The sequence below is a fragment of the Achromobacter sp. HZ01 genome (genome assembly GCF_003267925.1).
Taxonomy (GTDB): Bacteria; Pseudomonadota; Gammaproteobacteria; order Burkholderiales; family Burkholderiaceae_B; genus Achromobacter; species Achromobacter pulmonis_A.
This window is the reverse complement of record NZ_LWKV01000005.1, coordinates 111838-223654: the sequence shown is the minus strand read 5'-3', so window position 1 is coordinate 223654 and position 111817 is coordinate 111838. Positions and strand designations below refer to the sequence as shown.

105 protein-coding genes and 4 tRNA genes (2 of these 109 running past the window's edge) are annotated in these 111817 nt (G+C 68.2%); 40 read left to right on the top strand and 69 right to left on the bottom strand.

Features of this window, described 5'->3' with window-relative positions:
* The 3 genes in view from A6B37_RS23765 to A6B37_RS23755 are tightly spaced (at most 15 nt apart) and all read left to right on the top strand, a layout consistent with a single transcriptional unit that may run on beyond the window.
* Window positions 1-811: the 3' portion of a glycosyltransferase family 9 protein gene (locus tag A6B37_RS23765; RefSeq protein ID WP_102774576.1), read on the top strand. Its footprint begins 158 nt before the window's first position; only the last 811 of its 969 coding nucleotides appear in the window; the start codon falls outside the window, past its left edge; its stop codon occupies window positions 809-811.
* Window positions 812-826: 15 nt separating this feature from the next.
* The gene (locus A6B37_RS23760; protein WP_102774577.1) at window positions 827-1591 is read left to right on the top strand and encodes a YdcF family protein; all 765 of its coding nucleotides are present in this window, start codon (window positions 827-829) and stop codon (window positions 1589-1591) included.
* Window positions 1582-1863, top strand: a complete 282-nt coding sequence (locus A6B37_RS23755; RefSeq protein WP_111827077.1) for a YkgJ family cysteine cluster protein — start codon at window positions 1582-1584, stop codon at window positions 1861-1863. Before A6B37_RS23760 ends, A6B37_RS23755 begins: the two co-directional genes overlap by 10 nt.
* A 58-nt stretch (window positions 1864-1921) precedes the next feature.
* Here A6B37_RS23755 and A6B37_RS23750 read toward each other — a convergent pair whose 3' ends face one another.
* Complete coding sequence (locus tag A6B37_RS23750) at window positions 1922-3244, bottom strand: sigma-54 dependent transcriptional regulator (protein WP_111827076.1); 1323 nt, start codon at window positions 3242-3244, stop codon at window positions 1922-1924.
* Window positions 3237-4628, bottom strand: coding sequence for a HAMP domain-containing sensor histidine kinase (locus tag A6B37_RS23745; protein ID WP_111827075.1), 1392 nt, complete (start codon window positions 4626-4628; stop codon window positions 3237-3239). Before A6B37_RS23745 ends, A6B37_RS23750 begins: the two co-directional genes overlap by 8 nt.
* A gap of 344 nt (window positions 4629-4972) precedes the next feature.
* On the opposite strand from A6B37_RS23745, the gene A6B37_RS23740 reads away from it, so the two are divergent.
* From A6B37_RS23740 to A6B37_RS23730, 3 genes are all read left to right on the top strand, one after another.
* Window positions 4973-5458 (top strand): tripartite tricarboxylate transporter TctB family protein, encoded by a 486-nt coding sequence (locus tag A6B37_RS23740; RefSeq protein ID WP_246842553.1) that lies wholly within the window; start codon window positions 4973-4975, stop codon window positions 5456-5458.
* A 3-nt stretch (window positions 5459-5461) separates the two neighbouring features.
* Window positions 5462-6979, top strand: coding sequence for a tripartite tricarboxylate transporter permease (locus A6B37_RS23735; protein WP_111827074.1), 1518 nt, complete (start codon window positions 5462-5464; stop codon window positions 6977-6979).
* Window positions 6980-7085: 106 nt separating this feature from the next.
* Window positions 7086-7508, top strand: coding sequence for a hypothetical protein (locus tag A6B37_RS23730; protein ID WP_111827085.1), 423 nt, complete (start codon window positions 7086-7088; stop codon window positions 7506-7508).
* Between the two features lie 24 nt (window positions 7509-7532).
* Here A6B37_RS23730 and A6B37_RS23725 read toward each other — a convergent pair whose 3' ends face one another.
* Both A6B37_RS23725 and A6B37_RS23720 read right to left on the bottom strand, forming a co-directional pair.
* Complete coding sequence (locus A6B37_RS23725; RefSeq protein WP_111827073.1) at window positions 7533-9008, bottom strand: DUF1254 domain-containing protein; 1476 nt, start codon at window positions 9006-9008, stop codon at window positions 7533-7535.
* A gap of 53 nt (window positions 9009-9061) precedes the next feature.
* The gene (locus tag A6B37_RS23720) at window positions 9062-10528 is read right to left on the bottom strand and encodes a DUF1254 domain-containing protein (protein WP_111827072.1); all 1467 of its coding nucleotides are present in this window, start codon (window positions 10526-10528) and stop codon (window positions 9062-9064) included.
* A gap of 151 nt (window positions 10529-10679) precedes the next feature.
* Here A6B37_RS23720 and A6B37_RS23715 point away from each other — a divergent pair, with 151 nt between their 5' ends.
* Entirely contained in the window at window positions 10680-11594 is a 915-nt protein-coding gene (locus A6B37_RS23715; RefSeq protein WP_111827071.1) for a helix-turn-helix domain-containing protein, read from the top strand.
* Between the two features lie 18 nt (window positions 11595-11612).
* Here the strand turns inward: A6B37_RS23715 and A6B37_RS23710 are convergent, their stop codons facing one another.
* The 7 genes from A6B37_RS23710 to dnaE form a co-directional block, all read right to left on the bottom strand.
* Window positions 11613-12764 (bottom strand): glycosyltransferase family 4 protein, encoded by a 1152-nt coding sequence (locus A6B37_RS23710; RefSeq protein WP_111827070.1) that lies wholly within the window; start codon window positions 12762-12764, stop codon window positions 11613-11615.
* Entirely contained in the window at window positions 12739-13464 is a 726-nt protein-coding gene (locus A6B37_RS23705) for a polysaccharide deacetylase family protein (RefSeq protein WP_102774584.1), read from the bottom strand. The genes A6B37_RS23710 and A6B37_RS23705 overlap by 26 nt, the downstream gene beginning before the upstream one ends.
* Before the next feature lie 66 nt (window positions 13465-13530).
* Window positions 13531-14640: a glycosyltransferase gene (locus tag A6B37_RS23700; RefSeq protein ID WP_111827069.1), complete on the bottom strand. Its 1110-nt coding sequence runs from the start codon at window positions 14638-14640 to the stop codon at window positions 13531-13533.
* Window positions 14637-15389, bottom strand: a complete 753-nt coding sequence (locus tag A6B37_RS23695) for a glycosyltransferase family 2 protein (protein WP_111827068.1) — start codon at window positions 15387-15389, stop codon at window positions 14637-14639. Before A6B37_RS23695 ends, A6B37_RS23700 begins: the two co-directional genes overlap by 4 nt.
* On the bottom strand, window positions 15386-16234 hold the full coding sequence (locus A6B37_RS23690) for a polysaccharide deacetylase family protein (protein WP_111827067.1): 849 nt from the start codon (window positions 16232-16234) through the stop codon (window positions 15386-15388). Before A6B37_RS23690 ends, A6B37_RS23695 begins: the two co-directional genes overlap by 4 nt.
* Complete coding sequence (locus A6B37_RS23685; RefSeq protein WP_102774934.1) at window positions 16231-17331, bottom strand: glycosyltransferase family 4 protein; 1101 nt, start codon at window positions 17329-17331, stop codon at window positions 16231-16233. Before A6B37_RS23685 ends, A6B37_RS23690 begins: the two co-directional genes overlap by 4 nt.
* Window positions 17328-20819 carry a DNA polymerase III subunit alpha gene (dnaE, locus tag A6B37_RS23680; RefSeq protein ID WP_102774588.1) on the bottom strand — a complete coding sequence of 1164 codons (3492 nt, stop codon included), beginning with the start codon at window positions 20817-20819 and terminating at the stop codon, window positions 17328-17330. The genes A6B37_RS23685 and dnaE overlap by 4 nt, the downstream gene beginning before the upstream one ends.
* A 119-nt stretch (window positions 20820-20938) precedes the next feature.
* Between dnaE and lpxO the strand changes: the two genes are divergently transcribed.
* Window positions 20939-21838: a lipid A hydroxylase LpxO gene (lpxO, locus tag A6B37_RS23675; RefSeq protein WP_111827066.1), complete on the top strand. Its 900-nt coding sequence runs from the start codon at window positions 20939-20941 to the stop codon at window positions 21836-21838.
* A 45-nt stretch (window positions 21839-21883) separates the two neighbouring features.
* On the opposite strand, the gene hrpA is transcribed toward lpxO, so the two are convergent.
* Complete coding sequence (gene hrpA / locus A6B37_RS23670) at window positions 21884-25780, bottom strand: ATP-dependent RNA helicase HrpA (RefSeq protein WP_111827065.1); 3897 nt, start codon at window positions 25778-25780, stop codon at window positions 21884-21886.
* Between the two features lie 197 nt (window positions 25781-25977).
* On the opposite strand from hrpA, the gene argA reads away from it, so the two are divergent.
* The 3 genes from argA (at window position 25978) to A6B37_RS23655 (ending at window position 29783) form a co-directional block, all read left to right on the top strand.
* On the top strand, window positions 25978-27336 hold the full coding sequence (argA, locus tag A6B37_RS23665) for an amino-acid N-acetyltransferase (RefSeq protein WP_102774591.1): 1359 nt from the start codon (window positions 25978-25980) through the stop codon (window positions 27334-27336).
* A 100-nt stretch (window positions 27337-27436) separates the two neighbouring features.
* Window positions 27437-27709, top strand: a complete 273-nt coding sequence (locus tag A6B37_RS23660; protein ID WP_102774592.1) for an oxidative damage protection protein — start codon at window positions 27437-27439, stop codon at window positions 27707-27709.
* A 130-nt stretch (window positions 27710-27839) separates the two neighbouring features.
* Window positions 27840-29783 carry a phospholipase C, phosphocholine-specific gene (locus tag A6B37_RS23655; protein WP_111827064.1) on the top strand — a complete coding sequence of 648 codons (1944 nt, stop codon included), beginning with the start codon at window positions 27840-27842 and terminating at the stop codon, window positions 29781-29783.
* Window positions 29784-29789: 6 nt separating this feature from the next.
* Here the strand turns inward: A6B37_RS23655 and phoU are convergent, their stop codons facing one another.
* The 5 genes from phoU to rmuC form a co-directional block, all read right to left on the bottom strand.
* Window positions 29790-30521, bottom strand: coding sequence for a phosphate signaling complex protein PhoU (phoU, locus tag A6B37_RS23650; protein WP_111827063.1), 732 nt, complete (start codon window positions 30519-30521; stop codon window positions 29790-29792).
* A gap of 174 nt (window positions 30522-30695) precedes the next feature.
* On the bottom strand, window positions 30696-31376 hold the full coding sequence (rpiA, locus tag A6B37_RS23645; protein WP_102774595.1) for a ribose-5-phosphate isomerase RpiA: 681 nt from the start codon (window positions 31374-31376) through the stop codon (window positions 30696-30698).
* Between the two features lie 38 nt (window positions 31377-31414).
* Window positions 31415-33076, bottom strand: coding sequence for an isovaleryl-CoA dehydrogenase (locus A6B37_RS23640; protein ID WP_111827062.1), 1662 nt, complete (start codon window positions 33074-33076; stop codon window positions 31415-31417).
* 48 nt (window positions 33077-33124) lie between these two features.
* Window positions 33125-34654 (bottom strand): amidase, encoded by a 1530-nt coding sequence (locus A6B37_RS23635; protein ID WP_111827061.1) that lies wholly within the window; start codon window positions 34652-34654, stop codon window positions 33125-33127.
* Window positions 34655-34756: 102 nt separating this feature from the next.
* Window positions 34757-36109, bottom strand: coding sequence for a DNA recombination protein RmuC (gene rmuC, locus A6B37_RS23630; RefSeq protein ID WP_111827060.1), 1353 nt, complete (start codon window positions 36107-36109; stop codon window positions 34757-34759).
* A gap of 142 nt (window positions 36110-36251) precedes the next feature.
* Here rmuC and A6B37_RS23625 point away from each other — a divergent pair, with 142 nt between their 5' ends.
* Window positions 36252-36911, top strand: a complete 660-nt coding sequence (locus tag A6B37_RS23625; RefSeq protein WP_111827059.1) for a PhoP regulatory network YrbL family protein — start codon at window positions 36252-36254, stop codon at window positions 36909-36911.
* Here the strand turns inward: A6B37_RS23625 and A6B37_RS23620 are convergent.
* From A6B37_RS23620 to A6B37_RS23580, 9 genes are all read right to left on the bottom strand, one after another.
* Window positions 36908-37597 carry a DNA-3-methyladenine glycosylase gene (locus A6B37_RS23620; RefSeq protein WP_111827084.1) on the bottom strand — a complete coding sequence of 230 codons (690 nt, stop codon included), beginning with the start codon at window positions 37595-37597 and terminating at the stop codon, window positions 36908-36910. The genes A6B37_RS23625 and A6B37_RS23620 overlap by 4 nt on opposite strands.
* 31 nt (window positions 37598-37628) lie before the next feature.
* Entirely contained in the window at window positions 37629-37985 is a 357-nt protein-coding gene (locus A6B37_RS23615; RefSeq protein WP_102774601.1) for an arsenate reductase, read from the bottom strand.
* Window positions 37982-38791 (bottom strand): ABC transporter permease subunit, encoded by an 810-nt coding sequence (locus A6B37_RS23610; protein ID WP_102774602.1) that lies wholly within the window; start codon window positions 38789-38791, stop codon window positions 37982-37984. Before A6B37_RS23610 ends, A6B37_RS23615 begins: the two co-directional genes overlap by 4 nt.
* The gene (locus A6B37_RS23605) at window positions 38788-39708 is read right to left on the bottom strand and encodes an ABC transporter permease subunit (protein WP_102774603.1); all 921 of its coding nucleotides are present in this window, start codon (window positions 39706-39708) and stop codon (window positions 38788-38790) included. Before A6B37_RS23605 ends, A6B37_RS23610 begins: the two co-directional genes overlap by 4 nt.
* Window positions 39705-40832, bottom strand: a complete 1128-nt coding sequence (gene potA / locus A6B37_RS23600) for a polyamine ABC transporter ATP-binding protein (RefSeq protein WP_111827058.1) — start codon at window positions 40830-40832, stop codon at window positions 39705-39707. The genes A6B37_RS23605 and potA overlap by 4 nt, the downstream gene beginning before the upstream one ends.
* Before the next feature lie 6 nt (window positions 40833-40838).
* Window positions 40839-41942 carry a polyamine ABC transporter substrate-binding protein gene (locus A6B37_RS23595; protein ID WP_111827057.1) on the bottom strand — a complete coding sequence of 368 codons (1104 nt, stop codon included), beginning with the start codon at window positions 41940-41942 and terminating at the stop codon, window positions 40839-40841.
* Window positions 41943-42053: 111 nt separating this feature from the next.
* The gene (locus A6B37_RS23590; protein ID WP_111827056.1) at window positions 42054-42779 is read right to left on the bottom strand and encodes a 3-deoxy-D-manno-octulosonic acid kinase; all 726 of its coding nucleotides are present in this window, start codon (window positions 42777-42779) and stop codon (window positions 42054-42056) included.
* Window positions 42769-43194, bottom strand: coding sequence for a group II truncated hemoglobin (locus tag A6B37_RS23585; RefSeq protein WP_168202307.1), 426 nt, complete (start codon window positions 43192-43194; stop codon window positions 42769-42771). Before A6B37_RS23585 ends, A6B37_RS23590 begins: the two co-directional genes overlap by 11 nt.
* Window positions 43194-45725: an FtsX-like permease family protein gene (locus A6B37_RS23580; protein ID WP_111827055.1), complete on the bottom strand. Its 2532-nt coding sequence runs from the start codon at window positions 45723-45725 to the stop codon at window positions 43194-43196. The genes A6B37_RS23585 and A6B37_RS23580 overlap by 1 nt, the downstream gene beginning before the upstream one ends.
* A 114-nt stretch (window positions 45726-45839) precedes the next feature.
* On the opposite strand from A6B37_RS23580, the gene A6B37_RS23575 reads away from it, so the two are divergent.
* From A6B37_RS23575 to A6B37_RS23565, 3 genes are all read left to right on the top strand, one after another.
* Window positions 45840-46814 carry a TRAP transporter substrate-binding protein gene (locus A6B37_RS23575; RefSeq protein ID WP_111827054.1) on the top strand — a complete coding sequence of 325 codons (975 nt, stop codon included), beginning with the start codon at window positions 45840-45842 and terminating at the stop codon, window positions 46812-46814.
* Between the two features lie 116 nt (window positions 46815-46930).
* Window positions 46931-47431: a TRAP transporter small permease gene (locus tag A6B37_RS23570; RefSeq protein ID WP_102774609.1), complete on the top strand. Its 501-nt coding sequence runs from the start codon at window positions 46931-46933 to the stop codon at window positions 47429-47431.
* A gap of 32 nt (window positions 47432-47463) precedes the next feature.
* Window positions 47464-48741: a TRAP transporter large permease gene (locus A6B37_RS23565; RefSeq protein ID WP_102774610.1), complete on the top strand. Its 1278-nt coding sequence runs from the start codon at window positions 47464-47466 to the stop codon at window positions 48739-48741.
* Window positions 48742-48823: 82 nt separating this feature from the next.
* On the opposite strand, the gene A6B37_RS23560 is transcribed toward A6B37_RS23565, so the two are convergent.
* Window positions 48824-50017, bottom strand: coding sequence for an amidohydrolase family protein (locus A6B37_RS23560; protein WP_111827053.1), 1194 nt, complete (start codon window positions 50015-50017; stop codon window positions 48824-48826).
* Between the two features lie 4 nt (window positions 50018-50021).
* Window positions 50022-50732, bottom strand: coding sequence for an aspartate/glutamate racemase family protein (locus tag A6B37_RS23555; RefSeq protein ID WP_111827052.1), 711 nt, complete (start codon window positions 50730-50732; stop codon window positions 50022-50024).
* Window positions 50733-50949: 217 nt separating this feature from the next.
* On the opposite strand from A6B37_RS23555, the gene A6B37_RS23550 reads away from it, so the two are divergent.
* Entirely contained in the window at window positions 50950-51588 is a 639-nt protein-coding gene (locus A6B37_RS23550; protein WP_246842552.1) for a GntR family transcriptional regulator, read from the top strand.
* A 57-nt stretch (window positions 51589-51645) separates the two neighbouring features.
* On the opposite strand, the gene A6B37_RS23545 is transcribed toward A6B37_RS23550, so the two are convergent.
* Window positions 51646-51936 carry a DUF3579 domain-containing protein gene (locus A6B37_RS23545; RefSeq protein ID WP_102774614.1) on the bottom strand — a complete coding sequence of 97 codons (291 nt, stop codon included), beginning with the start codon at window positions 51934-51936 and terminating at the stop codon, window positions 51646-51648.
* Between the two features lie 229 nt (window positions 51937-52165).
* On the opposite strand from A6B37_RS23545, the gene A6B37_RS23540 reads away from it, so the two are divergent.
* Entirely contained in the window at window positions 52166-53347 is a 1182-nt protein-coding gene (locus A6B37_RS23540) for an aspartate aminotransferase family protein (RefSeq protein ID WP_102774615.1), read from the top strand.
* A 54-nt stretch (window positions 53348-53401) separates the two neighbouring features.
* Window positions 53402-54343, top strand: a complete 942-nt coding sequence (gene argF / locus A6B37_RS23535) for an ornithine carbamoyltransferase (RefSeq protein ID WP_102774936.1) — start codon at window positions 53402-53404, stop codon at window positions 54341-54343.
* Between the two features lie 84 nt (window positions 54344-54427).
* Here argF and A6B37_RS23530 read toward each other — a convergent pair whose 3' ends face one another.
* The 4 genes from A6B37_RS23530 to A6B37_RS23515 are packed head-to-tail and all read right to left on the bottom strand — an operon-like array spanning window position 54428 to window position 57399.
* A complete protein-coding gene (locus tag A6B37_RS23530; RefSeq protein WP_111827050.1) occupies window positions 54428-54991 on the bottom strand; it encodes a DUF4286 family protein in 564 nt (187 codons plus the stop codon).
* A 13-nt stretch (window positions 54992-55004) separates the two neighbouring features.
* Entirely contained in the window at window positions 55005-55535 is a 531-nt protein-coding gene (locus A6B37_RS23525; protein WP_111827049.1) for a carboxymuconolactone decarboxylase family protein, read from the bottom strand.
* Window positions 55536-55539: 4 nt separating this feature from the next.
* Complete coding sequence (locus A6B37_RS23520; protein ID WP_111827048.1) at window positions 55540-56493, bottom strand: tripartite tricarboxylate transporter substrate-binding protein; 954 nt, start codon at window positions 56491-56493, stop codon at window positions 55540-55542.
* 24 nt (window positions 56494-56517) lie between these two features.
* Window positions 56518-57399 carry an amidohydrolase family protein gene (locus tag A6B37_RS23515; RefSeq protein WP_111827047.1) on the bottom strand — a complete coding sequence of 294 codons (882 nt, stop codon included), beginning with the start codon at window positions 57397-57399 and terminating at the stop codon, window positions 56518-56520.
* 96 nt (window positions 57400-57495) lie between these two features.
* Here A6B37_RS23515 and A6B37_RS23510 point away from each other — a divergent pair, with 96 nt between their 5' ends.
* On the top strand, window positions 57496-58419 hold the full coding sequence (locus A6B37_RS23510; RefSeq protein ID WP_102774620.1) for a LysR family transcriptional regulator: 924 nt from the start codon (window positions 57496-57498) through the stop codon (window positions 58417-58419).
* 89 nt (window positions 58420-58508) lie between these two features.
* Window positions 58509-59846 (top strand): argininosuccinate synthase, encoded by a 1338-nt coding sequence (gene argG, locus A6B37_RS23505; protein WP_102774621.1) that lies wholly within the window; start codon window positions 58509-58511, stop codon window positions 59844-59846.
* Between the two features lie 95 nt (window positions 59847-59941).
* Here argG and A6B37_RS23500 read toward each other — a convergent pair whose 3' ends face one another.
* The 12 genes from A6B37_RS23500 to rnr all read right to left on the bottom strand — a co-directional run bounded on the left by A6B37_RS23500 (window position 59942) and on the right by rnr (window position 72547).
* Window positions 59942-61870: a potassium transporter Kup gene (locus tag A6B37_RS23500; protein ID WP_102774622.1), complete on the bottom strand. Its 1929-nt coding sequence runs from the start codon at window positions 61868-61870 to the stop codon at window positions 59942-59944.
* On the bottom strand, window positions 61867-62892 hold the full coding sequence (locus A6B37_RS23495; protein ID WP_168202312.1) for a HAMP domain-containing sensor histidine kinase: 1026 nt from the start codon (window positions 62890-62892) through the stop codon (window positions 61867-61869). The genes A6B37_RS23500 and A6B37_RS23495 overlap by 4 nt, the downstream gene beginning before the upstream one ends.
* 151 nt (window positions 62893-63043) lie before the next feature.
* Window positions 63044-63715, bottom strand: a complete 672-nt coding sequence (locus A6B37_RS23490; RefSeq protein WP_102774624.1) for a response regulator transcription factor — start codon at window positions 63713-63715, stop codon at window positions 63044-63046.
* A 65-nt stretch (window positions 63716-63780) separates the two neighbouring features.
* A complete protein-coding gene (locus A6B37_RS23485; RefSeq protein WP_102774625.1) occupies window positions 63781-64251 on the bottom strand; it encodes a biopolymer transporter ExbD in 471 nt (156 codons plus the stop codon).
* Window positions 64251-65210, bottom strand: a complete 960-nt coding sequence (locus tag A6B37_RS23480; RefSeq protein ID WP_102774626.1) for a MotA/TolQ/ExbB proton channel family protein — start codon at window positions 65208-65210, stop codon at window positions 64251-64253. Before A6B37_RS23480 ends, A6B37_RS23485 begins: the two co-directional genes overlap by 1 nt.
* A gap of 1 nt (window position 65211) precedes the next feature.
* A complete protein-coding gene (locus A6B37_RS23475; RefSeq protein WP_111827045.1) occupies window positions 65212-66027 on the bottom strand; it encodes an energy transducer TonB in 816 nt (271 codons plus the stop codon).
* Window positions 66028-66321: 294 nt separating this feature from the next.
* A tRNA-Val gene (locus tag A6B37_RS23470) sits at window positions 66322-66397 on the bottom strand.
* A gap of 155 nt (window positions 66398-66552) precedes the next feature.
* Window positions 66553-66825, bottom strand: a complete 273-nt coding sequence (locus tag A6B37_RS23465; RefSeq protein WP_003812968.1) for an HU family DNA-binding protein — start codon at window positions 66823-66825, stop codon at window positions 66553-66555.
* A 352-nt stretch (window positions 66826-67177) separates the two neighbouring features.
* The gene (locus tag A6B37_RS23460) at window positions 67178-67858 is read right to left on the bottom strand and encodes a Fe2+-dependent dioxygenase (RefSeq protein WP_102774691.1); all 681 of its coding nucleotides are present in this window, start codon (window positions 67856-67858) and stop codon (window positions 67178-67180) included.
* Between the two features lie 58 nt (window positions 67859-67916).
* Window positions 67917-69161: a cystathionine gamma-synthase family protein gene (locus A6B37_RS23455; RefSeq protein WP_111827044.1), complete on the bottom strand. Its 1245-nt coding sequence runs from the start codon at window positions 69159-69161 to the stop codon at window positions 67917-67919.
* A gap of 50 nt (window positions 69162-69211) precedes the next feature.
* Window positions 69212-69949 (bottom strand): 23S rRNA (guanosine(2251)-2'-O)-methyltransferase RlmB, encoded by a 738-nt coding sequence (rlmB, locus tag A6B37_RS23450; protein ID WP_102774693.1) that lies wholly within the window; start codon window positions 69947-69949, stop codon window positions 69212-69214.
* 132 nt (window positions 69950-70081) lie between these two features.
* The gene (rnr, locus tag A6B37_RS23445; protein WP_111827043.1) at window positions 70082-72547 is read right to left on the bottom strand and encodes a ribonuclease R; all 2466 of its coding nucleotides are present in this window, start codon (window positions 72545-72547) and stop codon (window positions 70082-70084) included.
* A 228-nt stretch (window positions 72548-72775) separates the two neighbouring features.
* Here rnr and A6B37_RS23440 point away from each other — a divergent pair.
* Window positions 72776-72860, top strand: a tRNA-Leu gene (locus tag A6B37_RS23440).
* A gap of 115 nt (window positions 72861-72975) precedes the next feature.
* Here the strand turns inward: A6B37_RS23440 and A6B37_RS23435 are convergent.
* Window positions 72976-73587, bottom strand: a complete 612-nt coding sequence (locus A6B37_RS23435) for a DTW domain-containing protein (RefSeq protein ID WP_102774695.1) — start codon at window positions 73585-73587, stop codon at window positions 72976-72978.
* Between the two features lie 171 nt (window positions 73588-73758).
* On the opposite strand from A6B37_RS23435, the gene A6B37_RS23430 reads away from it, so the two are divergent.
* A tRNA-Leu gene (locus tag A6B37_RS23430) sits at window positions 73759-73843 on the top strand.
* A gap of 134 nt (window positions 73844-73977) precedes the next feature.
* Here A6B37_RS23430 and A6B37_RS23425 read toward each other — a convergent pair.
* Window positions 73978-74421, bottom strand: coding sequence for a GNAT family N-acetyltransferase (locus tag A6B37_RS23425; RefSeq protein ID WP_102774941.1), 444 nt, complete (start codon window positions 74419-74421; stop codon window positions 73978-73980).
* Between the two features lie 114 nt (window positions 74422-74535).
* Between A6B37_RS23425 and A6B37_RS23420 the strand changes: the two genes are divergently transcribed.
* The 5 genes from A6B37_RS23420 (at window position 74536) to A6B37_RS23400 (ending at window position 80819) form a co-directional block, all read left to right on the top strand.
* Window positions 74536-75429, top strand: coding sequence for a DMT family transporter (locus A6B37_RS23420; protein ID WP_102774942.1), 894 nt, complete (start codon window positions 74536-74538; stop codon window positions 75427-75429).
* A 27-nt stretch (window positions 75430-75456) separates the two neighbouring features.
* The gene (locus tag A6B37_RS23415) at window positions 75457-76401 is read left to right on the top strand and encodes an AEC family transporter (protein ID WP_111827042.1); all 945 of its coding nucleotides are present in this window, start codon (window positions 75457-75459) and stop codon (window positions 76399-76401) included.
* Between the two features lie 14 nt (window positions 76402-76415).
* Entirely contained in the window at window positions 76416-77696 is a 1281-nt protein-coding gene (locus A6B37_RS23410) for an arsenic transporter (protein WP_102774697.1), read from the top strand.
* A 145-nt stretch (window positions 77697-77841) separates the two neighbouring features.
* Window positions 77842-79068, top strand: a complete 1227-nt coding sequence (locus tag A6B37_RS23405; RefSeq protein ID WP_111827041.1) for a YeeE/YedE family protein — start codon at window positions 77842-77844, stop codon at window positions 79066-79068.
* Between the two features lie 80 nt (window positions 79069-79148).
* The gene (locus A6B37_RS23400; protein WP_102774699.1) at window positions 79149-80819 is read left to right on the top strand and encodes an FMN-binding glutamate synthase family protein; all 1671 of its coding nucleotides are present in this window, start codon (window positions 79149-79151) and stop codon (window positions 80817-80819) included.
* A gap of 4 nt (window positions 80820-80823) precedes the next feature.
* On the opposite strand, the gene cls is transcribed toward A6B37_RS23400, so the two are convergent.
* Both cls and A6B37_RS23390 read right to left on the bottom strand, forming a co-directional pair.
* Window positions 80824-82233: a cardiolipin synthase gene (gene cls / locus A6B37_RS23395; protein ID WP_102774700.1), complete on the bottom strand. Its 1410-nt coding sequence runs from the start codon at window positions 82231-82233 to the stop codon at window positions 80824-80826.
* Window positions 82234-82248: 15 nt separating this feature from the next.
* The gene (locus A6B37_RS23390; protein WP_102774701.1) at window positions 82249-82581 is read right to left on the bottom strand and encodes a DUF883 family protein; all 333 of its coding nucleotides are present in this window, start codon (window positions 82579-82581) and stop codon (window positions 82249-82251) included.
* 287 nt (window positions 82582-82868) lie between these two features.
* Here A6B37_RS23390 and egtD point away from each other — a divergent pair, with 287 nt between their 5' ends.
* The 3 genes from egtD to A6B37_RS23375 all read left to right on the top strand — a co-directional run bounded on the left by egtD (window position 82869) and on the right by A6B37_RS23375 (window position 85367).
* Window positions 82869-83846, top strand: coding sequence for an L-histidine N(alpha)-methyltransferase (gene egtD / locus A6B37_RS23385; protein ID WP_102774702.1), 978 nt, complete (start codon window positions 82869-82871; stop codon window positions 83844-83846).
* Between the two features lie 37 nt (window positions 83847-83883).
* Window positions 83884-85200, top strand: a complete 1317-nt coding sequence (gene egtB, locus A6B37_RS23380) for an ergothioneine biosynthesis protein EgtB (protein ID WP_111827040.1) — start codon at window positions 83884-83886, stop codon at window positions 85198-85200.
* Window positions 85201-85290: 90 nt separating this feature from the next.
* Window positions 85291-85367, top strand: a tRNA-Met gene (locus tag A6B37_RS23375).
* Window positions 85368-85435: 68 nt separating this feature from the next.
* On the opposite strand, the gene vapB is transcribed toward A6B37_RS23375, so the two are convergent.
* From vapB to A6B37_RS23345, 6 genes are all read right to left on the bottom strand, one after another.
* Entirely contained in the window at window positions 85436-85684 is a 249-nt protein-coding gene (gene vapB, locus A6B37_RS23370; RefSeq protein ID WP_111827039.1) for a type II toxin-antitoxin system VapB family antitoxin, read from the bottom strand.
* Between the two features lie 15 nt (window positions 85685-85699).
* On the bottom strand, window positions 85700-85915 hold the full coding sequence (locus A6B37_RS23365) for a type II toxin-antitoxin system Phd/YefM family antitoxin (RefSeq protein ID WP_111827038.1): 216 nt from the start codon (window positions 85913-85915) through the stop codon (window positions 85700-85702).
* Between the two features lie 50 nt (window positions 85916-85965).
* Window positions 85966-87528, bottom strand: a complete 1563-nt coding sequence (locus A6B37_RS23360; protein WP_246842551.1) for a sensor domain-containing diguanylate cyclase — start codon at window positions 87526-87528, stop codon at window positions 85966-85968.
* A gap of 141 nt (window positions 87529-87669) precedes the next feature.
* Window positions 87670-88584, bottom strand: a complete 915-nt coding sequence (locus A6B37_RS23355; protein WP_111827037.1) for a hypothetical protein — start codon at window positions 88582-88584, stop codon at window positions 87670-87672.
* 161 nt (window positions 88585-88745) lie between these two features.
* Window positions 88746-88928 (bottom strand): hypothetical protein, encoded by a 183-nt coding sequence (locus A6B37_RS23350; protein ID WP_102774707.1) that lies wholly within the window; start codon window positions 88926-88928, stop codon window positions 88746-88748.
* 122 nt (window positions 88929-89050) lie between these two features.
* Window positions 89051-89299: a hypothetical protein gene (locus A6B37_RS23345; protein WP_111827036.1), complete on the bottom strand. Its 249-nt coding sequence runs from the start codon at window positions 89297-89299 to the stop codon at window positions 89051-89053.
* A gap of 259 nt (window positions 89300-89558) precedes the next feature.
* Here A6B37_RS23345 and A6B37_RS23340 point away from each other — a divergent pair, with 259 nt between their 5' ends.
* Complete coding sequence (locus A6B37_RS23340) at window positions 89559-89744, top strand: hypothetical protein (protein ID WP_102774709.1); 186 nt, start codon at window positions 89559-89561, stop codon at window positions 89742-89744.
* A 39-nt stretch (window positions 89745-89783) separates the two neighbouring features.
* Here the strand turns inward: A6B37_RS23340 and yddG are convergent, their stop codons facing one another.
* From yddG to A6B37_RS23310, 6 genes are all read right to left on the bottom strand, one after another.
* Window positions 89784-90692, bottom strand: a complete 909-nt coding sequence (gene yddG, locus A6B37_RS23335) for an aromatic amino acid DMT transporter YddG (RefSeq protein ID WP_111827035.1) — start codon at window positions 90690-90692, stop codon at window positions 89784-89786.
* A gap of 87 nt (window positions 90693-90779) precedes the next feature.
* Window positions 90780-92342: a sensor domain-containing diguanylate cyclase gene (locus A6B37_RS23330; protein ID WP_246842555.1), complete on the bottom strand. Its 1563-nt coding sequence runs from the start codon at window positions 92340-92342 to the stop codon at window positions 90780-90782.
* Window positions 92343-92483: 141 nt separating this feature from the next.
* Entirely contained in the window at window positions 92484-92705 is a 222-nt protein-coding gene (locus A6B37_RS23325; protein ID WP_102774711.1) for a hypothetical protein, read from the bottom strand.
* 85 nt (window positions 92706-92790) lie between these two features.
* Entirely contained in the window at window positions 92791-93882 is a 1092-nt protein-coding gene (locus A6B37_RS23320) for an AI-2E family transporter (RefSeq protein WP_111827034.1), read from the bottom strand.
* Window positions 93883-93938: 56 nt separating this feature from the next.
* The gene (locus tag A6B37_RS23315) at window positions 93939-94652 is read right to left on the bottom strand and encodes a DUF3053 family protein (RefSeq protein ID WP_102774945.1); all 714 of its coding nucleotides are present in this window, start codon (window positions 94650-94652) and stop codon (window positions 93939-93941) included.
* 155 nt (window positions 94653-94807) lie between these two features.
* The gene (locus tag A6B37_RS23310) at window positions 94808-95317 is read right to left on the bottom strand and encodes a GNAT family N-acetyltransferase (protein WP_111827033.1); all 510 of its coding nucleotides are present in this window, start codon (window positions 95315-95317) and stop codon (window positions 94808-94810) included.
* A gap of 84 nt (window positions 95318-95401) precedes the next feature.
* Between A6B37_RS23310 and A6B37_RS23305 the strand changes: the two genes are divergently transcribed.
* The 3 genes from A6B37_RS23305 (at window position 95402) to A6B37_RS23295 (ending at window position 97317) form a co-directional block, all read left to right on the top strand.
* Window positions 95402-95749, top strand: coding sequence for a hypothetical protein (locus A6B37_RS23305; RefSeq protein WP_111827032.1), 348 nt, complete (start codon window positions 95402-95404; stop codon window positions 95747-95749).
* 511 nt (window positions 95750-96260) lie between these two features.
* Window positions 96261-96542 (top strand): hypothetical protein, encoded by a 282-nt coding sequence (locus tag A6B37_RS23300; RefSeq protein ID WP_102774715.1) that lies wholly within the window; start codon window positions 96261-96263, stop codon window positions 96540-96542.
* 82 nt (window positions 96543-96624) lie between these two features.
* A complete protein-coding gene (locus A6B37_RS23295) occupies window positions 96625-97317 on the top strand; it encodes a cytochrome b/b6 domain-containing protein (protein WP_102774716.1) in 693 nt (230 codons plus the stop codon).
* Between the two features lie 80 nt (window positions 97318-97397).
* On the opposite strand, the gene A6B37_RS23290 is transcribed toward A6B37_RS23295, so the two are convergent.
* Together A6B37_RS23290 and purB are read right to left on the bottom strand one after the other, a co-directional pair.
* Window positions 97398-97856: a cytochrome c gene (locus A6B37_RS23290; RefSeq protein ID WP_111827031.1), complete on the bottom strand. Its 459-nt coding sequence runs from the start codon at window positions 97854-97856 to the stop codon at window positions 97398-97400.
* A 57-nt stretch (window positions 97857-97913) separates the two neighbouring features.
* Window positions 97914-99290, bottom strand: coding sequence for an adenylosuccinate lyase (gene purB / locus A6B37_RS23285; protein ID WP_102774718.1), 1377 nt, complete (start codon window positions 99288-99290; stop codon window positions 97914-97916).
* Window positions 99291-99453: 163 nt separating this feature from the next.
* Here purB and A6B37_RS23280 point away from each other — a divergent pair, with 163 nt between their 5' ends.
* Entirely contained in the window at window positions 99454-100062 is a 609-nt protein-coding gene (locus A6B37_RS23280; RefSeq protein WP_102774719.1) for a glutathione S-transferase, read from the top strand.
* Window positions 100063-100196: 134 nt separating this feature from the next.
* On the opposite strand, the gene A6B37_RS23275 is transcribed toward A6B37_RS23280, so the two are convergent.
* From A6B37_RS23275 to gcvA, 3 genes are all read right to left on the bottom strand, one after another.
* On the bottom strand, window positions 100197-101015 hold the full coding sequence (locus tag A6B37_RS23275; protein WP_102774720.1) for a sulfite exporter TauE/SafE family protein: 819 nt from the start codon (window positions 101013-101015) through the stop codon (window positions 100197-100199).
* Between the two features lie 87 nt (window positions 101016-101102).
* Entirely contained in the window at window positions 101103-102221 is a 1119-nt protein-coding gene (mnmA, locus tag A6B37_RS23270; RefSeq protein WP_102774721.1) for a tRNA 2-thiouridine(34) synthase MnmA, read from the bottom strand.
* Window positions 102222-102228: 7 nt separating this feature from the next.
* A complete protein-coding gene (gene gcvA / locus A6B37_RS23265) occupies window positions 102229-103155 on the bottom strand; it encodes a transcriptional regulator GcvA (RefSeq protein ID WP_102774722.1) in 927 nt (308 codons plus the stop codon).
* A gap of 154 nt (window positions 103156-103309) precedes the next feature.
* Between gcvA and A6B37_RS23260 the strand changes: the two genes are divergently transcribed.
* The 5 genes from A6B37_RS23260 to A6B37_RS23240 all read left to right on the top strand — a co-directional run bounded on the left by A6B37_RS23260 (window position 103310) and on the right by A6B37_RS23240 (window position 108313).
* Window positions 103310-104299: a tripartite tricarboxylate transporter substrate binding protein gene (locus tag A6B37_RS23260; RefSeq protein WP_102774723.1), complete on the top strand. Its 990-nt coding sequence runs from the start codon at window positions 103310-103312 to the stop codon at window positions 104297-104299.
* Between the two features lie 69 nt (window positions 104300-104368).
* On the top strand, window positions 104369-105244 hold the full coding sequence (locus A6B37_RS23255; protein WP_102774724.1) for an N-formylglutamate amidohydrolase: 876 nt from the start codon (window positions 104369-104371) through the stop codon (window positions 105242-105244).
* Between the two features lie 194 nt (window positions 105245-105438).
* A complete protein-coding gene (locus A6B37_RS23250) occupies window positions 105439-106557 on the top strand; it encodes a Re/Si-specific NAD(P)(+) transhydrogenase subunit alpha (protein ID WP_111827030.1) in 1119 nt (372 codons plus the stop codon).
* Between the two features lie 2 nt (window positions 106558-106559).
* Window positions 106560-106877: an NAD(P) transhydrogenase subunit alpha gene (locus tag A6B37_RS23245; RefSeq protein WP_062684020.1), complete on the top strand. Its 318-nt coding sequence runs from the start codon at window positions 106560-106562 to the stop codon at window positions 106875-106877.
* A complete protein-coding gene (locus A6B37_RS23240) occupies window positions 106874-108313 on the top strand; it encodes an NAD(P)(+) transhydrogenase (Re/Si-specific) subunit beta (RefSeq protein WP_111827029.1) in 1440 nt (479 codons plus the stop codon). The genes A6B37_RS23245 and A6B37_RS23240 overlap by 4 nt, the downstream gene beginning before the upstream one ends.
* 25 nt (window positions 108314-108338) lie before the next feature.
* Here A6B37_RS23240 and glcF read toward each other — a convergent pair whose 3' ends face one another.
* The 3 genes in view from glcF to A6B37_RS23225 are tightly spaced (at most 12 nt apart) and all read right to left on the bottom strand, a layout consistent with a single transcriptional unit that may run on beyond the window.
* The gene (gene glcF, locus A6B37_RS23235; RefSeq protein ID WP_102774728.1) at window positions 108339-109580 is read right to left on the bottom strand and encodes a glycolate oxidase subunit GlcF; all 1242 of its coding nucleotides are present in this window, start codon (window positions 109578-109580) and stop codon (window positions 108339-108341) included.
* Window positions 109581-109586: 6 nt separating this feature from the next.
* Entirely contained in the window at window positions 109587-110693 is a 1107-nt protein-coding gene (gene glcE, locus A6B37_RS23230) for a glycolate oxidase subunit GlcE (protein ID WP_111827028.1), read from the bottom strand.
* A 12-nt stretch (window positions 110694-110705) separates the two neighbouring features.
* Window positions 110706-111817: the 3' portion of an FAD-linked oxidase C-terminal domain-containing protein gene (locus A6B37_RS23225; RefSeq protein ID WP_102774730.1), read on the bottom strand. Its footprint extends 388 nt past the window's final position; only the last 1112 of its 1500 coding nucleotides appear in the window; its start codon lies beyond the right edge, outside the window — the gene reads right to left on this strand; the stop codon is at window positions 110706-110708.

Below are 111817 nucleotides of genomic sequence, written 5' to 3'. Positions count from 1 at the left end.
GGATTTCATCCCGATGCGGGGCAAGGTCGGCCCCGACCGCGCCGCCGTCAGCGCCCACCGGCGCGCCCTGGGCGCCCAGGGCCGGCATGCCCGCGGCCTGCTGCTGCCGGATTCGCTGTCCAGCGCCCTGGTGTTCCGGCTGGCCGGCCTGCCCTCGGCGGGCTACCGCGACGACGGCCGCAGCTTCCTGCTGCGCTGGCCGGTGACCAAGCCCGACGACTCCCTGCACGCGGTCCAGTCCTGGCATTACCTGACCCGCGAGGCCCTGAAGCGCTGGGGCCTGCCCGCCGGCCCGGCCGATCCGGGCCCGACCCTGGACCTGCCCCTGACCGCCGCGCACCGCGAGGCCGCCGCCCAGGCCCTGGAAGCCGCCGGGCTGGCCGGCCGCCGCTTCGTCCTGATCGCGCCCACCGCCACCGGCCTGCACAAGGGCAGGATCAAGGTCTGGCCGGGATTCGATACACTTACCCGCGCCCTCCAGGCCGAGGGCCATACCGTGGTAATGTGCCCCCCTCCGGCCGAAACCGAGGAGGCCCGGCGCAATGCCCCGACGGCGCAATTGCTGCCGCCGCTGTCCCTGGGCGCCTTCGCGGCGCTGACGGCCAGCGCGGCGTTGGTGATTTGCAACGATTCGGGCGTGTCCCACGTCGCCGCGGCCGCCGCCGCGCGGGAGCTGACCCTGTTCGGCGTGACCCGGCCGGGACGCACCGGCCCGTGGTCGCCGCGGGCGGTCTGCCTCGGCACGGACAACGCCTGGCCGTCGGTCGAGCAAGCCGTGCAGCAAGCCACAAGCCTGCTGCACGAGACGTAGTAATCAGGACTGTAAATGCCTCTTTCGAGTTATCTCGCGAATCTGATCATCCCCGCCAACCTGTGCATGGCCCTGGTCGCCGTGGGCCTGGTGCTGGGCCTGTTCCGGCTGCGCAAGACCGGCGGCGCGCTGATCGCGGCCGGCCTGCTGTGGGCGCTGGCCTGGTCGCTGCCGGCGACCTCGCTATGGCTGGGCGGCGCGCTGGAATCCCGCTACCCGCACCTGCCGCCCGAGCAATCCCCCACCGCCGACGCCATCGTGGTGCTGGGCGGCAACACCGCCAACGGCCGCGCCAACTGGTTCCTGCCCTACGACAAAAGCACGGCCATCGTGCGCATCGACACGGCCGCCGAACTCTATCTGGCCGGCCGCGCGCCCAAGGTGCTGCTGTCCGGCGGCGCGCTCGAGGGCGACGTGAGCGAAGCCCGCGGCATGGCCCACAACATCCGCCAGCAGGGCGTGCCGGAATCGGCGCTGATCCTGGAGAACTCCAGCCGCACCACCTACGAGAACGCCGCGCTCACCGAAGACAAGCTCAAGGCCCGCGGCATCGGCAAGATCCTGCTGGTGACCTCGGCGCTGCACATGCCGCGCGCCATGGCGGCCTTCTCCAAGCAGGGCGTGCAGGCCATCGCCGCCCCCACCCCGCCGCAGATCGTGGCGCCGGCCGACGGCTCGCTGCCGCTGTGGCTGCCCGACCAGCGCACGTTCGACGCCAGCCGCTCCATCATCAAGGAATACGCGGGCCTGTTCGTCTACTGGCTGCGCGGATGGGTCTGAGCGCGGCCCCGCTGGACTGCCGGCCCGGCTGCGGCGCCTGCTGCATCGCGCCGTCCATCACCCGCCCGATTCCCGGCATGCCCCAGGGCAAGCCGGCCGGCGTGCCCTGCGTCCAGCTGCTGCCGGACATGCGCTGCGCCATCTTCGGCCTGCCGTCGCGCCCGGATTTCTGCGGCGGCCTGCAGCCCCAGGCGGAGATGTGCGGCGCCGATCGAGAGCATGCGATCCGTTGGCTGGGGGAGTTGGAGCGGGCGACCCGGCCGGGGGGGTGATGGGTTTCGCGCGCTGAACAGTGGGTTCTTGTTCAGGAAATCTCGCGCTGCACCCAGCCTACGGTTCCTCCGTTTCCGCGTCCCGGGACGCTCGCGTGCGGAGTTTCTTCCAGAGCGTGGTTCTGGATATTCCCAGCCGTTTCGCCGCCAGGCCCATATGCCCGCCCGACTCGGAGATGGCCTGCTGGATGGCGCGCTGTTCGGCGTCCAGGCGGGTGACGGCCAGCACCGGGCTCTCGTCATTGAGTTTTCTTTCGGGAAACAGGTCGCTGGCCGACAGCGTGCGGCGGTCGGCCATGACGATGGCGCGGGCGATACGGTTGCGCATTTCGCGGATGTTGCCGGGCCAGTCGTGGGCGGCCAGGGCGGCGAGCGCGTCGTCGGCGAGCCGGACGTCGGCGGCGTTCTGTTCGCCCAGGATGGCCTGGGCCAGCGCGGCGAGCGCGCCCGGACGGTTTCTCAGCGGCGGCAGCGCGACGCGGGCGACGGCCAACCGGTAGAACAGGTCGGCGCGCATGGCGCCCTGCGCCAGCGCCGCGTCGAGATCGCCGCAGGTGCTGGCCAGGATGCGGCAGTCGGCCCGGCGGCTGCCGGATTCGCCCAGCGGCCGGTATTCCCCGTTTTCCAGCACCCGCAGCAGGACGGCCTGCGCCTTGGGGCTGAGTTCGGCGATCTCGTCCAGATACAGCGTGCCGCCCGAGGCCTGCGAAAACAGGCCTTCGCGGGCCGCGCTGGCGCCGCTGAACGCGCCTCTGGCATGGCCGAACAGCTCGCTTTCGACCAGGTCGGTGGCCAGGGCGGCGCAATTGACGGCGACGAACGGCCCCGCGGCCTGCGCGGAGCGCCAATGGCAATAGCGGGCCGCGCGGTCCTTGCCGGCGCCGGTTTCGCCTTCGAACAGTATCGGCAGCGCGCTCGGGGCCAGGCGTTCGAGTTCCTGCGCCAGCGCCGCGGTCGAATGGTCCAGGGCGAACGGGTTCTCCAATACCTGCGCGCCGGCGCTGTCGGGCTGCGCGGCCAGCACCGCGCGGATGCGCGCGATCAGCGTGTCGGCGTCGTACGGCTTGGTCAGGTAATCGTTGGCGCCGGCCGCGACCAGGCGCACGGCCTGGGCGATATCGCCATAGGCGGTCGCGAACACCACGGTGGTCTGCGCCAGGTACGGAATCAGGCGGCGGTACAGGTCCTCGCCCGAGCCGTCCGGCAGGCGGATGTCGGCCAGCACGAACGCCGGCCGGATGCGCGTGCGGCGGAAAATCTCCACGGCCTGCGCGCAGCTCTGCACCCACTGGGCGGCGATGCCTTCGAGCCGCAGGCGCTGCAGCAAGGCGCCGCCCAGCACCATGTCGTCCTCGATCAGCAGAACCTGGATGTCATTCACCACGGGCCTCCGGCGGTAAAAAGGGAAGGCGCACCGAAATGCGCGTGCCGGCGCGATGCCGCGTCACGCGCAGGCGCGCCTGCATGGTTTTGATGAGATCGGCGGACACCTGAAGGCCGATGCCGTCGCCGCCGGCCTGGCCGCCCCGCAAGGCCTGCATGGCGCAGGCGGGCAGACCGGCGCCGCCATCGCAAACGTGCAGCGCGAGCGCCTGGCCGCGCGCCCGCGCGCAGACCCGCACCTGCGCGCCCGCGGGCGAGGCCGCGATGGCGTTCAGCACCAGGTTGAGCAGCAGCTGGCGCACGGTCGCGGCGGGCAGCGGCAAGGTCGCCGCCGCGTCCATCCCGTCGCAATGCAGCGCGACGCCGACGCCGCGATTGTCCGCCTGCGCGCTGACCAGCAGGCGTATGTCGGCGATGTCCTCGGCGCGCAGCAGCGCTTCGCCGGGGCGGAAGGTGCGCAGGCTCGCGTCGACCACGGCCTGCAGGGCCTGCACGCCGCGCTCGATGAAATCCAGCGACTCGTCGCGCACCTCACGGCGTTCGCCGAACTGCCTGAGCGTCTGGACCGCGGTGCGCAGGCCGCCCAGCGGATTGCGCACTTCGTGCGCCAGCGCCGCCGACATGCGGCCAAGCACGGCTTCGCGTTCCAGGCGCGCCTGCCTTTGCGCCAGCGCTTCGCGCTCGCGCGCGCTCTGCGCCATCCAGTTGTAGGCCGCGATGAGTTCGGCCAGCTCCGGGTCCGTGGTGCGCAAGGCCATGGTCTGCGGCCGGTCCGCGCGCGCGGCGCGCAGCGCCTGGGTCAGCGAGGTGATGGGCCGCTGCAGGCGCCGCGCCATGCCGTAGCAGACCAGCGCGCCGAGCAGGCTGACGACCAGGCCGACCAGCACCAGCTCCAGGGCCAGCTCGGCGCGCTGCCGCTGGAAGTCGCCGACGTCCAGGTTGGCGACGAGGCTGCCGAGCTGCGGCCGTTCGGCGTCGAGCAGCCGCCAGGTCCACACGCCATTGGCGCCGGCGCCGAGCAAGGCGCCCGCGGGCTGCGCGATCGAGGCCAGCGGCACCGGCTCGACTTCCGGATAGCGGGCGACGTGGGCAAGCACGCGCTGGCCGGGGGCCACGACGGCGAGCGTCCTGTCGACCACGCCCAGGTGCGTGTCCAGCGCGCGGTTGAGCACCTCCACCATCTGGTCCGCGTCATTGGCCAGCACCGCCGGCAGGACCGCCGCCGAGAGTCCGTCCAGATACACCTGGCCGAGATTGTCGATCTGGCGGTCGAACTGGCGCGACAGGCCATGCAGGGCCAGCGAGATGAGCGCGGCCGAGATCACGAGAAAAAGCAGCGAGACCGCGAGCGGAATTCTGGTGGTGAGCGGCAGGCGAAGCATGGCGGGCGGCGGCGAACGACGAAACAGGGATTATGCCGCGCCCGCAATGGCCCTTGGACATGCAAGTTTTGGCAAGCGGGACGGCGCCCGGCAAATCCCGTGCCAGCAGCGGCGCCGGCCCTTGCGCGGCCCGTGCTTGTTCACTTTCGTGAACATCGCGATGTTCACGATGTTCACGGGCGGCAACACGGCGTCGCGCCCCGCTTTCCCATTCATGGTTATCCCGGATTTTTCCGTCTGTTTGCTGAAAGCGAATTGGAAGCCGGTCTTCCTAAAGTGCCGACTACTCGGGCATGCACGGCTGCACGCCGGAGCATGTCGTCAACAAAAAAGGGGAGCACGCCGTGGGCAGCACCATATTTTCCAGAAAGCGCGATCTGTGGGGAGGCGCGTTCATCGCGCTCTGCGGCGCGCTGACCATACTCGAAGCCACTTCATACAGCATCGGCGAACTGGCCCGCATGGGGCCGGGATACTTTCCATTCCTGGTGGGATGTTTCCTGGTCGCGCTGGGCTTGCTGATTCCGCTCGCGCCCGATCCCGACGAGCTCCAGGAAGACCTGGTCAACGACCATCTGCCGCAGCCTGCGCGGCGCGACCGTATCCGCGGCATGGCATGCATCGCCGCCGGCATCGCGCTGTTCATCGTGCTGGGCAGCTACCTGGGCTTTCTGCCGGCCACGTTCGCGCTGGTGTTCGTCTCGGCGATGGGAGACACGTCGAACTCGGTCAAATCGGCCGCCATACTGGCCACGGCGATGACGGTCTTCGGCGCCATCGTGTTTTCCTGGGGGCTGCAGCTGCAGTTCCCGATGCTGCGCTGGGGTTGAGCCATGGATCTATTCGACAACGTATTGCAAGGGTTTTCCGTCGCCTTTCAGTGGAACAACCTGCTGTGGTCCCTGTTCGGCGTGTTCATGGGCAACATGATCGGCGTGCTGCCGGGCATGGGCGTGCTCGCCGCCATTTCCATCCTGCTGCCGCTCACTTACGCCATGACGCCGGTCGCGGCGCTCATGATGCTGGCCGGCATCTATTACGGCGCGCAGTACGGCGGGGGCATCACCTGCATACTGCTGAACCTGCCGGGCACGCCTTCGCACGCCGTCACCTGTCTGGACGGCAACCCGCTGGCGCGCAAGGGCAAATCGGGATCGGCCCTGTTCATGCTGGTCATGGCTTCCTTCGTCGGCGCCAGCGCCGGCATCGTGGTCATGATCCTGTTCTCGCCGCTGCTGGTCGAAGTGGCTTTCAAGTTCGGGCCGGCCGAGTATTTCTCGATGATGATGCTGGGCCTGTTCGCCGGCGCGACGCTGGCCAAGGGGTCCGCGGTCAAGGGCGTGGCCATGGTGTTCCTGGGCCTGCTGCTGGGCGTGGTGGGCACCGACGTCAACACCGGCACCATCCGCTACGCTTTCAACGTGATCGAACTGAGCGACGGCATACAGCTGGTGGCGCTGGCGATGGGGCTGTTCGGCCTGGCGGACTTCTTCGCCAACGTCAACCGCATCGGCAAGGCGACCACCGTGGGCACCCAGGTCAAGATGTCGGTGCGGCCCGAACCTGGCGACATCCGCCAATCGGCCATGCCGGTGGTGCGCGGCAGCGCCATCGGCGCCGTGCTGGGCATACTTCCCGGCACCGGCGCGACCATCGCCTCGTTCATGTCCTACGCCATCGAGAAGCGCGTGTCCAAGACGCCGCAGCGCTTCGGCAACGGCGCCATCGAAGGGATCGCGGGACCGGAAGCGGCGAACAACTCGGCCGCGCAGACCAGCTTCATTCCCACCATGAGCCTGGGGATTCCGGGCGACTCCGTCATGGCGCTGATGCTGGGCGCGCTGATCATCCACGGCATACAGCCCGGCCCGCAGATGGTGACCGAGCACGCCGACCTGTTCTGGGGCCTGATCGCCAGCTTCTGGATAGGCAACGTGCTGCTGGTGGTCATGAACCTGCCGCTGATCGGCATGTGGGCGCGCCTGTTGAAGGTGCCGTACAAGTACCTGTTTCCGTCGGCGCTGTTCTTCGTGTGCGTCGGGGTGTACAGCACCAACAACGCGCTCTTCGACGTGGGCATGGTGCTTGCCCTGGGCCTGGTCGGCTATCTGTTCCTCAAGCTGCGCTTCTCCCCTGCCCCCCTGCTGCTGGGCTTCGTGCTCGGGCCGATGGTCGAGGAGAATTTCCGCCGGGCGCTGCTGCTGTCGCGCGGGGACATGGCCATTTTCGTGGACCGCCCCATCAGCGCGGGCTTCATCTATGCCATCGGCGCGCTCGCGGTCTGGCTGATCTTTTCGGCCGTGCGCGGCAAGAAGCGGGTGCGCGCGCTGGAGGCGGCGCAGGCCCGCTAGCCTCGGCAGGCCGGCGCGCAAGGGCCTGCCCGGCGCTTGCGCGCCTTGTTCTCGGGAGAAAGTCGTGGGGATTTCCGCCATCGCAAGGCCGCGCGAACAGGTCCTGATGCGCAGATTGCCATTCATCGAGTTCATGGAGCTGCTCGAATTCAGCCATCTGCGGTTCGAGCCGCCCGAGCCCGCCGCGGGCGCCGCGCTGCTCGGCACGCTGGAATGGCGCAACGGTCCGCAGCACGACGCCGGCGACGCCTCCGGCATCTATGTCTGCAGCACACTGGAGGCCCTGCGCGATGCGGTGCTGAGCCCTGAAGCCGCGGAAATCCATATCGACAGCCCGGCGCGCGGCCGCATCCGCCTGCGCGCGATCGCCCGGCATCGTTCCGCCGCCGCCAGGCCGCCCTGCATACGCGTGGACCTGAGCGCCCTGATCCGCCGCGTGCTGGTCCCGGCCGCCGCGCCCGCGCATCTGTACGACCTGGTGCGCCACGTGGTCATGACGCGGCTGTGGGTCGAGGTGGCGCGGGTGTAGCCGTCTTTTCCGCGGGACGGGGCTTCACTTCACCTTGACCACGTCATCCGGCTTCCAGGTCTGGTCGTAGAAGGCGTCTTCGGCGCCATACAGCCGCAGCGTGACCAGGAAATTGCGCCCCGGGATGGTCTTGATGAAGGCCGCGTCCACCACGTCCGCCGGCTTCTCCGGGCCGAACCAGATCTCTATCGAACCGTCCTTCTGCTTGGGAATGTCGTAGTAGCCATTCGTCGAAGGCATCAGCTGGTCGGTCTCGGGCATGGTGCCGTCGGTGACGTTGTACGCCGTGACCGCCCAGAACAGCGCGGCCGGGGCATCGGGCGGCAGGCGCAGCTTGTAAGTGCCGGCGCCCGTCAGGAATGCGCCAGTGGCGTCGCGTGTCGTGAAGGGATACTTGGAACCGGCGCCGGTGGTGCGCATCACCATGGCCGGCGCCGATGAATAAGCGATCTGGAAGAACGTGGCGCGCTGGTTCACGTCCAGATAGCTGTCCTGGAACCATTCCGCCGTGGCGCCGGCCCAGGCGCGCTCCCATTGACGGTCCTTGTAATACAGTTGGCGCTGGTCTTCGCGGCCCAGTTGGCGCGTCGCCAGGATCATCTTCGGCGCCGTCTCAACCGCCTTTTTCAGCAGTTCCTGCTGGCGGGCGGTGGGCTTGAACGGCTGTCCCTTGACGATGCCGATGGAGGCCAGCACGCCGCGCAATTCCTGATCGATGGCGGCAACCGGTTCGTAGTCGACGAATTCCTTGAGCTTGGTCCAGTAGGCCTGATCGACGGGGTACATCATGTTGAGCGACTTGCCGGAGGCGTCGGGAAACTCCATCGGCTTGATGTCTTTTTCCACCGCCCACAAGGGGTAGACGCGCGTGGTTTCGGCGGCCTTGACGGCGGGAGCCGGGTCCGGCTTGCCGTCGCCCTGGCCCATGATGGTGCGAAAGAACAGAAAAACGTTATAGGTCGGGGACTTGACCACGAAATAGCTGGAGGGCACATGGCCGTCGTAGTCCGGCGGCAGCAACAGATACAGGCCGCCGCGCGCGCGGTCCGGACCCACGGCGCCCACGTCGGTGAGGGTGCGCTGGAAGAAATCGGTGAACATACCGATGACGTTGGCGGGCGCCTTCACCACCAGCGGCCCGGTCTTTTTCAAATCCAGGTAGCTCATCGAATAGATCACGTCGGCGTTCGGCGTGGGCACCATGGCGCGGGCGTCCATGCGCTTTTTCCAGATCGGCAGCACGTTGTAGCCGGCGCCGAAGGCCTTTTCCGAGCCGTCGCGCATGCCGATCACGTTCAACGCCGGCAGCATGGTCATGTAGGCATGGATGGCGCGTTGGTAATAAAGCTCGTCGCGCAAGCTTTCGGCCTCTTTCGTATCCAGCCAGTTGCCATTGTTCAGTTGCTGAACCAGGGGCGACATGGGAGGCTGGGGCTGCCCGAATACGGGCGCGGCCAGCAGCGTGCTGGCGATCAGGGTAAGTCGGGGCAATACCGGCATGATGCAACTCCGAAATGAGCAGCGGCCGCTATCGCGGCCGCAATGAAAAGTCCTTAATCGACCTGTTTGACGACCGGAGGCTTCCAGCTCCCGTCGAGAATCGCCTTTTCGCCCCAATAGGCGCGGATGTAGAGCGAAATCGGCTCGGTCGGTGACGGCAGCCAATTGGCCTCCTTATCCTTGCCCGGAGACTTGGGGCCGACGTAAATCGTCAACGACCCGTCCGGCCCGCGCACCAGATTCTTGTTCTTGGTGCCCAGCGAATAGCGGTTCAGGTCGTTGGGGCTGAACAAGTGATGCTTGTTGTAGAGGGTGAGCGACCAGAATCCCTTGACCGGCGGCAGTTGTCCCGGCGCGAAAGTGATTTCGTACCGGCGGCCGCCGTCCAGCACCGCTCCGGTGGAATCGAAGTCGGTATAAAAATACTGGGTCTCGTTGGGACGGTTGTCGAACATGTTCGACTTGGCCGTGCCGGTACGATTGAAGTAGTCCAGCCCGGTCTGGGCATTATTGACCGACCGGTTCCAGTTGTTGCCGGCCGGCGCGCCGTTATGCTTCCACTGGAAGAACGGGCCGATCACCTGCTCTTCGGTTTCCTTGGCGACCTGGACCAGCGCCTCCTTGATGGCCGGATCCTTGGCCGCGGCCGCCATCACCGAGCGGAACTGAGCGTACATGGCCTCTTCGCCGGGCAGCGGCGGCACCATGTCCAGCACCTGGCCGAACTGATCGAAGAACCGTTCGGGAACCACCCAGCGCGTTTCTCCCCCGCTGGCGCTGTCGGCGCCGGGATTGGGAATGTCGGGCGTGTTCTTCCAGTCGATCGATTTCATCTTGCCGTTGAAGTCCTTCAACGGATAGAAGACCACCTGGTTGATTTTCTTCTGAATGGCCTGCCGGTCCTGGTCGGCATCGTCCATGAAAATGCGCGGAATCGCATTGGCCAGGGTCGTCGGGCTGCGGATGATCGCCTGCACGCCGTCGGGCTCCTTGCCTTTCCAGTTCGGCCCCACCAGCAGATAGAAGCCGGGCTTGCTGTGGTAGGGCTTGCCCAGTTCGCCGAACTGGTTGGTGCGCTGGTCGTACAGCGCGTATACCCAGAAGCGGTCGCCGAAATCGGGCACCTGCACGATCACGGGCTCTTCATCCAGCGAGAAAAAGCCCAGGCCATAGACCACGTCCTGATTGGGACAGGTGACGAAGGTTTCCGCCGGAAGGATGTAGTCGTGTAGCATGCCGACCTGGCCGCGCGGCGCCGCGGGCAACACGCCGCCCAGCAGACCCGGATGGGGCGCCTTGGTGATGCGCGCGTTGCGGTTGAGCATGTTCACCATCGGCCACCCCCACACGTAGGCCATGCGGCCGACGGTCTTGGCGTACTCAGGATGCATGACGATGTCGGCCGACGGCAGGGCCAGCGCGGCGCGGCTCTGCTGTTTTTGCGGGGCGCCGAAAGCAGGCGCGGCGGCGACCGCGAAAATCAAACTGGCATAGGTGGCAATTGCGAACCCGCGCTTCATCTCGATACTCCTTTGAGTATTTGAACGCCAACTACCGCCTTGGGCTGCACGGGCCGCGGGTAGCGGTTCGGACGCTATTGTGCGTAGCGACAGGCATGCAAGTCCATGCTAATTTTGGCAATAATTCGCAGGCGACTTCCGAGGGCAAGCCATGGAACTGCAACGTTATGAATCGTTCGGAGAGTTCGAGGATGCGGTCGTCGATGTCGACCTGAAAGTGCGCCTGCTGGGCCCCCGGGACGGGAAATGGCGGCTTGGCCATGCGGACGTCGACGGCATCACCGTCCAGCAGGGAGTGGAAACCGTGCCCAATCTGTGCGAGGCGTCCGGATGGCCCACGCATCTGATGTTCCTGCTTTCCCCGGGCACGCCCGGCCCGACCTGGTTGAACGGGGTTCCGTTCGGCCCGGGCAAGGTGGGCATTCTGGCGCCCCGGCGAGGGTTCGTGTTCCGCGCGGCCGGGCCGAATGAGTGGACCACCATCGCCCTGCCCCTGACCTCGGATCTGTTACAAAAAGACAACGAAACAGGCAGCGTATTGCGCGCATGGTGCCGGTCGACGCGCATGCTGGACGCCACGCCGGCCGCGGTCCGCGCGCTGCAGCAGGCGGCGACGGTGGCCGCCCACGCATGCACCTCCCCCACTATCGGTCGGGCATTGATCGAGGACGCCATCGCGGGCCTGGTGGTTGCGCGCAGCCGGCAGCCGGCGCTCGGCCGCCCCGGCGCCTCGCCGCATGCGATGTGCGACGCCGCGCTGAGCCGCTTCGGCCTGATGGACGGCGGCGAACTGGACGCCGCCCGGCTCGCAGGCCTGCCCGTCGGCCCGCGATCGCTGAGAAGTTTCTTTCACAACTGCTTCGGCCTGGGCCCCAAGCAGTACCTGCATTTGAGACGGTTGCACGCGATCCACCAGGCCTTGCAGGACATGGGCGAGGGCTTGGCGTCCATCGCCGAGACCTTCGAGCGGCATGGCTACGTCTATTCTTCCTACACGCTGGCTCGGTATTGCGCCATTTTCGGAGAGCTGCCATCGGCAACCCGCGCAAGACAGGCCAAGGCGTAGGCCGCCGGCCGCAGCGGTTCAGCAGCCGCGCTCGACCAGCACTTTTTCGTACAGCGCCTCGTAGCGCGCCGCCACCGCTTCCCAGCTCTGCTCGCAGGCGATCGCCAGGCCGCGTTCGGCCAGCGCGGCGCGCAGCCCCGGTTCGGAACCCAGGCGCTCCAGCGCCTGCGCCAGTTGCGCGCCGTCGCGCGGGTCCTGCAGGATGAGCGCGTCCTTGCCGGCCGACAGGTACTGCGCGAAGCCGCAGTAGGCCGGCGAACTGACCACCACGGGCAGGCCGTGCGACATGGCTTCCAGCGGCGCCATGCCGTAGCTGTCGTTCAGCGTGGGATGGGCGTAGATGTCGGCCGCGCTGAAATAGCGCGCCACGTCGGGCGTGGGATCGATGAGCGTGACGCGGCCTGCGATGGCGCCGGCGGCGCGCACGCGGTCGCGGGTGGACTGGTCGGCGCCCACCACCAGCAGCCGGTAGCGCGACGGCAGCTGGCCCAGCGCGTCGAGCAGCGCCGGCAACCCCTTGCGCAGCGGATTGCGCGCCACCAGCAGGCAGCCGATGGTGTCGGCGTCCCAGCCCAGGCTGGCGCGGGTGTCGTCGCGCCCCTGCTTTTGCTCGGCCGTGGGCAGCTTGACGCCCGGCGCGATGATGTCCACCGGCAGCTGCGGACCGTAGCTGCGATGCAGCTGCTCCATGATGAGGCCGGACACCGCGACCACGCGGCGCGCCGGCGCCCTGCGCACGCGCAGTTTTTCCAGCAGCAGATAGGTGGCCAGGCGCGGGCTGAGCCAGGCGGCCACGCGCTGCAGCGGCCGGGCGCGGGTCAGGCGGTTGTAGCGCACCGGCGTGACGTGCATGACCTGGATCTCGCCCGCCCAGCCGTTCATGTGCGAATGCACGATGTCGTAGCGCCCGCGGGTCAGCCGGTCGGCGCGCCAGGCGAAATACAGCACTCGCATCCAGCTGGGCAGCCAGACCGGAAAGCGCACCGGCAGGAAGGAAAACGGCAGGTCGCTATCGAAGTCGCGCGCCACCACGGAGACGTCGTGGCGCTGGCCGAGCACCCGCATCAGCTCCACGCCATAGGCTTCCGCGCCTCCGAAGCGATTGCCGAAGCGGTCGACCAGCAGCGCGATGCGTAGCCGCCGCTCAGCGGCGCCGGCGGGTGTCTTCATACCGGGTCAGACACTTCTGCAGGAATCGAACGATGTTGGTGGACCGCGCCACCGTCACCCGCGGCAGGCCGTAGGGATCGTCGCTGGCCGCCGCCAGGCCGCGCTGCGTGAGCGTGGCGTTGTCGTAGCCGGCCTCGCGCACCATGGCCCGGTGTTCCGGGCCGTGATCGCCGTAGGGATAGCAGAAGGCGGTGACCGGCGCGCCCAGCGCCTGTTCCAGTTCTTCCTTGGACTGGACGATCTGGCGCCGCGCCTCGTCGGGCGACATTTCGGGCAGATGCACGTGGTCCAGCGTGTGCGAGCCGACCTCGTTGCCGGCCTGCGCCCATTCCCGCATTTCGTTGACGGTCATGAGGGCCGAGAACGGAATGCCTTTTTGCAGGTCCCATACGTTGCCGCCGTCGAACTGGTGCGCCACGAAATAGTTGGTGGCGGTAAAGCCCAGCTCGCTCAGCACCGGCATCGCGTTGTGATGCACGTTGCGGTAGCCGTCGTCGAAGGTGATGCCGAATACCTTGCCCTGGCGCTCGCCGCGCACATAGGGCATGACGTCCCGCATCGACAGGCCGCGATAGCCCAGCCGGCGCATCCAGCGCATCTGGCGGGCGAAGCTGGCGGGGTGTACCGTCAGCCCGCGATACGGCGTGCCCTTGGGGTTGGGCTCGCCGATCTGGTGGTACATGAGTATGGGGATAGACATAGCCCGGAATTATACGGGGACACCACGGGAAAGAGGACGGGGCAGCGCCGGCTGCCTGGTCCTGTTTTACCCCAAGGCGCGCCGGTAAACATCCAGTGTTGCGTCGGCGAAACGCGCCAGGTTGAAATCGCGCACGGCGGTCTCGCGCGCCCGGGCGCCCATGGCGCGCACGGCTTGCGGGTTGTCCAGCATGAAGCGCAGGCGCGCGGTCATGGCCGGGACGTCGCGCACCGGCACGATCCAGCCGTCCTCGCCGTCGGTGACGTTCTCGGGCAGGCCGCCGACGTCGCTGATCAGGGCCGGCAGACCCAGGCCCATGATTTCGCGGCAGGCGAAGGACAGCGCCTCGCGGTAGGACAGCACGAAGCCGGCGTCGCAGGCCGCCAGCGCCGGCCGCACGTCGTCGAGCAGGCCCGGAAAGCGGACCTGCTCGATCATGCCCAGCTCCCGCACCCGCGCGAGCTTGGCCTCGGAGGGCGGATCGCCGGCCACCATCAGCAGCACCCGCGCGCGGTCGGCCGGCGGCAGCGCCGCGGCCGCGGCCACCAGGTCCAGCCAGCCCTTGTCGTAATCGGTGCCGCCGGAACTGCCCAGCAGCAGCTTGCCCTGCCAGCCCGGCCCGAAGATGCGGTCGCGCAGTTCGTCCAGGCCGGCCGGCTCGGGCGGGGCGAAATAGTCGGTGTCGATGCCGTGGCGGATCGTGGTGATGGGATGCCTGCGGTAGGGCGAGCGCGACATCAGGCCGTGCACGTAGTCGCTGACCGCGATGCTGTGGTCGGTGGCCAGGCGGGCGCGCAGCCAGTTGCCCAGGCTGGTCACCGGGTGGTCGTTGTGCTTGGTGAAGACGATGCGCGGGCGCCGCGGCAGGGCCAGCGTGGCGAACATGACCTGCTTGTGGTCGGCCGAGCCGTTGCAGTGGATGAGGTCGAAACCGCCTTCGCGGATCAGGCGCCGCAGCTGCGCGCGCTCGCCGAAGAGCGCGGCCGGACGGGACGTATATTGCATCGGCACCGCCGTCACGCCGGCGATGGCGCGGGCCTGGCGGTAGAGGCGGCTGCCCTCGGGCGTGGCGACCGTGATCTGGTGGCTGCCCGCCAGCGCGCGGGCCAGGTTGATGATGTAGGTCACGTGGCCGCCGCCGTTGCGGCCGTGGAAGTTGGTGTAGAGGATCTTCACTTTTGCTTTTCGGCCAGGAACATCAGCTTCGAATAGCGGAAGAAGCTGCCCGCGGCCGCGGTGACGGCCAGCACCAGGCCGTGCTTGCCGTCGAGAAACCCGCGCCGGATCAGGTAGATCCGCACGAAGGTCCAGAAGCCGTGCCCCAGCGCGCCGAAGATCGACGTGCGCTTGCCCTTGGCGTACATCATGGCGGCGGCGTCCGACGAGTAGCGGTTGACCTTGGTGATGAGGGCCTCCAGGTTGTCGTACGGATAGTGCTGGAAATAGCCGCGCATCCGCAGGGGCTGGCCCTGGGCCGGCACCACCCGCTCGTGGACGGCGGCGTCCGTGAAGCGCGCCGTGCCGCGCTTGAACAGCCGCAGCACGTAGTCGGGCCACCAGCCGCTGTGGCGGATGTCGCGGCCGCAGAAATTCGACAGGCGCGCGATCTCGTAGGCGTCGGCCCGCGGGGCGCGCAGCGCTTCCTGGATTTCCCGGGCCAGCTCCGGCGTCACGCGTTCGTCGGCGTCGATGGACAGTATCCAATCCCCCGTCGCCAGGTCCAGCGCGCGGTTCTTCTGGGGCCCAAAACCCGGCCAGTCCGACGTGATTTCCACGCGCGCGCCCAGCGCCTGCGCCAGCTCCACGGTGCCGTCGGTGCTGCCCGAGTCGACCACGATGAACTCGTCGGCGAAGGCCACGGACTTGAGGCAGGCGGCGATATTGGCCGCTTCGTTCTTGGTGATGATGATGACGGATAGCTTCATCGGCGATTCCTAAGACGCTTTTTCCAGGCCTTCCAGGCATGGAAGCGCGGCCCCCAGAAAGGGTCGCGCGACAGCCAGATGCGCCGGTTCAGCCAGCTTCCGCCCTGGTTGCGCACCGCGAAACGGTAGATGTGCTCGGGGTCTGCGCCGGGCGCGTTCTGGCCGAAAGGGTCGGTAGTGTACAGGTGGCGGAATCCGGCCTGGCGGGCCGCGGCCACGTAGTCGTCGTCGAAATAGCCTTGCGGCCAGCAGAGGTGGTCGCTGACCGAGCCCAGCCGGCGCATCAGCGTGTCGCGCGAGTCCTGCAGTTCCTGGGCGATGCGCGCGCGCTTGGCCTCGATGTCCGCGCCGCAGACCTTGTCCCAGCGGGTGTGGGTGTGGGTATGCGAATGGAATTCGAAGGTGCCGGCGGCCTGCATGGCCTCGATCTCGCTCCAGCGCAGCATGGCCTCGTCGGCCCGCCCCGCCGCCACCAGCTGCTTGCAGGCGTCGTGATCCGGGGTGGCGGGCAAGGGGCCGCCCTGCCCGGCGTGCGAGCGCACCGGGCCGTCGCCGATCCAGCCCGTGATGGTGAAGAGCAGCGCGCGCATGCCGTGGCGCGCCAGCACCGGATGCGCATGCACCCAGTTGTTCAGGTAGCCGTCGTCGAAGGTGATGAGCACCGACCGCTCGGGCGCCTCGCCGCCGGCCAGGTAGGCCGCGAACTGCGTGGCCGACAGCGACTGGTAGCCGGCGCGCGCCAGGCGCGCGATCTGCGCCTCGAATACGTCGGGCGTCGCCGCGATCATGCCGCCGGCCGGCGTGACGTGGTGGTACATCAGCACCGGAACGTTGGGCGCGTTCATCCGGCGCGCTCCGCCAGCCATCGGGTGTAGACGGCCTCGGTGGTTTCGGCCAGGCGCGCGGGCGAGAACACGCCCTCGTCCCAGACCATTCTGCGTCCGGCCTCGCCCATGCGGCGGCGCAGGCCGGCGTCGTCGATCAGGCGCACCAGCGCGGCGCTCAGGGCCTCGGGGTCCTTGGGCGGCACCAGGATGCCGGTCTCGCCGTCGCGGAACATCTCGGACACGCCGCCGACGTCGGTGCCGATGACGGGCAGGCCGCTGGCCTGCGCCTCGACGTACACCGTGCCGGACGCTTCCTGCTGGGTGGCCAGCGCGAACAGGTCGAAGCCGGCCAGCAGGTTGGGCACGTCGCGCCGCATGCCCATCAGGTGGATGCGGTCCTGCAGCCCCAGTTCCACCACATAGGCCTGGGTCTGCTCGAACACGGGCGAGCCGCCGCCGACGAACACCAGGTGCAGCTTGGGGCGGCTGGCCATCAGCGGCGCGATCGCGTCGATCAGGTCCTTGTGGCCCTTGGTGGCGCGCATCACGGCCACACAGCCGACCACGATGTCGTCATCGGCCAGGCCCAGCTCCTCGCGCAGCGTGGAACGCTCGACCGGCGGCGGCAGCACGATGGGCGAATAGACCGTGGCCACTTTCTCGGCAGGCACGCCGCGCTCGATGAGGTGCTGGCGCACGTGGTCGCTGACCGTGGTGACGCGGTGCGGCAGGCGGGTATAGGACCACAGCGAGCCGACCTTGTTGGACAAGTGGCGGGTGCGCACGATGAGCGGGGTGCCGGCCAGCCGGGCCGCGGCCGCGGCGATCACCGTGTCGCGCCGGCTGTGCGTGTTGAGCACGTCGAACCGGCCCTCGCGCAGGATGCCGCGGATGGTGGCCACGCCCTTGATGTAGTTGGCCACGCCGTCCATTTCCAGCGTGTGCACGGCGAAGCCCGCTTCCGACAGGCGTTCGGCCAGCAGCGCCTGGGGCTGGCAGATGGCCTCCATGTGGTGGCCGCGCGCGCGCATGGCGGTCATTTCCTTGAAGATCCGCCCTTCCTGGCCGCCGAAGCTGGTGGCGGCCTCCGAGTGAACAATACGCAGGGGCATCAGTAGGTCACCTCCACCCCGTCGGGCTTGGTCCATTCGTTCAGGTTCGCCAGCAAGGTGTCGGCCATGCGGACGCGCCATTCTTCGCCCAGCCGGACCGTGCACAGGAAATTGTTCTTGGAGTAGACGATGTCCACCGGCACGCCGGGAATGCCGTTCTCGGGCTCGGCGCGGAACGGGTTCAGCATCTGGCGCAGGCGCGCGGCGTCGGCGCTGCCGTTGAGCTTGACGCGCAACGACTTGGCGCGGGCCTCGCGGGCCAGCTGCAGGTCGTAGAGCTGCTCGGCAACGATGCGCATGCCGCCGGAGTAATCGTCGTTGCTGACCTTGCCCTGCACGATGACGAGCTGGTCTTCGCGCAGGCGGTTGCGGTGCTTTTCGTAGAGTTCGTTGAAGACCGAGATCTCGACCTGCGCGGTGCCGTCGTCGAGCACGGCGAACACCATCTTGCCGCGCCGCGTCATCATGACGCGCACGCTGGCCAGCACGCCGCACATCCATTGCAGGTCGCGCTGCGGCTCGACGCGGGCCAGCTGCATCGGCACGATGCGGCGCACTTCGTCGCGCCAGTGGTCGAACAGGTGGCCGCTGTAGTAGTAGCCCAGCGCGGTCTTTTCCTCGGTGAGCTTCTTGTGCAGGTCCCAGGGCGCGACCTTGGCCAGTTCGCCGGCCACCACGTCGCTGCTGTCGTCGCCGAAGAGCGAGGCCTGGTTGGCGCTGCGCGCGGCCTGCTCGGCCGCTTCCATGGCGGTGGGCACCGAGGCCAGCATGGCCGCGCGGTTGGGCTCGATGGTGTCGAACGCGCCGGCCTTGATCAGCGCTTCGATGGTGCGCCGGTTGACCGCGTGCTTGCTGACGCGGCGGCAGAAGTCGAACAGGTTCTGGAACGGGCCGCCTTCCTTGCGCGCGCGCAGGATGTCCTCGACCGCGCCCTGCCCGGTGCCCTTGACCGCCCCCAGGCCGTAGCGCATGGTGCGCGGCGGCTTGCCGTTCTTGGTGTGCTTGTCGGCCACCGGCTCGAAGCGGTAGCCCGAGAAGTTGACGTCCGGCGGCAGCACTTCGACGCCGTTTTCCTGGGCGTCGCGGCAGAAGGTCTGGACCTTGTCGGTGTCGTCCATGTCGGAAGACATGGTGGCGGCCAGGAACTCGGTGGGATGGTAGGCCTTGAGCCAGGCCGTCTGGTAGGAAATCAGCGCGTACGCGGCCGAGTGCGACTTGTTGAAGCCGTAGCCCGCGAACTTCTCCATCAGGTCGAACAGCTTGACCGCCAGGTCCGGATCGTGGCCTTTTTCCTTGGCGCCTTTCTCGAACAGTTCGCGGTGCTTGGCCATTTCCTCGGGCTTTTTCTTGCCCATGGCGCGGCGCAGCAGGTCGGCGCCGCCCAGCGAATAGCCGCCGATGATCTGCGAGATCAGCATCACCTGTTCCTGGTAGACGATGACCCCGTAGGTGCTCTTGAGGGTCGCTTCCAGGTCCGGGTGGAAATAGTCCACGGCCGCGCGGCCGTGCTTGCGGTTGACGAAGTCGTCCACCATGCCGGATTCGAGCGGCCCCGGACGGTACAGGGCCAGCATGGCGATGATGTCTTCGAAGGTGTTGGGCCGCAGCTTCTTGAGCAGCTCCTTCATGCCGCGCGATTCCAGCTGGAACACGGCGGTGGTGTTGGCGTCGCACAGGATCTTGTAGGCCGCCGGATCGTCCAGCGCCAGCGCCATCACGTCGAAGTCGCGCTTGTCCTCGTTGAACTGGCGCACGTAGCGCACGGCCCAGTCCAGGATGGTCAGGTTGCGCAGGCCCAGGAAGTCGAACTTCACCAGGCCGGCAGCCTCGACGTCGTCCTTGTCGAACTGCGAGACGGCGCTGTTCTCCTGGCCCGGCTGGCAGTACAGCGGGCAGAAGTCGGTGAGCTTGCCGGGCGCGATGAGCACGCCGCCGGCGTGCATGCCGATGTTGCGGGTCAGGCCTTCGAGCGGCTGGGCCAGGTCGACCAGCGCGCGCACTTCCTCTTCCTGGTCGTAGCGGTCCTTGAAGGCGGGCTCTTCCTTCAGGGTGCGTTCGAGCGACCAGGGGTCCATCGGGTTGAACGGGATCAGCTTGGACAGGCCGTCGCAGAACATATAGGGCATGTCCAGCACGCGGCCCGCGTCGCGCACCACGGCCTTGGCGCCCAGCGTGCCGAACGTGGCGATCTGGCTGACGGCGGCGCGGCCGTATTTTTCCTTGACGTAGTCGATGACCCGTTCGCGGTTGTCCTGGCAGAAGTCGATATCGAAGTCGGGCATGGAGACCCGCTCGGGATTCAGGAAGCGCTCGAACAGCAGGTCATAGCGGATCGGGTCCAGGTCGGTGATGCCCAGCGCGTAGGCCACCAGCGAGCCGGCGCCCGAGCCCCGCCCCGGCCCCACCGGCACGCCGTTGTTCTTGCCCCAGTTGATGAAGTCCTGCACGATCAGGAAGTAGCCGGGAAAGCCCATCTGGATGATGGTCTTGCACTCCCAGCGCAGGCGTTCGTAGTACTGCTCGCGCTTGGACTCGCGTTCGGCGTCGTCGGGGAACAGGAAGCGCAGGCGCTTTTCCAGGCCCTCTTCCGACAACTGCACCAGGTAGTCGTCCAGCGACACGCCTTCGGGCGTGGGGAAGTTGGGCAGGCGCGGCTTGCCCAGCACCAGGCTGAGGTTGCAGCGCTTGGCGATTTCCACCGTGTTGGCCAGCGCCGAGGGCACGTCGGCGAAGCGCCGCGCCATTTCCTCGGAGCTGAGCAGGTACTGCTCTTTGCTGAAGCGGCGCACGCGGCGCGGATTGGCCAGGATCTCGCCTTCGGCGATACAGACCCGGGCCTCGTGCGCCTGGAATTCGGATGCATCCAGGAACTGCACCGGATGCGTGGCCACCACCGGCAGGCCGGCCTCGGAGGCAAGCCGCATCGCGGCCTGGGTATAGGCCTCGTCGCCGTCCATGCCGGCGCGCTGCAGTTCGATGTAATAGCTGCCCGGGAACAGGTGCGCCCACTGGCGCGCCAACGCCAGCGCCGAGACCGCGTTGCCGGCCTCCAGCGCCTGGCCCACGTCGCCCGCGCGCCCGCCCGACAGGGCGATCAGCCCCTCCTGGCCCTGCAGCCATTCGCGCCGGATTTCCGCGCGGCCCTTGCCCTGGTTGGTCAGGAAGGCCTTGGTGAGCAGTTCGCAGAGGTTGAGATACCCCTTGTGGTTGCGCACCAGCAGCAGCAGGCGGAAAGGCTTGGCGGGATCGTCGTCGTTGGACAGCCACACGTCGCAGCCCGCGATGGGCTTGACGCCCGCGCCGCGCGCGCCCTTGTAGAACTTGATCAGGCCGAACAGGTTCGACAGGTCGGTCAGGGCGACGGCGGGCTGGCCCAGCTTGGCCACGCGCTTGATGAGGTCGGGGATGCGCACGATGCCGTCCACGACCGAGAACTCGGAGTGAACGCGCAGATGAACAAATGGGGACGGGTTTGTTACGGCTTCGGACATAGGCGGAATTGTACCGGTCAAAGCCCCTGCGCCGGGCGCCGCGTAACGGGGCGTCGGCGGCCGCCTGTGTAACAATAGCCCCTGTCCCCGCTCCACCGATTGCTGCACGAGATTCACGTATGAAATGGCTAATTCCCGGGATATGGCTGGCCGCCATCCTGTTTGCGCACTTCCGCGGCCGCGTCAGGCTGCCGCTGGGCCGGCAGATGCTCGATCACTCCGTCCTGCTGGCCCCGGTCAACGCCTTCATGGTGCTGGCCTCGCGCGTGCCGCCCACCCCCTACCTGACCACCAGCGAGATCGCCGAGCTCAAGGTGCTGGACGACAACTGGGAGACCATCCGCGAGGAAGCGATGCAGATGGCCGAGCTGCGCCGCATCAAGGCCGCCGACGCGCACAACGACATCGGCTTCAATTCCTTCTTCAAATACGGCTGGAAGCGCTTCTACCTGAAGTGGTATGACGCGCGCCACCCCTCGGCCGAGGAGCTCTGCCCCAAGACGGTCGCCATCCTGAAGACCCTGCCCAAGGTCAAGGCCGCCATGTTCGCGGAACTGCCGCCCGGCGGCCAGCTCAACCGCCACCGCGACCCGTTCGCCGGCTCGCTGCGCTACCACCTGGGCCTGGTCACGCCCAACGACGACCGCTGCCACATCATCGTCGACGGCGAGCCCTACAGCTGGCGCGACGGCGAAAGCGTGGTGTTCGACGAAACCTATGTGCACGAGGCCTACAACCGCAGCGAACAGAACCGCATCATCCTGTTCTGCGACGTGGAGCGTCCGCTGAAGTGGCGCTGGGCCGAAGCCTTCAACCGCTGGTTCGGCCGGGTCGTGATGTCGGCGGCCAGCTCGCCCAACGACGGCGGCGACCAGACCGGCGCGATCAACAAGCTGACGCACGCGCACTGGGTCATCGACCAGAAGCGCAAGGCCTTCAAGGCCTGGAACCGCACGGTCTACAAGGCCACCAAGTTCGGCTTGATCGCCCTGGTCATCGTGGGCTTCCTGGCGCTGTAGTAATCGCCCGCGGGCGCCGGAACTCCCCGGCGCCCGCGGCCGGCGCTAGCGCTGCAACGATTCCCAGCTCTTCATCAGCCGTTTCACCGAAACCGGCATCGGCGTGCGCAGTTCCTGCGCGTACAGCGCCACCCTCAACTCCTCCAGCAGCCAGCGGAACTCGTCCAGGCGCGGATCCGGCGCGCCCTTGAGCGCCGCCCGCGCACGCTGGTATTGCGTCAGCAGCGGCGCCATCTCGCCCACCAGCCTGGCGTCGCGCGCCGGGTCGGCGCGCAGCTTGTCGATACGCGCCTGCACCGCCTTCAGGTAGCGCGGGAAGTGCGCCAGCTGCGCATAGGGCGTGTCGCGGATGAACCATTTCGGCATCAGCGCGCCCAGCTGCGCCTGCAGGTCGGCGTAGGCGGCGGCGTGCGGCTTGGCCTGGGGCAGCTTGCGCAGCACCGCGGCGTACTCGGTCAGCACCGCCCCCGCCAGCCGCGCCACTTCCTGGGCCAGCAGGCCGAGCCGGCCCTTGCCCTCGGCGCGGCGCGCCTCGAACTGCTGCGCGTCGACCGGCCAGGGTTCGGCCAGGCAGGCCTGCCCCAGCGCGCAGTCGATGATCTGGTCGCGCAGCTCTTCCTGCGTGCCCAGCGTCATGTAGAGCATGCTGATGCGGGTCAGGTCGGTCAGGTTCTTTTCCAGGAACTTGACCTGTTCGCGCAGGCCCAGCCGGAACAGCCTGAGCAGGCCGGCGCGATGGTGCTTGCGGGCCTCGTCCGGATCGTCGAACACGTCCAGGTCGCAGTGCGCGCCGCGATCGACCAGCGCCGGATAGCCGATGACCGACTGGCCGCGCCGCTTGATCTCCATGATCTCCGGCAGCGGGCCGAAGGACCAGGAGGTCAGGTTCTCGTGCGCCAGCGCCTGCGCGACCTGGGTGTCGCTGGCCGCCAGCTGCTGGAAGGTGGCCTGCGCCTGCTTGCCGAACTCGGCGCGCAGCTGCGCCAGGTTGCGGCCGGCGGCCAGCATGCGGCCGTGCTCGTCGACCACGCGGAAGTTCATGAACAGGTGCGCCGGCAGGGTTTCCAGCTTGAAATCCCCCACCGCCGGGCGGACCTGCACCTGGTCCCACATGTCGGCGATGATGGCCTCCACCAGCCCCTGCTGCGGATCGCCCAGGCGCTGGAACCAGCGCTCGTAGAACCCGGCGGCGTAATCCGGCAGCGGCACGCAATGGCGGCGCAGCTTCTGCGGCAGCGACTTCAGCAGCAGATGCACCTTTTCCTTGAGCATGCCGGGCACCAGCCATTCGCAGCGCGCCGGGTCGATCTGGTTGAGCGCGAACAGCGGCACCGACAGCGTCACGCCGTCGCGCGGCGAGCCGGGCTCGAAGTGGTAGTCCAGGGCCATGGACACGCCCTGCCATTCCACCTTCTTGGGAAACACCTCGGTGGTGACGCCGGCCGCTTCGTGCCGCATCAGCTCGTCGCGCGTCAGCAGCAGCTTGGCGGCCGTTTCCTTGTCCAGGCCCGCCACCCATTTCTCCAGCGTGGCGGTCTGCGAAATGCCTTCGGGCAGCTGGCGGTCGTAGAAGGCGTAGATCAGCTCGTCGTCGACCAGGATGTCGGGACGGCGGGTCTGGTGCTCCAGCTTCTCGATGCCGGCGATCAGCTTGCGGTTGTGCGCCACGAAAGGCAGGCGCGTGTCGATCTCGCCCGGCACCAGGGCCTGGCGGATGAACAGTTCGCGCGCGTGCGCCGGATTGACGCGGCCGTAATGGATGCGCCGGCCCGAATAGACCACCAGCCCGTACAGCGTGGCGCGTTCGTTGGCCACGACCTGGCCGGCCTTTTTCTCCCAGCGCGGGTCCGACCAGTTCCGGCGGATCAGGTGCGCGGCGACCTTCTCCAGCCAGGCCGGATCGATGCGCGCCACGCAGCGGGCATACAGCCGGGTGGTCTCCACCAGTTCGGCGGCGACGATCCAGCGCCCCGCCTTCTTCACCAGCCGCGAACCCGGATGGATGTGGAAGCGGATCTCGCGCGCGCCCTGGTAGTGGCCGCCCTCGTCGCTCTTGAAGCCGATATTGCCCAGCAGGCCCGACAGCAGCGCCAGGTGCAGCTGTTCGTACGTGGCTTCGGTCTGGTTGACGCGCCAGCCCTGCTCGCCCACCAGGGCGGCAAGCTGGGTGTGCACGTCGTGCCATTCGCGCAGCCGGATGGGCGACAGGAAATTCTGGCGCAGCAGGGCCACCAGCTTGCGCTGCGAGGCCTTGTGCTGCACCTGTTCGCCGTACCAGCGCCACAGCTTCAGGAAGGAGATGAACTCCGACTTGTCGTCGGCGAACTTGGCGTGCGCGGCCTCGGCCGCCTCGCGCTCCTGCATGGGGCGGTCGCGCGGGTCCTGCACCGACAGGGCCGAGGCGATGATCAGCATTTCCGCCAGGCACTGGTGTTCGCGCGCGGCCAGGATCATGCGGCCGATGCGCGGGTCCACGGGCAGCTTGGCCAGTTCGTGGCCGGTGCGGGTCAGGGCGAAGGCCGCGCCGGTGCGCGCGCCGTCGGCGTCCTCGTTCGCGGCGGCGGCCAGTTCGATGGCGCCCAGCTCCTGCAGCAGGTGGTAGCCGTCGGCCACCGCGCGCCCCGGTGGCGCCTCCACGAACGGGAACTGCTCGATATCGTCCAGCTTCAGCGACTTCATCCGCAGGATGACCGAGGCCAGCGACGAGCGCAGCACTTCCGGATCGGTGAACGCGGCGCGGTTATTGAAGTCCTGCTCGTCGTAGAGGCGGATGCAGACGCCCGGCCCCACCCGGCCGCAACGGCCGGCGCGCTGGTTGGCCGAGGCGCGGCTGACCGGCTCGATGCGCAGCTGCTCGACCTTGTTGCGCCACGAATAGCGCTTGACGCGCGCCAGCCCGCTGTCGACCACGAAGCGGATGCCGGGCACGGTCAGCGAGGTTTCCGCCACGTTGGTGGCCAGCACGATGCGCCGCGCATTGGTGCGCGGATGGAAGATCTGCTCCTGCTCGGCCTGCGACAGCCGGGCGTACAGCGGCAGCACCTCGGTGCCGGCCGGATGGCGCTTGCGCAGCGCCTCGGCCGATTCGCGGATTTCGCGCTCGCCGGGCAGGAACACCAGCACGTCGCCCGGGCCGTGGCGCGCGCATTCGTCCACGGCGTCCACGATGGCGTCGATCAGGTCGCGCTCCTCGTCGCCCGACATGCGCTCGCGCCCGGGCTTGCCGGCGGCCGGCGCCTCGCCTTCGGCCGGCTCTTCACGCACGGGACGGTAGCGGACCTCGACCGGATACAGGCGGCCGGAGACTTCGATGACCGGCGCCGGCCGGTCTTCGGACGCCGCAAAGTGGCGGGCGAAGCGCTCGGCGTCGATGGTGGCCGAGGTGATGATGAGCTTCAGGTCCGGGCGGCGCGGCAGCAGCTGCTTGAGGTAGCCCAGCAGGAAATCGATGTTCAGGCTGCGTTCGTGCGCCTCGTCGATGATGATGGTGTCGTAGCGGCGCAAGAGCGGGTCGCGCTGCGACTCCGCCAGCAGGATGCCGTCGGTCATCAGCTTGATGGACGCGTTCGGGCCGGTGCGGTCGTTGAAGCGCACCTGGTAGCCCACCACCTCGCCCATGGGCGTATTCAGCTCCTCGGCGATGCGCTTGGCCACCGAGGTCGCCGCCAGGCGGCGCGGCTGGGTATGGCCGATCATCTTCTGGCGGCCGCGGCCGAGTTCCAGGCAGATCTTGGGCAGCTGCGTGGTCTTGCCCGAGCCGGTCTCGCCGCTGACGATCACCACCTGGTGGCCGGCGATGGCGCGCGCGATCTCCTGGCGCCGCGCGCTGACGGGCAGGTCTTCGGGATAGGTCACCGCGGGGATGGGCCGCTCGGGACGCGGCGCCCGGGGCGCGTTTGCCACGGCGGCCCTGGGCGCCCGCGGGCTGGAGGATTCAGGCATGTACGATAGTCCGGTTAGCCCGCCATTATAAATTTTCGCGCGCCCGCCTGCCCCCGGCCGGCCACGGCGCGTCGCGGATCGGGCCTGCGGGACAGGCCCCGGCGGTCATATAATTTCGCCACGCCGTCCGCGCGACGGCGCCATGACGCGGCATGAGGCCGCGTTCTCGACGACTCTCAGGAATCCCTCCCACCATCATGCCCGACCTGGAACCAGACACCGTTTCCGCCCTCGAAGCCCCAGAATTCGCGCCCGCCCAGTTCGTCCGATGGTTCCGCGACGTGGCGCCGCACGTGCATGCGTTCCGAGGCAAGACGTTCGTGGTGGCGTTCGGCGGCGAGCTGGTGCAGGCCGGCGCGCTCAACGCGCTGGTGCAGGACCTGTCGCTGCTGTCCTCGCTGGGCATCCGCCTGGTGCTGGTGCACGGCTCGCGTCCGCAGGTCAATGAGCAGCTGCGCCTGAAGGGGTTCACCCAGCAGTTCGACCGCGGCATGTCGCCCACCGACGCCGCCGCGCTGGAATGCGCCAAGGAAGCCGCCGGCGAAATCCGCCTGGACATCGAGGCCGCCTTCAGCCAGGGGCTGCCGAACACGCCCATGTCGCATTCGCACATCCGCGTGATCTCCGGCAATTTCGTCACCGCGCGCCCGGCCGGCGTGATCGACGGCGTCGACTACAAGCACACCGGCCAGGTCCGCAAGATCGACATCGACGCGCTCAAGTTCGCCATCGAGAAAGCCTCGTCCGTGGTGCTGCTGTCGCCGCTGGGCTTCTCGCCCACGGGCGACGCCTTCAACCTGGCGATGGAAGACCTGGCCACCAGCGTGGCGGTGGCGCTGCGCGCCGAGAAGCTCATCTTCCTGTCCGGCTCGCCGGGCGTGATGAACGACGACGGCACGCTGGACACCGAACTGGCGCGCGTGGACGCCGACGCGCTGCTGGCCGCAGGCACGCTGGACGAGGAAACCCACGCCTTCCTGCAATGCGCCTCCCTGGCGGTCAAGCGCGGCGTGGCCCGCGCGCACCTGCTGCCCTTCACGCTGGACGGCAGCGTGCTGCTGGAGATCTTCACCCACGACGGCGTGGGCACCATGGTGGTCGAGGACACGCTGGACGATCTGCGCCCGGCCACCATCGACGACGTGGGCGCCATCCTCAGCCTGATCGAGCCGCTGGAGGCCGACGGCACGCTGGTGCCGCGCCCGCGCAGCGTGGTCGAGCGCGACGTGGAGAACTTCACGGTGCTGGAGCACGACGCCGTGATCTACGGCTGCGCCACCCTGCACAACTTCCCCGAGGAACAGATGGCGGAAATGGCCTGCCTGATCGTGCACCCGGAATGGCAGGGCTCCGGCGAAGGCGAGATCCTGCTGCGCCACATGGAATCGCGCGCGCGCGCCGCGGGCGCCAAGCGGCTCTTCGTGCTGACCACCCGGACCTCGCACTGGTTCATGAAGCGCGGCTTCGTGCAGGGCGGCATCGCCGACCTGCCGCGCGAAAAGCAGAACAACTACAACCGTTCGCGCAACAGCCTGGTCTTCATCAAGAAACTGTAGGCGGCGCGGTCCCTGACCGCAGAGCCCGAAGGGGCTTGGCGGCCGGCGGCCGCCAAGCCCGCTAAAATGAGGCCTTATTTATTTTTCCGGCAGCGTAATCATGGCTCGTATCATCAACTGTGTGAAATTGAAGCGTGAAGCCGAAGGGCTGGATTTCCCGCCCTACCCCGGCGAACTCGGCACCCGCATCTGGCAAAGCATCTCCAAGGAAGCCTGGGAAGAATGGAAAGCCATCCAGACGCGCCTGGTCAATGAAAACCGCCTGAACCTGGCCGACGCCCGGGCGCGCAAATACCTGCAGCAGCAGATGGAGCGCTTCCTGTTCGAAGACGGCAACGTCGAAGCCCAGGGCTACGTTCCGCCTTCGGCCTGAATCCGGCCCACCGGCCCGCGGCGCCCGCCAGGCAGGCGCCGCCCCCGAAGCCCCTCGCAGCGCGAGGGGCTTCGCGCTTTCGGCTTCGGCCGCGCCGCAGCTTAAGATAGCCTTATCGTCCGCCGCTCCCATGGAAAACACCTTGTCCGCCACCGCCGCCACGTTTGCCTCGATCGCACGCGCCCTGGAAATCGCCCCCGACCGCCGCAGCGGCACGCTGCGGGACGTGCGCCACGTGGTGATCCTGATGCAGGAGAACCGCTCGTTCGACCATTATTTCGGCGCCCTGCCCGGGGTGCGCGGCTTTGCCGATCCGCTGCCCGCGCCCACGGCCGCGGGCGACGTGCTGACCCAGGCCGACGGCGCGGCTCGCGTGCGGCCCTATGCGCTGCGCGCGCAGTACGCGGCCGACACGCCGGTGGGCTACATCACGCCGCATACCTGGGACGACGCCCAGCGCGCCTGGAACGACGGCCGCATGGACCAGTGGCTGCCGGCCAAGAGCCGGCTGGGCATGGGCGCCTACGAGGCCGCCGACGTGCCCTTCCAGACCGCGCTGGCCGAGGCCTTCACGCTGTGCGACGCCTATCACTGCTCGATACACGCCGGCACCAATCCGAACCGGCTGTTCCTATGGACCGGCACCAACGACCCGGCCGGGCTGGCCGGCGGCCCGGCGCTGGTCAACACCTTCGACCGGCTGGGGCCGGCCGGCGAAGGCTATGCCTGGACCACCTACCCCGAGCGCCTGCAGGCCGCGGGGGTGGACTGGCGCATTTACCAGGACATGGCGGACAACTATCACGACAACCCGCTGGCGGGCTTCAGACAGTACCGCCGCGAACACGAGAGCGGCGCGGCCGAGGCGCCGCTGCGCGAACGCGGGCTGACGACCCGCACGCTCGACGACCTGGCCCGCGACGTGGCCCGGGGCACGCTGCCGCAGGTGTCGTGGATCATCGCGCCCACGGCCGATTCCGAGCACCCGGAAGTGTCGTCGCCGCGCCGGGGCGGCGCGTATACGGAGCGCGTGCTGGACATCCTGACCCGCAACCCCGAGGTCTGGAGCGGCTGCGTGTTCTTCGTCACGTACGACGAAAACGATTGCTTCTTCGACCACATGCCGCCGCCGGCGCCGCCGGCGCGCACCCTCGACGGTTCGTCGGGCGGCCTGTCCACGGTGGAGCTGGACGGGGAGTACCACGACGCGCGGGTCGGCCCCAGCGCGGGCACGCCGGACGACCCACCAGGATTGCACGGACGCGGGTTCGGGCTGGGGCCGCGGGTGCCGATGCTGGCGATTTCACCGTGGAGCCGCGGCGGCTGGGTCGATTCGCAGGTGTACGACCATACTTCGGTGATCCGTTTCCTGGAGGCCAGGTTCGGGGTGGCCGAGCCCAACATCAGCGCCTGGCGACGGGCGGTGACGGGGGACCTGACGGCGGCTTTCGATTTCGCCGGCGACCGCGGACCGGTTGCGGCCGGCGGCGGACGCCGATCATGCCCGCTGCCGTATGCGCTGGAGGTCGAGGGGACGATGGCCGGCGACGGCAGGCATTACCGGCTGACCTTGCGCAATGTGGGGACGGCGGCCGCCGTGCTGCATGTGTATGACCGGCTGGCGCTGGACCGGGCGCCGCGGCGGTACACGCTGGGCGCGGGAGCGCGCCTGGAGGATGGCTGGGCGGTGGATGCGGACGGAGCCTACGATTTGTGGGTGCTGGGGCCGGATGGGTTTCATCGGCGGTTCCGCGGGAATTCGGCGCTTCTGGAGGCTCGGCCGGTTCGCGGGGATGCCGGCGGCATACGGGTCCGGCTGGTGAATCGCGGGGAAGCCGCGATGGAGGTGGAGCTCGCTTCGCGGATGGGCGATGGATGGAAAACCGCGGTTCGCTTGCCTGGCGCGGGCGAGGTGGCGCTTGATTGCCCCCACGTATCGGGCTGGTATGACGTGGAGATTGCTGCGCCGGCGCTGCCGGGGTTCGGACGGCGGATGGCCGGGCGAGTGGATGCGCGCCGAGCCGGGGTGGCCGATCCCCGGCTTTCGGCTGCAACGGTGTTGGCGCTCGGGTGACCCGGCCTACTCGGGCTTTTGGTCTTCGGGCGTGTCTTCGTCGCCGCGGGCCAGGCGTTCGGTGTTCTTGACGCCGGTGTGGCGTACGTCGGCGCCCTTGACCATGTAGATGACGCGTTCGGACATGTTCTTGGCGTGATCGCCGATGCGCTCCAGCGCGCGGGCGACGAAGATCATGTCGATGGCGCGCGAGATGGTGCGCGGGTCTTCGATCATGTAGGTGATCAGGTGGCGCAGCGCGCCCTTCCATTCCTTGTCCACTTCCTTGTCGCTGCGCACGACGGCGGCGGCCTGGATGGGGTCGAGGCGGGCGAAGGCGTCCAGGGCCTGGTGCAGCATGGTGCGCACGGCGGCGGCCATGTGGCGCAGTTCGATGACGGGGATGTGGCGCAGCTCGCCTTCGTGGATGCGGCGGGCGACGGTGGCGACTTTCTCGGCTTCGTCGCCGGAGCGCTCCATGTCGGTCAGCATCTTGGACACGGCCATCAGCATGCGCAGGTCGATGGCGGTGGGCTGGTGGCGGGCGAGGATGCGGCTGATGCTTTCGTCGATCTCCACTTCGTGGCGATTGACTTCCTTTTCACGCTCGCGGACTTTTTCGACGAGCGACAGGTCGCCGCTGGCCAGCGCGTCGATGGCCTCCTGGATCATGGCTTCCACCAAGCCGCCCATTTGCAAGAACTGCGAACGGACGCTTTCCAGATCCGCGTCGAACTGTTTGTTAGTGTGCTCCGACATCCGGGCTCCCTGCGTGGTTGATCTCATTGCATTGCCCCGACATTGAAAGGTGTTATGAGCTGGGCTTGCACAGCCGGCAAGGTTATGACCCAAGTGTGACAGGATTATGAATCGCCCCCGGACCGCCCGCAAGGCGTGGCGGTCCGGGGTTTGCGGCGCCCGGACGGGCGGCGTTCAGGCCTTGCGGTCCAGGCGGCGGATGCCGGTCTGGGTGGCCAGCAGCGCCACGTCGGCGCCGGCCAGCGCGAACAGGCCGCAGGTGACCACGCCGGGCAGGTTGTTCAGGCGGGCTTCGAGGCCCGGGGCGTCGGTGATGGACAGGCCGGCGACGTCGAGGATGATGTTGCCGTTGTCGGTGACGAAGCCTTCGCGCAGCCTGGGCTGGCCGCCCAGGGCCGCCAGGGCGCGGGCCACGGATTCGCGGGCCATGGGGATGACTTCGACGGGCAGCGGGAACTTGCCCATGGTCTGCACCAGCTTGGATTCGTCGGCGATACAGATGTAGCGGTCGGCCACCGAAGCCACGATTTTCTCGCGCGTCAGGGCCCCGCCGCCGCCCTTGATCATGTGCAGGTTGGCGTCGATCTCGTCGGCGCCGTCCACGTAGATCGGCATGCCGGCGACGTCGTTCAGATCCAGCACTTTCAGGCCGTGGCCGGCGAGCCGGGCGGCGCTGCGCTCCGAGCTGGCCACCGTGCCGCCGATGCGGTCCTTGAAGCGGGCCAGGCCGTCGATGAACAGGTCGGCGGTGGAGCCGGTGCCCACGCCGATGACGACGTCCGGGCCGGCGACTTGTTCAACGAGTTCCAGGGCCGCGTCGGCGGCTTGCTGCTTGAGTTCTTGCTGGGTGAGCATGGCGAAAAAATGCGCAAAGGGTTGTCGAGCCGGGAAATTTAGCACGCGGCGGCGGGCCAGGCGCGCGCCAGGATCGCCCGGGTATCCGTCCCCGCGTCGAGTTCGCCGAAGATGCCGCCATCGGGACGCAAGCGGCTGGCGGCGAAGGCCTGGGCGACGGTGTCCGGGGCGTGCTGGATCAGCAAGGCGGCCTGCCACAGGCGCGCCAGGCCGGCGGCGATGCGCCGCGCCTGGAACGGCGCCTGGGCCGGATCGGCCAAGAGCGCGCGCCAGCGCGCCAGGGCTTCGTCGAAGTCCCGGTTCTGCCCCCGCGCCGCGGCCAGTTCGCGCTCCAGCGCCGGCAGCGCCTCTTCCTCGCGCTGCAGGGCGCGCAACACGTCCAGCGCCATCACGTTGGCCGAGCCCTCCCAGATGGAATTGACCGGCGTTTCGCGGTAGAGCCTGGGCATGGGGCCGTCTTCGACGTAGCCGTTGCCGCCCCAGACTTCCATGCATTCGGCCACCGCGGCGACGGCGCGCTTGCAGACCCAGAGCTTGGCGGCGGGCGTGCCGACGCGGACCAGGGCGCGGGCCCCGGCGTCGGCGCGTTCATCCACGGCGCGCGCCAGCCGCAAGGCCAGCGCCGTGGCGGCCTCGCTTTCCAGCGCCAGGTCGGCCAGCACATTGCGCATCAGCGGCTGTTCGAGCAGGGGCTTGCCGAAAGCGTGGCGGTGGCGCGCATGATGCACGCCCTGCACCAGCGCCTGCCGCAGCAGCGCGCTGCTGCCCAGCACGCAGTCCAGCCGCGTGGTGGCGGCCATTTCGAGCAGCGCGACCAGGCCGCGGCCCGGTTCGCCCAGCAGCACGCCCCAGGCGTCTTCGAACTCGACCTCGGCGCTGGCGCTGCTGCAATTGCCCAGCTTGTCCTTCAGGCGCCGCACGCGCACGGCGTTGCGCGGGCCGTCGGGTATCCAGCGCGGCACGAAAAAGCAGCCCAGCCCTTCGTCGGTCTGCGCAAGCACCAGATGCGCGTCGGCCTGCGGCACCGAGAAAAACCATTTGTGCCCCACCAGCCGGTAGGGGCTGCCGCGGCCCGGCGCGCCCAGCGGCGCGGCGCGCGTGGTCACGGCGCGCAGGTCGGAGCCGCCCTGCTTCTCGGTCAGGCCCATGCCGATCAGGGCGCTGCGCTTGGCCGTCAGCGGCGCGTCGGCGCCGTCGAATTCGCGCGCGTACAGGGCGTTGAGCCACAGGCCGCCGAAGTCCACGGCGCCGGCCGGCTCGCGCTGCAGCAGCGGCACCGCGGCGAAGGTCATGGTGGTGGGGCACAGCGTGCCGGCCTCGACCTGGCCCTGCATCAGGTAGGCCGCCGCGCGCGCCACCTGCGCGCCCGGCTCGGGATGCTGCCAGGCCCGGCTGTGCAGGCCGCGCGCCATGATGCCGCTCATCAGCAGGTTCCATGACGGATGGAATTCGATGTGGTCGATGCGGTGGCCGCTGCGGTCGTAGCTGTGCAGCTGCGGCTTATGGCGGTTGGCCTGCGCGCCGGCTTCCAGCGTCTGCGCGCGGCCCAGCCAGGCGCCGTGCTCGGCCAGCTCGCCGGCCCAGGCCTGCGCGCCCTCGCGGCTTACGGCTGCGCGCAGCGCCGGGTCGGTCTCGTACAGCGAATAGTCCTCCAGGGGCGGGACCTGGTTGAACACGATGTGCGTCTCGAACGATGGCATGGGCGAGCCTCCGTGTGTCTTGCCGCGGGTCCGCGCGGCGCGCCGGCCTCAGCGGGCCATGGGCGCCACCAGGGCCCAGGGCCGCAGCGCCTCGACCTGCGCGGCCAGCTCCAGCAGCAGGGCCTCGCTGCCCAGCGGCCCCATCAGCTGGATGCCGATGGGCAGGCCGTCGGACGACATGCCGTAGGGAATGGAGATGGCGGGCATGCCGGTCAGGTTGGCCAGCGGCGCAAACGGCGAATAGCCGATCACGCCCTTCTTGCCCAGACGGTAGGCCAGATAGTCGGCGTTGTCCATGGCATAGCGGCCGATGGGCGCCGGCGGCTGCGCCAGCACCGGGCTGAGGAACAGGTCGTAGCCCTGCGCGCCTTCGCGCGCCAGGAAGCGCCCGACCCGGCGGGTGATCTCGTGGCAGGTGTCCACGCAGGCCACGTATTGCGCGCCGGAGATGGCGCGCGCGTATTCGCGCGCGCCCAGCGTGGTGGGCTGCAGCTCGTCGGCGGCCAGCCGCTTGCCGCGCGCGCCGACGAAAGCGTCGATGGCGTTGGCCGCGGCGCTGGCGATCAGGGGCAGCATGGGCGAGAGCACCTCTTCGGAGCCGACCGGCGGCGCGGCCGGCGCCAGCTCGTGGCCCAGCCCGGCGAAGAAACGGGCGGCCTCGTCCACCACGGCCGCGACTTCGGGATGGATGGCCTCGCCTTCGTAGGTGGTGGTGACGAACGCGATGCGGCGGCGCGCGGCCGCGTACGGATCGGCCGCCACCCGCGCCACGACGGTGCGGTAGGACTCGGGCGGCTGGGCCGGCGCGGCGTACGGCGCGCCCACGTCGGCGCCGGCGCTGATGTCCAGCGCGGCGGCGCAGTCGCGCACCGACAGCGTCATCATGTGTTCGGTGGCCAGGCCGCCCCAGCCCTCGCCCTTGAGCGGACCCAGCGGCATCAGCCCGCGCGAGGGCTTCAGGCCCAGTACGCCGCAGCACGAGGACGGGATGCGGATCGAACCGCCGCCGTCGCTGCCGTGTGCGATGCGCACCATGCCGCTGGCCAGCGCCGCGCCCGCGCCGCCGCTGGAGCCGCCGGCGCTGTGGCCGGCCTTCCAGGGATTCTGCGTGGCCGGGCCGTAGACGGGCGATTCGGTGGTGGGGCTCAGGCCCAGTTCCGCGCTGGTGCTGCGGCCGAAGGGGATCAGGCCGGCGCGGCGGTAGCGCTTGACGAGTTCGGCGTCGACGTTCCATTCGACCTGGCCGTACAGCACCGAGCCCATGGCGCTGGGCAGGCCCAGCGCGGCGGTGCCGAGATCCTTGAGCAAGGTGGGCACGCCCAGGAACGGACGCCGCTGCAATTGCGCCTGCCGCTGCCCGGCGGGCATCGCGGCCAGTTCGTCGTCCAGCAGTTTCGCCAGGTGCAGGCCGGTCTCGGCCTGCACGCCGCAGGCCGCGTTGATCGCGGGGTTGCGGGCCGCCACCCGGTCCAGCGCCTGCTGCATGGCGGCTTGCGCGGTCGTGACCCCCAGCGCGATGTCGGCGCCCAGCGCCGTCGCGTCGAGGGTGGAGGAATCATGGCGTTCGGCGGTGCTCATGCTGCGATGCTCCTGGTATCGACGGCGAATTGCCGTAGCCCCCAGGATATCGGCACAAGCAGCGGGCAACAAGGGCATGCCCGCCAGCCCCGGACCGAGGGCTCAGCGCGGTTCGGGTCCGTCCGGCTCCGGTTCGTCGCCGGCCTCGCCCAGCAGCAGCCGCGCGTCGGCCTCGGGCAGCGCCTCCACGTCTTTCAGGTTGCGCAGCATGGCGCGCGTGCGCACCTCGGTCTGGCCGATCTTGTTGCTGGCGGTGTCCAGCGTTTTCTTCACGCTGGCCAGCGCGTCGCCGAACTTGCCGAATTCGGTCTTGACCGCGCGCAGCACCTGCCAGACTTCGGACGAACGCTGTTCGATCGCCAGCGTGCGGAACCCCATTTGCAGGCTGTTGAGCAGCGCCGCCAGATTGCTGGGGCCGGCCACGTTGACTCGCAGGTCGTGCAGCCGGTCGAGCAGGCCCGGACGGCGCAGCACTTCGGCATACAGGCTTTCCGTGGGCAGGAACATGATGGCGAAGTCGGTGGTGTGCGGCGGCGCCACGTATTTGGCGGCGATGGCGCGCGCCTGCAGCTCGACCGCGCGGCCCAGCGCGGCGCCGGCGGTCTTCACGCCTTCGGCGTCGGCGGCGTCCTGCGCGTCCATGAGGCGCTCGTATTCTTCCTTGGGGAATTTGGCGTCGATGGGCAGCCAGACCGGACCCGCGCCCTCGCCCCGGCCCGGCAGGCGGATGGCGAATTCCACCACCGCGTCGCTGCCCGGCACGGGCTTGATGTTGCTGGCGTACTGGTCCGGCGTCATGTTGTCTTCGATCAGCCGGGCGAGCTGCACTTCGCCCCAGGTGCCGCGCGACTTGACGTTGGTCAGCACGCGCTTGAGGTCGCCCACGCCGGCGGCCAGGGCCTGCATTTCGCCCAATCCCTTGTGCACCGCTTCGAGCCGGTCCGACACCAGCTTGAAGGATTCGCCCAGGCGCTGCTCCAGCGTGGCATGCAGCTTCTCGTCCACGGTGCGGCGCATTTCCTCGAGCTTGGCGCTGTTGTCGGTTTGCAACGCCTGCAGGCGCTGGTCGACGGTGGCGCGCACTTCCATCAGGCGGCGCTCGTTGATCTGGATGAGGCCTTGCAGCTGTTCCGAGAAGCCCGTGGCGAAGCGCGCCAGCGATTGCGCCGACTCGGCGCGGGCGGCCTGGGCGTCGCGCGCCAGGCCCGCGCGCAGTTCGTCCTGAGACTGGGCGGCTTCGGCGCGCAGCGCGCGCTGGCCTTCGGCGAATTCGCTGCGCAGCCCGCGCAGGCCTTCCGCGATCTCGGCGCGCAGCGCGCGCTCGGTCCGTTCCAGCCCGTCGAGCAGCGCGTCCAGGCGCGCGTCCCGGGCGGGCGGCCGCAGCCAGGCCAGCAAGGCCGCCAGAAAAGCCAGCACCGCGCCGCCGGCGGCGACCCAAAGCAGAATATCGTTCAAAGCATGCGTCTCCAAAGCCAGGATTGTAGGGCCGGCGCCGCCCGATCCGGAGTTGCCCGACTGCTTTTGGCCGCCAACGGGATTACACTCAGGACCAACCAAACAGGTCTCAGCCTTGAATCCCGCCGATCCTTTCTCCTGTATGTCCGCGGCTTCGTTCCAGTCGGTTTTCGGCCCGCTGGATCTGGACGCCGCAACGCCGCTCGCCACCGGTCACGACCGGCATATCTTCCAGCATCCGCACATGCCGTCCCTGCTCGTCAAGGTCATGGACATGCGCGCCCGCGCCGTGTACCTGGAGACGCGCCCGTTCAAGCGCTGGTACAAGCAGTACCAGCGCGAAAGCGCCTACCGCGTCTACCTGAACGAGATCTCCGAATACGTCACCACCACCACCCGGCCTTCGGGCGTGTGGCAGGTGCCCATGGCCCGCATCCTGGGCGTGGCCCAGACCACGCTCGGCCTGGGCCTGCTGGTCGAGAAGATCTGCGACGCCGAGGGCAACATCGCCCCCACCGTCGCCGACCTGGCCTACCAGGGCAAGCTGGACGCGGCGCTGAACGCGCAGCTCGACGAGTTCTTCGAAGACCTGGCCGACGCCCACGTGGTGCTGCACGACATTTCCGCCAGCAACATCGCCTGCGGCCTGAACGCCGACGGCAAGCCCGGCCTGTACCTGATCGACGGCTTCGGCGGGCTGCCGCTGATCCCGGTATACGCCTGGAGCAAGCGCCTGAACCGCCGCCGCATCGAGCGCAAGTCCACGTCCATGCGCGCGCGCCTGCAGGCGCGCATCGGCTAGCCGGCGTCAGGCGCCCGCTCCAGCACGACGCCCTGGCGGTCCACCCACACATAGTCGTGGCCGGCGCGCTGGCCGCGCCGCAGCGGATTGCGGGTGCAGAAGGCGGCATAAGCCGGGTCCACGAAACGGTAGCTCAGATGTTCGTCGCGGCCTTGCGGTATGCCCAGCCGCGTGGTGCAGATCAGCGCCGCCGGCGCCTCGCCGACGTCTTCCACGTAAAGGCCGCGAGCGTCGAAGCGGCGCGCGTCCCAGTCCGGCACCTTCAGCCCCAGCGCCCGGCACAGCAGCGTCTGGCCGGCGCACAGGCGTCCCGGCGGCCGCGGCCGGCCCTGCGCGTCCGGGTTCAGTTCCTGCATGCGGGCCAGCGAACGCGGACCGGACAGCGCGTCGGTATAGGGATAGCCGGACTTGATCAGCACGGCGTTGCCGGGACCGCCCGCGCTGAAGTTCAGCGAATCCCCGCCGCGGGCGTAATACATGTAGACCGTGCCGCCGTCCATGAAGAGCGCGCGGCGCTTGTGGGTGTAGCCGAGCGAGGCGTGGCTGCCCTTCTCTTCCAGGTAGTAGGCCTCGGTCTCGATGATGCGCGCCGCCAGCCACAGGTCGCCGACGCGATGCCGGATCACCTTGCCCAGCAGCTCGCGCGCCAGCTGCGCCGCGTCGCGGTCGAAGAACGCGTCGGGCAGCTTGCGCGCGCCCGCGCCTGAGCCGGCCGCCTCAGGCGAAGCGTTCGCCGTAGCGCTTTTCGCTGAAGCCAACGCTGACCTCGCCGTCCGGCGTGACCGTGACCGGCCGGCGCACCAGCGCCGGGAAGTCCGCGATCAGTTCGCTCCATTGCGCGTCGGTGTGCGCCGTCTTGCGCGCTTCGGGCAGGTTGCGCCAGGTCATGGAAGCGCGGTTGACCAGCTTTTCCCATCCGCCGACCTTGCCGGCCCAGGCCTTGAGGGTGGCGGCGGGCACGGGATGGTCGCGGTAGTCCACGAATTCGTGTTCTACGCCATGTTCGGTCAGCCAGTCGCGCGCCTTGACGCAGGTGCTGCACTTGGTCAGGCCATACAGGGTGGTTTGCTTCATTTGGGTTCGGACTCCTTGCGCCATTGCATGCGGTTGGCCAGGATCACGCAGGTGCCCACCGCCAGGATGAACAGGGTGGCCAGCGCGTTGATCTCGGGCTTGAGGCCCAGGCGCACCCGCGAAAAGACTTCCATGGGCAGCGTGCTGGAGCTGGGGCCGGACAGGAACGAAGCCAGCACCACGTCGTCCAGCGACAAGGTGAAGGACAGCAGCCAGGCCGAGGCCAGCGCCGGCGCGATCAGCGGCAGCGTGATCCGGAAGAACACGGTGATGGGCGTGGCGCCCAGGTCCAGCGCGGCTTCTTCGAGCGAACGGTCCAGGTCGCGGATGCGGGTCTGGATGATGACCGCCACGAAGGCCATGCACAGGGTCACGTGGCCCACCCAGATCGTGAACATGCCGTTCTCGGCCGGCCAGCCCAGCGTGCCGCGCAGCTCCACGAACATCAGCAAGAGCGAGATGCCCAGCACCACCTCGGGGATGACGAGCGGCGCGCTCAGCATGCCCACGTACAGCGCGAAACCGCGGAAACGCCCCATGCGCCCGAGCACGTAGCCGGCCCAGGTGCCGATGATGACGGCGGCGGTGGCGGTCAGGGCGGCGATGCGAAACGACAGCCAGGCCGCGCGCAAGAGCGCGTCGTCGTTAAAGAGCGACTCATACCAGCGGAACGACAGCCCGGTCCAGGACGTGACGGTGGGCGACTCGTTGAACGAGAACACCATCAGGCTGATGATGGGCACGTACAGGAAGAAGTACCCCAGCCCCAGCACGACGCCGCGCAAAGTCTTGTTGGGTCCGTTCATTTGCGGCCTCCGGCGGCCTGCTCCTGCTGCCTGACCTGGTTGTACTGGAAGACCACCAGCGGCACGAGCAGCAGCAGCACCATCACGCAGGTCACGGCCGAGGCCATGGGCCAGTCGGCGTTGTTGAAGAACTCGTTCCACATGACCCGGCCCATCATCAGCGTGTTGGCCCCGCCCAGCATTTCCGGGATCACGTATTCGCCGACGGACGGGATGAACACCAGCATGGCGCCGGCGATCACGCCCTGGCGCGACAGCGGCACGGTGATCTGCCAGAACGCCTGCCAGGGCCTGGCGCCCAGGTCGTAGGCCGCTTCCAGCAGGCGCAGGTCCATCTTCACCAGCGTGGCGTACAGCGGCAGGATGAAGAACGGCAGATAGGCGTAGACCATGCCGATATAGACCGCGACGTCGGTGCGGTAGATTTCGAGCGGGCTGGAGATGATGCCCAGGCCCTGCAGCAGGTTGTTGAGCAGGCCGTCGTTGCGCAGGATGCCCACCCAGGCGTAGACGCGCAGCAGCAGCGAGGTCCAGAACGGCAGGATCACGCCCAGCAGCAGCAGGTTGCGCACCGACGGCGAGGAGCGCGCGATGTAGTACGCGATGGGATAGCCGATCAGCACGCAGATGAGCGTGGTGACGGCGGCGATCTTGACCGAGTTCAGGTAGGTGGCGAAGTACAGGCTGTCGGTGAACAGCAGGATGTAGCCGCGCAGGTGCAGGCTGAACTGCACCGCCTCGTCCTTGAATTCCGCCAGCGAGGTATAGGGCGGAATGCCGAACTTCAGCTCGGCGAAGCTGATCTTGAAGACCAGCAGGAACGGCACCAGCAGGAACAGCACCAGCCAGGCGTACGGCGGCACCACCGCCAGCGCGCGGCCCGAGGGCAGCCAGTCGCGGGGCGAGAAGCGCATCATGACGCCAGCACCGTCGCGCTGTCGGCGTCCCAGCTGACGAAGATCTCTTCGTCGATGCCGGGCGCGTCCATCTGGACGAGCAGCTGGCTGGGCACGCTGGCCTCGACCGTCTTGCCCGAATCGAGGCGGATTTGATAGAGCGCGTAGCTGCCCATCCAGGCCATGTGGCTGACCATGCCGTGGGCCCAGTTGTATTCGCCTTCGGGCTGCTCGCGCGAGACCACCAGGCGCTCGGGGCGGATGGAGACGTGGACCTCCATGCCCAGCGGTTCGCTCACGCCATGGTTGACGAAGAGCGGACGGGTCAGCTCGCCGCACTCGATGGCGACGTGGTCGGGTTCGTCGACCACGATGGTGCCGGTGAACATATTGGTCGAGCCGATGAAGCTGGCCACGAAGCGCGAGTTCGGAAACGCGTAGACGTCCTGGGGCGAGCCGCACTGGACGATCTGGCCTTCGGTCATGACGGCCAGGCGGTGGGCCATGGTCATGGCCTCTTCCTGGTCGTGGGTGACCATGATGCAGGTCACGCCGACCTGCTCCAGGATCTTGACCAGCTCGATCTGGGTCTTCTGGCGGATCTGCTTGTCCAGCGCCGACATGGGCTCGTCGAGCAGCAGCAGCTTGGGACGCTTGACCAGGCTGCGCGCCAGGGCCACGCGCTGCTGCTGGCCGCCCGAAAGCTGGCTGGGCTTGCGGCGCGAATAGCCGGCCATCTGCACCAGGTCCAGGGCCTCGAACACGCGGTCATGGATCTCGGCGCGGTCCACGCCTTCCTGCTTCAGGCCGAAGGCCACGTTGGCCTCGACCGTCATGTGCGGGAACAGCGCGTAGGACTGGAACATCATGTTCACGGGCCGGCGGTACGGCGGCACGTGGGTGATGTCCTCGCCGTCGAGCAGGATCTGGCCCGAGGTGGCTTCTTCGAAGCCCGCCAGCATGCGCAGCAGCGTGGACTTGCCGCTGCCCGAGCTGCCCAGCAGGGCGAAGATCTCGTTGCGCTTGACCGACAGGTTGACGGAACGGACGGCGACCACGTCGCCGAAAATCTTTACGACATCGGAGATCCGGACGAACTCGTCCGGATCGGTCGAGTGCTGCGCCGAGTAACGGCTTTCGCTCATGATGACTTATCTTCCCGACTTCAGCTCGGACCACATCCGGTTTTGCAGGCGCTGGATGTTCAAGGGCAGCGCCTTGATCACGTAGAGGGTCTTGGAGACCTCGGCCGGCGGGTAGATCATGGGGTTCTCGGCCACGTCCTTGACCACGTACTGCCGCGCCTCTTTGTTGGCGTTCGGGTAGAACATGGTGTTGGTGATGGCGGCATGGACCTTGGGCGTTTCGATGTAGTTGATGAACGCGTGGGCTTCCTCGGGATGCGGGGCGTCCTTGGGGATGACCATCAGGTCGAACCACGCCGGCGCGCCGCCCTTGGGAATGAAGTAGTTCACTTCGTAGGGCTTCTTGGCGTCCTGGGCGCGCTTGCGGGCGATCATCACGTCGCCGGAAAAGCCGTAGACCATGCACAGGTCGCCCACGGCCAGCTCGTCGATGTAGCCCGAGGAGCTGAACTGGCGGATGTACGGGCGGATCTTCATCAGCACGTCCAGCGCGGCCTTGTAGTCGTCGGCGCTGGTGCTGTTGGGGTCCTTGCCCAGGTACTTGAGCACGGCGGGGAACACCTGGGCGGCCTCGTCCAGCATGGAGATGCCGCATTCCTTCAGCTTGGCGGCGTTCTCGGGCTTGAAGATCATGTCCCAGCTGGCCAGGTCGACGCCGTCGCCCATGATCTGCTTGACCTTGGTGACGTTGTAGCCCAGGCCGTTGGTGCCGTAGCCCCACGGAATGGCGTACTCGTTGCCCGGATCGACCGAGGCGACCAGCGCCATGACCTCGGGGTCGAGGTTCTTCCAGTTGGGGATCTTGGACTTGTCCAGCTTCTGGAACAGGCCGGCCTCGATCTGGCGCGAGGCGTAGTGCGTGGACGGGACAACGACGTCATAGCCCGATTTGCCGGCCAGCAGCTTGGCCTGCAGGGTGTCGTTGCTGTCGTAGACGTCATAGCGGACCTTGATGCCGGTTTCCTTCTCGAAACCCGGAATCGTGTCCGGCGCCGTGTATTCGGCCCAGTTGTAGACGTTGACGACCTTGTTCTGCGCGACCGCCGCCGATGTCGCCGCGGCAGCCAACATCGTTCCCAGCGCCCAGCGCATGCCCGCCCGTAGTTTCATTACCAGCCCCTTGCGTTATGCCGTGTATGTGACAGGAGTCCTAAAAGGCGAAATGATAAAGCTTTTTAGCGATCGCCTGCCCAACTTTGCCGGGGGATCGGTCCGGCGGCCTCAGGGCTGGATGCCCACGCCCCAAGCGGTCCAGTAGCTGTCGCGCAGGCGCAGCCAGAAGCGTTCGCCGTCCTCGCCCGCGACTTTGCGCAGCGAGCGGCGCAGGCGCTCCAGGTTGCCCTGGCGCTGCCGCTCCGACAGCGTGCCCTGCGTGCCGCGATCGAAATCGATCAGCCAGACCTGGCCGTCGCTGCCCACCAGGATATTGAAGGCGTTGAGATCGGCGTGCCAGACGCCGGCCCGGTGCATGCGCACGATGGCCTCGGCCGCCGGCTGCCAGAGGGGTTCGGCCAGCGCCTGGGCCAGCGGCCGCACGCCGGGTATGCGCTCGACCACGATGGCGGCGCGGTAGACCGGGCCCTGCCGCCAATACGCGGCGGCCAGCGGCGCCGGCACCGCCAGGCCCTGGGCGCGCATGGCGGCCAGCAGGCGGAATTCGCGGAAACTGCGGGTGCGGTCCTCGCCGTTCCACAGATAGGCGTCGCGGCTGATGCGGGCGATCATGCCGCCGCGGCGGTAGCGCCGCAGCACGCCTTGCCAGCCCGGGCCCTGGACGAACCAGGCCGCCTGGCGTCCGCCGGCGTCGACCGGGCGGGCCTGTTCGCCGTAATGGCCGGGGTTGAACAGCTCCGGACCGGCGTCCGGCAGGCGCGCGGCGTCGGACAGCATGGCGCCGGCCAGCGGGCCCGGCCAGGACTGGCGGCGGGCGGCGGCCTCAGCCTTCACGGTTGCGCATCCAGTCGGCCACGCCGTAGAACGACTGCAGCAGCCGGTCCACCAGGGCGGGCTCGATGTCGCGGTCCTGCATGGCGCGGCCGATGCAGGTCACCCACTGATCGCGCTCGGCCTCGCCGATCGAGAACGGCAGGTGGCGGGCGCGCAGCCGCGGATGGCCGAAGCGCTCGATGTAGTGGTCCGGGCCGCCGAAGTAGCCGCAAAGAAACCAGAACAGTTTGTCGCGCGCGCTGTCCAGGCTGGGGCCGTGGGCGGCGCGCAACTCCTTCAGGTCGGGTTCCATGTCCATCAGGTCATAGAAACGATCGACGAGGGCGCGCACGCCGGCCTCGCCGCCTAGCAGGTCGAAAATGCTGTGGGAAGAGTTTTCCACGGGTTCGGTAATGGATTGGACGGAAGACGTCATCAGGTTTCTCGGAGGGTGACCAGGGGCGGCGTGCGCAGGACGCCGCGCAGGGCAAGCGCGCCGCCCGCCCAGGCGCCGAGCATGCCCGCGACGATGCCCGCCAGCCACGGCCAGAGGCTAAGCGTAATCGTGAAATCGAATACCTGGGTTGACAAAGCCCAAGCGATGGCCGTGGCGCCGGCGGCCGCCAGCAGGCCGGCCAGGCCGCCCACGGCCCACAATTCGATGCGCTGCGAGCGCGCCAGCTGGCTGCGGGTGGCGCCCAGCGCGCGCAGCACCGCGGCCTCGCGCATGCGCTCGTCGCGCGTGGCGGTCAGCGCCGCCGACAGCACCAGCACGCCCGCGGCCAGCGTGAACAGGAACAGCAGCTGCACCGCGCGGCCCACTTCGTTCAGCACGGACTGCAATTGCTGCAGGATGGCGCCCACGTCGAACACCGTCAGGTTGGGGAATTCCTTCACCAGCTCGGGCAGCACCGAGGCCTTTTCGGGCGGCAGGTAGAAAGAAGTGATCCAGCTTTGGGGCATGTCGGCCAGCGCGGCGGGGGTCAGGATGGCGAAGAAATTCACCCGCATCGTATCCCAGTCCACCCGGCGGATGCTGGAGACGTCCACGTCGACCTGCTGGCCGGCCACGTCGAAGGTCATCTTGTCGCCCAGCGCGATGCCCAGCGTCCTGGCCAGCCCGGATTCGAGCGAGACCTCGGCCGAGCCGGGCGCCAGCCAGCGGCCGGCCTCGATCCGGTTGGACGCGGGCAGCGTCTCGCCATAGGAAAGATTGAACTCGCGGTCCACCAGCCGCTTGGCGCGCGGTTCCTCGTAGTCGTCCGGACCGACCGGCTTGCCGTTGATGGCGATGAGCCGGCCGCGCACCATGGGCGCCAGCGCGATGCGGCCCAGCCCCGCGCGCGTGAGCGCGTCCGTCACGGCCTGGCGCTGGTCGGGCTGCACGTTGATCAGGAAGCGGTTGGGCGCGTCGGGCGGCAGGGTCCGCTGCCAGCCCTGGATCAGGTCGGTGCGCGTCATGGTCAGGAGCAGGAGCGCCATCAGGCCCACCGCCAGCGCGCACACCTGGGTGATGGTGGCGGCGCGCCGCCGCACCACCCCGGCCAGCGCGAAACGCAGCGCCGGCAGGCCGGCGGCCAGCCGGCGCACCCGCGCCAGGCCCAGGATGCAGAGCCAAGCCACCAGCGCGAACACCGCGAACGCGCCCAGAAAGCCCCCGGCCACCACCGCGCCCAGCTTGGCGTCGCCGGCGAACCACCAGATCAGCAGCGCGAAGCCGGCGGCGCCGAGCACGTAGCCCAGGGCGCTGCGCGCGCTGAGCGCGTCGGCGTCGCGCCGCAGCACGCGGGCCGGCGGCACGTGGCGCAACTGGGCCAGCGCGGGCAAGGCGAAGCCCAGCAACAGCAGCAGGCCGGTCAACAGCCCCTGCAGCGCCGGAATCGCCGAGGGCGCCGGCAAGGCCGTGTCGATCAGCGATCCCAGCAGCACGACCAGCACCTGGTGCGCCGCGAAGCCCAGCAGACAGCCCGCCGCCGACGAGAACAGGCCCACCAGGGTGAACTCCAGCGTCAGCATGCGCGCGACCTGCGACTGCTGCGCGCCCAGGCAGCGCATCACCGCCACGCCGTCGCGATGGCGCGCCATGTAGCGCCCGGCCGCCAGCGCCACGGCCACCGCCGAGATCAGCACCGCCAGGAGCGCCACCAGCGACAGGAAGCGCTGCGCCCGGTCCAGCGTGCGGCGCACTTCCGGACGGCCGGATTCCAGCGTGGCCAGCTTCTGGCCGCGCTTGAGGTTCTGCTTGAGCCAGGCCGAATAGCCGGCCACGGCGTCGGGCTGGCCGGCGACCAGCAAGGCATAGCCGATGCGGCTGCCCGGCGCGATCAGGCCGGTGGCCGGCAGGTCGCTGGCCCGCAGCAGCACCCGCGGCGCCACGTTCACGAACTGCATGCCGCGGTCGGGTTCATAGGTGATCACGCGGTCCACGCGCAGCCGGGCGTCGCCCACGTTCAGGCTGTCGCCCACTTTCAGGTCCAGCAGGGCCAGCAGCTGCGCGTCGACCCACACCGCGCCTTCGGGCGGGATCTCGCGCGTGGTCGCGTCGGGCGCGAACGGCGCATCGGCCACCCGCAGCGCCCCGCGCAGCGGATAGCCCGGCTCGACCGCCTTGAGCGCGGCCAGCTGCGCGCCGTCGCCGGCGCCCACCATGGACGGGAACTGCCAGGTGCTGGAGACCGCCAGGCCGCGCCCGCGGGCCTCCTCCAGGAAGGCGGGCGGCACCGGCTCGTCGGCGTCCAGCACCAGGTCGGCGCCCAGCATCTGCCCCGCATCGCGCTCCAGCGCGCGGCCGACCCGGTCTGCCAGGAAGCCCACGCTGGTCACCGCGGCCACCGCCACGACCAGCGCCAGCACCAGCAGGCGCAGCTCGCCGGCCCGGGCGTCGCGCATCATCATGCGGGCGCCCAGGCGCAGGGTGGACCAGAAACCCGGGCGCCCGGCCCGCGACATATCAGGGAAATCCATCATTCCGCAATGTTAACCAACGGCCAAGATCGGGGCCGAATCCCGATATCATCCCGGGGCGGGAGGCTGTGCCGCCCCCAAAATACAAAGATCAAAGTCTCACCCCTGGAGAAGATTATGCGTAAATCCTGGCTTGCCGCCACGATTCTGGCCGCCTGCGCGGCCGCCACCTCCCTGCCCTCCGTGGCCCAGACCACCCTGAAGATGGCCTATGCGCTGTCCACGTCGTCGCACTACGGCGCCGGCGCCGACGCCATGGCCAAGTCCATCGAGGCGTCCACCAACGGCAAGTTCAAGGTGCAGCAGTTCGCCAACAGCGCGCTGGGCGGCGAACGCGAAGTCATCGAAGGCCTGCAGATCGGCACGATCGACCTGGCCATCGTTTCGACGGGGGCCACCCTGAATTTCGTGCCCGAAACCGGGGTCTTCGACATTCCCTTCCTGCTGCGCGACCTGGACCATGCCCGTAAAGTGCTCGACAGCAAGATAGGCCAGGACATGCTGGCAAAGTTCCCCGGCCGCGGCATCATCGCCCTGGCCTGGGGCGAGCAGGGCTTTCGCCACCTGACCAACAACGTGCGCCCGGTCAAGACCCCGGCCGACGCCAAGGGCCTGAAGATCCGCACCACCGAGAACCCGATCCACATCACGGCCTTCCGCCAGATCGGCATCCTGCCCACGCCCATGGCCTGGCCCGAAGTGGCCACCGCCCTGCAGCAGGGCACCATCGACGGCCAGGAGAACCCGCTGTCGGTGATCACCTCGGCCAAGCTGTCGCAGATGCAGAAGTACCTGTCGCTGACCGGCCACGTGTACGGCCCGGCCCTGGTGCTGATGTCGGCCAACGTCTATGAAGGCCTGTCGGCCGCCGACAAGGCCAATTTCGACCGCGCCGGCAAGGAATCGGCCCAGGCCATGCGCGCCTACGTCGACAACATCGAGAAGACCGGCGTGGAGCAGCTGAAGAAGGAAGGCATGCAGGTCAGCGAGGTCGACCGCGCCGCCTTCGCCGCCGCCGTCGAGCCGGCCTACCCCGAGTACTACAAGAAGTTCGACAAGAAGCTGATCGAAGCGATCCGCGACACCAAGTAATCAGTAGGAAGATCGGGACCCGCCCCTACCCGGGGCGTTTCGTCCCAGGCGGCGGGATCGCGGTCCCGCCGTTTTTCGTCCCCCACCCTTCGCGTACCTCGCCAACGGGATACATCATGCGTTTGCTTCGCGCTCTCGACCGCGGCCTGTTCAAGCTGGTCTCGGTCTTCGCCCAACTTCTGCTGGTGGCCGCCGCGGCCGCCGCCTTCTATCAAGTGATCGCCCGCTTCGTGCTGCAATCGCCCGCCGACTGGAGCGAGGTGCTGACCCGCGCCCTCCTGATCTGGACCGTGCTGCTGGGCGTGGCGCTGGCCTTCCGCCACGGCGCCATGATCAGCGTGGAACTGCTGCGCAACATGCTGGGCGGCGCCCGCCGCCGCGCGCTCGAAGCGGTCATCGGCCTGATCTGCGCCGGCTTCCTGGGCTTTCTGGCCTGGATCGGCGGCAACATGACCTACCGCGTGCGCTTCCAGACCGTACCCAGCCTGGACATTTCGATCTCCTGGATCTACCTGGCCATTCCGGTGGGCGCGACGCTCGCCGCCATCGCCGTGCTGGCCCGCTGGTGCGCCGGCGAGGAAGACGACGTGCCGGTGCGCAACGACGCCCAAGGCTGAGCCCTCCATAGAACACAAGCGCAGATATCGTTATGTCCCAACTCATGATTGTCTCGATGCTGATTTTCTTCGGGCTGTCCGTGCCGGTCGCCGTGTCGATCGGCCTGGCCAGCCTGGCGGGAGTCGGCGCCGCCAACCTGCCCTGGCTGGTGGTGGCCCAGCAATTGTTCGCCGCGCTGGACAAGTACCCGCTCGTCGCGATCCCCTTCTTCATCCTGGCCGGCAACCTGATGGAAGCCGGCGGCATTTCCGAACGCATGGTGGAGTTCGCCAAGAGCGTGGTGGGCGGCATCCAGGGCGGGCTGGCCTGCACCTGCGTGCTGACCTGCATGATCTTCGCCGCCGTGGCCGGCTCCAGCGTGGCCACCACCTTCGCCGTCGGCGCGATCCTGATTCCGGCCATGATCCGGCACGGCTATCCCGCGCCCTTCGCCGCGTCGCTGCAGGCCAGCGCGGCCGAGCTGGGCGTGATCATTCCGCCGTCGATTCCGATGATTCTGTTCGCGGTGTCCACCGACACCTCGACCGGCGAGCTGTTCATCGCTGGCGTGATGCCGGGCGTGCTGATCGGCGCGGCGCTGATGCTCTACGTGTGGCTCTACGCCAAGCGCAACGGCCTGGGCAAGCGCGACGGCGAAGGCCGCCTGCCGCTGTGGCCGGCGTTCAAGAACGCGTGGCTGGCGCTGCTGATGCCGGTCATCATCCTGGGCGGCATCTACGGCGGGATCTTCACGCCGACGGAGGCGTCGGTGGTGGCGGTGATGTACGCGGTGGTGGTGGGCAAGTTCATCTACCGCCGGCTGACTTTCAGGCAGTTGTCGCAGACGCTGCACAAGTCGGTGGTGTCGACGGCGGTGATCATGTTCGTGATCGCCAATGCGGGCGTCTTCAGCTTCCTGCTGAACCGCGCCGGGATCCCGGACGCGCTGGGCGTGTGGCTGGCGCAGATCTTCGACACCAAGTTCACGTTCCTGATGGGCATGAATGCGGCGCTGTTCCTGATCGGCATGTTCATCGAGACCTCGGCGTCCATCGTGGTGCTGGCGCCGCTCTTGCTGCCGGTGGCGCTGAAGTTCGGGGTGGAGCCGGTGCACTTCGGGGTGATCATGGTGGTGAACCTGGCGCTGGGGATGATTACCCCGCCGTTCGGGGTGAATCTGTTTGCGGCGTGCGCGGTGGCCAAGCTGCCTCTCGAACGGTTGATCAAGCCGTTGATTCCGTTCGTGGGGGTGGTGGTGGTCTGCCTGCTCGTGATTACTTACTGGCCGGGGCTGTCGCTGGGATTACGGGATCTGGTGTACGCCAAGTGATGGCTTTAATCACACTCGTGATTTCATGAATCGCTAAAGTGATTTTCTGGCCGGCCTTGTTTTTTAGGGCCGGCCTTTTTGTCTACGGCGCCTTGGCTAGCGCCTGACCGTCTCGGGCGACGATTTGGCCGCGCTTTACGACCAGTTTGCGTTGTGGGCGGGCCACGATGGCTTCGGGTACGGTTTCGGCGTCCACCAGCACGAAATCGGCGTGACAGCCCGGGGCCAGGCCGTAGTCTTTCAGCCCCATCACGCGGGCGTTGCCGTAGGTGGCGGTGTGCAGGGCCAGTTCGAGTTCGTCGTCGCGGCGGAAGTTGTTGCGCAGGCCCAGGAGCATGGCGCGTTCCAGCATGTCGGGCTTGCCGTAGGGGCCCCAGGTGTCGCGCATGCCGTCGTTGCCGGTGCCTACCGTGACGCCGGCGGCGTGCAGGCGGGCGACGCTGGGGACGGGGCGCGAGGCCGAGCCGGTGGTGACGATGCGGATGCCGGCTTCCAGCAGGCCGTTGGCCAGGGCCTGCACGGCCTGGGTGTCGGGCATGCCCAGGCAGAAGGCGTGCGACAGCGTGACCTTGCCTTGCATGCCCAGCGCCAGCACGCGGTCTATGGTCAGTTGCATGGTGAAGGCGCCGAGTTCGGCGGCTTCGTGCAGGTGGATGTCTATGGGTTTGCCGTGCCTTTCGGCCAGGCCGAAGAGCGCATCCAGATGGCCCTTGGGGTCGCGGTCCATGCCTGCGGGGTCCAGCCCGCCCACCACCTCGGCGCCCATGCGCAGCGCCTCGTCCATGAGCTCCAGCGTGCCGGGGCGGATCAGCAGGCCGCTTTGCGGGAAGGCGACGATTTCCACGTCGATGGCGTCGCGGTACTGCTCGCGGGCGCGCATCACGCCTTCGATGGCGGCCAGCCCGAGGTCGGTGTCCACGTCCACGTGCGAGCGGATGTGGCTGGTGCCGTCGGCGATCGACATCACGATCTGGCGGGCGGCCTGGCGACAGGGGTCCAGGCCCAGTTCGCGCCTTGCGGCGCGTTCGTTTTCGATGCGGTCGATCAGGCGCGGACCCACCTCGTTGCGGTACCAGGGCATGCCGTACAGGGTCTTGTCCAGGTGCGCGTGGGCGTCGATCAGGCCGGGCAGCAGCAGCGCGCCGCCGCCATCGACGACGGGCACGCCCTGCGGGGCGGGGCCGCCCAGGGCGTGGATGCGGCCGTCGCGCACCAGCACGGAAGTCATCTCGCCGCCGGCGGGGCGGACGCGGGTAAACAGGGTGGCGTTCTGCATGGTTCTACTTCCGTTCCAGGGACGCCAGGGCCAGCGCCTGCGCCAGCGCGGCGCGGTAGGAGTCGATGATGGGGACTTGCGGCTGGCGCGGCAGGCCGGGCAGGTAGCCGGCCAGCGCGGCGCCGGCCACGATGACCACGTCGGCGCCCTGCTCCACCGCGGCGTCCAGCGCCTGGCTGACCCGCTGCGCCGACTGCGGCGTGCGCGACGCGTAATCCAGGGCATGGCCCGGCAGGGCCAGGATGCCCGCGCAGCGCGCCTCCACGCCCAGCTGGCGGATCTGCTCGCGCAGCATGGCGGGCCAGCGCTGGCCCACCGTCACGATGGCGTAGCGGTCGCCGCGCTGCATGGCGCTCATGATGGAGGCCTCGGCCATGCCCACCACGGGCACGTCCACGCGCTCGCGCACCGCGCCGATGCCGGGTTCGCCGAAACAGGCGAGCACGCAGGCATGGAACGGCTGCGCGGCCTGGGCGAACTGGCGTTCCACGGTTTCGAGCACGGCGTGGGCGGAGATGGCCGCCTCGGCCCGGCTGGCGATGTAGGCGGGGCCGAATCCGACCGTGACGGCGTGGACCTGGGCGGCCTCGCCCAGGAAGGCGCGGGCCTGGCCGGCCAGGCTGGCGGTGAGGTCGGCGGTGGTGTTGCCGTTGACCACCAGCAGCCGGCGGGGCGCGACGGCTGGCGGGGTGGCGGTATCGGGGACTGCGGACATGATCGGGCCTGAGTTTTTGTATAAATAAATGTATACGATTTTTGGACGGCGATGTATAGCCTGGCACTGCCGCAGCCAGCTATCGCTAACCCTGATCCGCCGTTGTAGTATTCTTTCCGGGCCGGCCCGCGTTGCCGGCCCAGGAGCCGACCCCACCATGACCTCCCCCGCGCCGGCAGACGCCCCCGCCAATCGCAACGAAATCGTATACAAAAATTTGCGCCGGGCCATTATCGAGCAGGCGCTGCTGCCGGGCGACAAGCTGCCCGAGGACATCATCGGCGAACGTTACGGCGTCAGCCGGACCATCGTGCGCGGCGTGCTGACGCGCCTGTTCAGCGAAGGGCTGGTGGACCTGCGCCCCAACCGCGGGGCCGCGGTGGCGCGCCCCAGCCTGGAAGAGGCGCACGACATCTTCGAGGCGCGCCGCTGCCTGGAGCGCGACGTCGCCCGCCGGCTGCTGCAACACATCGACGAGGCCGGCCTGGCGCGGCTGGAGCGCCACCTGGCGCTGGAAGAAGCAGCCCGCGGGCGCAGCATCAACGAATCGATCCGCCTCTCGGGCGAATTCCACATCCTGATGGCCGAGCTGTCGGGCAATGCCGTATTTGCGCGCTACGTCAACGAGACCGTGTCGCGCTGCTCGCTGATCCTGGCCCTCTACGGCCGGCCGCATTCGAGCGAATGCGCGGTGAGCGAGCACCGCGAAATCGTGGCCGGCCTGCGCGCGCGCGACGAACGGCGGGTGCTGCGCCTGCTGGAGCACCACCTGGAGGCCGTCACCGCCCGCGCGCTGCTGAGCGCGGCCCCGGAAGAGCGCGATATCCGCAAGATCCTCGACCGCTACGGCGCCTGAACGCGGGCGGCCCAATGAAAAAGCGCCCGGTCTGGGGCGCTTTTTTGGTGTGGGGACCTAGATTTCGCGTTCTTCGGTCTTGAGCTTGTTGTCGTGGGCGAAATCCACCACGAACTTGTACGCCAGCGGCTCCAGGTCGCGCAGCCGCTGGTCGACCACGATCCCGCGCACGCCGTCGATCACGACCGGCAGCACATAGGGCGAATAAGTGAGGTGGTTACCGGCACAGCCGGCGGGGCGGAATTGTGCCATTACGCCGGCGAGCCGTTCCGCCCAGTCGCTGGGGCGGAAGCGGCTACCGCTTTCGGTAACGCCATGAATTACGAATTGTCTGACGCGAGTTGCCATGAGTTCTTCACTACAGCGCGCCCTTCACGAAAGCCGGATCTTCGGCGTGATCAAACATGCGCCCTGCGCCGCGAATTGTATATGATTGATCCTTTGCCCTCCTTAAAACGCCGATTTCCCAGGAGAAAGGCGGGTTTTGGAAGGCCGGCCGCAAGCTCGGTCGCGAGTCGACCCCGACTTGCGCCCACCTGCCCCTCGAATCGCCCCGCCTTACCCAGGAGGATCCGCAATGACCTCGCCTCTGGCCAACATCTATGCCCGGCTGCCGGTATCGTTCACGCACGGCCAGGGCGTCTGGCTGTGGGACGCCGAGGGCCGCAAGTACCTGGATGCGCTGGCCGGGATCGGCGTGTCCTGCCTGGGCCATGCCCACCCCGCGCTGGTGGCCGCGATCGCCGGGCAGGCCGCCCGCCTCATCCATACCTCGAATATCTACGAAATCCCGCAGCAGACCGCGCTGGCGGCCCGCCTGGCCGAACTGTCCGGCATGCAGGAAGTGGCCTTCAACAACAGCGGCTCCGAGGCCAACGAGGCCGCGATCAAGCTGGCCCGCTACTACGCCTACCAGCGCGGCAACTCGCATGCCCACATCATCACCATGGACTCGTCCTGGCACGGGCGCACGCTGGGCACGCTGGCGGCCACCGGCAGCGACAAGGCGCGCAAGGGTTTCGGCCCCCTGCCCGAAGGCTTCATCCAGGTGCCGTACAACCAGCTCGACGCGGTGCGCGCCGCCGGCGACGCCGAACCGCGCACGGTGGCGGTGCTGCTGGAAGTGCTGCAGGGCGAAGGCGGCATCCGCCCGTCCGACATCGCCTACCTGCAGGCATTGCGCCGGCTGTGCACGGAGCGCGGCTGGCTGCTGATGATCGACGAAGTCCAGTCCGGCATCGGCCGCACCGGCAAGTGGTTCGCCCACCAGTGGGCCGACATCCGGCCCGACGTGATGACCCTGGCCAAGGGCCTGGCCGGCGGGGTGCCCATCGGCGCCATGCTGGCCGCCGGGCCCGCCGCCGGCGTGCTCACCCCGGGCACCCACGGCACCACTTTCGGCGGCGGCCCGCTGGTGTGCGCGGCCGGGCTGGCGGTGCTGGACGCCCTGGAATCCGAAAACCTGCTAGAAAACGCCCACACCGTGGGCGCCCACCTGAAAGACGCCCTGGCCCGCGAGCTTGCCGGCACGCCCGGCGTCACCGAAATCCGCGGCCGCGGCCTGATGCTGGGCATCGAACTGGCCCGCCCCTGTGGCGTGCTGGCCATGCGCGCCATGCAGGCCGGGCTGCTCATCAACGTCACGCGCGACCGCGTCATCCGCATGCTGCCGCCGCTGATCCTCAACCAGGACGAGGCCGACCGCATCGTCGCCATCCTGGTTCCCCTCATCCGGGATTTCCTGGCCGAACAATCATAATCAACGCCCCGCCCGGGCCTTGCCCGGCCGGGCCCAATGACCTGCGACATCACCATGACTCCTCCCACGACCCAAAACGGCCCCCTGCGGCACTTCCTGCAGTTCAAGGACTTCTCGTCCGCCGAAATCGCCTACGTGCTGGAACGCGCGCGGCTGATCAAGGACAAGTTCAAGCGTTACGAACCCCACATGCCGCTGCACGACCGCACGCTGGCCATGGTGTTCGAAAAGGCCAGCACGCGCACCCGCGTGTCCTTCGAGGCCGGCATGTACCAGATGGGCGGCTCGGTCATCAACCTGACCTCCAACGACTCACAGCTGGGCCGCTCCGAGCCCATCGAGGACACCGCGCGCGTGATTTCGCGCATGGTCGACATCGTCATGATCCGCACGTTCGAGCAGACCCGCATCGAGCGCTTCGCCTCGCACTCGCGCGTGCCCGTGATCAACGGCCTGACCAACGAATTCCATCCCTGCCAGATCCTGGCCGACATCTTCACCTACATCGAGCACCGCGGCTCGATCGCCGGCAAGACCGTGGCCTGGGTGGGCGACGCCAACAACATGGCCTACACCTGGTTGCAGGCCGCCGAAATGCTGGGCTTCACGCTGCACGTGTCCACGCCGGCCGGCTACGAGCTCGAAGCCGCCCGCATCGGCACGCCGCCGGCCACGGTGCTGCGCCAGTTCAAGGACCCCATGGAAGCCTGCAAGGGCGCCCACCTCGTCACCACCGACGTGTGGACCAGCATGGGCTATGAAGCCGAAAATGAAGAGCGCCGCGCCGCCTTCGCCGACTGGTGCGTGGACACCGACATGATGGCGGTGGCCGATCCCCAGGCCGTGTTCATGCACTGCCTGCCCGCCCACCGCGGCGAGGAAGTCACCGGCGAAGTCATCGACGGCCCGCAAAGCGTGGTCTGGGACGAAGCGGAAAACCGCATGCACGTGCAGAAGGCGCTGATGGAGTTCCTGCTGCTGGGGCAGGTGGAGTAATCGGGCGCCGGCTCGCGCCGGCCGATGGGTTACGCGCGCGGGGAACTTGAGTTCTTGCCCAGGAACTGCCGCGCTGCACCCATCCTACAAAATCCTGCGGAACATCGTGCGGCGCGTGTTGATGAACGACGGCCGCACGCGGCTGCTCCAGTCGCTGGCGCGCACGGCCAGCCACGGCGGGCTGCCGAAGGTCTCGCGCGTGTGCAGGTCGTAGCAGGCCAGATAGCGCGGGGGCTGGTCGCGGCATTCGTAACGCACCGCGCGCACGGTGCCCGGCACCGCCGCCAGGCCCGGCAGATGCTCGTGGTCGTACCAGGCGTTCAGGTCCGCTTCGGCCTCGGGCCGCACGTCGGTCTCGACGATGTAGTGCCACGGGGCGTCCTGCCCCGCCGACGCCCCGGCCAATTCCAGCGTCCGATTCAGCACGCGGACGCGCAACGCCGGGAAATGTTCGGCCAGCCGGGCGCGGACCTCGGTCAGCACGGCGGCCGGCCCGCGCAGATAGATGTAGGTCTCGTCCTCTTCCACGGCGGCATAGCCGCGGGCGTGCACGCCTGCCAGGCCCCGCGTCAGCGTGCGCATGAATTCGCGGGCGCGCGGCTCGTCGCTGCGCGCGCCCAGTGAGACCAGAATCACCTGTTCCTGCACCTTGCTCTCCTTTTCAATGTCCGACGTGTAGCGCCACCAGAAAGCGCGACACCATGTTGTAGGCGGCGACGGTCGCCGTCAGCTCGACCAGCTGCGTATCGTCGCAGCGCGCGCGCAGCGGCGCGAACACGGCGTCCGGCACTTCGATATCGCGGGTCATGGCGTCGGTCAGCGCCAGCACCTCGGCCTCGCCCGGCTCCAGGCCGCGCAGTCCGGCCGGCGCGGGCCCCTCGCGCAATGCGTCGATCAGGGCCTGGGGCATGCCCCCGGCCAGCGCGTGCGGCACGTGCGCCTCGAACTCGTAGGGCGCGCCGTTCAGGGTCGCCACGCGCAGGATGATCAGCTCACGCAGCCGCGGCGGCAGCGCGGTCTTCTGGCGGATGGCCGTCAGCATGGCCTCCCAGCCCTCGACCACGGCGGGGCTGTTCAGCAGCACCTGGTACAGCGGCGAAATGCGGCCGCGCGCGGCGGCGATGCGCGCCTCCAGCGCGGCCAGTTCGGGACGGGCGCCCGGCGCCACGGGCGCGACTCGGCTTGCGCTCATGGCTTCACTCCGGACGGATGTTCTTGCGCTGGATCAGCGCGGTCCATTTCTCGCGGTCGGACGCGATCAGCGCGGCCAGTTCCTGCGGAGTGCCGGGCGCGGGCTGGGCGCCGAACTTCTCCAGCCGGGCGCGCACGCTCTCCGTCGCCAGCGCGGCGCGCACGGCCTGGTTCAGCCGCTCGATGACGGCCGACGGCGTGGCGGCCGGCGCGACCAGGCCATACCAGTTGTTGGACTCCACCCCGGCGATGCCCTGCTCGGCCAGCGTCCTGACCTGCGGCAGCAGCGGATGGCGCGTCGGCGCCGCGATTCCCAGCGCCTTGAGCTTGCCGCCCTGGATATGCCCGATCAGGCCGGGCACGTCGCCGAAGAAGCCCGCCACCTGGTTGCCCATCACGTCGTTGATGACCGGCGCGGCGCCTTTGTACGGCACGTGCAGGACGTTTGCGCGGCTGGCGTCGGCAAACATCTCCAGCGTCAGGTGCGGAATGCTGCCGATGCCCGAGGAGCCGATCGCCACGGCCTGCGTCGCGGCCTGCGACCGCTTGACGAAATCGGCCGCGTCGGCCGCCGGATTGGACGGGTTCACCACGAACACCGTGGCGTTGTTGACCACTTTGGACACCGGCGCGAAATCGCGCGCCGGGTCGTACGGCAGGTCCTTGTAGAGCGCCGGGCTGATGGCGACCGCGCCCACGCTGGTCAGGAACAGCACCGAGCCGTCGGCCGGCGCCTTGGCCACATAGGCCGCCGCGATATTGCCGTTGGCGCCGGCGCGGTTTTCCACGATGACCGGCTGGCCCAGCTCCTTGCCCAGCTGCTCGGCCAGCACCCGGCCCACCAGATCGACCGGCCCGCCCGGCGGAAACGCGACGACCAGGCGCACCGGCCCCTCGGCCCGGGCCGCGCCCAGCGCCGCCAGGCCCAGCAGGCCCGCGCACAGTATTTTCTTGAACATGATGTCTCCTTGAGTCGAATTTTCTTATCGTTCGCGCGGCGGCTCGAATCCGTACAGCCGCGCCGGGTTGTCCACCAGGATGCGCCGGCGCAAGGCCGCGTCGGGGCAGGCCTGGAACAGCAGGTCCACCAGCTCGCCGTCGTCGGGCATGTCGCCGGCCACGTTGGGATGCGGCCAGTCGGTGCCCCACAGGCAGCGATCGGGCAAGGCCTCGGCCAGCGCGCGCACGAAGGGCAGGCCCTCGGCGTACGGCCGCCGGCCCGAGGCGATGCGGTCTATGCCCGACACCTTGACCCAGGCCTGCGGCACCTCGGCCAGCGCCAGCATGGCCCGCATCGCCGGCGACGCCAGTCCGTCGGCCGCCTTCAGCCGGCCCATGTGGTCGATCACGAAGGGCAGCGGCAGCGCGGTCAGGCGCGGCAGCAGGCCGGGCAACATGGCCCCGTCCAGATGCAGGCAGAGATGCCAGCCGAACGGCGCGATCAGCTTCACGACATGGTCGAAGACGGCAGGGTCGGGCGCGCCGCCCAGGTGCGGCACGAAGTTGAAGCGGGCGGCGCGCACGCCCGCCGCGTGCAGGCGCGCCACCTCCTCGCCGGTGGCGTGCGCGCCCAGCAGCGCGACGCCGCGATAGCGTCCGCCGCTGCGGGCCAGCGCGTCCAGCAGCGCGCCGTGGTCCGCGCCGTGGCAATTGGCCTGCACCAGCACCGCCCGCTCCACGCCCAGGCGCGCATGCAGCGCCGCCATCGCCTCGTAAGGCGCGTCCGGCGGCGTATAGGAACGGCCCTCGGCATACGGAAACACCGCGGCCGGCCCGAACACGTGGCAATGCGCGTCGCAGGCCCCCGGCGGCAGCGCATGGCTTGGGCGGGACGGCGAGGCGAGCGGAGGACGGCAATCGGGCACGGCGGCTTCCTGTGTGGGAAAGCCTCATGGTGGTGAATTGCCGGCCGCCAAACAATGCTATATCTTTGATTTCAGATATAGATTTTTGGCATATCCATGGATCTCAAGCAGATCGAGTACTTTCTGCGCGTGGCCGAAAGGCGCAGCTTCTCGCGCGCGGCCGAAATGCTGGACGTGGCGCAGCCCACGCTCAGCCGCCAGGTCCGCCTGCTGGAACTGGAGCTGGGCCAGCATCTGCTGTATCGCAACGGCCGCGGCGCCGAGCCCACCGAGGCCGGGCTGCGCTTCCTGGAACACGCCCGCGCCCTGCTGACCCTGGCCGAACGCGCCAAGGAAGACCTGCAAAGCCTGCGCGAAACGCCCACCGGCAAGGTGGTGGTGGGCCTGCCGCCGCGCATCGCGCGGGTGCTGACGCCGCCGCTGGTGCAGGCCTTCCGCCGCGATTTTCCCGACGCCTCCATCGCCGTGGCCGAAGGCCTGAGCGCCCAGGTGCGCGAATGGCTGCTGGCCGGGCGGGTCGACCTGGCCCTGCTCTACGATCCGGCCGCCTCGCCCCAGCTGGGCTACGAATCGCTGTTTCGCGAAGACCTGGTGCTGGTGGCCGCGGCCGGCCACCGCCCGCCCCTGCCGGCGCGCGTGGCCGTGGCGCGGCTGGGCGACTATCCGCTGGTGGTGCCCAGCCTGCCCAACGCCATCCGCACGCTGGTCGAGAGCGTGTGCCGCGCCCAGGGCGTGCGCCTGACGATCGCCGTCGAGGTCGACGCCGTGCAGACCATCGTCGAGCTGGCCGCCCAGGGCGACGCCTACGCCATCCTGCCGCGTTCGGCCGCAAGCGGCCCGGCCGCCGAGCATGCGCTGTCGCTGTGCGACATCCACAGTCCCACGATCACCAACGACCTGGTGCTGGCCAGCGCCCGCCACCGGCCGGCCACGCGCCTGGCCGCCGCCACCGCGCAGCTGATCCGCCAGCTCGGGGTGGCGGCGCTGTTCGCGCCGCGCGCGCCAGGCCAAAAGAGTTAAAAGAGTTAAACTAGCCGCCAGATTCTTCTGTCTGGCGGCCGGCTGCGGCCCAAGCCTGTCCAAGTCCTGTTGGCGTCTCATCTCGAACAATGACTACTATCCTCCCGAACCTTCCGACCGGCCAGAAGGTCGGCATCGCCTTTTCCGGCGGCCTCGACACCAGCGCAGCGCTCCTGTGGATGCGCAACAACGGCGTCGTTCCCTACGCCTACACGGCGAACCTGGGCCAGCCCGATGAGTCCGACTACGATGAAATCCCGCGCAAGGCCATGGCCTACGGCGCCGAAAAGGCCCGCCTGATCGACTGCCGCGCGCAGCTGGTGGCCGAAGGCATCGCCGCCCTGCAATCGGGCGCGTTCCACATCTCGACGGCCGGCATCACCTACTTCAACACCACGCCCATCGGCCGCGCCGTCACCGGCACCATGCTGGTGGCCGCCATGAAGGAAGACGACGTCAACATCTGGGGCGACGGCAGCACCTTCAAGGGCAACGACATCGAGCGCTTCTACCGCTACGGCCTGCTGACCAACCCCGACCTCAAGATCTACAAGCCCTGGCTCGACCAGCGCTTCATCGACGAGCTCGGCGGCCGTTCGGAAATGTCGGAGTACATGCGCCAGGCCGGTTTCGACTACAAGATGTCGGCCGAGAAAGCCTATTCCACCGACTCCAACCTGCTGGGCGCGACCCACGAAGCCAAGGACCTGGAGCACCTGAACTCCGGCATCCGCATCGTCAAGCCCATCATGGGCGTGGCCTTCTGGCGCGACGACGTGGCCGTCAAGGCCGAGGAAGTCACGGTGCGCTTCGAGGAAGGCCAGCCCGTCGCCCTCAATGGCGTGGAGTACGCCGACCCGGTCGAGCTGATGCTCGAAGCCAACCGCATCGGCGGGCGCCACGGCCTGGGCATGAGCGACCAGATCGAAAACCGCATCATCGAGGCCAAGAGCCGCGGCATCTACGAGGCCCCGGGCCTGGCCCTGCTCTTCATCGCCTACGAGCGCCTGGTCACCGGCATCCACAACGAAGACACCATCGAACAGTACCGCGAAAGCGGCCGCAAGCTGGGCCGCCTGCTGTACCAGGGCCGCTGGTTCGACCCGCAAGCCATCATGCTGCGCGAAACCGCCCAGCGCTGGGTGGCGCGCGCCATCACCGGCGAAGTCACCATCGAACTGCGCCGCGGCAACGACTACTCGCTGCTGAACACGGAATCGCCCAACCTGACCTACGCGCCCGAGCGCCTGTCCATGGAGAAGGTGGAAAACGCCCCCTTCACCCCGGCCGACCGCATCGGCCAGCTCACCATGCGCAACCTCGACATCGTCGACACGCGCGAGAAGCTGTTCACCTACGTGAAGACCGGCCTGCTGGCCTCGTCGGGCACCTCCCTGCCCCAGCTGAAGGACGCCAAGAAGAAGTAATCGGCGCCAGCCGGCAAAACAAAAAACCCTCCGGACTTTTCGGAGGGTTTTTTTTTGGTCCGGCGGCGGCGGGCGGGTTCCGCGCGCATCCCGGCCTACAACTCCACCTGCATCCCCATCTCCACCACGCGGTTGGCGGGGATCTTGAAGAACTTGGTGCTGCGCGTGGAATTGCGCGCCATGAAGGAGAACACCGCGCGGCGCCAGCGCCACAGGGCCGGCTTCTTGGCCGCCACCACGGTCTGGCGAGACAGGAAGAACGAGGTGCGCATCGGCTCCAGGTCGATCTCCGGATAGGCTTCGGCCACCAGCCGCAGCCCTTCCGGCACGTCGGGATCTTCCTTGAAGCCGTAGGTGATGGTGGCCTGCCAGCTGGAGGCGCTGATCTTCTGCACGCTCAGGCGCTCTTCCTGCGACACGTAGGGCACGTCGGCCACCAGGATGGTCAGGAACAGCACGTGGTCGTGCAGCACCTTGTTGTGCTTGAGGTTGTGCAAGAGCGCCGGCGGCACGTTGCCGGAATTCATGGTCATGAAAATCGCGGTGCCGGGCACGCGCGACGGCGGGTATTCCTCGAGCTGGGCCATGAACTCCTTGAGCGGCTGGCGGTCGCGCTGCTGCATGTCCGCCAGCAGCCGGCGGCCGCGGCGCCAGGTCATCATCAGCGTGAACACCACGATGGCCACCACCAGCGGCAGCCAGCCGCCCTCGTGGATCTTGAACACGTTGGCCGAGAACAGCAGCACGTCGAACAGCAGCAGCAGGCCCAGCACCGTGAACCACAGCATGCGCTTGAGCCCCGTGCTGCCGCGCGGCAGCACCGCGAAGGCCAGCACCGACGTGGTCAGCATGGTGCCGGTCACCGCAAAGCCGTAGGCCGCGGCCAGGTTGTCGGAGTTCTGGAACAGCAGCACCAGCACCAGCACCGCGCACAGCAGCAGCGCGTTGACCTGCGGCAGGTAGATCTGGCCTTTCTCGACCGCCGAGGTGTGCAGGATCTGCATGCGCGGCCAGAAGCCGAGCTGCACCGCCTGGCGGGTCACGGAATAGGCGCCGGAGATCACCGCCTGCGAGGCCACGATGGTGGCGACCGTCGCCAGCGCCACCAGCGGCGCCAGGCCCCAGTCCGGCGCCATCATGAAGAACGGATTGCGGATGGCGCTGGGATCGCGCAGCAGCAGCGCCCCCTGGCCGAAATAGCACAGCGTCAGCGCGGGCAGCACCATGCTGAACCAGGCGCGGCGGATCGCCGGGCGGCCGAAATGGCCCATGTCGGCGTACAGCGCCTCGGCGCCGGTCAGGGCCAGCACCACCGCGCCCAGCAGCACGAAGCTGATCCAGGGGAATTCGACGATGAAGCGCAGGCCCCACATGGGGTTGAGCGCGGCCAGCACCTCGGGCGTCTGCCACACCTGCCAGCCGCCCAGCGCGGCCAGCGTGCCGAACCACAGCAGCATCACCGGCCCGAACAGCTTGCCCATCGCGCCGGTGCCGTGCGACTGGATCACGAACAGCGCCACCAGCACCACCAGCGCCAGCGGCACGACCCAGTCGTCGAGCTGGTGCGACACGATGCCGATGCCCTCCAGCGCCGACAGCACCGAGATGGCGGGCGTGATCATGCTGTCGCCGTAGAACAGCGCGGCGCCGAAGATCCCCAGCACGATCAGCACCCAGCGCAGCTTGCCCTCGCGCGCCCGCACCGCCAGCTCCAGCAGCGCCAGCGTGCCGCCCTCGCCGCGGTTGTCGGCGCGCAGCACCAGCGTCACGTACTTGAACGACACCACCACCATCAGCATCCAGAACAGGATGGACAGCACGCCCAGCAGGTGCGCCGGCTCCAGGTCGGTATGCACGCTCAGCCCCGTGAGACAGGCGCGCAGCGTGTACAGCGGGCTGGTGCCGATGTCGCCGTACACCACGCCCAGCGCCCCCAGTATCAGCGCGGCCCGCGACGATGGCGCATGCGCGCCGCCGGGATGTGCGCCATTGGGAGCGGTTGCGCCGACGGAATCCTGGCTCATGATGTAGGTTCTTGACGAGTGAGTTGGGCCCCTTTGCGGGGGCCGGGAAACACGACGGACAGCCGCGTGCCGGAAAAATCGGGGCGGCTGGTGAGCTTCCACCAGGCGCCGTGCGCGTGCGCGATCTCGCGCACGATGGCCAGACCCAGGCCGGAGCCGCCGGCCGTGGCGGTCGGCGAGCGGTAGAAGGCCTCGAACACGCGGTCGCGCTCCTCGGGCGGTATGCCCGGACCGTCGTCCTCGACGGTCAGCGACGGCGGGTTGGCGCCGACGATCAGCGTGATGCGGCCGGTGGCGTTGCCGTAGCGCAGGGCGTTGTCGATCAGGTTGCCCAGCAGTTCGGCCAGCAGCAAGGGATCGGCGTCGATCCAGATGGGCGCGTCGGGCGCCACCAGGTCCAGTTCATAGTGCGCCTCGCGCACCCGCGGAAACCATTCGGCGCCGTGCGCCCGCACCCATTCGCACAGGTCGATGCGCACGAAGCTGTCCTGCGGGCGGGCATTGGGGTCGGCGCGGGCCAGCACCAGCAGCTGCTGGCCCAGCCGGATCATGCGGTCGCTGACGGCCTTGATGCGCTCGGCGCGGGCGCGCACGTCGTCGGGCAGCGGCCGCGCCAGCATCAGTTCGGATTCCAGCCGCAGGCCGGACAAGGGGGTGCGAAGCTGGTGCGCGGCATGGCCGATGAAGCGCCGCTGCGCCGCCAGCGAGGCGTCCAGGCGCAGCAGCAGGTCGTTGGTATGGGTGACCAGCGGTTCGATCTCCACCGGCACGCCGCCCACTTCCAGCGGCTGCATATCGTCGATGGAGCGCTGCCGGATTTCTTCGGACAGGTGGTTCACCGAGCGCAGCCCCGACCGCACGCCCTGCACCACCACCCAGGTGAACAGGGCGATCAGCGCGATCTGCCCCACCACCATCAGCCAGAAGAAATCTTCCAGCATCCATAGCGACATGTCGATCTTGTGGGTGATGACCCAGGTCGCCGCCAGGTCCAGCAGCACCAGCAGCAGGATCGGCGGCATCAGCCGGATGACCAGATGCCGCGCCAGCGAACGCGAGGGAAGCAAGGGGCGTGGGGGCGGGGCGGCGTTGGGAGGACGTTCCTGCGTCATGCGCGGTGCCTTTGCTCAGGCGGCGGAATGCGCTCGGCAGGCATGCCGGGCCGCGGGGCCTTCAGACCGTTTCGACATCCAGCATGTAGCCAAAGCCGCGCACCGTCTGGATGCTGGCGCCGGTGCCTTCGAGGCGCTTGCGCAGGCGGTACACATAGACTTCGACGGCGTTCTCGCTGAAATCGGCGTCCCAGGCGGAAAGCGAATTCACGATCTGGCGCTTGGTCACGACGCGGCCGACGCGGGCCATGAGCATTTCCAGCACCGAGAGTTCGCGCACCGACAGCGACAGGCGCTGGCCGTTGGCGCGGACTTCGCGCCCGACGGTGTCGAACACCAGCGGACCGACCTCGATCAGCGGCTGCGCCTGCCCGGCGCGGCGCCGGCCGAAGGCGCGCACGCGCGCGGCCAGCTCGGGCAGTTCGAAAGGCTTGGTAACGTAATCGTCAGCGCCGGCGTCCAGGCCGGCGACGCGGTCGTCGAGGCCGTCGCGGGCGGTGAGGATCAGCACGGGAACCTGGTTGCCGTCCTGGCGCAGCTGGCGCAGCACGTCAAGCCCGCTCATGCCCGGGAGATTGAGGTCGAGCAGCAGAAGGTCATACGGCTGGCCCGCCAGGGCGCCCAGGACACGGTCGCCATCGGTCAGCCAGTCGACCGCATACCCCTGGTCGGCCAGAAATTCCTGGAGCGCGTGGCCCAGGGTGGTGTCGTCTTCGATTACCAGAACTCGCATGCCGCGATTCTAGCGCGATCCCGGCGCGAAGGGGGCGCCGGCTGCGCCCCCGGGCCGGAATGCGTTCAGGGCGCGGACGGCGCCGGAGCGCCCTCGGCCGCGGCCGGCGCCGCGCCGCCCGACGGCGGGGTGGTGACGAACCCGATGCGCGACATGCCCGAACGGCGCGCCGAAGCCATGACCTTGGCCAGGACTTCGTAGCGCGTGTTCTGGTCGGCGCGGATGCGGATCTCGGGTTGCGGCTTGGTGCCGGCGATCGCCTTGAAGCGGTTGGGCAGGTCGTCGATGTTGACCGGCTTTTCATCCCAGAACAGCGCACCGCCGGCGTCGATGGCCAGGTCCACGGTCTTGGGCTCCTCTTCGATCTGCTCGGCGGCCACCTGGGGCATGTTGATCTTGATCGAGTGCGCCAGCAGCGGCGCGGTGATGATGAAGATCACCAGCAGCACCAGCATGACGTCGATCAGGGGCACCATGTTGATCTCGGAAACCGTGTGGCTTCCGGACCCTTTGCCCTCGAAGCTGCCAAAGGCCATTATTCGCTCCCGCGTTGGGCGCCGCCGCTCTGGCGGCGCAGGGCGCGCACCTTGCCGTCGGACAGCTCGACTTGCTGGCCGGTGGTGAGGAACGCGAACAGGTCATGCGCAAAGGCGTCCAGGCGCGACAGGAACACGCGGTTGTTGCGCACGAAGGTGTTGTACGCCAGCACCGCGGGAATCGCAACGGCCAGGCCCAGGCCGGTCATGATGAGCGCCTCGCCCACCGGACCGGCGATGCGGTTGATGGTCACGCCGTCGGACAGGCCGATGCCGACCAGCGCGTGGTACACACCCCAGACGGTGCCGAACAGGCCCACGAAAGGCGCCGTCGAGCCCACCGAGGCCAGCACGGTCAGGCCGTTTTCCAGCTTGGCGGTTTCCTCGTCGATCACCTTGCGCATGGTGCGGGTGACGAAGTCGGAGTTGCTGCCGGATTCTTCCAGCTTGGTCGCGCCGAACTTGTTGTGGTGCGCCTGCGCATGCATGGCGTGGCTGGCCAGGTGCGAGAACGGATCGCGCGCGCCGTGCGTGACGATTTCGTTTTCGACCTGCTCCAGCGAGCTGGCGTTCCAGAACTTGTTCAGGAAGTCGGCCGCGCGCTTGCGCATGGCGACGTTGCTGGCGGCCTTGACCAGGATCAGGTACCAGGTCACCAGCGACATCAGGATCAGGATGATGAACAGGCTCTTGCCGACGAAGTCGCTTTGCGCGACGAAGTGCAGAAAGCCCATGTCGGGCGTGGCGATCGGCGCCGGCGGGGTGGGCAGTGCGGCCGCGGCGCCGTGCAGCGCGTCGGCCGACTGCTGGAGCGCGCCGGCGGCCTGCTGGACCGCTTCGCCGACGGCCGGAGCGGCCTGGGGAGCCGCGGCGGCGGCGGGCGCGGCGGCAGCCGGCGCTGCAGCCGGGCTGGTGGTCGCCTGAGCCACCAGCGTGGCGCTATGCAGTGCGTTGGACATCTCAGTTCCTCATGACGAAATCGTACGGAATCTTGGCTTTGGCGGGATAGGCCACGCCATTGCGGGTATAAGGCTTGAAACGCTCCTTGCGGGCGGCTGCCAGCGCCGACTCGTCCAGGCGCGGATGGCCCGAAGACTTGTCGAGGCTGACGCGCTCGACCAGGCCCTGGGTATTGATCTCCACCAGCACCACCGCCCGCCCCTCTTCGCGCATGCGGCGCGACATCATGGGGTAGTTGGGGATCTGGCGCGAGCCCCGGAATTCGATGCTGGAAACCAGCACCGGCTGATCCGGCGGAGGCCCTTGCTGCGGCCCCTGCGGCGCCTGGGTGCCTTCCGGCAGGCCGCTGGGCGGCGTCTGCTGCGGCGGGGTTTCCGGCTTGGGCTGCTGCTTGACCTCGGGCTTGACCTCTTGCTTGGGCTTGGGCTTCGGTTTGGGTTTGGGCTTGGGTTTGGGCGCCGGGACGACCGGCTTTTCGACCACCGGCTCGGGCTCCGGTTCGGGTTCCGGCTCGGGCTTGAGCTCGGGTTCAGGCTCGGGCTCGGGTTCGACCTCGGGCTCCGGTTCGGGGGGCGTTTCGACCACCGGTTGCGGCACCTCGGGCGCCGGCTCGGCCTTGGCCATCTGCGGAACGGGCGCTTCCACCACGCTCACCATGATCGCCTCAGACTCCTCCAGTTTGGGAGCGTCCTCGGGCATCAGGAAGATGGCGCCGACGACCGCTGCATGAAGCGCAAGAACGGCCAGGCCGGCGCCCGTGCGTATACCGTATGAAGGCCGGGAAGATGAATTCCAACCGCGTTGAAGACTAGGCATGAATCAGCCGGGGTGCATGAGCCAGATGGCATTGACTTCTCCGGCCCGCCAGAAACGACACGCACACTTAAGCGGCGCCGGCAGGCCGGTACAAGCCCATAATAATATCTTAAATGCGAATGATTCGCACGTCCTATTTCGTCTGGACCTGCGCCGCGCAATGATTGCGCGCAAACAATCCGCACAAAACAACCACCGCAAAAACAAAAAACCCGCCACGGCGATGTGTGCGGGTTTTCTATGGTTACTGCAATCCGGATTTGCGGGATTTGCAGCGACGCGGTTTGCTTTCGGTGGTGGGTGCTACAGGGGTCGAACCTGTGACCTACGCCTTGTAAGGGCGCCGCTCTACCAACTGAGCTAAGCACCCTTTTCTGATGCAGCCTCAAGACGAAATTCGCGAAAAATCCGTACAAGCAACTGCCAACCGGGGCACTCAAAAGCATTACGCGGGCCGGAGTATACCGGACCGCGCACATGTCGGCAAATCGCATGGCGCCAGGCCTTGCGACCGCCGGCCGTCCATTAGTTGACGGCGTCCTTCAGGGCCTTGCCCGGACGGAACTTCGGCACCTTGGCCTTCTTGATCTTGATGGTTTCGCCCGTGCGCGGGTTACGGCCGGTGCGGGCGGCGCGCGCCGACACGGCGAACGTGCCAAAGCCAACCAACGTAACCGTACCGCCCTTCTTCAGGGTGGTCTTGACGGCACCGATCAGGGCGTCGAGCGAACGGCCGGCAGCAGCCTTGGAGATGTCGGCCTTGCTGGCGATATGATCGATGAGTTCGGTTTTGTTCATGCAGGTGTACCCCTCACAAGGTGTGGAGTCTGCCGGAGGTGCAGTCCCTGGCCGTCATGATTGGACGCCACGAAAGACGCAAGACCCGACAAACGACGAACAGACAGTGGATAAACTTTTTCTTGCGCTGCAAAGCACAACTTTTAAAGTGCTGCGCCGCTTAGGATTCAATGGCAATGGCCTTCGAACCGTCAGCGACGCAGACGTGTATTAGGCCTTGGCGTAGGGCGGCTGTCAAGCGAAAACCTCACCACAACCCGCGCCAATACTAGCTTTTAGCCGTTTTCGCAATAAACAGAAACACGCAAATTTGCGTTTGCGCGACACTGCGCCGCGAGCGCTTGCCCGGGCTTCAAACGTCTGCCCAACGACGCAGCAGGTTGTGGTAAATGCCGGTCAGCTGCACGATGGAAGGATGCCCCGCCGCGTCCTGGTTCAGGCGCTGGATCGCCACGTCCATGTCCAGCAGCAAGGCGCGCTGGCTGTCTTCGCGCACCAGGCTCTGCATCCAGAAGAACGAGGACACGCGCGCGCCGCGCGTGACCGGGTTGACCTTGTGCAGGCTGGTGCCGGGATACAGCACCATGTGCCCGGCCGGCAGCTTGACCGCGCGCGGGCCGTAGGTGTCGTCGATGACGAGTTCGCCGCCATCGTAGGAATCGGGCTCGGAGAAGAACAGCGTGGCCGACAGGTCCGTGCGCACGCGCTCGGCGGTGCCGGCGATGCCGCGCACGGCGTTGTCCACGTGATAGCCAAAAGCCTCGCCGCCCTCGTAGCGGTTGAAGAGCGGCGGAAAGATCTTGCGCGGCAGCGCCGCCGACATGAACAGGTTGTTGGCCGCCAGGCGCTGCAGGATCAGGCTGCCCAGTTCCTGCGCCAGCGGATGCTGCTCGGGCAGCTGGCGGTTGTGTTTGACTTCGGCGGACTGGTAGCCCGCCGTCACCTTGCCGTCGACCCAGTCGGCCGCGTCCAGGCGCCGCCGGATCTCGGCGGCTTCTTCGGGCGTGAAAATTTCTGCTATCTGTATGAGCATGGGCCTTGCCCCGTTTGCGTACTCGGGCGCGCGGCCGCAACGGCGCGCGCTCGCCGCATTATCCCTTCAGGCAGGCGTTGAGCGCCTGATCGAAATCAAACAGCAGATCGGCCTCGTCCTCGATGCCCACGGACACGCGGATCAGGCTGTCGGCGATGCCCATCTGCTTGCGGCGCTCGGCGCCCATCTCGTAATAGATGGTGTGCGCGGCCGGCAGCGCCAGGCTGCGCGTGTCGCCCAGGTGGGTCGCCATCAGCACCACGCGCAGGCGGTTCAGGAAGTCGAAGCAGTCCACGCCGTCGGCCAGCTCCACGCCCAGCAGGCCGCCGAAGCGCGAACCGAACAGCGCGGCCGCGCGCGCGTGCTGCGGGTGACTGGCCAGGCCGGGGTAATGCACCTTGGCCACGCCGGGATGCTCTTCCAGGAAGCGCGCCAGCGCCAGCGCGTTGGAGCAGTGCTTGGCCATGCGCAGGGCCAGGGTCTCGGCGCCCACGGCGATGCGGTGCGCCGGTTCGGCGGCCAGCGTGCCGCCCATGTCGCGCAGGCCCTTCTTCTTGATCTGGGTCAGGCCCCAGCCGGTGGCCGGCCCCTTGCGGTAGGCCTCGTAGATGTTCGCGTAGTTCGACCAGTCATACAGGCCGGTGTCGGTCACCGCGCCGCCCAGCGCGTTGCCGTGGCCGCCGATGTACTTGGACAGCGAGTTCATCACCAGCGACGCGCCCACGCTGGACGGGCGGAACATCCACGGCGAACTCAGCGTGTTGTCGACCACGTAGACCAGGCCATGCTCGCGGCAGATCTCGCCGATCACGGCCAGGTCGGCGACCTGCGTGCCCGGATTGGCGATGGTCTCGGTGAAGACCATGCGCGTCTCGGGCCGGATAGCGGCGCGCACTTGCGAGGAGTCGGTCGCGTCCACGAACGTGATTTCGACGCCGAGTTCCTGCAGCGTGCCGAACAGGCTGTTGGTGTTGCCGAACACGAACTGGCTGGACACCAGATGATCGCCACGGCGCAGCAGCGTGGTGAAGATGGCGGCCAGCGCGGCCATGCCGGTGGCGAAGCTGACCGTGCCCTTACCCGCTTCCATCTGGCTGACCTTGGCTTCCAGCGCGGTGGTGGTGGGCGTGCCCTGGCGCGCGTAGGTGAAGCCGGCCTTGCCCTGGAACACCGCGGCGAGTTCTCGCGCGTCGTCGTAGGCGAACTCCGAGGACGGGTGCATCGGCTTGTGCACGGCGCCGTGCTCGGCGGACTGCTTGCGGTCGGAATGGAGGATCGTGGTGGTAAAGCCGTTCTCGTGCATGATGGCGTGACGCGATAGAAAAGGGATCGACTGCGTAAGCGGCGGGCGGATCAGGACCGGCGCTGGCGCACGGTTTCGTACAGGCAGACGGCGCTGGCGACGCTGACGTTCAGGCTTTCGACCGAACCCAGCATCGGGATGTTGACCAGCTGGTCGCAGGTTTCGCGGGTCAGGCGGCGCATGCCCTCGCCTTCGGCGCCCATGACCCAGGCCATCGGCTGGCGGGCGTCGACCTGGTGCATGCTGTCGGCGGCCTGGTCGTCGGTGCCGACCAGCCAGACGCCGCGGTCCTTCAGGCTGCGCATGGTGCGCGCCAGGTTGGTGACCATCAGGTAAGGCACGGTGTCGGCCGCGCCGCAGGCCACGCGCTGCACCGTGGCGTTCAGGCCCACGGCGCGGTCGCGCGGCGCGATCACCGCGTGCACGCCCGCCGCATCGGCGGTGCGCAGGCAGGCGCCCAGGTTGTGCGGGTCGGTCACGCCGTCCAGGATCAGCAGCAGCGGCGGGCCTTCGATCACGTCCAGCACTTCGTCCACGTCCACCGCCAGCTGGCGCTCGTCGGCCAGCGCCACCACGCCCTGGTGCCGCGTGCCGCGGGCCAGGCCGTCCAGGCGCTCCATCGGCACCGGATGCAGGCGGCGGCCCGCTTTCTCGGCCTGCTCGATGAAAGCCTGCATGCGCTTGTCGCGGCGCGACGCCTCTACATAGATTTCCCTGATCGAATCGGGCGCGTGGCGCAGCCGCGCGACCACCGCGTGAAACCCGGCCAGAACTTGGGTCGACGCCATAAATGCAATACCTTTAGATAAACGGACACCCGCCCCAGAGCGGGGCGGGCCGCCGGAAGAACCGGCCATAGACGCAATGTTACCCCTTATGGCGCGCGCCATGGCCGGCGCGCACCGGCCCGGGAACCGGCGTCAATGGCGCTTGTGCGTCGCCTTCTTGGCGGGCGCGGCGCGTTTGGACGCCTTGGACGGCTTGCCGGCCTTCTTGGCCTCGGCGCGACGTTCCTTGGCGGTCTGGCCCTTCAGCGCGGCCGGCTTGGGCGCGGCCGCCTTCTTCACGCGGCGCGACGGCTCGTCCGGCCCGCGCGCGGCCGCCTTGCGCAGCGCGTCGAAGCTGGTGCCCTGCACCAGCCGGAACTCGATGCGGCGGGCTTCGAGGTCCACGCGCGAAACCTGCACCTGGACCTTGTCGGTCAGGCGGTAGCGCATGCCGGTGCGTTCGCCGCGCAGCTCATGCAGCGCGTCGTTGAACTGGAAGTACTCGCCGCCCAGCTCCGAGACGTGAACCAGGCCTTCGACGTGCAAGGTGTCCAGCGTGACGAAGATGCCGAAGCTGGCCACGCCGGTGACCGTGCCGCTGAAATCCTCGCCCACGCGTTCCTTGACGAACCAGCACTTGAGCCAGGCCTCGACGTCGCGCGAGGCCTCGTCGGCGCGGCGCTCGCTGGCCGACAGCACCAGCCCCAGCTTTTCCCAGATGGCGTGTTCGTGCTCGCGCTGGGTGCGGCCGATGACCACCGGCTGGTCGTCCAGGCTGGGCACGTAGCGCTGCCCGGCCAGCAGGGCCTTGATCACCCGGTGCGTGAGCAGGTCGGGATAGCGGCGGATCGGCGAGGTGAAGTGGCTGTAGCCCGGATAGGCCAGGCCGAAGTGGCCCATGTTGTCCGGGCTGTAGACGGCCTGCTGCATGGAGCGCAGGCACATGGTCTGCAGCAGCTGGTAGTCGGGGCGGCCGCGCACCAGATCCAGGAAGTCGCCGTAGTCCTTGGCGGTGGGCGTTTCGCCGCCGCCCAGCGTCAGGCCCATGGTGCGCAGGAATTCGCGCAGCGACTGCAGGCGCTCCGGCGTGGGCCCTTCGTGGATGCGGTACAGGCCCGGATGCTTGCTGCGGGTCATGAAGTCGGCCGCGCAGGTGTTGGCGGCCAGCATGCATTCTTCGATCAGCTTGTGCGCGTCGTTGCGCACCGAGGGCACGATCTGCTCGATGCGGCCCAGTTCATTGCAGACGATCTTGGTCTCGACGGTGTCGAAGTCGATCGCGCCGCGCTTCTTGCGCCCTTGCGACAGCAGCTGGAACAGCTCGTACAGGTGCTGGACCTGCGGCATGACGCTGCGCATGGCGTGCGCGGCCGGGCCGCCGGGCTGCTGCAGGGCCGCCCATATATTGGTATAGGTGGTGCGCGCATGCGAATGCATGACGGCGTTGTAGAACTGGTAGGCGGTGACCGTGCCGGCCTTGGCGCCGCTGGCCGGAATGACCATGTCGCAGACCAGCACCAGGCGGTCGACCTCCGGGTTCAGCGAACACAGGCCGTTGGACAGCGACTCCGGCAGCATCGGGATGACCCGGCGCGGGAAGTACACGCTGGTGCCGCGGTCGAGCGCGTCTTCGTCGAGCGCGTCGCCCGGGCGCACGTAATGGCTCACGTCGGCGATGGCCACCAGCAGGCGCCAGCCCGGACGCTTGCGCTGGCCCGAGCCCAGTTCCACCGGTTCGCAATAGACCGCGTCGTCGAAGTCGCGCGCGTCCTCGCCGTCGATGGTGATGAGCGGCACGTCGCGCAGATCCACGCGGTCCTTGAGGTCGGCCTTGCGGACCACGTCCGGCAGGCGCGCGGCCTGCTTGCGGGCGGGCTCCGAGAATTCGACGGGCACGTCGAACTTGCGCACCGCGATCTCGATTTCCATGCCCGGATCGTCGATCTCGCCCAGCACCTCGGCCACGCGGCCCAACGGCTGCGTGTGGCGGGTGGGCTGCGCCATGATCTCGACCGCGACCACCTGCCCGTGCTGGGCGCCGTTGGTGTCGCTGGGCGGGATCAGGATGTCGTGCTTGATGCGCTGGTCCTCGGGGACCACGATGGACAGCCCGTGCTCGTGCAGGAAGCGTCCGACCAGCTTGTTGGTGCGGCGCTCGATGACTTCGACGATGGTGCCTTCCGGCTTGCCGCGGTATTCGCCCGTGGGCTTGACCAGCACGCGGTCGCCGTGCAGCACCTTGAGCATTTCGCGCGGCGACAGGAACAGGTCCGGCCCGCCGTCGTCGCGCAGCAGGAAGCCGAAGCCGTCGCGATGGCCCAGCACCTTGCCGGCGATGAAATCCAGTTTGGTGGCCAGCAGCAGCACGCCCTTGCGATTGGGCATCAGCTGGCCGTCGCGCTCCATGGCGCCCAGGCGGCGTTCAAACCCCACCATGGTCGCGGCGCGCTCGATGCCCATGCGCTCGGCCAGCTCCACCGGAGACAGCGGCGAGCCCGCGGCGCGCAACGCTTTCAGGATGGCTTCACGAGACGGAACATCGGGATCGAAGTCCGGCGGCGCTTCGGGCAAGGGTGTTGATCTGTTGTTATTCGATTCGTTATTCGATCGTTTTGCCAAAGCTAAATTTTCCGTATATAATGCGCAGCTTCTGTGGTTCGCCCAAGGCTGAACACTGAAGCAGAAAGGTCAGAGGGCGGGATGAATAATCCAAAGCCCGATTGTAAAACCAACTACGACCTGCTGCACTTCTGAATGCGGATTTAGTTGATTAATAGTTAACTAACTCTTGTACCAGATGCGCAACAGGCCGCAGCGTAGCACAACAATCTGACAGTATCTCTCAGTGCCCAGGTGGCGGAATTGGTAGACGCGCATGGTTCAGGTCCATGTGCCGCAAGGTGTGGAGGTTCGAGTCCTCTCCTGGGCACCACGGAATTCCAGTCGGAACCTCGATCGAGGTCTCGACAGCAAGAGCTGAAAAGCCCCGAAAATCGCAAGGTTTTCGGGGCTTTTGCTTTGTGCCCGGCCTGCCCCGCCACCCCCCCTCAGCGCCAGGGCACTTTGCGGTTCAGGTGATGCTTCGCGTAGAGGTCGGCGCCCATGCCGGCGATCTGCCCGTCGATCAAGGCTTCGAACGGCCGCAGCAAGGCGTCGAAATTGCGCGGCGCCTCGATGGCGTTCAAGGCATGGGTCACGGCCTCGATGGTGGACAGCGCGCCCGGCATGTCGGCATGGCGCACGCGATAGCGCGTCGACAGCCCGGCGGGCAGCATCACGCGCGGCAGCGCCGCCAGCCGCGGATTGATGTGCAGCAGCTTGCGCGCATGGCCCCAGGTGCCGTCGGGCACGATCAACTGTACGGGCATGCCCAGCTCGCGGCCGTAGCCCGGCGTCAGCACCTCGGCGCCCTCGCCCGGAAACAGCAGGCGCGGCGCGTAGCCGGGCTGCGTCCAGTCCTGTTCCGAGAAATATTCGCCCACCACGCGGCGTGCGCCGGCCAAGCCGAGCACGGCCAGCCGCGCCGTGTTCAATGCATGGCGCGCTTCGCTCGGATGCTGCAGCACCACCAGGCGCGTGCGGCATTCGAGCGAGGGAATCAGCGCGCACAGGCAGTGCGACAAGGGGCGCAGGCAGCGCGTGCAAAGTGGGCGTGGCATGGGGCGACACTATATCTAAAGTTGCAGCCGCCCAACGCGCCAAAAAAATTCCACGAAAAAGTGAAAAAAAGCCGGCACGACTTGCACACTTCTAAAAAAACATGCATAATTCTTTTCTCTGCTGCTGAACACGAAACAACGCGAGAGCGAAGTGAAATGTGAAGCGACAGCGCCCAGGTGGCGGAATTGGTAGACGCGCATGGTTCAGGTCCATGTGCCGCAAGGTGTGGAGGTTCGAGTCCTCTCCTGGGCACCAATTATTACATCACGAGGTACCTGCGTGATGCGCCAAAAAAACCCCGAACGCGTAAGCGTCCGGGGTTTTTATTTGCTTGTCTTCTTCTTTGCCCCTTCGATATTCGGCGGCTCCGACGGAGCCGCCGGGCCGCCCTACTTCAACGTGCGCGTCATGACGACGTGCGGAATGCCGGCCTCGACGAACTCCTCGCCTTCGATGCGGAACCCGTGCGCTTCGTAGAAGCCGGCGGCATGCGTCTGCGCGTGCAGCACCAGCATGCGGTGGCCGTCGCCGTGGCCCTGTTCGATCAGGGCGTCGAGCAACTGGCCGCCCACGCCCATGCCGCGGGCCCGCTTGTGGACCGCCATGCGGCCGATATGGCCATCGGGCAACAGCCGCCCGGTGCCCATCGGCGTGCCGTCCGGCCCGTAGGCCACGGCATGCACCGAGACCGCGTCGTCGTCGTCCATTTCGACTTCGGGCGGCACTTTCTGTTCGACCACGAAAACCTCGTGGCGCACAGAATAAGCGTCCTCGCGCAAGCGGTCCCAGGTTCCCAGCGCAATGCGCACCGTAGCTTTTTTATTGGTCGACATGTCCATCCCTCGCGTGCTGCCAATGAATAAAAGAATCCTACGCCGATTCTCTCAGGGATGAAGATTCCCCAAAAGGGGTACGATCGCAGCTTGCTCCCGCCTCCGCGCCCCGACATGCCGCCTGCCGCTCCCCCCGCCTGGCTGAAAGCCGCGCCCGCGCTTTTCCTGCTCCTGTGGTCCAGCGGCTTCGTCGTGCTCAAGGTCGGGCTGGCCTACGCCGATCCCATGACTTTCCTGGCGCTGCGCTACGCCTGCGTGGTGCTGATCCTGGCCCCCTTCCTGCTGTTCGCGCGCCCGCCGCTGCCGCGCGCGGCGGCGGCCTGGGGCCATCTGGCGATGGTCGGCCTGCTGCTGCAGGCGGGCTATTTCTGCTTCACCTACCTGTCGCTCAAGCAAGGCATGTCGGCCGGCGGGCTGGCGCTGATCGCTTCGCTGCAGCCCATCCTGATCGGCCTGCTGGCCCCGGCCATCGCCCACGAGCGCGTCGACGCGCGGCGCTGGGCCGGCCTGGGCCTGGGCGTGTCGGGCGCAGCGCTGGTGATCGTGGCCAAGGCCTCGGTCGACGTGCTCTCGCCGCTGGGCCTGCTGTTCGCCATTGGCGCCCTGCTGTCCATCACCGGCGGCACGCTGTATGAAAAACGCTACGGCGCCGAAACCCATCCGGCCGTCTCGAATATGGTGCAGTACGCGGTCGGCCTGGCCGTGACCGCGCCGCTGGCCTTCTGGCTGGAGCCGATGCGCATCGAGTGGACCGGCGCGCTGTGGGCCTCGCTGGTCTATCTGGTGCTGTGCAATTCGCTGGTGGCCATCACCCTGCTGCTGACCATGATCCGGCATGGCGAGGCCTCGCGCGTGTCGGCGCTGTTCTTCCTGGTCCCGCCGTGCACCGCGCTCATCGCGCTGGCGGTGCTGGACGAAGCCATCCCGGCGCTGGCCTGGCCCGGCATGGCCCTGGCCGCGCTCGGCATCCTGCTGGTGACGCGCGCCCGCAAGGCGGGTCCGCGCTAGAATGACCGCCCTCCCGCTAGCCTGCTCATGAACGCCGTCATTACCGCCGCCCTGCCGGTTTTCGCCCTGATCCTGACCGGCTGGCTGGCCGCCCGCTGGCGCATCCTGGGTCCGGCCGCCACCGACGCGCTGAACCGCTACGTCGTCTACCTGTCGCTGCCGGCGCTGCTGTTTCGCGCCATGACGCAGGTGAACCTGGCCCAGGCCGCGCACTGGGATTTCGCCGCCGCCTTCGCCGGCGGCATCGCCGTCACCTTCCTCGCTTCGTTCCTGGGCGCGCGCCGCAGCCAGCCCGCGCTGACCGACCGCAGCATCCAGGGCCTGGCCGCCTCCTACGCCAACGCCGGCTACATGGGCATACCGCTATGCCTGGCGCTGTTCGGCGCCGAGAGCCTGGCGCCCGCCACCTTCACCACGCTGCTCACCGCCAGCGTGCTGTTCGGCTTCGCCATCGCGCTGATCGAGTTCGACCGCCAGCAGGCTCCCGGCATAGGCGCCACGCTGCTGAAGGTCGGGCGCGCGCTGATGCGCAACCCGCTGCTGGCCGCGCCGATGCTGGGCCTGGCCTGGGCCTATACCGGCCAGCCGCTGCCCGAAGGCCTGGACCGCTACGTCGCGCTGCTGGGCGCCTCGGCCAGCCCCTGCGCGCTGGTCACGATAGGCCTGTTCCTGGCGCAGACCGAGACCGCCAGTTCCGGCCCCGGCGTGCTGCGCCTGGTCTGCGGCAAGCTGCTGCTGCAGCCCGCCGTGACCGCGCTGCTGGCGTTCTACGTGTTCACCATGCCGCCCATGTGGGCCTGGACCGCCGTGCTGATGAGCGCCCTGCCCATCGGCACCGGCCCTTTCATGCTGGCCGCCATGTACGGCCGCGACGCGCGCGTGACCTCGCGCGCCATCCTGGTCAGCACCGTCGCCTCGGTGCTGACCGTCAGCCTGCTGGTCGCCTGGATCAGCACCCATCCCTTACTGTGACGTCCGCCCCTTCGATGCTTGCCGCCGCCGCGATCTTCATCCTCACCATCACGCTCGTCATCTGGCAGCCCCGGGGCCTGTCCATCGGCTGGAGCGCATTGCTGGGCGCGGCGCTGGCGCTGGCCACCGGCGTGGTCCAGTTCGCCGACATCGGCGAAGTCTGGCGCATCGTCTGGAACGCCACCGCGACCTTCATCGCCATCATCGTCACCAGCCTGATCCTGGACGAGGCCGGCTTCTTCGAATGGTCGGCGCTGCACGTGGCGCGCTGGGGCGGCGGCCGCGGCCGGCTGCTGTTCGTGCTCATCGTGCTGCTCGGCGCGGCCGTCTCGGCGCTGTTCGCCAACGACGGCGCGGCCCTGATCCTCACCCCCATCGTCATGGAAATGCTGCTGGCGCTGGGCTTCGGCCCCGGCGCCTCGCTGGCCTTCGTGATGGCCGCGGGCTTCATCGCCGACACCGGCAGCATCGCGCTGATCGTGTCCAACCTGGTCAATATCGTGTCGGCCGATTTCTTCGGCATCGGCTTCGGCCAGTACGCCTCGGTGATGCTGCCGGTCAACCTGATGGCGGTGGCCTCGACCCTGGCCGTGCTGCTGCTGTACTTCCGCAAAAGCATTCCGCCGCGCTACGACGTGGCCCAGCTGCCGGCGCCGGCCAGCGCCATCCGCGACCTGACCACGTTCCGCGCCGGCTGGGTGGTGCTGGGACTGCTGCTGACGGGCTTTTTCGTGCTGGAGCCCATGGGCATCCCGGTCAGCGCCATCGCCGCCGCGGGCGCGCTGGGACTGCTGCTGATCGCGGGCCGCCAGCATATCGTGGGCACACGGCGCATCATGCGCGAAGCGCCCTGGCACATCGTGGTCTTTTCGCTGGGCATGTACCTGGTGGTCTACGGGCTGCGCAACGCCGGCCTGACCGACTACCTGGCGCAGGTGCTGGAGCGCTGCGCCCAGCATGGCCTGTGGGGCGCGGCGCTGGGCACCGGCCTCATCACGGCCTTTCTGTCGTCCATCATGAACAACCTGCCCACGGTGCTGGTGGGCGCGCTGTCGATCGCCGACACCAGCGCCACCGGCCCGGTGCGCGACGCCATGATCTACGCCAACATCATCGGCAGCGACCTGGGCCCCAAGATCACGCCCATCGGCAGCCTGGCGACGCTGCTATGGCTGCACGTGCTGGCGCGCAAGGGCCTGCGCATCACCTGGGGCTATTACTTCCGCGTCGGCATCGTGCTGACCGTGCCGGTGCTGCTGCTGACGCTGGCCGCGCTGGTCTGGCGGCTGCAATAGGCCCCGCCCGCTTTATTATTTTTAGTTATTTGGAACGCATTAATTGATGGTTTGAGATATTAATGCGCCCCCTTAGACTTTCAACCATCCCACGGGTGCGTCCACGCGCCCGTTTGCATTTCTACGTTTATCCCGGGACTCGCCCATGAGCAGCAACGCCTCGACCCTACCCCTGCCCCCAGCGGCCCTGCCGCCGATCCGCATCAACCGCAAGCCGCTGTGGATCGCCCTGCTGCTGGTGCTGGCCGGCGCCCTGTACCTGAACCAGACCGTGAGCTGGCGCCAGGGCGCGCTGTGGATCGTCGGCGCCCTGCTGGGCGTGACCCTGTACCACGCCTCCTTCGGTTTCACCCAGGCCTGGCGCGTCTTCGTCTCGGACCGCCGCGGCGCCGGGCTGCGCGCGCAGATGCTGATGCTGGCCGCGGGCGTGCTGCTGTTCTTCCCGTTCCTGGCCGCGGGTTCGCTGTTCGGCCAGCCGGTCAGCGGCTTCGTCTCGCCGCCGGGCGTGTCGGTGGTGCTGGGCGCTTTCCTGTTCGGCATCGGCATGCAGCTGGGCGGCGGCTGCGCCTCGGGCACGCTGTTCGCCGTCGGCGGCGGCAATACCCGCATGCTGGTCACGCTGCTGTTCTTCATCGTCGGTTCGGTCATCGCGACCGCCCACTTCGGCTGGTGGTCCAATCTGCCCGCGCTGGCGCCCACCTCGCTGATCAAGACCTGGGGGCTGGCCCCGGCGCTCCTGGCCAACCTGGCCGTGTTCGCGCTGATCGCCTGGGCCGTCACGGCGCTGGAAAAGCGCCGCCACGGCCACGTCATTTCCTTCGCCGCGCGCACCGCCCGTCCGGGCTCGCTGCTGCAGGGGCCGTGGCCGCTGATCTGGGGCGGCGTGGCCCTGGTGGCGCTGAACTTCGCCACGCTGGCGCTGGCCGGCCGCCCCTGGGGCATCACCTCGGCCTTCGCGCTGTGGGGCGCCAAGGTCCTGGACGCCGCCGGCGGCGACGTGGCCACCTGGGCCTACTGGGCCAAGCAGCCGTCGCTGGGCGCGCCGCTGCGCCAGGACGTCACCACGGTCATGGACATCGGCCTGATGCTGGGCGCGCTGGCCGCGGCCAGCGCCGCCGGCAAGTTCGCGCCCGTCTGGAAGGTGCCGGCCCGTTCGCTGGCCGGCGCGGTGATCGGCGGCCTGCTGCTGGGCTACGGCGCGCGCCTGGCCTTCGGCTGCAACATCGGCGCCTACTTCAGCGGCATCCTGTCGGGCAGCCTGCACGCCTGGCTGTGGCTGCCCGCCGCCTTCGCCGGCAGCGCCCTGGGCGTGCGGCTGCGCCCGGCCTTCGGCCTGGCCGTGGAAAAGACGCCGTCGGCATCCAGCTGCTGAGAAACAGTATTCCGGTTTTCGGCCGCTAGGGGCGCCGAGGCTGGTGTATGGTTGCTCCATCCCGAAATACGGAGATGGACATGAGCTGGATTTTCGGCCGCTACACGGCTTTTCTGTTGACCCTGGCGGGCGCGGCGGTCACCGCCGCGCTGGCCTACGCGAGCTCGGCCTGGTGGCTGTGGATCGCCGTGCCGCTGGCGCTGCTGGGCGCGCTCGGCGTCTATGACCTGATCCAGACCCGCCACGCCATCCGGCGCAACTATCCGGTGCTGGGCAATCTGCGCTTCCTGTTCGAATTCATCCGGCCGGAAATCCGCCAGTACTTCCTCGAAGACGACACCCAGGCCGCGCCCTTCTCGCGGGCGCAGCGCTCCATCGTCTACCAGCGCGCCAAGCGCGAGATCGACAAGCGTCCCTTCGGCACCCAGCAGGACGTCTACGGCGACCAGTACGAATGGATCAACCATTCCATGTCGCCCTCGCGCATCGACGACACCGACTTCCGCGTCACCGTGGGCGGCCCGGAATGCAAGCAGCCCTATTCCATGTCGGTGTTCAACATCTCGGCCATGAGCTTCGGCGCGCTGTCGGCCAACGCCGTGCTGGCGCTGAACGAAGGCGCGCGCCAGGGCGACTTCGCGCACGACACCGGCGAAGGCGGCATCAGCCGCTACCACCGCCAGCCCGGCGGCAGCCTGGTGTGGAACATCGGCTCGGGCTACTTCGGCTGCCGCGACGCGCAGGGCGCGTTCTCGGAAGAAGCCTTCGTCAAGAACGCCTGTACGCCGCAGGTCAAGATGATCGAGATCAAGCTGTCGCAGGGCGCCAAGCCCGGCCACGGCGGCATCCTGCCGGCGGGCAAGGTCACGCCCGAGATCGCCGAGGCCCGCGGCGTGGCGCCGTGGCAGGACTGCAATTCGCCGGCCACCCACTCGGCCTTCGACTCGCCCATCGGCCTGATGAAATTCGTGGCGCGCCTGCGCGAGCTGTCCGGCGGCAAGCCGGTGGGCTTCAAGTTCTGCGTGGGCCATCCCTGGGAATGGTTCGCCATCGTCAAGGCCATGCTGGAGACCGGCATCACACCCGACTTCATCGTGGTCGACGGCGCCGAAGGCGGCACCGGCGCGGCGCCCGTCGAATTCGTGGACCACGTCGGCACGCCGCTGCGCGAAGCGCTGCGCCTGGTGCACAACACCCTGATCGGCGTGAACCTGCGCGACCGCATCAAGCTGGGCGCCTCGGGCAAGATCATCACCGCCTTCGACATGGCGCGCGTCATGGCGATGGGCGCCGACTGGTGCAACGCCGCGCGCGGCTTCATGTTCGCCGTCGGCTGCATCCAGGCCCAGGCCTGCCATACCGGCAAATGCCCCACCGGCGTCACCACCCAGGACCCGCTGCGCCAGCGCGCGCTGGTGGTGCCCGACAAGGCGCAGCGCGTGGCCAACTTCCATCGCAACACGCTGCATGCGCTGGCGGAGCTGCTGGCCGCGGCCGGCCTGACGCATCCGGGCCAGCTGCGCCCCCACCACATCGCGCGGCGCATTTCGTCCAGCGAGATCCGGCTGCTGTCGGCGCTGTTTCCCGAGCTGACCCCGGGCGAGCTGCTGCGCGGCGAATTCCGCCACCAGGTGTTTCGCGCCGGCTGGGCCATGGCGCAGGCCCATTCGTTCCAGCCGACCCACGACATCCCCACGGCCCTGGAACTGGCGCGCGCGATGCAGGCGGCGCCGGCCCCCGGCCGCGCCTGAGCCGCTAGAGCCAGCGCTCGAACATGCGCGAGAAAAACTCCATGGAACGGTCTTTCACGCCCCGGGCCTGCCAGGCCTCGGGCGTGATGCGCACCGAATCGGCGACGTCGCGCTGGAACAGCGCCTCCATTTCGCCGGCGAAGTCAGGCCCCAGCACCACCGCGTTGATTTCGTAGTTCAGCGCGAAACTGCGCCAGTCCATATTGCTGGACCCCACGGTGGACCAGACCCCGTCGACCACCGCGGTCTTGGCGTGCAGCAAGGCGTCGCGCCGTTCATAGAGCTTGACGCCGGCCTCCAGCAGGTCGGCGTAATGCGAGCGCCCGGCATGGAACACCAGCGACGAATCGCTGAAGCCCGGCAGCACCAGCACCACGTCGACCCCGCGCCGCGCGGCCGCCGTCAGCACGTCGATGAAGGCCGGGTCCGGCACGAAGTACGCCATCGTGATGTGTATGTATTTCTGCGCGCTTTCGAACGCCGACATCAGCGTCAGGTACACCGTGTAGCCATCGCTGCGGTCCGGCTGGTTGGCCAGTATCCGCACGCTGGTGTCGCCCGCGGCCGGCGCGACGTAGGCGTCGCCGCCTTTCAGCGGTTCCTTGGTCTGCGACTCCCAGCCGGTCCGGATGACGGCCTCCAGCTCGGCCACCGCCGGCCCCTCGATGCGCAGATGCGTGTCGCGCCAGGGCGCGGTCCGCGCGTCGCCGGCCGCGGCGGCGTCGGACTTGCCCGATCCCGAACTCGACCCCGGCGAGGACTCGTACACGCTGCTGACGTTCAGCCCGCCCAGATAGCCCACCTTGCCGTCGACCACCAGCACCTTGCGGTGATTGCGCTGGTTCGGCGACCAGCCGGCGCGCGCCAGCGCCGGATTGACCGGATTGAAGACCGCCACCTGCACGCCCGCATCGCGCAGGCGGTCGAACAGCGCGTCGGGCGTCTTGATCGTTCCGATCGCATCGACCATCAGCGACACCTCGGCGCCGCGCGCGCGCGCCGCGATCAGCGCATCGGCGAAGCGCGAACCCTCGGTGTCGTCATCGAAGATGTAGGTCTCCATGTGCACGTAGCGGCGCGCCTGGCCGATGGATTGCAGCATGGCCCGATAGGTGCTGGGCCCGTCGGCCAGCAGCCGGACACGATTGCCCGGCACCAGCGGCGCGCCGCTGACCGCCTGTTCGACGGCGAGGTGGCGCGCCAGGAAATCGTCCTTGGGCGTGCGCGGGTCGGCGCTGATGCCCTGGCTGCGGCGATAGCTGTCGAGCGCCGCGTCGGCCGACTGGCTGGCCTGCGCGGCGCGCGCCTCGCGCTCGGCGGAATCCGGCACGCTGGCGCAGCCGGCCAGCAGCATGGCGCAGGCCAGCGCCAGGGCGCGCGCCCACGGCCGGGCGCAGGCCGCAGACGGCCTCATGATGGAGAAACGGGACTAGCGCCGGCCGCTCGCCAGCAGGCAGCCCAGCAAGGCGCCGACCAGCGCGGCCACGCCCACCGATTTCCAGGCGTGCTCGTGCACGTACTCGTCGGCATAGACGGAGGCCTGCCGCGCGCGTTCGCGCGCCGCGCCCTCCCACTGGCCGGCGGATTCGCGCGCGTCGGCCAGCTGGCGGCGCAGGCGCGCCCGCGCCGCCTCGATCTCGGAGCCCGTATACGAAGCCGTCGAACGCAGCAGGTCTTCGGTGCCCGCCAGCAGTTCATGGAAGCTGTCGCTCACCCGTTCGCGGTGCAAAGCCATTTCGGCGCGTTGGTGCTTTCGGTTCATGGTCGCTCCTTGTGATTATTTGAAGGGAGTCGGGCCTGCCTGCGCCCACCGCGGCGGGCTGCGTCAGGCCATGGTGCCTATTGTGACGCCCGCCGGGGCGCGGCGCCCGAGCTTTGGCAACCAGCCGTAATTCGATATTTCAGCCGCCGGACGCCGGCTCACGGTCCCGGCTTCGATTTGGTAAAAGTCCATTGCATTCAGCGGCTTAGGCTTGACACCCCGGCCCCCATCCCCACGACAATAGACCTTTGCAATGCGCTTCAAGCTCTCAAAAAGGAACTGAACGCATGGTTTCTCCCTCCACCCTGTTCGCCCCCGCCGCCACCGAATTCATCGACCGGCACCCGCAGCAGCCCAGTCCGGAGCAGGTCGAATTGCGCGACGGGCTGCTGGACCAGCCGGCCCACGTCGATCCCAAGTTCCTGTACGACGCGCTCGGCTCGGCGCTGTTCACCGCCATCACCCAGCTGCCGGAGTACTACCCCACGCGCTGCGAGGCGGAAATCTTCCAGCGCCACGGCGCAGCCATCGCCCGCCATGTCGGCCCGGTGCAAGCCATGATAGACCTGGGCGCGGGCGACTGCGTCAAGGCGGAGCGCCTGTTCGCCAGCCTGCGCCCGCGCCATTACGTGCCCATCGACATCTCCGCCGACTACCTGCAATCGGCGGTGCGGCGGCTGCGGCTCTCGTATCCCGAACTGCAGATCACCGCGCTGGGGCAGGACTACACCCACGCGCTGGCGCTGCCGGCCGACATCCCCGCTGCCCAGCGGCTGTTCTTCTATCCAGGCTCCAGCATCGGCAACCTCAGCCCCGAAGACGCGCTCGCCATGCTGCGGCGTATCCGCGGCCAGTGCGAAGGCGGCGGCCTGCTGGTCGGCGTGGACCGCGTCAAGCCGGCGCAGGTGCTCGAGCCCGCCTACGACGACGCGCTGCACCTGACCGCGGCCTTCAACCTGAACCTGCTGCGGCACGTGAACCGCCTGCTGGACGCCGATTTCGACGTGGCCGACTGGCGCCACGTGGCGCGCTTCGACAGCGCGCGCTCGCGCATCGAAATGCACCTGGAGGCGCTGCGCGCCGTGCGGGTCGCCTGGCCCGGCGGCCAGCGCGAATTCGGCGCCGGCGAACGCATCCACACCGAGAACTCCTACAAATTCACCCCGCAGTCCTTTGCCGCCCTGCTCGGCAGCGCCGGCTATCGCGACGTCGCGCACTGGTCGGATTCCCGCGGCTGGTTTTCGGTTTTCAGCGCCCGCGCCTGATGCCGGGCAAGACACTAAACGCCACTGGAGGATCGCCATGGAACCTGCGTGCCTGCTGACCCACCCCGCCACCGGACCGTACGCGGCCGGCCAGGCCGGCCAGCATGACCGCTACGACGCGGTGCGCCTGACGACGGCGGCCCTCGCCGCGCCGCTCAGCCCGGAGGATTGCCAGGTCCAGTCCATGCCGGACTGCAGCCCCGTCAAATGGCACCTCGCGCACACCACCTGGTTCTTCGAGACCTTTCTGCTGGGCCGCTTTCACCCCTCCTACGCGGTATTCCACCCGCAGTACCGCATGCTCTTCAATTCCTACTACAACGCCATCGGCGCCAAGCATCCGCGCCCGCAGCGCGGCCTGCTGTCGCGCCCCTCGCTGGGCGAAGTGCAGCAATACCGCCAGCACGTGGACGGCGCCATGCACGAACTGATCTCGCGCCTGGGCGGCAACGACGCGGAGTTCGACGCCCTGCTGGAACTGGGCCTGAACCATGAGCAGCAGCACCAGGAACTGATCCTCACCGACCTGAAGCACATGCTCTCGGCCAATCCGCTGCGCCCGGCCTACGTGGCGCCCGGCGCGACCGCCCTGCCCCCGGCCACGCCCGCCGGCTGGACCCGCTACGCCGGCGGCATCACGCGCATCGGCCACGACGGACGCGGCTTCGGCTTCGACAACGAGGGCCCGGCGCACGACGTGCTGCTGGCCCCCTTCCACCTCGCCGACCGCCTCGTGACCCAGCACGAATACCTGGCTTTCATCCAGGACGGCGGCTACAAGCGGCCCGAGCTGTGGCTGTCCCTGGGCTGGGACCAGGTCTGCGCGCAAGGCTGGCAGGCGCCGCTCTACTGGGAACGGCAGCGCGACGGCTGGCGCCTGTTCACGCTGCGCGGCATGCAGGAGCTGGAACTGCAGGCCCCGGTCACGCACGTCAGCTACTTCGAGGCCGACGCCTACGCCCGTTGGGCCCGCGTGCGCCTGCCGCGCGAAGCCGAATGGGAACACGCCGCCCGCCAGTTGCCCGAGGGCGCCCTGTCGGGCCGCGCCAACATGCTGGAAAACGGCCACCTCGACCCGCGCCCCGCCCCCGCCCGCAACGGTTCGGGCGGGCCGGTGCAGCTCTTCGGCGACGCCTGGGAGTGGACCTGTAGCGCCTACGACGCCTACCCCGGCTTCCGCCCCGACGCCGGCGCCGTCGGCGAATACAACGGCAAGTTCATGTGCAGCCAGTACGTGCTGCGCGGCGGCTCCTGCGCCACCCCCAGGGACCACATCCGCCCGAGCTACCGCAACTTCTTCCCGCCCGACGCCCGCTGGCAGTTCTCCGGCATCCGCCTGGCGCGAGACGCCTGAAAAAATGATGGCCGACTGCTTGCGCATGGAAAAAATTCTGTGCTAGAATTTCGTTCTTCGTTGATCGCTACTAGTAATTAACGAAGACGTGGCGCATTAGCTCAGCCGGTTAGAGCGACGGAATCATAATCCGCAGGTCCCCTGTTCGAATCAGGGATGCGCCACCAAAGAATTCAAAAAGCGCCCACGTAAGTGGGCGCTTTTTTTGTTGATGCGCATTTGTCGCTTGAAGCTTTCAGGTGGCTCTTGCCCGCTCCTCGGCCTCGCGCTCCTGGTCTGCCGGTTGCTCACGCTGCGCCATGAAATCGGGCGTCACCCCCTCGCTATCGAACCAGCCATCCCACGATTCGCCCACTGGTGTAATGATCCTGGTCCGACCATGCACCACGACATCAACCCGTTTCACGCCCTCAGGAAACGCGACGGCCCTGGGCAGTCTTATGGCCTGACTGCGGTTGCTTTGAAAAACGGCACCTTGTTCCACAGCACACCTCCTGGGCTATGACGAACACTCGCAATCCTCGACGCCCGGCATAGCCAGGGCATCAGCAATGTTGCGCCGCGGCTTCGTCAGTCGACGGTATTCCTCGATGCTCAACAGCACATGTGTCGGCTTGCCATGATCTGTAATCAATACAGGGCCGATACCGGCCGCCTTCTTCGCACGCGCCACATGCAGCCTGAATTCGCTGCTGGAAAAGATCGCGATGGTCATACCGGCACCTCCGGCTCAAGAGCACCCGCAACTACGGGCCATTGTTTTCGCTAGAACGGATACACCACCACCCTGTCGCCCCCCGCTTTCTTGGCCGCGTACAGCGCCTGGTCGGCGGATTTCAGGACTTCACAGACGTCTTCGTTGTCGTGGGGCCAGCGGGCCACGCCGATGGAGATGGTGATGCAGCCCACGCCGTCGGGCATATGGGTGTTGGCGACGGCTGCGCGGATGCGTGCGGCCACCAGTTGCGCGACCCGGGGGTTGCCTGCCGGCATCAGCACCAGGAATTCCTCGCCGCCGATGCGGCACGGCAGGTCGCCCGCGCGGATAACGGCGCGCAGCAGGTCGGCCAGCGTCATCAGCACTTTGTCGCCGGCGGCATGGCCGTAGGTGTCGTTGACGCGCTTGAAGCGGTCGATGTCCAGGGCCAGCACCGAGAACGGCTGATGCGAAGCCATGAGCCGTTCGATCGCGCCTTCCATGCCGCGCCGATTCATGAGGCGGGTCATGGGATCGGTGTGCGTTTCGGTGTTGAGCTGGGTGATCCGGCGCCGGTGCTGCGCCAGCGTCACACATACGGCTTCGCGCAGCTGCTGCGCCTCGTAGTACCACGGCCGCAGGCCGCGCAAGGGCTTTTCGTCCCTGCCGCCGTCGTCGCGCCGCATGGCCTGGGCCAATTGGGACAGCGGGTGCGCGATGCCGCGGGCCAGCACGTAGATCAGCAGCAGCGTCAGCGCCGCGGCCGGCACGGAATACAGCAGCGCGCGGCGCAGCAGGTCGCGCTGCGGTTCCAGCGTGACCGCTTCCGGGGTCTGCACCACCACGCCCCACTTGCCGCTGCGCATGGGCGCGTAGCCGGCGAAGTAACGCTTGCCGCGCGTGCCGGTGACGGCCACCGCGCCGGCCTCGCCCCGCCCGAGCGCATCGACCACCACGTTGCCGCTTTCGTTCGTTCCAATCCGGGACTTGTCCTGGTGCACCAGGACCTTGCCGCCGGAATCGACGACATAGACGTTGGAACCGTCATGGTGGAAATGGACGCTGACCAGGCGGTCGAGTTCGTTGTCCTGCTGCAGGAAGATCACCGCGCCGAGCAGGCCCAGATAGCTGCCCTCGGCGTCGCGGATCGGTTGTGAAAATAGGACTATCGGAAAGCCGTCGGCGGACAAATAGACGGCCGAGACATGGCCGGCGACTTCGCGCTGGTCGATTTCGACGCGGCTCAGCATCGCCGGTTTCTGGGTGAGTTCGGGCGCCAGCGATTCGAATGCGATGACTCTGTTGTCGCGGTCGGCGACGAAAGCCGCGACCACGCCGTCGGACTGCCGGGCGACCCTGGCGGCCTCGGCGGCCAGGGCTTGGGGCGAGGACAGCAGCGCCGGCAGACGGCTGGCGCTGACCTCCAGCTGCCGCTGCACGGACCCGATGTACAGGTCCACGGTGGCGGCGAGCTTGGCGGCATACGCCCGGTTGGCCTCCAGGGACCGGGCGATCAATTGCTCCTTCTGAACGATCTGGGCCGCGGCCAGGGCGTTGACGAACGCGATCATCGCCGTCAGCACCCCCAGCGCGACGATAAGCAGTAGCAGCGTGATTCTCGGCTTTCTCAACCAATCCCCCCTTCGCCTGCGCTTGCGGATACGAATCCGATTTCTACCATCTCGCGGCGAAATGCACATCGGGCCGAAATTGGCGGCCACGGGCCTGCCCGGCCCGCGGCATACGCTGTTTGAGCGGCGAGAAAAACCAGACTAAGGCAGGTCCCGGCGCCGTCCGCCCCAGGTCGCCGCCAGGCTTGCCACGAAGGCGCCGATCAGCATCGAGGCGAAGCCCCACAGCGCCAATGCGGCGGCCGCCTTGCGCGCGGCGTCCGCGGCCTCCTTGGCCTTCTGCTTGGCTTCGTCGGCCGTTTTGCGGGCATCCTGGATCGCCTGTTCGACGCGGCGCTGCGCCGCGTCCGGCTCGATGCCGGCCTGCGCCGCCACCACTTTCGCCACGTAGTCGCGGTCCGCCGGCGTCATGTCGCCGCGCGCCAGGCTGACGGCCACGATGCGCCCGACCTCGGCGCGCGCGCTGGCGCGGTCGCCTGTGGCGTCGGGCCGTTCGGCGCGCAGCAGCAGGTCGGCCAGGTAATCGCCGGTCTGCGCCATGCCGCCCGAGCCCGCGCCCGATGCCGCGGCGCCGCCCGCCGCCGACGCGGCGACCGTGGCGCCGGCGCCCGCCATCGAGGCGCCGGTCTTGGCCACGCCCGTGGCCAGCGAGACGATGGAGGCTCCCACCAGCGCGGCGCTGACGACGGCGCTCAGCGCCCACACCAGAAAGCCGTGCGCGGTGTCGCGGAAGTAGATCTCATCGGTGTGCACGTCGGCCCATTTGGTGCGCAGGCGGCCGGTGACATAGCCGGCGATGCCGTAGGCGACGATCTGCGTGAACAGCATCCAGGCGATGACGCCGATGCCGGCCGCGGGCGCCGAGAGGCCCTCGTCTCCCCATGGGGAAACCGAGAGAAAGCCCAGGCCGCCGCCGCCGGCGAACAGGGCTAGCGACAGCGCGGCCGCGATGACCGCGCCGGCGAACACGGCCGCCCACGAGACCGCGGAGGCCGCGGATTCCCGTGGCAGCGCGCCGCCGGTATAGGGTTGGTTCAACATCGATGCGTTTTCCATGGACTATTCCTCGTTCATTGCGGGTAGGCTGCGGCGTAGGTCAATGCCAGAAAAGCGCGAGCAGGATGATGATGGGGATGGGCACGCCCAGCAGCCACAACAGGATCGATCGCATGAGTAAGCCTCCTTGCTTGGATTGCGCATAGCGCGGGATGCGGCGCTCAGGCCAGGTCTATCGTGCGCGGGTCGCTGGGGTCGGGCCGGCGCGGGTCCGGCGGGACTTCCTCGCCGGGGTCGTCGGGCGGCGGCACGGAGCCATCGGGCGGCAGGCTGCCGGGTATCGTGGGATCGTCCGGCGGCAGATCGTCGGGCTGGCCGGGTTCTCTATGCATGGACTGGGACATGGCGGAATCTCCTCGATCGGCGCAGGATGCGCACGCGCCCTCCAGCAATCCGCGTGCCCGCGCGGGCAGCAAAAAGCCCTCTGGCGAGGGCTTGGAAAAGAAGAAGAATGAGGCGGGCCGGTTCAGAACCTGGAGCGGCCGTCCTTGCCCGGCTCGGGGCTTTGCGGATCGCTGCCCAGGAATTCCACCACCGCGGCCTTGCCCGCGGCCGACGCCTCATCCTGGCTGCCGTAGCGCTTTTCGGAATAATTGGTGCTGCGCACATTGCCGCTTTCCGGGTCGAACAAGGTGATGATCCAGGCGAATTCGCCCGGCATCAGCTGCCTGACCTGCAATGTGGCGCGCGTGCCCGGACGCAATTTCTGCGGCATGTGGCGGCCTCTTGATGGGACTCGATGCCGCCATCGTAGCGCAAACCGGCGGCGCATCGCCGCTTTGAAGGCCGTCCCGAAATGCTGCATGCGCACATGGATTTCATGCTGCAGGGTGCGCGGCTAATACGCCACAAACCGCGCGCGCCGTCAGGAAAACCCTAGGGCCCGCCGCCCGAATACAGGCGCACAATCAATACAAACATCTAGACCGCTCAGCGGCGCCGAATCCCTTTAATCAGGCGAGGACGGAGACAACATGACTCACGTAGCAGTGGTTATCAGCTGTTTGATGGTTATGGGTATCGTCGCGTTGGTGATTCAAACGATTCAAACCGCAGGGCCCGAGCCCTTGCTGAAAATATCGGCGGCGATCGTCAGTTCCCTGTTCGCTTCGCTGCTGCTGATCCCGCTGGGATACGCGGTCGCGCAATCCGTGCTCTGACCGAGCGATTCTTCTTTGACATGACGGCCCGGCCTGGGGCTACACGCCCCGGGCCGGCCTGTTGCGCGTCGCCGCCCAGCAGATCAGCGACCCGGCGGTGACCATGGCCACCCCTTGCCAGAACGGCGCGCCCAGGCGCGTCGACAGCCACACGGCGGCGAAAAAGGTGGAGAACACCGGCGTGAAATACGAGGCGGTGGCGAGCAAGGTCAGGTTGCCCTTGAGTATGCCCACGTTCCACAGCGCGTAGCCGGCCGCCATGGCCCCGCCGGTCACGCAAAGCTCCAGCGTGGCGGGCCAGGTGAACGCCAGCGCGGGCTCCGCGCCCAGCAGGTATTTGGTCCACAGGGCCGCCGCGGTCAGCATGAAAAACAGCGCGACGCCGTTCTTGCCGTCGGCGTAGCGGCGCGTCACGTTGCAATACAAGGCCCAGATGACGGCGCCGCTGAACGCCAGCCCGTAGCTCAGGGGATTGCTGGAGACGTTGGCCACGGTGCGTTCCCAGGACAGCCCGCCCGAGCCGCCGACGACCCAGACAATGCCGCCCAGCGACAGCAGGATGCCGGGCGCCACCCAGGCGCTGGCGCGCTGGCCGTTGATGAGCATGGCCAGCACCACCGTGAAGCAGGGCCACAGGTAGTTGACGATGCCCAGTTCGATCGCCTGCGCGCGGTCGGCGGCGTAGCCCAGCGAGAGCGAAAGGCAGATCTCGTAGGCGACGAAGAGCAGGCTGCCGACGATGAGATAGGAACGGGGGAAAGCGCGCAGCCTGGGAAAGCCCAGCAAAAGCACCAGGAAAATGGAGCCCGCCGTATAGATCAGCGCCGCCCCGCCGACGGGGCCGAAGTTTTCGCTGACGCTGCGGATCAGGCCGACGACCGTGCCCCACAGCAGCACCGCCAGCAAACCCGAAGTCGTGGCCATGTTCCGGCCGATGGTGAATTGCATTTCCGCTTCCGATGGTGCGCCGCGTCGCGCGCGGCGTCGAACCGCGCAGTGTAGCGAAAACCCCGGGCGCGCCACGCCCGGGTGGCGTCAGCCATCCAGCACCACCCGCCGCTTGCCCAGCCCCTTGGCCTTGTAGAGCGCCACGTCGGCGCGCTCCATGAGCTGCTGCAGCTCCATGCCGGACTGCGGGAACATGGCCACGCCCACGCTGGCCGACACAGTCGGCTGGATGTCCGGGTAAGGCTGCGACAGGCGCTCGACCAGCGCTTCGGCGACCAGCCGCGCGTTGTCCCCGGTGACCCCGAGCAGCAGCACCGCGAATTCGTCGCCGCCAAGGCGGGCCGCCACGTCCGAGACCCGCACCGCCTCGACCATGCGCTCGGCCACGCCCCGCAGGACCTCGTCGCCAGCGGCGTGGCCGTGCATGTCGTTGACGGCCTTGAAGCCGTCCAGGTCGATCGCCAGGATGGCGAAGGAGTCGCCGCTGCGCTGCGCCACCGCCAGTTCGCGCTGCACCAGTTCGCTGAACAGGACCCGGTTGCACAGGCCGGTCAGCGGATCGTAGTGCGCCAGGCGCTGCGCGTGCGCCAGCATGCGCGAGGCCTGCAGCATGGCGCCGCCCACCTCCGCCACTTCCTTGACGCGCGTGCCCGGCAGCTCCACCGCGCGGCCGGTGCCCAGCGCCAGCGCCGGCGCGACCAGGCCCTGCACCGAAGAGGTCAGCCGGTTGGCCAGCCGCAACGCCAGCCACAGGCCCAGGCCGAAGGCGGCCAGGGTGCCCAGGGCGATCCAGGCGATGGAACGGTACAGGTCGGTCGTGACCAGGGACATGGGCGCGCCGGCGGCGACGGTCCAGCCCGACAGCGACGAGCGGCTGAAGGCCGTATAGACGGGCACGCCCTCTCTCGTGACCGTTTCCAGCGAGCCCTCGCTTTCCTGCAGGGCGGCGCGGGTCAGCGTGGGCACGGCCTTCTGGCCGACGAGCCTGGCCGAGTCGCGCGTGCGCGCGACGATGGTGCCCGAGCCGTCCAGCACCACCGCGATCCAGCCGTCCGGCAAGGCGCGCCGGCTCAGCACCTGGCCGATGCGCTCGGGTGGAATGCCCGCGCTCAGGGTGTAGACCACCTGCCCGCCGCGCATCACCGGCGCGCCCAGCGCGATGGACGGAGCGCGGCTGACGCCGCCGGTGAACAGCCCCGTGAGCACCGGCGCGCCGGTCTGGAACACGCGCGCCAGTTCCGGGGAGGTACTGGACGTGGGCAGCGCTTCGCCGTAAGGCACCAGGGTGTTGATGAGCTGGCGGCCGTCGCGGTCCGACAGCACGTAGTGTTCGGCGATATGGAAGCCCACCGCTTCGCGGGCGCGCTCGTAGAGGCCCTGCAGATTGCCCGCCACCGCGTCGGGGGACGACGCCAGCATGCGCAGCCCGGCTTCGACGCCGGTCAATTCACGGTCGAGAATGGCGGTGAGATTGCGCGCCAGGAATATGGTGTCGCGGAAAATCCGTTCTTTCTGGATGACGTAGCTTTCGTAGACGGCGATCGACGCCACGATCAGCGCCGGCGAAATACAGGCCACGACCAGCGCCAGCAGGCCGGTCCGCATGGAGTAGCGGCGCGGCTTGCGCTGCTGCGATTGCACCGACACCATTGCACTCATGCGCCTCCCGCGGGGTCCGCCAGCTGCCACACAATTCGCAACAAAATACGCGGCGATAGTGTGGCTAAAACTTTCGTGTCCCCAATTTACCCCGAAAGCGCTCGCCGGACCACGGGAGGCAACCGCCCGGCGCTACGGCTCTTCCAGGTCGGGTGTGCCGGCGAACTGGCTCTTGAGCAGGGTCAAGGCGCCCTTTTCCGCCAGCGCCTCGTTGGGAAACACGTGCTTGGTGTCTTCCAGCGTGGGAAAGCCGAAGACGCGCACGCGGGTGCGAAAGCCCTCCGGCACCTCGGCGAATTCAATATCGAAGTTGCGCTCTTCGATCCAGCCGGACCGATGCAGTTTCCATTCCATATGCAACACGCTCCTGATAGGCGAAGTCCACACGAAATGCCCGGCCCCCTGGAGGCCGGGCGCCACTACACCATACACCGCGCGCCTATTTCCTGGCGGGCGGGCGTTGGTCGGCGATGCCGGGCGCGCTCTCGGGCAAGGGCGCGAACAGGTCCCAGCTGGCCATGAACAGGGCCGCGATCAGCGGGCCGATCACGAAGCCGTTCAAGCCGAACAAGGCCATGCCGCCCAGCGTGGAGATCAGCACCACGTAGTCCGGCATCTTGGTGTCCTTGCCCACCAGGATGGGACGCAGCACGTTGTCCACCATGCCGATGACCAGCACGCCGAACAGGATCAGCGCGACGCCCTTGAGCGTGGCGCCGGTCAGCAGGAAGTACAGCGCCACCGGCGCCCAGATCAGGCCGGCGCCCACCGCCGGCAGCAGCGACAGAAATCCCATGATGACGCCCCAGAGCAGCGCGCCCTGGATCGACAGGATCGAGAAGATGATGCCGCCCAGCGCCCCCTGAACCGCGGCGACCGCGACATTGCCCTTGACGGTGGCGCGCACGACGGTGGTGAACTTGCGGAACAGGTGCTGCTTGTGCACGTCGCTCAGCGGCATGGCGCGCTTGAGCCGCGCCGAGAGCTGCGGGCCGTCGCGCAGCAGGAAGAACAGCAGGTACAGCATGATGCCGAAGCTGATCACGAACTGGAACGTGTCCTGTCCGATGCTCAGCGCCTGCGTGGCCAGGAACTGGCTGGCCTGCATCGCGCCGGCGCTCAGTTTTTCCTGCAGGCTCGGAATGTCGGCCAGGTCGAAGCGGGCCAGCAAATCGTGCACCGACGGTGGCAGCGCCGCCATGGCCTGCTGGAAGTAGGCGCCGAAATTGATCTGCCCGGACTTGATGCTTTGATAGAGATTCGCGCCTTCGCGCACCAGCGATCCGCTGATGACGACCAGCGGCAGGATCACCAGCAGCAGCACCAGCAACAGCGTGATCAGCGCGGCGAGGTTGCGCCGGCCTCCGATGCGCGGCACCAGGCGGCGCTGCAGGGGAGCAAAAATGATGGCGAGGATGGTGCCCCAGAAAACGGCCCCGTAGAAAGGCCACAACAACCACCCGAACGCGATGGAAACCGCTACCAGCAGGAGCAGGAAGGTTCGGTAGTGCACGCTGGAAGATTGACTCATGTTCCGTCCCAGGCACGGCAAGCGCCGCGAGACCCGCATTGTACAAAGCGCCTGTTTCAGCGCTCTCCGCGCGCCAGGCCCGCCGCCTGCGCCAGGGTGGCGCGGGCCCGCTCCAGGCCCTCGGACTGCGCGTTCAGTCCCTGCAGGCGCAGGTTCAGTTCCTGCTGCAGGGTCGGCGCCGTGACCAGGGTCTGGCCGTCCACGAACTGGAATTCGTCCTCGTGCGCGGCCACGAAGTCGGCCACGCCCAGCGCGTCGCGCGCGACCGCGTCCATCTTCGACGCCGCCTCGATCAGCTCGGCGGCCGGGGCGCTGACCGCTTCGTCGTAGACGCCGTCGTAGATGGGCGCGAGATCGGGCGGCAGCGCCAGGGCCGCGCGCGCCTTGTCGGCCTCGGCCCGCGCCTGCCCCAGCTTGGCGGCCTGCTCGGCCAGCGTCTTGCGCGCGGCCTCGAAGCGCGGCCTGCGCTCGACGATCTCGCCCACCGAGCGCAGGGTTTCCAGCGCCAGCACGTCGCGCATGGGCGCGGCGGCGCGGGCCATGGCCTGCTGGAATTCGCCCATCACCTCATAGGCGTCGGCGTAGTCGCCCACCGCCTCCTGCTCCGGTTCGCTGAGCACGGGCAGCGGCAGCAGCGCGGCGCTGTCGATGCGGGATTGCAGCAGTTGGATGAACGCCGCGCGTTCCTGCGGCTCTTTGTTGACGCAGGCCGCGAGCGGCAGCAGCGATGCCGTCGCCAGTCCCAGCAGGCAAGCTCGCAGCCATGCCATGCGCATCCTCCTTGCATGCGGTTGTGCGGTGGCGGAGCGGCCCGGCCACAGGACCGCCGCTCCCCGCCAGATTATCCCGAAGCGCCGGGCCAGCGCCGCCGGCAGGCGGATTTTGTTGCCATCGAAGCGTGTTGACACAGGGCGGCCCGCAAGCATCATGCCGCCGCCGGGCAGGCCATCGCGCAGCGCCGCGCCGGATCGAAGCCGGCCTGCGCTTCCAGCCGCAGGCGCGCCGCGAGCGGCGCGGGCAATTGCCCGGGCGCCAGCTCGGAAAAACCGTTGCGGCGATAGAAGGGCGCGTTCCAGGACAGCTCGCGGTCGGTGGTCAGCAGCACCGAGCGGTAGCCGGCGGCGCACGCATGGGCGCGCACCGCCTGCAGCAGCGCCCTGCCCAGCCCGCGGCCCTGGCTGGGCAGCGCCACGGCCATTTCGGCCAGGTAGAGATCGCGGTCCATGGGCCGCGTCAGCGCGAATCCGGCGGGCTGGCCGTCCTGCCCTTCGGCGATCCACAGCAGGCCGGCGGCGCAGGCCTGCTCCAGCTCGGCCAGCGGCACCGGATCGTCGTCGGCGGCCCAGGCCATGGCGGTGCCCAAAAAGCGCTGGCCGGCGGAACGTTCTATGGCGGCCAGGCCGGCCAGGTCGGAAGGTCGTGCGAGTCTGATCATAGGCCTCGCAGTATGCCGCAAGCCGGGCTCCTCTAAAATGGCGTTTTCGGCCCGGACGGGCTGTCCGTAACGCAGACTTGCCATATGACTCAAAACGCCTGGGGCTTCGCCCATCCCGACTGCCGCGGCGCGGCCGCGCTGCTGTTTTTCATGGACGACCTCGCGCGCGTGGTCAACCAATACCTGGGCCACGGGCAGCTGTCCGAAGAGGCCCTGGCCGATGCGCAGAAGGCGGTCGACGCACTGCTCGCGCGCTACGTGGAAATCAAGGCGGCTCCCGAGGCCTTCGACAACGAAAGCATCGGGCTGGCGCTGGAAACCGCGACCGGGCCGGACGGCCAGGTCGGCGCACAGGTGGCGCTGCGCATGTCGCCGCGGCTGGAAGGGCTGATCATCGAGGCGCAGCGCCAGGCCCATTCCTCGGCGCATTGAAGCGCTTGCACAAAAAGCTTGCAAAATCGGCCGACTTCGATTACTATTCTTTGTTGGCCGCCAGACACGCGAAGTATAAACACTACATAGTCTTGGCGGCTTGAAATACCGGCGGCCTGAAATACCCCCGACGAACACGACTGTGCCACGTCGGGCGATGCTTACCCAACATGGCATCGGTATGGAGCCTGAAATAGGCCCCAGCATAGACAACCGGCAACGCGGCGGCGCTCTCGCCATCCACGCCACTTCATTTGAAAACAAACGGCGTGCGGCCTGAGCAAGACTGGCAGTAGCTCGCCCCCTTGGGCACCTGCACATCCAGCAGCATTCCTGCAACCAGGCGCGCCCTGGCGCCGGAACACGCTTGCGCACGCACGCCGCAAACCGGCGCGCGTATGAGAATGCGCAAGAAACCTGCAGCAATTGTGCGGTAGTGTCATGACTGGCCTACGGGCCATGAAGCTGCCGGCTTTTCCCATAACTAGAAACCAAGAAGAGAACAGACACCATGAACACTCACTTCACCACCACGGACCTGATCCGTCGTCCCGCCCACACCAAGCTGGACAACATGCCGATCCACATCGGCGACATCGTTTACCTGCAACCGGTCGACGGCCCCGCCATCCGCGCGGAAGTCATTTTCAACGCGCCGATCGACGGCATGACCACCTACACGACCGAAGTCGTGCCCTGCGGCGCGGCGGCGCAAAAGGCCCCGGGCCAGCGCATCCGCTTCCGCCACGAGCACGTGCATCGCATCGAGCCGGTGCGCCGCGCCGCCCGCTGAACCCATGCGCCTTGCCTGCCCGCCCGGCCGGGCGGGTGGCGCGTGATAAAGTTTCCGGCAATCAGGTCTTTGCAATCCCGACATGCAGAACAACCGCCAAGCGATCCACATCTGGGACCTCCCTACCCGCCTGTTCCACTGGGCGCTCGTCGTCTGTATCGTCGGCGCCTTCGTCAGCGTCAAGCTGGGCGGGCTGTACATGGACTGGCACGTCCGCTTCGGCTGTACCGCCCTGGGCCTGATCCTGTTCCGCCTGCTGTGGGGCTTCTTCGGCCCGCGCTACGCCCGGTTTTCGCAGTTCCTGCGCGGCCCCGCGGCCGTGGCCCGCTACCTCAAGGGCGCCGCCGCGCCGGCCGGCCACAATCCGCTGGGCGCGCTGTCGGTCATGGCGCTGCTGCTGGTCATCGGTTTCCAGGCCGTCAGCGGCCTGTTCGCCACCGACGACATCATGACGCAGGGGCCGCTGTTCGGCCACGTCAGCGAAGGCCTCTCCGGCGCCATGACGTCCTGGCACAAGCTCAACGAGTGGGTCATCATCGCCCTGGTGGCGCTGCACCTGCTGGCCGTGGCCTGGTACGCGGTGGTGCGCCGCAAGCGCCTGGTGCGCGCCATCATCACGGGCAAGGTCGACGCCAAGGACGTGCCCGCCGGCACGCCACCCGCGCAGGACGGCTTCGCCGTCTGGCTGCGCGCCCTGGTGCTGGGCGCCTGCGTGACCGGCCTGGTGCTGTGGATACGCTCGCTGGAGGTGGCCGCGGACATGTCTTTTTCCTGATCCGCGCGCGAACGAAAAAACGAAAAAGCCTGGCATTGCCAGGCTTTTTTTCGTCGGACCGTCCGAGGACGGCCAAAGGCTTATTTCTTCTTGCGGTACGAATCGTGGCAGGCCTTGCAGCTGGCGCCCACGTCGCCGAACGCCGCGCGCAGCTTGTCCAGGTCGCCGGCATCGGCGGCCGCCGACAGCTTGACGATGTTGTCCTGGAACGCCTGCTGCTTCTGCTTGAAGCCGGCGGCATCGCTCCAGATTTTCGGCAGCGCGTCGCCGCCTTCGGTGCCCGGACCGAACGCCGCCCAGGGCAGCGCCGACAGCGTCTTCAGCACTTCGACGTTGGCCTTGATCTGGGCCGCGTCATAGGGGGCCTGGCCCTTGACCACCGGCGCCATGCGGCCGAAGTGCGAAGCCATCAGCGTCAGGGCCGACTGGCGGTACTTGACCGCGTCCTCGGGCTTGGCGAACTGGGCGGAGGCGTTCGTCGCCAACAACGGCCCAACCGTGATACAGGCCATTGCGACGAGCGTGGACAACTTCTTCATTGCTATCTCCGGTGAGGTCGAACAAGAGGCCGCGCGCCCCGGCGCGCGGCAAGACGATTAGACCGCCCGGGCCAAGGCCGCGGCCAGCCCGATGTAGGAGCGCGGCGTCATCGCCAGCAGGCGGGCCTTGGGTTCGGCAGGCAGTTCCAGGCCCTGGATGAATTCTCGCAGACCTTCCTCGGTGATGCCCTTGCCCCGCGTCAAGGCCTTGAGCTGCTCGTAGGGCTGCGGCAGGCCATAGCGGCGCATCACGGTCTGCACCGGCTCGGCCAGCACTTCCCAGCACGCGTCGATGTCGGCGTCGATGGCGGCGGCGTTGACCTCGAGCTTGCCCAGGCCGCGCATGCAGGCGTCCCACGCCACCAGGCAGTAGCCCAGGCCCACGCCCAGGTTGCGCAGCACGGTGGAGTCGGTCAGGTCGCGCTGCCAGCGCGAGACCGGCAGCTTGTCGGCGAGATGGCGCAGCACGGCGTTGGCCAGGCCCAGGTTGCCTTCGGAGTTCTCGAAGTCGATCGGGTTGACCTTGTGCGGCATGGTGGACGAGCCGACCTCGCCTTCCTTCAGGCGCTGCTTGAAGTAGCCCAGCGCCACGTAGCCCCAGATGTCGCGGTCCAAGTCCAGCACGATGATGTTGGCGCGCGTGACGGCGTCGAACAGCGCCGCCATCCAGTCGTGCGGTTCGATCTGGATGGTGTGGCGGTTCTGGGTCAGGCCCAGGCCGGCCAGCACGCGCTGGCTGAACGCGGGCCAGTCGATCTCGGGGTAGGCCGACAGGTGGGCGTTGTAGTTGCCGGTGGCGCCGTTGAGCTTGGCCAGCGGCTCGACCGCCTCGATGGCGGCGATGGCGCGGTTCAGGCGCGCGGCCACGTTGGCGAACTCCTTGCCCAGCGTGGTCGGGCTGGCGGGCTGGCCGTGCGTGCGCGACAGCATGGGCTGGTCGGCATGGGCGATGGCCATCTCGTTCAGCTTGGCGGCCAGCTCGCGCAGGCGCGGCACCACCACCTCGTTGCGCGCGCGGGTCAGCATCAGCGCATGCGACGTGTTGTTGATGTCTTCGGAAGTGCAGGCGAAATGGATGAACTCGGCGGCGCGGGCCAGTTCGGCGTCGTCGGCCACTTTTTCCTTCAGCCAATATTCGACCGCCTTGACGTCATGGTTGGTGACGCGTTCGATGTCCTTGATCCGGGCGGCGTCCGATTCGGAGAAATCGCGCACCAGTTGCTGCAGGCGCGCACGCGCCGATTCCGAGAAGGCCGGCAGTTCCGGCAGGCCGGCGTCGGACAGCGCGATCAGCCAGGCCACCTCGACTTCGACGCGGTGCGCCATGAAGCCCGCCTCCGACAGCAGGCCGCGCAGCGCATCGCCCCGCGTAGCGTAGCGGCCATCCAGTGGCGAAAGGGCGTTGAGTTGGCTGAGCTGGTCGGCGATTTGCATGGTCTGAGGGAGGAAAAAAACAGGGAATGAGCGAATCGGCCGATTTTATCATCCGGTAGCCTGCAACATTGTGGCAAACTGGCGAAGATTCCGCCCCGCGGACGGCAACCCCGTCATGCGGCCTGCTATACTTCGGCCGCTTTCCGACTCCGCTTGTGACTCCATGAAACTGATCGGCTCGCTTACCAGTCCTTACGTGCGCAAAGTGCGTATCGTCATGGCCGAGAAAAAGCTGGACTACCGGCTTGAACTCGAAAACGTCTGGTCCGCCGACACGCAGATCCAAACGTACAATCCGCTGGGCAAGGTTCCCTGCCTGGTCATGGAAGACGGCGGCGCCCTGTTCGATTCGCGCGTCATCGTCGAATACCTGGACACCCTGTCTCCCGTCGCCCGCCTGATCCCGCAGCCGGGACGCGACCGCGCCGCCGTGAAGTGCTGGGAAGCCATCGCCGACGGCCTGCTCGACGCCTGCGTGACCATCGTCAAGGAAAACCAGCGTCCCGAGGCCCAGCGCAGCCCCGAGTGGATCCAGCGCCAGTACTCCAAGATCCACGCCAGCCTGGACGCGATGAACAAGAGCCTGGGCGACAACGCCCACTGCATGGGCATCAATTACAGCCTGGCCGACATCGCCGTCGGCTGTGCGCTGGGCTACCTGGACCTGCGCTTCGCCGATCTCGACTGGCGCACGAGCCAGCCCAACCTGGCCCGGCTGTACGAGAAGCTGTCGCAGCGCCAATCCTTCATCGACACCGTACCGGTGGTCTAATCCCCCCCGAGGCGCTACCGCGCCTTCCCCCCCAAGGGGGCGCGGCTGCGGACCGGCGGAGCCGGATCCGCGCCGCCCCGCTCGTCGTGTCTTCGTGGCGGCGCCCGTGCGGCGTGCTCCGCCGCTTCTCTGCGCTAGGCGCTGAAGGTCTGCCAGGCCTTGAAGAGCATGTAGGCGGCCAAGGCGAACAGCAGGGCGGCGAATACGCGCTTCAGGGTCTGGACGGGCAGGCGGTGCGCCATGCGCGCGCCCAGGGGGGCCGTGAGCACGCTGGTGCAGACCAGGGCCAGCAGCGCGGGCCAGTAGATGTAGCCCAGCATGCCGGGGCGCGAGGCGCCTTCGTTCAGGCCGGACACGACGTAGCCCACGCTGTTGGCCAGCGCTATCGGGAAGCCGAGCGCGGCCGAGGTCGAGACGGCGTTGTGCAGGGCCACGTTGCACCAGACCATGAACGGCACCGACAGGAAGCCGCCGCCCGCGCCCACCAAGCCTGACAGAAAGCCGATGCCGGCCCCGGCCGCGCTGGTGCCGACCACGCCCGGCATCTGGCGGCTGGGCTTGGGCTTTTTATTGCGCAGCATGCTCCAGCCGGAGTAACCGACGAACAGCGCGAAGAACAGCGACAGCCACAGGGTGCTGAGCGCGGCGAACACGGCGCCGCCCGACAGCAGGCCGCCGATGATGATGCCGGGCGCCATGGCCCAGACGATGTTCCATTTGATCGTCTTGCGCTGCTGGTGGGCGCGCACGCTGGATATCGACGTGAACAGGATGGAGGTCATGGACGTGGCGATCGCCGCGTGCACCACCAGGTCGGCGGGCATGCCCTTCCAGGTGAACAGCATGGTCAGGAACGGCACCAGCAGCATGCCGCCGCCGATGCCCAGCAGGCCCGCGGCAAAGCCCACCACCGCACCGAGCGCCAGCAGGCAAATCAACATCGTTACATCCACAACGGTCTCCTCTTTTTCTTGATCATGAACAAGGCCCCTGGAGCTTCAGCCCCAGGGGCCCTCGAAACTGGCGTTCCGGCGCGACGCCTACACGATGATGCCGCCGCCCAGGCAAACCTCGCCATCGTAAAGCACGGCGGACTGCCCGGGCGTCACCGCCCATTGCGGTTCGGTGAAATCGAGCGCGAAAGTATCCTGCGCCGCGGCGTCCAGCCGGCAGGCCGCGTCGGCCTGGCGGTAGCGCGTCTTGGCGCCGTAGGCGCCCGCTTGCGGCGCACGGCCGGCGATCCAGCTGGCGTCCTGCGCCCGCAGCCCTTGCGAGAGCAGCCAGGGATGGTCGTGCCCCTGCACCACGTAGAGCACGTTGCGCTCCAGATCCTTGCGCGCCACGTACCAGGCCTCGGCGGTGCCGTCCTCGCGCTGGCGGCCTTTCACGCCGCCCACGCCCAGGCCCTTGCGCTGGCCCAGCGTATAGAACGACAGGCCCTCGTGGCGGCCCACCGTCTGCCCTTCCGGCGTCTTGATGGGACCGGGTTCGGTGGGCAGGTAGCGGTTCAGGAATTCCCGGAACGGCCGCTCGCCAATGAAGCAGATGCCGGTGGAATCCTTTTTGGCGGCGTTGTGCAGCCCGATCTCGTGGGCGATGCGGCGCACCTCGGTCTTGTGGATCTCGCCCAGCGGAAACAGGGTGCGCGACAGCTGCGCCTGGTTCAGGCGGTGCAGGAAGTAGCTCTGGTCCTTGGAGCCGTCCAGCGCCTTGAGCAGCTGGAATTCGGTGCCCCCGCCCTGCGCCGGCACTTCGCGCACGCGCGCGTAATGGCCGGTGGCGATGCGCTCGGCGCCCAGCGCCATGGCGTGGTCGAGAAACGCCTTGAACTTGATCTCGGCGTTGCACAGCACGTCGGGATTGGGCGTGCGGCCCGCGGAGTATTCGCGCAGGAACTCCGCGAACACGCGGTCCTTGTATTCGGCGGCGAAATTGACGAACTCGAATTCCACGCCGACCCGGTCGGCGACGCTGGCTGCGTCCAGCAGGTCCTGGCGCGTGGAGCAGTATTCGGAATCGTCATCGTCTTCCCAGTTCTTCATGAACAGGCCGACGACCTCGTAGCCCTGCTGCTTGAGCAGCCAGGCGGTGACCGAAGAGTCGACTCCGCCGGACATGCCGACGACGACGCGGCCCTTCTTGGTGTGTGTTTGACTCATGATGACGCTATTTTAGATCGGACTGGGCCGCGTCCTCGGGCTGCGGCTCGGCGGCGCGCGAGACCTCCATCAGCCAGGTGCGGAAGGCCTGCAGCGTGGGCAGATTGGCCTTCTGTTCCGGATAGCACAGGTAGTAGCCCATGCGCGCCCGGATGGGCAGCTGGATGGCCACGGCCAGCTTGCCGTCGCGCAGTTCGTCCTCGATCAGGCAGCGCGGGATCAGGGCCACGCCGAAGCCGGCCGCCGCGGCCTGCGACAACAGCGCGTACTGGTCGAAGCGCGCCCCCTCCAGGCTGCGGCGGGTGTCGCAGCCGGCCTGCTCGAACCAGTCGCGCCAGCCGTCCAGCGCCGAGGTGTGATGCAGAAGCGGGTACGCCAGCAGGTCAGCCGGCGAGCTACAGCCGCCCGGGATCAGGCGCGGGCTGCACACCGGCAGGATTTCGCGGCCGACGATGTAGTCGGCCCCACTGCCCGGCCACAGGCCTTCGCCGAAGCGCACGGCGGCGTCCAGCTCGGGCGTGGAAAAATCGTAGCCCTGGCGGTGCGGCAGGAATTCCACGTGGATGTCCGGCCGCAGGCGCATGAAGGCGGTCAGGCGCGGGATCAGCCAGCGCGCGCCGAAGGTCGGCATACAGGTCAGGTTGAGCGTGCCGCCCTGCCCCTGGTGGGCGATCAGTTCGACGGTGGCCGCCTCGATCTGGCCCAGGCCGGCCTGGACCTTGGCCAGATAGCTGCGCCCGGCCTCGGTCAGGACCAGGCCTTGCCTGATCCGCAGGAATAGTTCGACCCCGACGAATTCCTCCAGGTGCTTGACCTGCTTGCTGACCGCGCCCTGCGTGACGCACAGCTCCTGGGCCGCGCGCGTGAAGCTGCTGTGCCGCGCGGCCACCTCGAACGCCTGGAGGTCGGTCAAAGAGGGACAGAAACGCCGCATTGCTTTCGCTTCCCCGGCTGCCGCCAAAATGAGGTATGAAAAAAAGTCATAGCTTACGGAGAAACTTTCGTTTGCGCAAACGGGGCTGGCGGGAAAGAATCGTTGCGTTTGCGTCTGCCTTTGCGCATCCGCTTTCCATTCAATAGGGGAATCCATGCAACGCCGTAAAGTTGTCCTGGGCCTGTGCGTCGCCGCCGCGACCCTGGCCACGCCGCTCGCCTCGGGTATCGCGCACGCAGAAGACGCGTATCCGTCCAAGCCCATCCGCCTGATCGTTCCGTTCCCGCCCGGAGGCACGACCGACATCGTCGGCCGCCTGTTCGCCGACAAGCTGAGCAAGGAACTGGGCCAGACCGTGGTGGTCGAAAACCGCGGCGGCGCCGGCGGTTCGATCGGCAGCGCCTTCGTCGCCAGCAGCGCGCCCGACGGCTACGTCCTGGGCATCGCCACCGTCAGCACGCACGGCATCAACCCGGCCATCTACCCGAACCTGCCGTTCGACGGCGAGAAGGACTTCACGCCCATCTCGAACCTGGCCGCCGTGCCGAACATCATGACCGTCAACCCCAAGGTTGCGGCCAAGAACATCGCCGACCTGATCAAGCTGGCCAAGAGCGAACCGGGCAAGCTGACCTACGCGTCGGCCGGCAACGGCTCGGTCTCGCACATGATGGGCGAGCTGTTCAAGATGTCCTCGGGCACCAACCTGATGCACGTGCCGTACCGCGGCGTGGGCCCGGCGCTGAACGACGCGTTGGCCGGCCAGGTCGACGTCATGTATGACAACCTGCCCTCGTCGCTGCCGCACGTGCAGTCGGGCCGCCTGGTCGCCATGGCCGTGGCCGCGCCCAAGCGCGTCGCCGCCCTGCCCGACGTGCCGACCTTCGCCGAAGCCGGCCTGCCCGCCGTGAACGACGCCTCCTGGTTCGGCCTGGTGGCCCCGGCCAAGCTGCCGGCGCCGGTCCTGGCCAAGCTCAACGCCGCGGTCCAGAAGGTCAGCGCCGAAGCCGACGTCAAGTCGCGCCTGGAAGCGCTGGGCGCCGCGCCCGCGGCCAACACCCCGGCTGAATTCAGTGCGCAGATCGCGGCGGAAATCGCCAAGAACAAGCGCATCGCCAAAGAAGCCAACGTGAAGATCGACTGATCGATCTTCGGCCTGCCGCCCCCGCCGCGGGGCGCGCAGGCCTCCGATAGACGAACGCACCACCCCCATATGCGAATCACCCAACCCCTGTCTTACCGGCTCGACCTTCCGCAGCAATATCCGGACTCGGACTCCTCGGCCCCGCTCGTGCTGGACTCCCCGCACAGCGGCACCGCCTACCCTCCCGATTTCGCCGCCGCGGTGGACTATGGCGCACTGCGCACCGCCGAGGACACCTGGGTTGACGACCTGTGGGGCGACGCCATCGACATGGGCGTGCCCATGATCGCGGCCGCTTTCCCGCGCGCCTACATCGACGCCAACCGCGCGCCCGACGAGATCGACGAACTGCTGCTGGACCAGCCCTGGCCCGACGCGCTGAACGCCTCGCCCAAGGTCAAGCTGGGCAAGGGCCTGATCTGGCGCATGCTCGACGACGGCACGCCGCTGTACGACCGCAAGCTGACGGTCGCCGAAGTCCGCCACCGCATCGACGCCTGCTGGAAGCCCTACCACGAGGCCCTGGCCCGCGTGCTGGACGACGCCCACCGCAGGTTCGGCAAGGTCTGGCACATCAACTGCCACTCCATGCCCAGCGTGGCTGGCGCCTTCGCCACGGACCGCCCCGGCCTGGTGCACCCGGACTTCGTGCTGGGCGACCGCGACGGCAGCACCAGCGACCCGGCCTTCCGCGAATTCGTCGCGGCCTGGCTGCGCGAGCGCGGCTACGACGTCAGCGTGAACGATCCCTACAAGGGCGTGGAGCTGGTGCGCGCCTTCGGCCGTCCCGACGAAGGACGCCACAGCCTGCAGATCGAAATCAACCGCAAGCTCTACATGGACGAGGTCACTCTGCGCCCGTCCGAGAACTATGCCCGCCTCAAAGCCGACCTGCGCGACCTCACCGCCGCGCTGATCGCATGGACTCGCGCGCAAACGGCTTGACGCCGGACGTTTGCGCGCAGTGGCGGCCGGCGGGGCGACCCGTCCGGCCGCAAACCGGGTTGCAAAACCCCTGCCCCATGGTTCGCCATGGGGCTTTTTTTTCGACCGCGCGGCCGCCCCCTCCTTTACGGAGGGGCGCGTACGTACCCCCATTCCGTGTATAACTACGGCGAACCTTCTGAGGAGAGGCGTAGATGCACATCGGGATACCAAAAGAAACCCGAGACGGGGAAACCCGTGTCGCAGCAACACCAGAGACCGTCAAGAAGTACGTAGGCGGCAAGCACACCGTCGTCGTGGAGCGCGGGGCCGGCAGCGCCGCCCGCTATCCGGATGACGCCTATGAAGCCGCCGGCGCCACGCTGGGCACCGCCCAGGATGCGCTGGGCGCCGGACTCGTCATGAAGGTTCGCGCGCCGGACGCCGCCGAACTGGCGCACATGAAAGCGGGCACGGTCGTGGTCGGCATGCTCGACCCCTTCGACGCCGAAGGCCTGCAGCGGATGGCGGCGGCCGGACTGGTCGGATTCGCGCTGGAGGCCGCGCCGCGCATCACGCGCGCGCAAAGCCTGGACGTGCTGTCCTCGCAGGCCAACCTCGCCGGCTACAAGGCCGTGCTGCTGGCCGCGCACCACTACGGCCGCCTGATTCCCATGATGATGACCGCCGCGGGCACGCTCAAGGCCGCCCGCGTCGTGGTGCTGGGCACCGGCGTGGCCGGCCTGCAGGCCATCGCCACCGCCAAGCGGCTGGGCGCCGTGGTCGAGGCCTCGGACGTGCGGCCCGCGGCGCGCGAACAGGTGGAGTCCCTGGGCGCCAAGTTCATCGACGTGCCCTTCGAGACCGACGAGGAACGCGAGATCGCACAAGGCACGGGCGGCTACGCCCGTCCCATGCCGCCGGCATGGATGGCGCGCCAGGCCGTGCTGGTGGCCGAGCGCTGCAAGCAGGCGGACATCGTCATCACGACCGCGCTGATTCCCGGCCGCCCCGCGCCCACGCTGGTCTCGGCCGACACCATCGCGGCCATGAAGCCCGGCTCGGTGCTGGTGGACCTGGCCGTCGAGCGCGGCGGCAACTGCCCGCTGTCCGAAAAAGGGCAGATCGTGGAAAAGCATGGCGTGACCCTCATCGGGCTGACCAACCTGCCCGGCCTGGTGGCGACCGACGCGTCGGCGCTGTACGCCCGCAACATCCTGGATTTCCTGAAACTCATCACCGATGCCGAAGGCGCGCTGGCGATCCGGCGCGACGACGAGATCGTGGCGGCCTGCCTGATGTGCGAAGGCGGCAACGTGACGCGGAGGACCTGAACATGGAAGCGATCAACCCCACCCTGATGAACCTCATCATCTTCGTGCTCGCCGTCTATGTCGGCTACCACGTGGTCTGGAACGTCACCCCTGCCCTGCATACGCCGCTGATGGCCGTGACCAACGCCATTTCCGCCATCATCATCGTCGGCGCCATGCTGGCCGCGGCGCTGACCGAAGGCGGGCTGGCGCGCGGCATGGGCGTGTTCGCCGTGGCGCTGGCCGCGGTCAACGTGTTCGGCGGCTTCCTCGTCACCCGGCGCATGCTGGAGATGTTCAAGAAGAAGGACAAGAAGCCGGGCAAGGAGGGCGCGCAATGATCTCGCTGAACCTGGTCACGCTGCTGTACCTGGTGGCTTCCGTCTGCTTCATCCAGGCGCTCAAGGGCCTGTCGCATCCCACCACCTCGCGCCTGGGCAACGTGTTCGGCATGGCCGGCATGGCCATCGCCGTGCTCACCACGGCCGCGCTCATCATCGGCCTGGCGCGCGACGGCGGCGCCACCATCGGGCTGGGATGGGTGGTGCTGGGCCTGCTGGTCGGCGGCTCCGTCGGCACGCTGATGGCCAAGCGCGTCGAAATGACCAAGATGCCCGAGCTGGTCGCCTTCATGCACAGCATGATCGGCCTGGCCGCGGTGGCCATCGCCGTGGCCGTGGTGGCCGAGCCGCATGCCTTCGGCATCGCGCCGGCCGGCATGCCCATTCCCACCGGCAACCGCTTCGAGCTCTTCATCGGCACCTTCGTGGGCGCGATCACCTTCTCGGGCTCGGTCATCGCCTTCGGCAAGCTGTCGGGCAAGTACAAGTTCCGGCTGTTCCAGGGCGCGCCGGTGGTGTTCGCCGGCCAGCACCTGCTGAACCTGGCGCTGGCGCTGCTGATGCTGGCCTGCGGCATCTGGTTCATGCTGACGCAGGAATGGACGCCCTTCGTCATCATGACCGCCATCGCCTTCGTGCTGGGCGTGCTCATCATCATCCCGATCGGCGGCGCCGACATGCCGGTGGTGGTGTCCATGCTGAACAGCTACTCGGGCTGGGCCGCGGCCGGCATCGGCTTCTCGCTGAACAATCCGATGCTGATCATCGCCGGCTCGCTGGTGGGCTCGTCGGGCGCCATCCTGTCCTACATCATGTGCAAGGCGATGAACCGCTCGTTCTTCAACGTGATCCTGGGCGGCTTCGGCGGCCAGGCCGGCGGCGGCGCGGCGGCCGGCGAGGCCCAGCAGCGCAGCGTCAAGTCGGGCAGCCCGGACGACGCCGCCTTCCTGATGACCAACGCCGAGAGCGTGACCATCGTGCCCGGCTACGGCCTGGCGGTGGCGCGCGCGCAGCACGCGCTGAAGGAACTGGCGGAAAAGCTCACCGAGCGCGGCGTGACCGTGAAGTACGCCATCCACCCGGTGGCCGGACGCATGCCGGGCCACATGAACGTGCTGCTGGCCGAGGCCGAGGTGCCGTACGACCAGGTCTTCGAAATGGAAGACATCAACAGCGAGTTCGGCCAGACCGACGTGGTGCTGGTGCTGGGCGCCAACGACGTGGTCAACCCGGCGGCCAAGAACGATCCCAAGTCGCCCATCGCCGGCATGCCCATCCTGGAAGCCTACAAGGCGCGCACCGTGATCGTGAACAAGCGCTCGATGGCCTCCGGCTACGCCGGCCTGGACAACGAGCTGTTCTACATGGACCGCACCATGATGGTCTTCGGCGACGCGAAGAAGGTGCTGGAAGACATGGTCAAGGCGGTGGAGTAAACCGCCTGCGCGGGCGCCGCCGGTCTCAGGCCGGCGCGCCCGCCTGGCGGCGCAGCTGTTCGTCCACCACCTCGACCCAGTGCCGCACCGGCGTGTCGGTGCCGCTTTGCAGGTGGCCGATGCAGCCGATGTTGGCCGACAGGATCACGTCCGGGCCGCCGGCCGCAATCGCGCCCAGCTTGCGGTCGCGCAGCGCCAGCGCGATCTCCGGATTGAGCACCGAGTAGGCCCCCGCCGAGCCGCAGCACAGGTGCTTGTCGGCGAACGGCAGCAATTCGAAACCCAGATCGGCAAGCAATTGCTCGGACAGCGGCCGCAGGCCCTGCCAGTGCTGCAGCGTGCATGGCGGGTGGAACGCCGCGCGCGTGCCCGCCGGCAGGCGCGCGCGCAGCTGCGCGGCGTGCGGCGCCACGATCTCGGCCACGTCCTTGACCAGCGCCACGATGTCGGCGGCCTTTTGCGCATAGGCCGGATCGTGCCGCAGATGATGGGCGTATTCCTTCACCATCGCGCCGCAGCCCGAGGCATTCATGACGATGGCCTCGGCCTTGCCGTCCTGCACCAGCGGCCACCAGGCGTCGATGTTGGCGCGCATCTGCGCCAGCGCGGCTTCCTGCGCGTCCAGGTGGAAACTGGCCGCGCCGCAACAGCCGGCGCCCGGCGCGATGCGCGCGCCGATGCCCACGGCGTCCAGCACCCGGATGGTGGCCGCGTCTATGGTCGGCATCATGGCGGGCTGCACACAGCCGGCCAGCATCAGCACCTGGCGCGCGTGCCCGGCCACCTGCGGCAGCGCGCCCGCGGCGCGGCGCTCCGGCACCTTGCGCCGGATCGATTCGGGCAGCAGCCCGCGCACGGCCTGTCCCAGCCGCATCGCGGGGCCGAACAAGGGCGACATCATGGCCTTGCGCAGCACGGTGCGCTTGGTCCTGTCGCCCCAGGAGCGCGGCACGCGTTCCTCGACGATCTTGCGGCCGATGTCCACCAGGTGCCCATACTCCACGCCCGAGGGGCAGGTGGTTTCGCAATTGCGGCAGGTCAGGCAGCGGTCCAGATGCTGCTGCGTGGACTGCGTGGGCTCGGCGCCTTCGAGCACCTGCTTGATCAGGTAGATGCGGCCGCGCGGGCTGTCGAGCTCGTCGCCCAGCACCTGATAGGTCGGGCAGGTCGCCGTGCAGAAGCCGCAATGGACGCAACGCCGCAGGATGGCGTCGGCCTCGTTGCCCAGATCGGTGTCGCGGGCCCAGGATGCCAGCTTGGTTTGCATGATGCCTTATAGCTCCAGGACCAGGCGGCCGGGGTTGAACAAGCCGGCCGGATCGAGCTCTTGTTTGAGCCGGCGCGTGATCGCCGCGATTCCCGGCGCCAGCGGATGGAAGACGCCGTCGGCCGGCGGCTTGGCGTGACCGGCGCGAAACAGCGTCGCATGGCCGCCCAGCCGGGCCGCGGTTTCGCGCAACATGGCCGCGTCGTGCGCGCCGGACAGCCAGCGCTGGCCCCCGCCCCACTCGATCAGGGTCGGCCCCAACCCGAGCGCGGCGGCCGTGGGCGGCAGCGCCAGGCGCCACAACGGCTGGCCCGGCGCGAAAAACGGATGCGTCTGCTCGCGCAGCGACTGCCACCAGCCCGCCGCCGCGTCGGGCGCCATCGGCTCGCCGCCGATCTGCTGGCGCGCGCTGGCGATCGCCGGCGGCGCGCCGGACAGGCGCACGCGCATCGCGCCTTCGGCCTGGTCGTCGTCGCCGCTCCAGCTGGTGGCCGAGATCGGCAGGGGCTTGCCGCGCCACAGCGCGAAACTGGACAGCGCCTGCGCCTGCGTGGCCGGCAGCACCAGCGTGAGTTCTTCCATCGGCCGCGGCGCGACCTTCAGCGACACTTCCAGTATCGCGCCGAAGATGCCGTGCGAGCCGGCCAGCAGGCGCGACACGTCGTAGCCCGCTACGTTCTTCATGACCTCGCCGCCGAACGACAGGATGCGCCCTTCCGAATCCAGCAGCTGCGTGCCCAGCACGAAATCCTTCAGCGCGCCGGCGCTCATGCGGCGCGGCCCCGACAGGCCCGCCGCCACGCAGCCGCCCACCGTGGCCGACGGCGAATAATGCGGCGGCTCGAACGCCAGCATCTGCCCGTGCTCGGCCAGCGCGGCTTCCAGTTCCGCAAGCGGCGTGCCCGCGCGCACGGTCACGACCAGTTCAGACGGGTGATAGCTGACGATGCCGCGATAAGGCGTCATGTCCAGCAGGCAATGCCCGTCCTGCGGCGTCACCGGACGGTAGTTGCCATAGAACGCCTTGCTGCCGCCGCCCATCACGAACAAAGGCTTGTGGCCGGCGCGGGCCGTCATGACCTGGTCGCACAATTCCGACAGGACGAAATCCATAGGGGATGCGTCCTAGAAACGGGCGAGATCGGGGAAGCGCAATTCGCCCGCATGGACGTGCATCTTGCCGTATTCGGCGCAGCGGGCCAGCGTGGGGATGACTTTTTCGGGATTGAGCAGGCAAGGCGGATCGAAAGCCCGCTTCACCGCCAGGAAGGCGTCGAGTTCTTCGCGAGAGAATTGCACGCACATTTGATTTATCTTCTCCATTCCCACCCCGTGCTCTCCGGTCACGGTGCCTCCTACCTGCACGCACAGCTCCAGTATGGCGGCGCCGAATTTCTCGGCGCGCTCCACTTCGTCCGGCTTGTTCGAATCGAACAGGATCAACGGATGCAGATTGCCGTCTCCCGCGTGAAATACGTTGGCGCAGCGCAGCCCGAACTCGTCTTCCATCTGTTCGATGGCGCCCAGCACGCGCGCCAGATGGCGGCGCGGTATCGTGCCGTCCATGCAGTAATAGTCGGGCGACACGCGCCCGGCGGCCGGAAACGCGTTCTTGCGCCCGGCCCAGAACTTGAGGCGTTCGGCCTCGGACGTCGACACCTGGCAGCGCGTGGAGCCGGCAAGGCGGAACACCGTTTCCATGCGCTCGATCTCGTGCGCCACCTCTTCGGGCGTACCGTCGGACTCGCACAGCAGGATGGCCTGCGCGTCCAGGTCGTAGCCGGCGCGCACGAAGGGCTCGACCATGTGCGTGGCGCGCCGGTCCATCATCTCCAGGCCGGCAGGTATCATGCCCGCGGCAATGACCTGGGTGACCGCGTTGCCGGCCGCCTCGACGCTGGAAAAACTGGCCATCACGACCTGCGCGCAGGCCGGCTTGGGAATCAGCTTGACGGTGACCTCGGTGACCACGCCCAGCATGCCTTCGGAGCCGATGAAGACCGACAGCAGATCCAGGCCGGGCGCGTCCGGCGCCTCCGAGCCCAGCTCCACGATGTCGCCGTCTATGGTCACCACGCGCACGCGCAGCACGTTGTGCACGGTCAGGCCGTACTTCAGGCAGTGCACGCCGCCCGAGTTCTCGGCCACGTTGCCGCCGATGGAGCAGGCGATCTGGCTGGACGGATCGGGCGCGTAGTACAGCCCATACGGCGCAGCCGCTTCCGAGATGGCGAGGT

Excerpts from the sequence above, each read along its gene's own strand:
- A6B37_RS23760 (WP_102774577.1), top strand. The coding sequence starts at position 827 with ATGCCTCTTTCGAGTTATCTCGCGAATCTGATCATCCCCGCCAACCTG.
- A6B37_RS23755 (WP_111827077.1), top strand. The coding sequence starts at position 1,582 with ATGGGTCTGAGCGCGGCCCCGCTGGACTGCCGGCCCGGCTGCGGCGCC.
- A6B37_RS23745 (WP_111827075.1), bottom strand. The coding sequence starts at position 4,628 with ATGCTTCGCCTGCCGCTCACCACCAGAATTCCGCTCGCGGTCTCGCTG.
- A6B37_RS23735 (WP_111827074.1), top strand. The coding sequence starts at position 5,462 with ATGGATCTATTCGACAACGTATTGCAAGGGTTTTCCGTCGCCTTTCAG.
- A6B37_RS23730 (WP_111827085.1), top strand. The coding sequence starts at position 7,086 with ATGCGCAGATTGCCATTCATCGAGTTCATGGAGCTGCTCGAATTCAGC.
- A6B37_RS23725 (WP_111827073.1), bottom strand. The coding sequence starts at position 9,008 with ATGCCGGTATTGCCCCGACTTACCCTGATCGCCAGCACGCTGCTGGCC.
- A6B37_RS23720 (WP_111827072.1), bottom strand. The coding sequence starts at position 10,528 with ATGAAGCGCGGGTTCGCAATTGCCACCTATGCCAGTTTGATTTTCGCG.
- A6B37_RS23715 (WP_111827071.1), top strand. The coding sequence starts at position 10,680 with ATGGAACTGCAACGTTATGAATCGTTCGGAGAGTTCGAGGATGCGGTC.
- A6B37_RS23710 (WP_111827070.1), bottom strand. The coding sequence starts at position 12,764 with ATGAAGACACCCGCCGGCGCCGCTGAGCGGCGGCTACGCATCGCGCTG.
- A6B37_RS23705 (WP_102774584.1), bottom strand. The coding sequence starts at position 13,464 with ATGTCTATCCCCATACTCATGTACCACCAGATCGGCGAGCCCAACCCC.
- A6B37_RS23695 (WP_111827068.1), bottom strand. The coding sequence starts at position 15,389 with ATGAAGCTATCCGTCATCATCATCACCAAGAACGAAGCGGCCAATATC.
- A6B37_RS23690 (WP_111827067.1), bottom strand. The coding sequence starts at position 16,234 with ATGAACGCGCCCAACGTTCCGGTGCTGATGTACCACCACGTCACGCCG.
- dnaE (WP_102774588.1), bottom strand. The coding sequence starts at position 20,819 with ATGTCCGAAGCCGTAACAAACCCGTCCCCATTTGTTCATCTGCGCGTT.
- lpxO (WP_111827066.1), top strand. The coding sequence starts at position 20,939 with ATGAAATGGCTAATTCCCGGGATATGGCTGGCCGCCATCCTGTTTGCG.
- hrpA (WP_111827065.1), bottom strand. The coding sequence starts at position 25,780 with ATGCCTGAATCCTCCAGCCCGCGGGCGCCCAGGGCCGCCGTGGCAAAC.
- argA (WP_102774591.1), top strand. The coding sequence starts at position 25,978 with ATGCCCGACCTGGAACCAGACACCGTTTCCGCCCTCGAAGCCCCAGAA.
- A6B37_RS23660 (WP_102774592.1), top strand. The coding sequence starts at position 27,437 with ATGGCTCGTATCATCAACTGTGTGAAATTGAAGCGTGAAGCCGAAGGG.
- A6B37_RS23655 (WP_111827064.1), top strand. The coding sequence starts at position 27,840 with ATGGAAAACACCTTGTCCGCCACCGCCGCCACGTTTGCCTCGATCGCA.
- phoU (WP_111827063.1), bottom strand. The coding sequence starts at position 30,521 with ATGTCGGAGCACACTAACAAACAGTTCGACGCGGATCTGGAAAGCGTC.
- rpiA (WP_102774595.1), bottom strand. The coding sequence starts at position 31,376 with ATGCTCACCCAGCAAGAACTCAAGCAGCAAGCCGCCGACGCGGCCCTG.
- A6B37_RS23640 (WP_111827062.1), bottom strand. The coding sequence starts at position 33,076 with ATGCCATCGTTCGAGACGCACATCGTGTTCAACCAGGTCCCGCCCCTG.
- A6B37_RS23635 (WP_111827061.1), bottom strand. The coding sequence starts at position 34,654 with ATGAGCACCGCCGAACGCCATGATTCCTCCACCCTCGACGCGACGGCG.
- A6B37_RS23625 (WP_111827059.1), top strand. The coding sequence starts at position 36,252 with ATGTCCGCGGCTTCGTTCCAGTCGGTTTTCGGCCCGCTGGATCTGGAC.
- A6B37_RS23615 (WP_102774601.1), bottom strand. The coding sequence starts at position 37,985 with ATGAAGCAAACCACCCTGTATGGCCTGACCAAGTGCAGCACCTGCGTC.
- A6B37_RS23610 (WP_102774602.1), bottom strand. The coding sequence starts at position 38,791 with ATGAACGGACCCAACAAGACTTTGCGCGGCGTCGTGCTGGGGCTGGGG.
- A6B37_RS23605 (WP_102774603.1), bottom strand. The coding sequence starts at position 39,708 with ATGATGCGCTTCTCGCCCCGCGACTGGCTGCCCTCGGGCCGCGCGCTG.
- potA (WP_111827058.1), bottom strand. The coding sequence starts at position 40,832 with ATGAGCGAAAGCCGTTACTCGGCGCAGCACTCGACCGATCCGGACGAG.
- A6B37_RS23595 (WP_111827057.1), bottom strand. The coding sequence starts at position 41,942 with ATGAAACTACGGGCGGGCATGCGCTGGGCGCTGGGAACGATGTTGGCT.
- A6B37_RS23585 (WP_168202307.1), bottom strand. The coding sequence starts at position 43,194 with ATGACGTCTTCCGTCCAATCCATTACCGAACCCGTGGAAAACTCTTCC.
- A6B37_RS23580 (WP_111827055.1), bottom strand. The coding sequence starts at position 45,725 with ATGATGGATTTCCCTGATATGTCGCGGGCCGGGCGCCCGGGTTTCTGG.
- A6B37_RS23575 (WP_111827054.1), top strand. The coding sequence starts at position 45,840 with ATGCGTAAATCCTGGCTTGCCGCCACGATTCTGGCCGCCTGCGCGGCC.
- A6B37_RS23570 (WP_102774609.1), top strand. The coding sequence starts at position 46,931 with ATGCGTTTGCTTCGCGCTCTCGACCGCGGCCTGTTCAAGCTGGTCTCG.
- A6B37_RS23565 (WP_102774610.1), top strand. The coding sequence starts at position 47,464 with ATGTCCCAACTCATGATTGTCTCGATGCTGATTTTCTTCGGGCTGTCC.
- A6B37_RS23560 (WP_111827053.1), bottom strand. The coding sequence starts at position 50,017 with ATGCAGAACGCCACCCTGTTTACCCGCGTCCGCCCCGCCGGCGGCGAG.
- A6B37_RS23555 (WP_111827052.1), bottom strand. The coding sequence starts at position 50,732 with ATGTCCGCAGTCCCCGATACCGCCACCCCGCCAGCCGTCGCGCCCCGC.
- A6B37_RS23545 (WP_102774614.1), bottom strand. The coding sequence starts at position 51,936 with ATGGCAACTCGCGTCAGACAATTCGTAATTCATGGCGTTACCGAAAGC.
- A6B37_RS23540 (WP_102774615.1), top strand. The coding sequence starts at position 52,166 with ATGACCTCGCCTCTGGCCAACATCTATGCCCGGCTGCCGGTATCGTTC.
- argF (WP_102774936.1), top strand. The coding sequence starts at position 53,402 with ATGACTCCTCCCACGACCCAAAACGGCCCCCTGCGGCACTTCCTGCAG.
- A6B37_RS23525 (WP_111827049.1), bottom strand. The coding sequence starts at position 55,535 with ATGAGCGCAAGCCGAGTCGCGCCCGTGGCGCCGGGCGCCCGTCCCGAA.
- A6B37_RS23520 (WP_111827048.1), bottom strand. The coding sequence starts at position 56,493 with ATGTTCAAGAAAATACTGTGCGCGGGCCTGCTGGGCCTGGCGGCGCTG.
- A6B37_RS23510 (WP_102774620.1), top strand. The coding sequence starts at position 57,496 with ATGGATCTCAAGCAGATCGAGTACTTTCTGCGCGTGGCCGAAAGGCGC.
- argG (WP_102774621.1), top strand. The coding sequence starts at position 58,509 with ATGACTACTATCCTCCCGAACCTTCCGACCGGCCAGAAGGTCGGCATC.
- A6B37_RS23500 (WP_102774622.1), bottom strand. The coding sequence starts at position 61,870 with ATGAGCCAGGATTCCGTCGGCGCAACCGCTCCCAATGGCGCACATCCC.
- A6B37_RS23495 (WP_168202312.1), bottom strand. The coding sequence starts at position 62,892 with ATGCCGCCGATCCTGCTGCTGGTGCTGCTGGACCTGGCGGCGACCTGG.
- A6B37_RS23490 (WP_102774624.1), bottom strand. The coding sequence starts at position 63,715 with ATGCGAGTTCTGGTAATCGAAGACGACACCACCCTGGGCCACGCGCTC.
- A6B37_RS23485 (WP_102774625.1), bottom strand. The coding sequence starts at position 64,251 with ATGGCCTTTGGCAGCTTCGAGGGCAAAGGGTCCGGAAGCCACACGGTT.
- A6B37_RS23480 (WP_102774626.1), bottom strand. The coding sequence starts at position 65,210 with ATGTCCAACGCACTGCATAGCGCCACGCTGGTGGCTCAGGCGACCACC.
- A6B37_RS23475 (WP_111827045.1), bottom strand. The coding sequence starts at position 66,027 with ATGCCTAGTCTTCAACGCGGTTGGAATTCATCTTCCCGGCCTTCATAC.
- A6B37_RS23465 (WP_003812968.1), bottom strand. The coding sequence starts at position 66,825 with ATGAACAAAACCGAACTCATCGATCATATCGCCAGCAAGGCCGACATC.
- A6B37_RS23460 (WP_102774691.1), bottom strand. The coding sequence starts at position 67,858 with ATGCTCATACAGATAGCAGAAATTTTCACGCCCGAAGAAGCCGCCGAG.
- A6B37_RS23455 (WP_111827044.1), bottom strand. The coding sequence starts at position 69,161 with ATGCACGAGAACGGCTTTACCACCACGATCCTCCATTCCGACCGCAAG.
- rlmB (WP_102774693.1), bottom strand. The coding sequence starts at position 69,949 with ATGGCGTCGACCCAAGTTCTGGCCGGGTTTCACGCGGTGGTCGCGCGG.
- A6B37_RS23435 (WP_102774695.1), bottom strand. The coding sequence starts at position 73,587 with ATGCCACGCCCACTTTGCACGCGCTGCCTGCGCCCCTTGTCGCACTGC.
- A6B37_RS23425 (WP_102774941.1), bottom strand. The coding sequence starts at position 74,421 with ATGTCGACCAATAAAAAAGCTACGGTGCGCATTGCGCTGGGAACCTGG.
- A6B37_RS23420 (WP_102774942.1), top strand. The coding sequence starts at position 74,536 with ATGCCGCCTGCCGCTCCCCCCGCCTGGCTGAAAGCCGCGCCCGCGCTT.
- A6B37_RS23415 (WP_111827042.1), top strand. The coding sequence starts at position 75,457 with ATGAACGCCGTCATTACCGCCGCCCTGCCGGTTTTCGCCCTGATCCTG.
- A6B37_RS23410 (WP_102774697.1), top strand. The coding sequence starts at position 76,416 with ATGCTTGCCGCCGCCGCGATCTTCATCCTCACCATCACGCTCGTCATC.
- A6B37_RS23405 (WP_111827041.1), top strand. The coding sequence starts at position 77,842 with ATGAGCAGCAACGCCTCGACCCTACCCCTGCCCCCAGCGGCCCTGCCG.
- A6B37_RS23400 (WP_102774699.1), top strand. The coding sequence starts at position 79,149 with ATGAGCTGGATTTTCGGCCGCTACACGGCTTTTCTGTTGACCCTGGCG.
- cls (WP_102774700.1), bottom strand. The coding sequence starts at position 82,233 with ATGAGGCCGTCTGCGGCCTGCGCCCGGCCGTGGGCGCGCGCCCTGGCG.
- A6B37_RS23390 (WP_102774701.1), bottom strand. The coding sequence starts at position 82,581 with ATGAACCGAAAGCACCAACGCGCCGAAATGGCTTTGCACCGCGAACGG.
- egtD (WP_102774702.1), top strand. The coding sequence starts at position 82,869 with ATGGTTTCTCCCTCCACCCTGTTCGCCCCCGCCGCCACCGAATTCATC.
- egtB (WP_111827040.1), top strand. The coding sequence starts at position 83,884 with ATGGAACCTGCGTGCCTGCTGACCCACCCCGCCACCGGACCGTACGCG.
- A6B37_RS23365 (WP_111827038.1), bottom strand. The coding sequence starts at position 85,915 with ATGACCATCGCGATCTTTTCCAGCAGCGAATTCAGGCTGCATGTGGCG.
- A6B37_RS23355 (WP_111827037.1), bottom strand. The coding sequence starts at position 88,584 with ATGGAAAACGCATCGATGTTGAACCAACCCTATACCGGCGGCGCGCTG.
- A6B37_RS23350 (WP_102774707.1), bottom strand. The coding sequence starts at position 88,928 with ATGTCCCAGTCCATGCATAGAGAACCCGGCCAGCCCGACGATCTGCCG.
- A6B37_RS23345 (WP_111827036.1), bottom strand. The coding sequence starts at position 89,299 with ATGCCGCAGAAATTGCGTCCGGGCACGCGCGCCACATTGCAGGTCAGG.
- A6B37_RS23340 (WP_102774709.1), top strand. The coding sequence starts at position 89,559 with ATGACTCACGTAGCAGTGGTTATCAGCTGTTTGATGGTTATGGGTATC.
- yddG (WP_111827035.1), bottom strand. The coding sequence starts at position 90,692 with ATGCAATTCACCATCGGCCGGAACATGGCCACGACTTCGGGTTTGCTG.
- A6B37_RS23330 (WP_246842555.1), bottom strand. The coding sequence starts at position 92,342 with ATGGTGTCGGTGCAATCGCAGCAGCGCAAGCCGCGCCGCTACTCCATG.
- A6B37_RS23325 (WP_102774711.1), bottom strand. The coding sequence starts at position 92,705 with ATGGAATGGAAACTGCATCGGTCCGGCTGGATCGAAGAGCGCAACTTC.
- A6B37_RS23320 (WP_111827034.1), bottom strand. The coding sequence starts at position 93,882 with ATGAGTCAATCTTCCAGCGTGCACTACCGAACCTTCCTGCTCCTGCTG.
- A6B37_RS23315 (WP_102774945.1), bottom strand. The coding sequence starts at position 94,652 with ATGGCATGGCTGCGAGCTTGCCTGCTGGGACTGGCGACGGCATCGCTG.
- A6B37_RS23310 (WP_111827033.1), bottom strand. The coding sequence starts at position 95,317 with ATGATCAGACTCGCACGACCTTCCGACCTGGCCGGCCTGGCCGCCATA.
- A6B37_RS23305 (WP_111827032.1), top strand. The coding sequence starts at position 95,402 with ATGACTCAAAACGCCTGGGGCTTCGCCCATCCCGACTGCCGCGGCGCG.
- A6B37_RS23300 (WP_102774715.1), top strand. The coding sequence starts at position 96,261 with ATGAACACTCACTTCACCACCACGGACCTGATCCGTCGTCCCGCCCAC.
- A6B37_RS23295 (WP_102774716.1), top strand. The coding sequence starts at position 96,625 with ATGCAGAACAACCGCCAAGCGATCCACATCTGGGACCTCCCTACCCGC.
- A6B37_RS23290 (WP_111827031.1), bottom strand. The coding sequence starts at position 97,856 with ATGAAGAAGTTGTCCACGCTCGTCGCAATGGCCTGTATCACGGTTGGG.
- purB (WP_102774718.1), bottom strand. The coding sequence starts at position 99,290 with ATGCAAATCGCCGACCAGCTCAGCCAACTCAACGCCCTTTCGCCACTG.
- A6B37_RS23280 (WP_102774719.1), top strand. The coding sequence starts at position 99,454 with ATGAAACTGATCGGCTCGCTTACCAGTCCTTACGTGCGCAAAGTGCGT.
- mnmA (WP_102774721.1), bottom strand. The coding sequence starts at position 102,221 with ATGAGTCAAACACACACCAAGAAGGGCCGCGTCGTCGTCGGCATGTCC.
- gcvA (WP_102774722.1), bottom strand. The coding sequence starts at position 103,155 with ATGCGGCGTTTCTGTCCCTCTTTGACCGACCTCCAGGCGTTCGAGGTG.
- A6B37_RS23260 (WP_102774723.1), top strand. The coding sequence starts at position 103,310 with ATGCAACGCCGTAAAGTTGTCCTGGGCCTGTGCGTCGCCGCCGCGACC.
- A6B37_RS23255 (WP_102774724.1), top strand. The coding sequence starts at position 104,369 with ATGCGAATCACCCAACCCCTGTCTTACCGGCTCGACCTTCCGCAGCAA.
- A6B37_RS23250 (WP_111827030.1), top strand. The coding sequence starts at position 105,439 with ATGCACATCGGGATACCAAAAGAAACCCGAGACGGGGAAACCCGTGTC.
- A6B37_RS23245 (WP_062684020.1), top strand. The coding sequence starts at position 106,560 with ATGGAAGCGATCAACCCCACCCTGATGAACCTCATCATCTTCGTGCTC.
- A6B37_RS23240 (WP_111827029.1), top strand. The coding sequence starts at position 106,874 with ATGATCTCGCTGAACCTGGTCACGCTGCTGTACCTGGTGGCTTCCGTC.
- glcF (WP_102774728.1), bottom strand. The coding sequence starts at position 109,580 with ATGCAAACCAAGCTGGCATCCTGGGCCCGCGACACCGATCTGGGCAAC.
- glcE (WP_111827028.1), bottom strand. The coding sequence starts at position 110,693 with ATGGATTTCGTCCTGTCGGAATTGTGCGACCAGGTCATGACGGCCCGC.